Origin of the sequence: Duganella sp. BJB1802 (assembly GCF_013369445.1) — a bacterium.
GTDB classification, from domain to species: Bacteria; Pseudomonadota; Gammaproteobacteria; order Burkholderiales; family Burkholderiaceae_D; genus Rugamonas; species Rugamonas vulcania_A.
Genome location: NZ_JABWEF010000025.1, coordinates 1 through 97,647, shown reverse-complemented (window position 1 = coordinate 97,647; position 97,647 = coordinate 1). Strand labels below are relative to the sequence as shown.

The 97,647-nt window shown below is 64.2% G+C and carries 87 protein-coding genes and 1 pseudogene; 50 read left to right on the top strand and 38 right to left on the bottom strand.

The features are described 5' to 3' along the window. The 9 genes from HUX88_RS28900 to HUX88_RS28860 form a co-directional block, all read right to left on the bottom strand. The coding region (locus HUX88_RS28900) for a hypothetical protein (RefSeq protein WP_217916487.1) at positions 1 to 183 on the bottom strand (183 nt) is incomplete at its 3' end. Further along, entirely contained in the window at positions 183 to 863 is a 681-nt protein-coding gene (locus HUX88_RS28895; RefSeq protein ID WP_117010237.1) for a hypothetical protein, read from the bottom strand. The genes HUX88_RS28900 and HUX88_RS28895, both read right to left, overlap by 1 nt. Next, complete coding sequence (locus tag HUX88_RS28890) at positions 860 to 2,431, bottom strand: hypothetical protein (RefSeq protein WP_176363994.1); 1,572 nt, start codon at positions 2,429 to 2,431, stop codon at positions 860 to 862. The genes HUX88_RS28895 and HUX88_RS28890 overlap by 4 nt, the downstream gene beginning before the upstream one ends. Before the next feature lie 7 nt (positions 2,432 to 2,438). Continuing rightward, positions 2,439 to 3,644 carry a type II secretion system F family protein gene (locus HUX88_RS28885; RefSeq protein ID WP_176363993.1) on the bottom strand — a complete coding sequence of 402 codons (1,206 nt, stop codon included), beginning with the start codon at positions 3,642 to 3,644 and terminating at the stop codon, positions 2,439 to 2,441. After that, the gene (locus HUX88_RS28880; RefSeq protein ID WP_176363992.1) at positions 3,644 to 5,347 is read right to left on the bottom strand and encodes a GspE/PulE family protein; all 1,704 of its coding nucleotides are present in this window, start codon (positions 5,345 to 5,347) and stop codon (positions 3,644 to 3,646) included. The genes HUX88_RS28885 and HUX88_RS28880 overlap by 1 nt, the downstream gene beginning before the upstream one ends. 7 nt (positions 5,348 to 5,354) lie before the next feature. Next, on the bottom strand, positions 5,355 to 6,899 hold the full coding sequence (locus HUX88_RS28875) for a tetratricopeptide repeat protein (RefSeq protein WP_229219607.1): 1,545 nt from the start codon (positions 6,897 to 6,899) through the stop codon (positions 5,355 to 5,357). After that, positions 6,896 to 8,731 (bottom strand): pilus (MSHA type) biogenesis protein MshL, encoded by a 1,836-nt coding sequence (gene mshL, locus HUX88_RS28870; RefSeq protein ID WP_176363991.1) that lies wholly within the window; start codon positions 8,729 to 8,731, stop codon positions 6,896 to 6,898. The genes HUX88_RS28875 and mshL (HUX88_RS28870) overlap by 4 nt, the downstream gene beginning before the upstream one ends. Positions 8,732 to 8,794: 63 nt before the next feature. Beyond that, on the bottom strand, positions 8,795 to 9,718 hold the full coding sequence (locus HUX88_RS28865; protein ID WP_229213197.1) for an ExeA family protein: 924 nt from the start codon (positions 9,716 to 9,718) through the stop codon (positions 8,795 to 8,797). Further along, positions 9,715 to 10,431: an ABC transporter ATP-binding protein gene (locus HUX88_RS28860; protein WP_176363990.1), complete on the bottom strand. Its 717-nt coding sequence runs from the start codon at positions 10,429 to 10,431 to the stop codon at positions 9,715 to 9,717. The genes HUX88_RS28865 and HUX88_RS28860 overlap by 4 nt, the downstream gene beginning before the upstream one ends. Before the next feature lie 164 nt (positions 10,432 to 10,595). Here HUX88_RS28860 and HUX88_RS28855 point away from each other — a divergent pair, with 164 nt between their 5' ends. The 17 genes from HUX88_RS28855 to HUX88_RS28775 all read left to right on the top strand — a co-directional run bounded on the left by HUX88_RS28855 (position 10,596) and on the right by HUX88_RS28775 (position 26,990). Next, positions 10,596 to 12,302, top strand: a complete 1,707-nt coding sequence (locus HUX88_RS28855; protein ID WP_176363989.1) for a GspE/PulE family protein — start codon at positions 10,596 to 10,598, stop codon at positions 12,300 to 12,302. A gap of 1 nt (position 12,303) precedes the next feature. Then, positions 12,304 to 13,539: a type II secretion system F family protein gene (locus HUX88_RS28850; RefSeq protein ID WP_176363988.1), complete on the top strand. Its 1,236-nt coding sequence runs from the start codon at positions 12,304 to 12,306 to the stop codon at positions 13,537 to 13,539. Beyond that, a complete protein-coding gene (locus HUX88_RS28845; protein ID WP_217916486.1) occupies positions 13,539 to 14,075 on the top strand; it encodes a type II secretion system protein in 537 nt (178 codons plus the stop codon). The genes HUX88_RS28850 and HUX88_RS28845 overlap by 1 nt, the downstream gene beginning before the upstream one ends. A 68-nt stretch (positions 14,076 to 14,143) precedes the next feature. Beyond that, positions 14,144 to 14,617, top strand: coding sequence for a prepilin-type N-terminal cleavage/methylation domain-containing protein (locus tag HUX88_RS28840; RefSeq protein ID WP_176363987.1), 474 nt, complete (start codon positions 14,144 to 14,146; stop codon positions 14,615 to 14,617). 50 nt (positions 14,618 to 14,667) lie between these two features. Beyond that, positions 14,668 to 15,195, top strand: coding sequence for a Tfp pilus assembly protein FimT/FimU (locus HUX88_RS28835; RefSeq protein WP_229219605.1), 528 nt, complete (start codon positions 14,668 to 14,670; stop codon positions 15,193 to 15,195). Beyond that, positions 15,185 to 15,751: a hypothetical protein gene (locus HUX88_RS28830; RefSeq protein WP_176363986.1), complete on the top strand. Its 567-nt coding sequence runs from the start codon at positions 15,185 to 15,187 to the stop codon at positions 15,749 to 15,751. Before HUX88_RS28835 ends, HUX88_RS28830 begins: the two co-directional genes overlap by 11 nt. Continuing rightward, positions 15,748 to 16,581 (top strand): type II secretion system protein J, encoded by an 834-nt coding sequence (locus HUX88_RS28825; RefSeq protein WP_176363985.1) that lies wholly within the window; start codon positions 15,748 to 15,750, stop codon positions 16,579 to 16,581. Before HUX88_RS28830 ends, HUX88_RS28825 begins: the two co-directional genes overlap by 4 nt. Beyond that, on the top strand, positions 16,578 to 17,006 hold the full coding sequence (locus HUX88_RS28820) for an agglutinin biogenesis protein MshP (protein WP_176363984.1): 429 nt from the start codon (positions 16,578 to 16,580) through the stop codon (positions 17,004 to 17,006). The genes HUX88_RS28825 and HUX88_RS28820 overlap by 4 nt, the downstream gene beginning before the upstream one ends. A 10-nt stretch (positions 17,007 to 17,016) precedes the next feature. Further along, positions 17,017 to 20,190 carry a DUF6701 domain-containing protein gene (locus HUX88_RS28815; protein WP_176363983.1) on the top strand — a complete coding sequence of 1,058 codons (3,174 nt, stop codon included), beginning with the start codon at positions 17,017 to 17,019 and terminating at the stop codon, positions 20,188 to 20,190. 149 nt (positions 20,191 to 20,339) lie between these two features. After that, complete coding sequence (locus HUX88_RS28810; protein ID WP_176363982.1) at positions 20,340 to 21,278, top strand: agglutinin biogenesis protein MshI; 939 nt, start codon at positions 20,340 to 20,342, stop codon at positions 21,276 to 21,278. Further along, positions 21,275 to 21,937 carry an MSHA biogenesis protein MshI gene (locus HUX88_RS28805; RefSeq protein WP_176363981.1) on the top strand — a complete coding sequence of 221 codons (663 nt, stop codon included), beginning with the start codon at positions 21,275 to 21,277 and terminating at the stop codon, positions 21,935 to 21,937. Before HUX88_RS28810 ends, HUX88_RS28805 begins: the two co-directional genes overlap by 4 nt. After that, positions 21,934 to 22,743, top strand: coding sequence for a type II secretion system protein GspM (gene gspM, locus HUX88_RS28800; RefSeq protein WP_176363980.1), 810 nt, complete (start codon positions 21,934 to 21,936; stop codon positions 22,741 to 22,743). The genes HUX88_RS28805 and gspM overlap by 4 nt, the downstream gene beginning before the upstream one ends. After that, complete coding sequence (locus HUX88_RS28795; protein ID WP_373886857.1) at positions 22,740 to 23,111, top strand: MSHA biogenesis protein MshK; 372 nt, start codon at positions 22,740 to 22,742, stop codon at positions 23,109 to 23,111. The genes gspM and HUX88_RS28795 overlap by 4 nt, the downstream gene beginning before the upstream one ends. Continuing rightward, entirely contained in the window at positions 23,108 to 24,907 is a 1,800-nt protein-coding gene (mshL, locus tag HUX88_RS28790; RefSeq protein WP_229219604.1) for a pilus (MSHA type) biogenesis protein MshL, read from the top strand. Before HUX88_RS28795 ends, mshL (HUX88_RS28790) begins: the two co-directional genes overlap by 4 nt. Beyond that, entirely contained in the window at positions 24,908 to 25,801 is an 894-nt protein-coding gene (locus tag HUX88_RS28785) for an ExeA family protein (RefSeq protein WP_117010257.1), read from the top strand. Beyond that, complete coding sequence (locus HUX88_RS28780) at positions 25,798 to 25,974, top strand: hypothetical protein (RefSeq protein WP_176363978.1); 177 nt, start codon at positions 25,798 to 25,800, stop codon at positions 25,972 to 25,974. Before HUX88_RS28785 ends, HUX88_RS28780 begins: the two co-directional genes overlap by 4 nt. Before the next feature lie 293 nt (positions 25,975 to 26,267). After that, entirely contained in the window at positions 26,268 to 26,990 is a 723-nt protein-coding gene (locus HUX88_RS28775; RefSeq protein ID WP_176363977.1) for a tetratricopeptide repeat protein, read from the top strand. 6 nt (positions 26,991 to 26,996) lie between these two features. Here the strand turns inward: HUX88_RS28775 and HUX88_RS28770 are convergent, their stop codons facing one another. The 3 genes from HUX88_RS28770 to HUX88_RS28760 form a co-directional block, all read right to left on the bottom strand. Further along, positions 26,997 to 27,986 (bottom strand): HD-GYP domain-containing protein, encoded by a 990-nt coding sequence (locus HUX88_RS28770; RefSeq protein ID WP_176363976.1) that lies wholly within the window; start codon positions 27,984 to 27,986, stop codon positions 26,997 to 26,999. Between the two features lie 16 nt (positions 27,987 to 28,002). Continuing rightward, positions 28,003 to 29,193, bottom strand: coding sequence for a pyridoxal phosphate-dependent aminotransferase (locus HUX88_RS28765; RefSeq protein WP_176363975.1), 1,191 nt, complete (start codon positions 29,191 to 29,193; stop codon positions 28,003 to 28,005). Between the two features lie 69 nt (positions 29,194 to 29,262). Beyond that, entirely contained in the window at positions 29,263 to 29,712 is a 450-nt protein-coding gene (locus HUX88_RS28760) for a putative toxin-antitoxin system toxin component, PIN family (protein WP_176363974.1), read from the bottom strand. A 35-nt stretch (positions 29,713 to 29,747) separates the two neighbouring features. Here HUX88_RS28760 and yaaA point away from each other — a divergent pair, with 35 nt between their 5' ends. Beyond that, the gene (gene yaaA / locus HUX88_RS28755; protein WP_176363973.1) at positions 29,748 to 30,515 is read left to right on the top strand and encodes a peroxide stress protein YaaA; all 768 of its coding nucleotides are present in this window, start codon (positions 29,748 to 29,750) and stop codon (positions 30,513 to 30,515) included. 137 nt (positions 30,516 to 30,652) lie between these two features. On the opposite strand, the gene HUX88_RS28750 is transcribed toward yaaA, so the two are convergent. Continuing rightward, on the bottom strand, positions 30,653 to 31,453 hold the full coding sequence (locus HUX88_RS28750; RefSeq protein ID WP_008447853.1) for an outer membrane protein assembly factor BamD: 801 nt from the start codon (positions 31,451 to 31,453) through the stop codon (positions 30,653 to 30,655). A gap of 89 nt (positions 31,454 to 31,542) precedes the next feature. On the opposite strand from HUX88_RS28750, the gene HUX88_RS28745 reads away from it, so the two are divergent. Together HUX88_RS28745 and pgeF are read left to right on the top strand one after the other, a co-directional pair. After that, entirely contained in the window at positions 31,543 to 32,565 is a 1,023-nt protein-coding gene (locus tag HUX88_RS28745) for an RluA family pseudouridine synthase (RefSeq protein ID WP_175001237.1), read from the top strand. After that, positions 32,565 to 33,353 carry a peptidoglycan editing factor PgeF gene (pgeF, locus tag HUX88_RS28740; RefSeq protein ID WP_176363972.1) on the top strand — a complete coding sequence of 263 codons (789 nt, stop codon included), beginning with the start codon at positions 32,565 to 32,567 and terminating at the stop codon, positions 33,351 to 33,353. The genes HUX88_RS28745 and pgeF overlap by 1 nt, the downstream gene beginning before the upstream one ends. Positions 33,354 to 33,370: 17 nt before the next feature. Here the strand turns inward: pgeF and HUX88_RS28735 are convergent, their stop codons facing one another. Further along, on the bottom strand, positions 33,371 to 33,583 hold the full coding sequence (locus tag HUX88_RS28735; RefSeq protein ID WP_117010264.1) for a hypothetical protein: 213 nt from the start codon (positions 33,581 to 33,583) through the stop codon (positions 33,371 to 33,373). A gap of 45 nt (positions 33,584 to 33,628) precedes the next feature. Here HUX88_RS28735 and phaC point away from each other — a divergent pair, with 45 nt between their 5' ends. The 7 genes from phaC to HUX88_RS28700 all read left to right on the top strand — a co-directional run bounded on the left by phaC (position 33,629) and on the right by HUX88_RS28700 (position 41,931). Beyond that, complete coding sequence (gene phaC / locus HUX88_RS28730) at positions 33,629 to 35,365, top strand: class I poly(R)-hydroxyalkanoic acid synthase (protein ID WP_117010265.1); 1,737 nt, start codon at positions 33,629 to 33,631, stop codon at positions 35,363 to 35,365. 201 nt (positions 35,366 to 35,566) lie between these two features. Beyond that, the gene (gene phaR, locus HUX88_RS28725) at positions 35,567 to 36,130 is read left to right on the top strand and encodes a polyhydroxyalkanoate synthesis repressor PhaR (protein WP_117010266.1); all 564 of its coding nucleotides are present in this window, start codon (positions 35,567 to 35,569) and stop codon (positions 36,128 to 36,130) included. A gap of 172 nt (positions 36,131 to 36,302) precedes the next feature. Further along, the gene (locus HUX88_RS28720) at positions 36,303 to 37,679 is read left to right on the top strand and encodes a GH1 family beta-glucosidase (protein WP_176363971.1); all 1,377 of its coding nucleotides are present in this window, start codon (positions 36,303 to 36,305) and stop codon (positions 37,677 to 37,679) included. A 57-nt stretch (positions 37,680 to 37,736) separates the two neighbouring features. Further along, entirely contained in the window at positions 37,737 to 38,984 is a 1,248-nt protein-coding gene (locus HUX88_RS28715; RefSeq protein WP_176363970.1) for an ABC transporter substrate-binding protein, read from the top strand. Positions 38,985 to 38,987: 3 nt separating this feature from the next. After that, a complete protein-coding gene (locus HUX88_RS28710; protein ID WP_117010269.1) occupies positions 38,988 to 39,872 on the top strand; it encodes a carbohydrate ABC transporter permease in 885 nt (294 codons plus the stop codon). A gap of 50 nt (positions 39,873 to 39,922) precedes the next feature. Next, positions 39,923 to 40,843, top strand: coding sequence for a carbohydrate ABC transporter permease (locus HUX88_RS28705; RefSeq protein WP_117010270.1), 921 nt, complete (start codon positions 39,923 to 39,925; stop codon positions 40,841 to 40,843). Between the two features lie 2 nt (positions 40,844 to 40,845). Next, complete coding sequence (locus HUX88_RS28700) at positions 40,846 to 41,931, top strand: ABC transporter ATP-binding protein (protein ID WP_176363969.1); 1,086 nt, start codon at positions 40,846 to 40,848, stop codon at positions 41,929 to 41,931. A gap of 18 nt (positions 41,932 to 41,949) precedes the next feature. On the opposite strand, the gene HUX88_RS28695 is transcribed toward HUX88_RS28700, so the two are convergent. Both HUX88_RS28695 and HUX88_RS28690 read right to left on the bottom strand, forming a co-directional pair. Continuing rightward, positions 41,950 to 42,975, bottom strand: coding sequence for a hypothetical protein (locus HUX88_RS28695; protein WP_147330396.1), 1,026 nt, complete (start codon positions 42,973 to 42,975; stop codon positions 41,950 to 41,952). An 81-nt stretch (positions 42,976 to 43,056) separates the two neighbouring features. Beyond that, positions 43,057 to 44,076, bottom strand: a complete 1,020-nt coding sequence (locus tag HUX88_RS28690; RefSeq protein ID WP_176363968.1) for a LacI family DNA-binding transcriptional regulator — start codon at positions 44,074 to 44,076, stop codon at positions 43,057 to 43,059. Positions 44,077 to 44,216: 140 nt separating this feature from the next. Between HUX88_RS28690 and rimO the strand changes: the two genes are divergently transcribed. Continuing rightward, positions 44,217 to 45,608 carry a 30S ribosomal protein S12 methylthiotransferase RimO gene (rimO, locus tag HUX88_RS28685; RefSeq protein ID WP_176363967.1) on the top strand — a complete coding sequence of 464 codons (1,392 nt, stop codon included), beginning with the start codon at positions 44,217 to 44,219 and terminating at the stop codon, positions 45,606 to 45,608. Positions 45,609 to 45,616: 8 nt separating this feature from the next. Here rimO and HUX88_RS28680 read toward each other — a convergent pair whose 3' ends face one another. From HUX88_RS28680 to HUX88_RS28665, 4 genes are read right to left on the bottom strand one after another with little or no spacing between them, the layout of a single operon-like run. Beyond that, positions 45,617 to 46,876: a radical SAM protein gene (locus HUX88_RS28680; RefSeq protein ID WP_176363966.1), complete on the bottom strand. Its 1,260-nt coding sequence runs from the start codon at positions 46,874 to 46,876 to the stop codon at positions 45,617 to 45,619. A gap of 11 nt (positions 46,877 to 46,887) precedes the next feature. Continuing rightward, entirely contained in the window at positions 46,888 to 47,391 is a 504-nt protein-coding gene (locus tag HUX88_RS28675; protein WP_117010276.1) for a pyruvoyl-dependent arginine decarboxylase, read from the bottom strand. Further along, positions 47,388 to 48,620 (bottom strand): radical SAM/SPASM domain-containing protein, encoded by a 1,233-nt coding sequence (locus tag HUX88_RS28670; RefSeq protein WP_176363965.1) that lies wholly within the window; start codon positions 48,618 to 48,620, stop codon positions 47,388 to 47,390. Before HUX88_RS28670 ends, HUX88_RS28675 begins: the two co-directional genes overlap by 4 nt. Before the next feature lie 17 nt (positions 48,621 to 48,637). After that, positions 48,638 to 48,826: a hypothetical protein gene (locus tag HUX88_RS28665; protein ID WP_158568783.1), complete on the bottom strand. Its 189-nt coding sequence runs from the start codon at positions 48,824 to 48,826 to the stop codon at positions 48,638 to 48,640. Between the two features lie 213 nt (positions 48,827 to 49,039). Here HUX88_RS28665 and HUX88_RS28660 point away from each other — a divergent pair, with 213 nt between their 5' ends. Then, positions 49,040 to 50,209 carry a cystathionine beta-lyase gene (locus tag HUX88_RS28660; RefSeq protein WP_176363964.1) on the top strand — a complete coding sequence of 390 codons (1,170 nt, stop codon included), beginning with the start codon at positions 49,040 to 49,042 and terminating at the stop codon, positions 50,207 to 50,209. Continuing rightward, complete coding sequence (gene hisC / locus HUX88_RS28655) at positions 50,206 to 51,261, top strand: histidinol-phosphate transaminase (RefSeq protein ID WP_176363963.1); 1,056 nt, start codon at positions 50,206 to 50,208, stop codon at positions 51,259 to 51,261. Before HUX88_RS28660 ends, hisC begins: the two co-directional genes overlap by 4 nt. 3 nt (positions 51,262 to 51,264) lie before the next feature. On the opposite strand, the gene HUX88_RS28650 is transcribed toward hisC, so the two are convergent. The 3 genes from HUX88_RS28650 to HUX88_RS28640 form a co-directional block, all read right to left on the bottom strand. Beyond that, the gene (locus HUX88_RS28650) at positions 51,265 to 51,627 is read right to left on the bottom strand and encodes a hypothetical protein (RefSeq protein ID WP_176363962.1); all 363 of its coding nucleotides are present in this window, start codon (positions 51,625 to 51,627) and stop codon (positions 51,265 to 51,267) included. 125 nt (positions 51,628 to 51,752) lie between these two features. After that, the gene (locus HUX88_RS28645) at positions 51,753 to 52,643 is read right to left on the bottom strand and encodes an alpha/beta fold hydrolase (protein WP_176363961.1); all 891 of its coding nucleotides are present in this window, start codon (positions 52,641 to 52,643) and stop codon (positions 51,753 to 51,755) included. 10 nt (positions 52,644 to 52,653) lie between these two features. Next, a complete protein-coding gene (locus tag HUX88_RS28640) occupies positions 52,654 to 53,622 on the bottom strand; it encodes a GyrI-like domain-containing protein (protein ID WP_176363960.1) in 969 nt (322 codons plus the stop codon). A 76-nt stretch (positions 53,623 to 53,698) separates the two neighbouring features. Between HUX88_RS28640 and HUX88_RS28635 the strand changes: the two genes are divergently transcribed. The 3 genes from HUX88_RS28635 (at position 53,699) to HUX88_RS28625 (ending at position 56,132) form a co-directional block, all read left to right on the top strand. Then, positions 53,699 to 54,175: a low molecular weight protein-tyrosine-phosphatase gene (locus tag HUX88_RS28635; protein ID WP_301547065.1), complete on the top strand. Its 477-nt coding sequence runs from the start codon at positions 53,699 to 53,701 to the stop codon at positions 54,173 to 54,175. Between the two features lie 82 nt (positions 54,176 to 54,257). Beyond that, entirely contained in the window at positions 54,258 to 55,661 is a 1,404-nt protein-coding gene (locus tag HUX88_RS28630; RefSeq protein WP_176363959.1) for a serine hydrolase, read from the top strand. An 18-nt stretch (positions 55,662 to 55,679) separates the two neighbouring features. Beyond that, positions 55,680 to 56,132, top strand: coding sequence for a nuclear transport factor 2 family protein (locus HUX88_RS28625; RefSeq protein WP_176363958.1), 453 nt, complete (start codon positions 55,680 to 55,682; stop codon positions 56,130 to 56,132). Positions 56,133 to 56,220: 88 nt separating this feature from the next. Here the strand turns inward: HUX88_RS28625 and HUX88_RS28620 are convergent, their stop codons facing one another. Then, a complete protein-coding gene (locus tag HUX88_RS28620) occupies positions 56,221 to 57,171 on the bottom strand; it encodes a retroviral-like aspartic protease family protein (protein ID WP_176363957.1) in 951 nt (316 codons plus the stop codon). 211 nt (positions 57,172 to 57,382) lie between these two features. Between HUX88_RS28620 and HUX88_RS28615 the strand changes: the two genes are divergently transcribed. Next, a complete protein-coding gene (locus tag HUX88_RS28615) occupies positions 57,383 to 57,712 on the top strand; it encodes a DUF3471 domain-containing protein (RefSeq protein WP_117010571.1) in 330 nt (109 codons plus the stop codon). A 17-nt stretch (positions 57,713 to 57,729) separates the two neighbouring features. On the opposite strand, the gene serB is transcribed toward HUX88_RS28615, so the two are convergent. The 3 genes from serB to HUX88_RS28600 all read right to left on the bottom strand — a co-directional run bounded on the left by serB (position 57,730) and on the right by HUX88_RS28600 (position 63,117). Continuing rightward, on the bottom strand, positions 57,730 to 58,593 hold the full coding sequence (serB, locus tag HUX88_RS28610) for a phosphoserine phosphatase SerB (RefSeq protein ID WP_373886856.1): 864 nt from the start codon (positions 58,591 to 58,593) through the stop codon (positions 57,730 to 57,732). Between the two features lie 51 nt (positions 58,594 to 58,644). Continuing rightward, positions 58,645 to 62,097, bottom strand: coding sequence for a transcription-repair coupling factor (mfd, locus tag HUX88_RS28605; protein ID WP_217916485.1), 3,453 nt, complete (start codon positions 62,095 to 62,097; stop codon positions 58,645 to 58,647). A gap of 81 nt (positions 62,098 to 62,178) precedes the next feature. Then, entirely contained in the window at positions 62,179 to 63,117 is a 939-nt protein-coding gene (locus tag HUX88_RS28600) for a 5'-nucleotidase (RefSeq protein ID WP_117010289.1), read from the bottom strand. 198 nt (positions 63,118 to 63,315) lie between these two features. Between HUX88_RS28600 and HUX88_RS28595 the strand changes: the two genes are divergently transcribed. Next, a complete protein-coding gene (locus HUX88_RS28595) occupies positions 63,316 to 64,296 on the top strand; it encodes a choice-of-anchor A family protein (RefSeq protein WP_176363955.1) in 981 nt (326 codons plus the stop codon). 121 nt (positions 64,297 to 64,417) lie between these two features. Further along, positions 64,418 to 65,551, top strand: a complete 1,134-nt coding sequence (locus tag HUX88_RS28590; RefSeq protein ID WP_176363954.1) for a GGDEF domain-containing protein — start codon at positions 64,418 to 64,420, stop codon at positions 65,549 to 65,551. Between the two features lie 27 nt (positions 65,552 to 65,578). On the opposite strand, the gene HUX88_RS28585 is transcribed toward HUX88_RS28590, so the two are convergent. Continuing rightward, entirely contained in the window at positions 65,579 to 66,169 is a 591-nt protein-coding gene (locus HUX88_RS28585; RefSeq protein WP_117010292.1) for a DUF4337 domain-containing protein, read from the bottom strand. A 260-nt stretch (positions 66,170 to 66,429) separates the two neighbouring features. Between HUX88_RS28585 and HUX88_RS28580 the strand changes: the two genes are divergently transcribed. Next, on the top strand, positions 66,430 to 67,164 hold the full coding sequence (locus tag HUX88_RS28580) for a hypothetical protein (RefSeq protein WP_176363953.1): 735 nt from the start codon (positions 66,430 to 66,432) through the stop codon (positions 67,162 to 67,164). A gap of 8 nt (positions 67,165 to 67,172) precedes the next feature. On the opposite strand, the gene HUX88_RS28575 is transcribed toward HUX88_RS28580, so the two are convergent. Together HUX88_RS28575 and HUX88_RS28570 are read right to left on the bottom strand one after the other, a co-directional pair. After that, complete coding sequence (locus HUX88_RS28575) at positions 67,173 to 68,096, bottom strand: lipase secretion chaperone (protein ID WP_176363952.1); 924 nt, start codon at positions 68,094 to 68,096, stop codon at positions 67,173 to 67,175. A 10-nt stretch (positions 68,097 to 68,106) separates the two neighbouring features. Beyond that, on the bottom strand, positions 68,107 to 69,021 hold the full coding sequence (locus HUX88_RS28570; protein WP_176363951.1) for a triacylglycerol lipase: 915 nt from the start codon (positions 69,019 to 69,021) through the stop codon (positions 68,107 to 68,109). Between the two features lie 177 nt (positions 69,022 to 69,198). Between HUX88_RS28570 and HUX88_RS28565 the strand changes: the two genes are divergently transcribed. Continuing rightward, positions 69,199 to 69,879, top strand: a complete 681-nt coding sequence (locus tag HUX88_RS28565; protein ID WP_229219603.1) for a TetR/AcrR family transcriptional regulator — start codon at positions 69,199 to 69,201, stop codon at positions 69,877 to 69,879. 1 nt (position 69,880) lies between these two features. Here the strand turns inward: HUX88_RS28565 and HUX88_RS28560 are convergent, their stop codons facing one another. Beyond that, entirely contained in the window at positions 69,881 to 72,217 is a 2,337-nt protein-coding gene (locus HUX88_RS28560; protein WP_117010573.1) for a penicillin-binding protein 1A, read from the bottom strand. Between the two features lie 175 nt (positions 72,218 to 72,392). On the opposite strand from HUX88_RS28560, the gene glpD reads away from it, so the two are divergent. Next, positions 72,393 to 73,937, top strand: coding sequence for a glycerol-3-phosphate dehydrogenase (gene glpD / locus HUX88_RS28555; RefSeq protein ID WP_176363950.1), 1,545 nt, complete (start codon positions 72,393 to 72,395; stop codon positions 73,935 to 73,937). Positions 73,938 to 73,995: 58 nt separating this feature from the next. Here glpD and HUX88_RS28550 read toward each other — a convergent pair whose 3' ends face one another. Continuing rightward, positions 73,996 to 75,495: a peptide MFS transporter gene (locus HUX88_RS28550; protein WP_117010298.1), complete on the bottom strand. Its 1,500-nt coding sequence runs from the start codon at positions 75,493 to 75,495 to the stop codon at positions 73,996 to 73,998. Between the two features lie 257 nt (positions 75,496 to 75,752). On the opposite strand from HUX88_RS28550, the gene ppnN reads away from it, so the two are divergent. The 3 genes from ppnN to HUX88_RS28535 all read left to right on the top strand — a co-directional run bounded on the left by ppnN (position 75,753) and on the right by HUX88_RS28535 (position 80,666). Next, complete coding sequence (gene ppnN, locus HUX88_RS28545; protein ID WP_117010299.1) at positions 75,753 to 77,123, top strand: nucleotide 5'-monophosphate nucleosidase PpnN; 1,371 nt, start codon at positions 75,753 to 75,755, stop codon at positions 77,121 to 77,123. Between the two features lie 49 nt (positions 77,124 to 77,172). After that, positions 77,173 to 78,594: a hypothetical protein gene (locus HUX88_RS28540; RefSeq protein WP_147330397.1), complete on the top strand. Its 1,422-nt coding sequence runs from the start codon at positions 77,173 to 77,175 to the stop codon at positions 78,592 to 78,594. 371 nt (positions 78,595 to 78,965) lie between these two features. Then, the gene (locus HUX88_RS28535) at positions 78,966 to 80,666 is read left to right on the top strand and encodes a methyl-accepting chemotaxis protein (RefSeq protein WP_176363949.1); all 1,701 of its coding nucleotides are present in this window, start codon (positions 78,966 to 78,968) and stop codon (positions 80,664 to 80,666) included. A gap of 5 nt (positions 80,667 to 80,671) precedes the next feature. Here the strand turns inward: HUX88_RS28535 and HUX88_RS28530 are convergent, their stop codons facing one another. Beyond that, positions 80,672 to 81,271, bottom strand: a complete 600-nt coding sequence (locus HUX88_RS28530; protein ID WP_176363948.1) for a TetR/AcrR family transcriptional regulator — start codon at positions 81,269 to 81,271, stop codon at positions 80,672 to 80,674. A 5-nt stretch (positions 81,272 to 81,276) separates the two neighbouring features. Continuing rightward, positions 81,277 to 81,594: a cupin domain-containing protein gene (locus HUX88_RS28525; protein ID WP_176363947.1), complete on the bottom strand. Its 318-nt coding sequence runs from the start codon at positions 81,592 to 81,594 to the stop codon at positions 81,277 to 81,279. A 194-nt stretch (positions 81,595 to 81,788) separates the two neighbouring features. On the opposite strand from HUX88_RS28525, the gene HUX88_RS28520 reads away from it, so the two are divergent. Beyond that, positions 81,789 to 83,186, top strand: coding sequence for a hypothetical protein (locus HUX88_RS28520; RefSeq protein WP_176363946.1), 1,398 nt, complete (start codon positions 81,789 to 81,791; stop codon positions 83,184 to 83,186). A 50-nt stretch (positions 83,187 to 83,236) separates the two neighbouring features. On the opposite strand, the gene lysS is transcribed toward HUX88_RS28520, so the two are convergent. The 4 genes from lysS to ltrA all read right to left on the bottom strand — a co-directional run bounded on the left by lysS (position 83,237) and on the right by ltrA (position 88,397). Continuing rightward, positions 83,237 to 84,766 (bottom strand): lysine--tRNA ligase, encoded by a 1,530-nt coding sequence (gene lysS, locus HUX88_RS28515; protein WP_161091161.1) that lies wholly within the window; start codon positions 84,764 to 84,766, stop codon positions 83,237 to 83,239. 26 nt (positions 84,767 to 84,792) lie between these two features. Further along, the gene (locus HUX88_RS28510) at positions 84,793 to 85,473 is read right to left on the bottom strand and encodes an HAD family phosphatase (protein ID WP_117010306.1); all 681 of its coding nucleotides are present in this window, start codon (positions 85,471 to 85,473) and stop codon (positions 84,793 to 84,795) included. Beyond that, positions 85,473 to 86,577 (bottom strand): peptide chain release factor 2 gene (gene prfB, locus HUX88_RS28505; protein WP_161091163.1). Its coding sequence is split into 2 segments (ribosomal slippage): positions 85,473 to 86,495 and positions 86,497 to 86,577, totalling 1,104 coding nucleotides; the frame shifts between segments, so codons are not numbered across the junction. The genes HUX88_RS28510 and prfB overlap by 1 nt, the downstream gene beginning before the upstream one ends. 119 nt (positions 86,578 to 86,696) lie before the next feature. Next, the gene (gene ltrA / locus HUX88_RS28500) at positions 86,697 to 88,397 is read right to left on the bottom strand and encodes a group II intron reverse transcriptase/maturase (protein WP_176363945.1); all 1,701 of its coding nucleotides are present in this window, start codon (positions 88,395 to 88,397) and stop codon (positions 86,697 to 86,699) included. A gap of 1,339 nt (positions 88,398 to 89,736) precedes the next feature. Between ltrA and HUX88_RS28495 the strand changes: the two genes are divergently transcribed. From HUX88_RS28495 to HUX88_RS28465, 7 genes and pseudogenes are all read left to right on the top strand, one after another. Next, positions 89,737 to 91,752, top strand: coding sequence for a bifunctional 2',3'-cyclic-nucleotide 2'-phosphodiesterase/3'-nucleotidase (locus HUX88_RS28495; protein ID WP_176363944.1), 2,016 nt, complete (start codon positions 89,737 to 89,739; stop codon positions 91,750 to 91,752). 11 nt (positions 91,753 to 91,763) lie between these two features. Continuing rightward, on the top strand, positions 91,764 to 92,288 hold the full coding sequence (locus tag HUX88_RS28490) for a tetratricopeptide repeat protein (RefSeq protein WP_176363943.1): 525 nt from the start codon (positions 91,764 to 91,766) through the stop codon (positions 92,286 to 92,288). A gap of 198 nt (positions 92,289 to 92,486) precedes the next feature. Further along, positions 92,487 to 93,644, top strand: a complete 1,158-nt coding sequence (locus tag HUX88_RS28485; protein ID WP_117010310.1) for an ABC transporter substrate-binding protein — start codon at positions 92,487 to 92,489, stop codon at positions 93,642 to 93,644. A gap of 78 nt (positions 93,645 to 93,722) precedes the next feature. Next, entirely contained in the window at positions 93,723 to 94,613 is an 891-nt protein-coding gene (locus HUX88_RS28480) for a branched-chain amino acid ABC transporter permease (protein ID WP_161083738.1), read from the top strand. A 3-nt stretch (positions 94,614 to 94,616) separates the two neighbouring features. Next, positions 94,617 to 96,566 carry an ATP-binding cassette domain-containing protein gene (locus tag HUX88_RS28475; protein WP_176363942.1) on the top strand — a complete coding sequence of 650 codons (1,950 nt, stop codon included), beginning with the start codon at positions 94,617 to 94,619 and terminating at the stop codon, positions 96,564 to 96,566. 12 nt (positions 96,567 to 96,578) lie between these two features. Next, the gene (locus HUX88_RS28470) at positions 96,579 to 97,307 is read left to right on the top strand and encodes an ABC transporter ATP-binding protein (RefSeq protein ID WP_176363941.1); all 729 of its coding nucleotides are present in this window, start codon (positions 96,579 to 96,581) and stop codon (positions 97,305 to 97,307) included. A gap of 102 nt (positions 97,308 to 97,409) precedes the next feature. Beyond that, positions 97,410 to 97,647 (top strand): annotated as a pseudogene (locus tag HUX88_RS28465) (hypothetical protein); the annotation flags it as partial.

Below are 97,647 nucleotides of genomic sequence, written 5' to 3'. Positions count from 1 at the left end.
GGCCGCCGCGCCGGGCATGGCGGGCACGGCGGCGGGGCCGGCCTCGCGCTGGCGGTCCAGCGCGCCGCGTTCGGCCGGCGTGGCGAACAGCCGGCCCAGCGCCACTTGCTGGGCTGCCGCTGGCGGGGCCGCCGCCAGCGAGGCCAGCAGCAAGGCGCGGATCAATGGAGTCGACTGGGTCATCACGAACCTTTCTTGCGCACGGCGGCGTTGAGCGCGGCGGACGGCGCCAGCGTCAGCCAGTTGAGCTTGCAGTCGGCGCCGATGGTCGGCGCGTTCGGCACGTTCTGCGGGCCGCCGACGCGCTTGAGCGTGCATTGCTGCACCGCGTAATAGCCGCGCTGGCGCAGGTCTTCGAGGAAGTTGAACAGGTCGCCCTCGTGCAGCAGCTCCATGCGCAGGTTCATGCGGCTGCCGCGCAGCGCGTAGTCGCCCAGCGGCAGCGGCGCGTCCAGCTTGACGGCCTGCTGCGGCTCGATCTCGTAGCTCAGCGGCGGCAGCTTGCGGCGCTCCTGGATCTGGCGGATCTGCTCGACCCAGTCGAGGCGGTTCTCCTCGCCGATCAGGCCGTGGCTGCGCAGCAGCGCGAACTGCGGCTGGAAGGCGCGGATCTCGCGCTTTTCCGTTTCCACCTGGGCGAAGCGCTGGCGCGCGGCGTCGCGCGTCTGCAGCGCCTGCAGGCGGTTTTCCTCGGCGTGGTGGACGTACCAGCTGCTGGCGAACACGGTCGCCACGCCGATGGCCAGGGCGCCGGCGGCCACCACCACGGCCAGCCGGATCAGCGCGAACTCGCGCAGCCAGTAAGGCAGCGGCCTGGCGGCGCGGGCAGGCTTCTTGCTGAAGGGGGCGGGGGAGGCGTTCATGGCTGCCAGCTCAGGTTGAGGATGAAGCGGGCCTTGGTCTCGACGCCGCCCACGGGGCCGCCGCCGGCCTTGCCGCTGAGCTTGACGTTGGAGCGGGTGTCGACCGGCTGCTGCACGATCTCCACCGTCATGCGCGGCTGGCGCGCCAGTTCCTGGGTGAAGGCGTTCATGGTGTTGACCACTTCGCGGTAATTATCCGGCGGCACCATGATCTCGGCCTCCAGCCGCAGCGCCTGCGGCACCTTGCCCGGCAGGCCCAGCATGAGCGACGAGATCGGCTCCGTCGCCGTCCCCGGGGCGCTGGTCATAAAGCCGGTGGCGGCCGGATCGGCCGGCGCGGCCGGCGGCGCGATCTTCCAGTCCAGCTGGACCAGATGGATCTGCGGCACCTTGTCGAGCGCCGCGCTCAGGTGCGTCATCAAGGGCAGCGGCTGCGGCCCCTGGCGCACCAGCAGCTGCGCCACCGTGACGGCGGCCTTCATGTTGGCGGTCTTGTCGATGGCCGGCGTCATGGTCGACAGCGCGGCGCGGTAGCGGTTGTCGTACTGCTTGGCCTCGGCGTACATGGCGTCGGTGGCCGAGGTGGCCTCGACATAGCGCCAGACGTCGACGCCCAGCCAGACCAGGGTGCCGGCCGCCAGCACGGCGCCGGCGCTGAACAGGGCCAGCCGCGCGCGCCACAGCTGGAAGTAGCGGCGCGCCTCGCCCAGCGAGTACTGGCTGGCCGGACGTTCGCGGCCGAGCAGCGTGAGCAGCAGGATGTCGGCCAGCTCCGGCGCCTGCGGCAGGCCGGTGCGCCCGGCCGCGGTGTCCATCGATTCGAAATGGTAGGCCGTCTCGGGGCCGTCCTGGCACTGCGGCTCCAGCCGGTCCAGCGTCTCGTCGGGCGCCAGGATCACCGTGTGCAGCACCTCGCCGCGCCCGATCAGGCGGGTGCTGGTGAGGAACTGCTGGGTCTTGGCGGTCTCGCGGGCGACGTCGACCGGGGCGCCGTCGCGGTCCACCGCCAGCGTCAGGCGCGAGAACTTGAGCTGGCCGTCGAGGAAGTAGCTCTGGCGCAGGCCGGCCGATTGCTGCGTGACCAGCAGCAGGCGCCGGTCCGCCAGGCCCAGCTTGCGCACCAGCGAGGAGGTCATCAGCGTGGTCGAGTACAGCCCGGCCAGCGGCGCGCGCAGCAGTTCGAGCGCCTCCACCCAGGGCTGCACCAGCGCCGGATTGGTCAGCGCGCTGAGCAGGGCGATGTCGTCCTGGCGGCCGTCCGGCTCGCGGCCCTGCACGCGCACGTAGCGGTACGGCGTCTCGCGGTATTGCTGCAGCAGCCGGCGCGCCAGCAGGCGGCGGCCCGAGCGGCCGGTCACGTGCGGCAGCGTGATGCGCTGGAAATCCTCCTCGATCAGGTCGACCATCAGGTAGACCGGGCCGTAGGGCCGCGCGTCGAGGTCGTCCATGAAGGCGTCGACGCCGGCGCGGTCGTTGGGGTAGCGCGTGGGCTCGCCGAGCGCGTCCTTGTGCCACGGGTAGGCCCACACGAATTCGCTGCTGAGATAAAGTAAATGGCTGTGCAACACGGCGGCCTCAGGGTCGGATCTTGGAGATGGTGTCGTAAATCGGCCCCAGCACGGACAGCATGATCCAGCCCAGCAGCAGGCCCAGCACCACGGTCATGGCCGGCTCTATCATCGCCTGCACCTTCTCGATCATCTCCTTCACTTCGCGGTTGTAGAAGTAGCTGACGTTGCGCAGCGCGCCGTCCAGCGCGCCGGTGGCCTCGCCCACCTTGAGCATGCGGATCACCAGCGGCGGGAAGATGCCGGTGTTCTGGAACGCCGCCGTCACGCTCTGGCCTTCTGAAATAAGCTGGGCCGCGCGGCGCAGGCCGGCCGCCACCATGCGGTTGCCGACGATGCCCTCGGACAGCCGGATGCATTCGAGGATGGTGATGCCGGCGCCGTACATCAGCGCGAAGAAGGTGGCGAAGCGGGCCAGGATGATCTTGTGCTGCACCGGGCCGATCATCCAGATGCGCAGCTTGAAGGCGTCGAAGTTGTAGCGCGCCTGCTCGCTGCGCGCCAGCCAGGCGCGGCCGCCGAAATACAGCGCCACCGGCAGCGCCAGCAGCACGTACCAGTAGTGGATGAAGATGTCGGAGACGAAGATCAGCGCCTTGGTGTGGAAGGGCAGCTCGTTGCCCATGTTCTTGATGAAGGCGGTCAGCTGCGGCACCAGGTAGATCATCAGGAAGGCCACCACGCCCAGGATCACCACGCCGACGAACAGCGGCTTCATGACGATCTTGCGCGACTGCGAGGCCAGCTCGTCCTGCCACTTCAGGCTGTCCGACAGGTTCAGGAACACCTCGGAGATCTTGCCGGTGCGCTCGCCGGCGGTGATCAGGCTGGTGAAGGTCTTGTCGAACACGTCCGGGTAGGCCTCCAGCGCGCCCGACAGCTGCAGGCCGCCCTCGATGTTCTCGATCAGGTCGGTGATGATCTCGCGGAAGCGCGGATGGTCCATGCTGTCGCGCAGGTCGTTGAGGCCTTCCAGGATGGGCACGCCGGCGCCGGTCAGCTGCTCCATCTGGAAGCAGAAGTTGATCAGGTCCTTGCGCGTGATGTCGCGCCGGCCGATGGCGGCCAGCTTCTGGCGCGACACCTGGCAGTCGATCAGGTCCAGCTCCATGCGGTGCAGGCGCAGCTCCAGGTCGGGCTCGTTGAGCGCGTCCATATTCCCCAGCAGCAGCTGGCCGCTGGCGTCCATGGCGCGGTAGAGGTATTGGGGCATCAGCTCAGCCTGTCCGTCAGGTCGACCACGCGCGACACTTCCTCCAGCGTGGTCACGCCCTCGCGCACGCGGCGCAGGCCGTCGTCCACCAGCGAGCGCACGCCGGCGGCGGCGGTGGCGTTCTTCAGCTCGCGCGAGGAGGCGCGCCGCGCCACCATCTCGTCGAGCTGGGGCGTCATCTTCAGCAGCTCCATGATGGCCAGCCGGCCCTTGTAGCCCTGGTGGCCGCAACGCTCGCAGCCGACCGCGCGGTACAGCGTGAACGGCGCGGCGTCCTGGGACAGGCCGAGCAGGCGGCGTTCCAGGTCCTCGGCCGGATAGGCCTCGCGGCAGTGCGGGCACAGCCGGCGCACCAGGCGCTGGGCGATGATGCCGATGATGTTGCCGGCCATGATGTCGGCCACCACGCCGATGTCGAGCAGGCGCGAGATCGAGCCGATCGCCGAGTTGGTGTGCAGCGTCGAATACACCTGGTGGCCGGTCATGGCGGCCGCGAACGCCATCTCGGCGGTCTCGCGGTCGCGGATCTCGCCGACCAGGATGATGTCCGGATCCTGCCGCATCATCGAGCGGATGCCGTCGGCAAAGCCCATCTTGGCCGACTCGTTGACGGCGGTCTGGCGTATCATGTTCATCGGGTACTCGACCGGGTCCTCCAGCGTCATGATGTTGACGCTCTCGGTGTTGATGTGGTTGAGGATCGAATACAAGGTGGTGGTCTTGCCCGAGCCGGTCGGCCCGGTCACCAGGATCACGCCGTCGGGGCGGGCGATCATCAGCTTCAACAGGTTGAGCTCGTTTTCCTCCAGGCCCAGGCCGTCCAGCGGCACGATACCCTTCTGCCGGTCCAGCACGCGCAGCACGAAGTTCTCGCCGTGCGTGGTGGCCTGCGCCGAGGCGCGGAAGTCGATCTGGCGGCCCGAGAATTTAATGGAGATGCGGCCGTCCTGCGGCGCGCGGGTCTCGGCGATGTTCATGCCGCTCATCACCTTCAGGCGCACCGCCATCGCCGGCCAGTACGATTTGTGCAGGCTGCGGATCTGGCGCAGGATGCCGTCGATGCGGTAGCGGATGCGCAGGAACGATTGCTCCGGCTCGAAGTGCAAATCGGAGGCGCCGTTCTGCACCGCGTCGGCCAGGATGGCGTCGATCAGGCGCACCACCGGCTGGCTGTACTCGTCCGAGGTGCTGCCCAGGCTGGCGTAGTTGACCTCGCCCGTTTCGATCTCGTGCAGGATGCCGTCGATGGACAGCTCGAACCCGTAGTACTGGTCGATGGCGCGCTGGATGTCGGAATCGTTCACCAGCAGCGGGCTGATGGTGATGCCCTTGACCAGCATGGCGCTGATCTGGTCCAGCGCGACGATGTTGCTGGTGTCCGACATGGCCAGGATCAGGTTGTCCGTGGCGCGCTCGTACACGATGGGGAACACCTTGTAGCGCTTGGCCACGTCCTTGGGGATGAGTTTGAGGGCGATGGCGTCCACCACCAGGCTGGTCAGGTCGGCGCTCTGCTGGTTGAGGTTTTCCGACAGCGCCATGCGCACCGTGGCCTCGGTCACGAAGCCGAGCGTGATCAACAGTTTTCCCAGCGGCTCGCTGCTGCGTTTCTGCTCGATCAGCGCGATGCGCAGCTGGTCTTCGCTGATCACGCCTTTCTGGATCAGCAGCTTGCCGAGCGGGAGTTTGACTTGTTCTGCCATGGATCTCTTATTGTGGTTTGGCCGGCGCGCTCAGCTCGTGCATGCGCGTGCGCAGCGCGTTGCGGTCGAACGCGGCGGCGTGGTCCTGCGCCAGCGCCAGCGCGCGCTGGTAGTACTTCAGGGCCAGCTTGCCCTGGTTCAGGCGGTCCAGGCCGATGGCCAGGTTGTAGGCGTAGTCGGGATTGTCCGGCATGGCGGTGTAGGCGCGGAAGTAGGCTTGCTGCGCCTCCGGCCAGCGGCCCTGCTGGGCCTGCAGGTTGCCGAGCGCGAACAGCACCGGGCCGGCGTCCGGGTTGGTGCCGAGGATGGCGCGCAGCCGCGCCTCGCTCTGGGCGGTGTCGCCCTGACGCACGCCGACCAGGCCGGCCACGGCGGTGGCGTCGTTCGGATCGAGTTCGAGCAGGCGCAGGTAGTAGCCCGCCGCCTGTTCGCCCTGGCCCTTGCGGGCGGCCAGCGCGGCCAGGCCGAGCAGGGCGTCGCGGCTGGTCGGGCTGTCGCGCAGCGCGGCCTCGTACTGCTGCTGGGCTTGCGCCAGGTCGCCGCTGTTGAGGGCCTGGTAGCCGTTCTCCAGCGCCGGTGCCACCGCTTGCCGCTTGCTGGCGCGGGCCACGCGGATGTCGGTGTTGTCCGGCGCGGCGATCGGCGGCAGGCGGTCGGGGCGGGGCGCGCTCAGCTGCGCCATCTGGGTCTGGATCAGTTGTTGCGACGCGGCCAGCGCCTGTTCGGCGGCGCTCAGGCGGCGTTCCAGTTCCTCGCTGCCGGCGTGGGCGGCCGACGGCGCTATCGGCGCGGTGTCGGCCAGCGCGGCATCGGCGGCGTCCGGCGCCACGGCGACCTTGACCGGGGTGGCGCCGGTGGCGCCGGTGGCGCCGATCGGCGGCATCGGCACCGGCGGCAGCGAGCCGGCGCCCGGCGCGGCGATCGCCTGCCAGTAATAATAACCCATGCCACCGGCCCGACCGCACCAGCAGCGCGACCCAGCCGACCAGGCGCAGGCGTTCGCGGTCCAGGCCGGCCGATTCGGACAGCGCAGTAGCGGCCGCCGCTGGCGCCGCGCGCAGGCCGCGCCACCTCGGGGGAGCGGCCTGCTCGGCCTTGTCGGCGCGCGGCGCCGGCGCGGTTTGGCGGCGGACGCGGCGGCGCCGGCGGCCGGGCCGGCGGGCGCCGGGGCCGGGGCGGGCGCGGTCTTCGACGCGAACGCGGGCGCGGTGGCCGGCGCGGGTTCGAACGCCATCGCGCTCGCCGGCGGCGGCGCCGACGGATCGGGCGCCAGGTCCAGCGTCAGGCCGGCGGTGCGGTGGTCGCTGGGCGCCGGCAGCGGGTCGGGCGAGGGCTGCAGGTTGGCCTGCGGCGTGGCCGCGATCGGCTCCAGGCTGAGGCCGGACATCGGCTCCAGGTCCAGGCTCGGGCCGGGCCGGGCCGGCGCCGCCGGTTCCGGCGTCAGCGCCAGGACGTCGTCGAACGCCTGCGACGGCTTGTCGGTGGCGTCGTCGTCGGCCGCGCTTTGCTTGGCCCGCTCAGCCTTCTTGAGCGCTTGCATTAGGAGACTCATGATCCGTTCGCCTTGGCTGGGGCGGGGGCCGGCGTGGCCGCGCCATAGGGAGCGCTGTCCGGCTTCTCGCTCGGCAGCAGATAACGATAGTCCTTGTAGTCGCCGTTGACGCTGGCGTCCTTGACCACCACCGGCCGCATGAAGATCACCAGCTCGGTCTTGGTGGTGTTCTCGTTGCGGTGGGAGAACAGGTCGCCGATCAGCGGCACGCTGCTCAGACCGGGGATGCCGTCCTTGGCGTTGTCGATCGAGTCCTGCATCAGTCCGCCCATGACGGCGATCTGGCCGCTGGACACCTTCATCAGCGATTCCAGCTCGCGCGCCTGGATCACCGGCACCTTGCTGATGACATTGGCCTTGGCCAGGTCCGGGTTGGGGTCGTTGACGTAGCCGACGACGCGGGTGATGGTCGGCCGGACGTTGAGCGTGACCTCGTCGGACTCGGAAATCTGCGGCGTCACGCTCATCACGAAGCCCACCGGCACCGTCTCCAGGTGCGATTCATAGGTGGCTTGCGAAATCGGCGTGCCGGTCGAGCCCAGCACCGCCGGCGTGACCTTGATCGAGAAGAAGACGTTGTTGTCGACCACCTTGAGCAGCGCGGTCTGGTTGTTGAGCACGCTGATCTTGGGGCTGGACAGCACCTTGACCTTGCCGAACGATTCGAGCAGCTCGATGGTGGCGGCGATATTGCCCAGCCGGCTGGTTGGATTGGTGTAGTTCATCACGAACACGCCCGGATTGGTGGCGGTGGGCAGCGTGGCCGAGCCGAGCGCGCCCTGGTTCAGCTTGAGGCCGCCCCGCGCCAGCGATTGCCAGTTGATGCCCTGCTGGTACTGGTCGCCCAGCCGGACTTCGATGATGGTGGCCTCGATCAGCACCTGGCGCTTGGCCGCGCCCAGCACGATGTCGAGGAATTCGCGGATCTTCTCGTGCTGGCGGGCGGTGGCGCGCACGGCGATCAGGCCGCCCTCGGCGTTGACGATGACCGAGGTGCCGCGCTGCGCGTTGGCGCCGCCTTTCGCGCCGCCGAAGCCGGAGGCGTCGAACGGCGTCTGCGCCGTCGCGCCCGGCGTGGCGCCGTTCATCGAGGCCAGCGGATCGACCGGGTTGTCGCCCAGGTTGGAGGCGCGCAGCATGTCGCGGATGTTCTTCTCCAGGCTGTACCAGAAGTTGTTGTCGGAACGGTTGTTGACCACGGTGGTCGAGTTGTTGCTGCCGTTGCCGTTGGCGCCGTTGTTGGCCGGCGCCGACTGCTGCTGCTGTTGCGGCTGCTGCGGCTGGCCGGTGGCCGGCGTGCCGACCACGGGATTGGAGGCGCTGCCGCTGCCACCGCCGGTGGTCGAGATCTGGGTGGCGATGTTGACGCTGCTGTTGGTGCTGCGCGCGATGTTGACGTAGTCGACCTTGTAGTTGCGCCACTCCGGCGTGTCCGGCAGGACCGTCAGCGTGCCGCCGTTGATTTCATAACGCATGTCGACCTGGCGCTGGATGCGGTTGAGCAGCTGCGGCAGCGTCTGGTCCAGCGCGTTGAGCGTGACGGTGCCCTCGATGCCCGGATGGACGTCGACGTTCAGGCCGGCGTCGCGCGCCAGCGCGAACAGCAGCGACTGCACCGGCACCTTGTGCACGGTCACGCTGTAGGTCTCGACCTTGGGCGCGGCGGCCGGCGGCGGCAGCGCGGCGCTCTGCTGCACCGGTTCCGGGATCGACCCGGCCGGACGCGGCGCTTCCATGATGTGGGTCGGCGAATTGGGCAGGGGATGGGTCGCGCAGGCGCTCAGCAACACGCTGCACACCATAGGCACGATGGGGGAGGCGAGTTTTTTCATTGATTCTTTCCGGCCCGGAGGGAATGCACGATGTTGTGCATTTGCAATATAGACACCATGATCTTACAAATTCGGTGCCACCGCAAGGATGGCCCCGTAAATAGCCCAAATTAGCAGGACCGCCAGGGCCCCCACAGCAACAGCGCGCAAGGGGAAGGTTTGCCGCCAGCCGCGCCGGCGGAAGGCCGATTCGCGGATCGCCTGGCGCGCGTGGCGGGCGCTGACGGTGGTGGCGTCGGCCGCGAAGGCGGCCAGCAGGGCCTTGTCGGCCAGGATGTTGATGCGGCGGACGATGCCCTCGGAGCGCTGGGCGATCAGGCGGGCGGCGGCCGGGCTGAAGATGGCCGGGCCGTCGTGGCCGGCCGCGCGCAGGCGGAATTCGAGGAACTCGCCGATCAGCGACGGCGCCAGCGCCGGCACCGTGAAGCTGTGCGTGATGCGCTCCTTCAGCTGGCGCATGCCGGCCAGGTCCAGGTGTTGGTCCAGCTCGGGCTGGCCGAACAGCACGATCTGCAGCAGCTTGCTGCGCGCGGTCTCCAGGTTGGTCAGCAGGCGGATCGCCTCCAGCGTGTCGAGCGGCATGGCCTGGGCTTCCTCGACCAGCAGCACCACCTGGCGGCCCTGGCCGTGGCGGGCGATCAGGTCGGCCTGCAGCCGGCGCTGGACCTCATCGATGCGCAGGCCGTGGCCGTCGATGCCCAGCTCGGCGGCGATGGCGTACTGCACTTCCTGCGGATCGAGGTTGGGGTTGACCAGGTAGATCACGTCCACGTGCGGCGGCAGCTGGCTCTCCAGCATGCGGCACAACATGGTCTTGCCGGCGCCCACCTCGCCGGTCACCTTGACGATGCCTTCGCCGTGGCAGACCGCATACAGCAAGGCTTGCAGGATTTCGCCACGGGTGTTGCCGGCGTAGAAAAAGGCGGGATTGGGCGTGATGCCGAACGGCGTCTCGCGCAGGCCGAAGTGCGACTGGTACATGGTCACGCGATGCAAGCCAGGAAGGCTTGCTCCAGGTTGGCGGCGCCGTAGCGCTCGCGGCACTCGGCCGGCGAGCCGGCGAAACGCACGCGGCCTTCGTGCAGGATGGCCATGCGGTCGCACAGCTCGTCGACGTCGGCCAGCATGTGCGAGGTCAAGAACACGGTGGCGCCGGCCTGGTGCAGCTGGCGCAATTGTTGTTTGAGCAGGGCGCGCGCTTTCGGGTCGAGGCCGCTCATCGGCTCGTCCAGGACATACAGCGGCTTGCGCGCCAGCAGGCAGGCGGCCAGCCCGAGTTTCTGCGTCATGCCCTTGGAATAGCCGCGCACCGTGCGCTTGAGCGCGGCCGGGTCCAGGTCCAGCGCCGCCAGCATGGCGCCGACCGCGGCCGGGTCGTAGGCCAGGCCCTGCAAGGTGAGCAGGTAGCGGATGAAGTCGGCGCCGGTCAGGTAGTAGGGCGGGGTGAAGCGTTCAGGCAGGTAACCCAGCGGCTGGCGGCTGGCCGGGCGGTCGTGCGGCTGGCCGCAGATGTCGATGCTGCCGCCGTCGAGGGCGCAGAAATCCAGCAGGCACTTGATCAGGCTGGTCTTGCCGGCGCCGTTGACGCCGACCAGGCCGAAGCATTCGCCCGCCCGCAGCTCCAGGTCCACGCCGCGCAATACCTCGGACTGGCCATAGCGTTTGACAACTTGCTGGAAGCGCAGGGCGGGTGCGGTCATGGAAGGTGGTGGCTCTGTGTGGCTGGAAAACGAACGACACTGTAGCGCATTCGTGCGAAGAAAGCGACACCCGGCCGCGCCCGCCGCATGTCCTGGTGTTGCGACGCCGGATTCTGCACTAGAATGGCCGCAAGTTGACTGACGGCAGAGGCCGGGGAGCGGGTATGGCAAGGCCAGAGAAAGTGCGGCTTGGGGAAATTCTGGTGCAGCAGAAGCTGCTGACGGAGGAGCAACTGGGCCTGGCGCTGGCCGAACAAAAGCGCAGCGGACGCAAGCTGGGCCGGGTGTTCATCGACAACGGCTATGTCACCGAGGAACAGATCGCCGGCGCGCTGGCGCGTCAGCTGAGCATTCCCTACCTGAACCTGAAGTTTTACAACGTCAATCCCGAGATCGTGCGGCTGCTGCCGGAGACCCAGGCCCGCCGCTTCCGCGCGCTGGTGCTGGAGGACCGGCGCGGCTCGCTGTTGGTGGGCATGTCCGATCCGACCGACCTGTTCGCCTACGACGAGATCGCGCGCATCGTCAAGCAGCCGATCGAGCTGGCCGTGGTCAACGAGACCGAGGTGCTGGGCACGATCGACCGCATCTACCGCCGCACCGAGGACATCTCCGACCTGGCGCGCGAGCTGGAGCAGGACCTGGGCGACGTCTCGGTCGACTTCGGCGCGCTGGCCGCCGCCAACGCCAACCTGGAGGAGGCGCCCATCGTCAAGCTGCTGCAGTCGGTGTTCGACGACGCCAGCCAGGTGCGCGCCTCGGACATCCACATCGAGCCGCAGGAGGGCCGGCTGCAGATCCGCTTCCGCATCGACGGCGTGCTGCACCTGCAGACCGAGGCCGACATCAAGATCGCGCCGTCGCTGGCGCTGCGGCTCAAGCTGATGTCCGAGCTCGACATCTCGGAAAAGCGTTTGCCGCAGGACGGCCGCTTCGCCGTGCGCGTGAAGAACCAGCGCATCGACGTGCGGATCTCGACCATGCCGACCCAGTACGGCGAATCGGTGGTGATGCGCCTGCTCAGCCAGAGCAACACCCAGCTGCGGCTGGACGCGATCGGCATGCCGAAGGCGATGCTGGAGAAGTTCCGCGCCATCGTCCAGCGCCCCAACGGCCTGGTGCTGGTGACCGGGCCGACCGGCAGCGGCAAGACCACCACGCTGTACTGCGCGCTGGCCGAGCTCAATTCGGTGGAGAAAAAGCTGATCACGGTGGAGGACCCGGTCGAATACCGGCTGCAAGGCATCAACCAGGTGCAGGTCAACGACAAGATCGAGCTGAGCTTCGCGCGCGTGCTGCGCTCGGCGCTGCGGCAGGACCCGGACATCGTGCTGGTGGGCGAGATGCGCGACCAGGAAACGGCCCAGATCGGTTTGCGCGCCGCCATGACCGGCCACTTGGTACTATCGACCCTGCACACCAACGACGCGGCCAGCACGCCGCTGCGCCTGATGGACATGGGGGTGCCGCGCTACATGGTCGGCAGTTCGCTGCAGGCCGTGCTGGCGCAGCGCCTGGTGCGGGTGATCTGCGAAAGCTGCACCACGCCGTACGAGTTGACGCCGACCGAGCGCGAGTGGCTGAGCATGGAGCTGCGCGACAAGGTGGACATGGGACGCTACTTCCACGGCAAGGGTTGTTCGCATTGCAATGGCATGGGTTATCGCGGCCGTACCGGCGTGTACGAGCTGCTGGAGATGACGCGCGACGTGGTCGAGGCCGCCAACGATCCCGATCCGTCGCACTTCCTGCGCACGGCGGCGACGCAGATGGCCGGCGAAACCTTGCGCCGGCACGCGGTGGCGCTGGTGATCCAGGGCCGCACCACGGTGGCCGAGGCGATGCGCATCAGTAACCAGATCGAGGATTGACGTGCCGTTCTATGCCTACAAGGCGCGCAGCGCGCGCGGGGAACTGATGCAGGGCGTGCTGGAGGCGGCCGACAGCGGCGCCGTGGCCGATCATTTGAGCAGCGCCGGCGCCATCCCGGTCGAGATCGCGCTGACCCGCAAGGCCGCCAGCGGCAGCTCCAGCGGCGAGCCCTGGTGGACCACGCTGCTTGAAAAAAAGGTCACGTCGATGGATGTGCAACTGTTCAGCCGCCAGCTGTACACGCTGCTCAAGGCCGGCGTGCCCATCATGCGCGGGCTGGCCGGCCTGCAGGAATCGGCGATCAGCAAATCGTTCGCCAAGGTGATCAAGGACCTGCGCGAGTCGCTCGACGCCGGCCGCGAGCTGTCGGCCGCGATGCGCCGCCATCCCACCGTGTTCGACGACTTCTACCTGTCCATGGTGCGCGTGGGCGAGATGACCGGGCGGCTGGAGGAGGTGTTCCTGCGCTTGTTCGACCACCTCGAGTTCGACCGCGAGATGCGCGCCCGCGTCAAGAGCGCGGTGCGTTATCCGATCTTCGTCATCGTCGCCATGATCATCGCCATCGTGATCGTCAACGTGTTCGTGATCCCGCAATTCGTCAAGGTGTTCGAGAGCTTTCACGCGCAGCTGCCGCTGATGACGCGCCTGTTGATCGGCGCCTCGCACTTCACCGTCACCTACTGGCCGCAGCTGCTGGTGATGGCCGGCGGCGCGGTGTTCGGCTTCCGCTACTGGGTGGCCACCAGCGCCGGCCGCTACCAGTGGGACCGCTACAAGCTGAAATTCCCCATCGCGGGCAAGATCATCCACAAGGCCACGATGGCGCGCTTCGCCCGCAGCTTCTCGCTGGCCAGCCGCAGCGGCGTGCCCATCGTGCAGGCGCTGACGGTGGTGTCGCAGACGGTGGAGAACTCCTACCTGTGCACCCGCGTCGAGCAGATGCGCGACGGCGTCGAGCGCGGCGACAGCATCCTGCGCACCTCGGTGGCGGCCAAGGTGTTCACGCCGGTGGTGCTGCAGATGATCGCGGTGGGCGAGGAGTCCGGTTCGCTGGACGAGCTCATGGACGAGATCGCCCAGATGTATGAGCGCGAGGTGGATTACGAACTGAAGACGCTGGCCGCGCAGATCGAACCGATCCTGATCACCTTCCTCGGCGTGCTGGTGCTGGTGCTGGCGCTGGGTATTTTCGTGCCGATCTGGGATCTGGGCAAAGTGGCGTTGCCGCACTGATGGGCCGCCTGCGCTTATCGGGTGTTGTGCGGCCACAACGGCGGCGGGGGCGGGGATTCACGCTGTTCGAGTTCGCCGTGGTGGCTTGCATTTTTGGCGTGTTGATAACAGTGGCGCTGGAGCGCGTGGCGTACTACCGCCGCGCCGGCGACGAGGCTGGGGTGCAGGCTTTGCTGATCAATATGCGCAGCGCCTTGTCCGGCAAGGTGATAGCCTTGCAGGCGCAGGGCAGGGAGCGGGAAATCGACGCGCTGGCCGGCGCCAATCCGGTGGCCTGGCTGGACCGGGCGCCGGGCAACTATGTCGGCGAGCTAACAGACGGCGCGGCAAAAAATGTTAAAGCTGGCAATTGGTATTTTGATCCAGCTCAACAAAAGTTGATATTCGTGAGGGGAGAGCAAGGAAATTTGTTAAATGGTGCCTCAAGGAACATTTGTTTCAAGGTAGAATTACTGCGCTTGCCCTCAAAAAACGCCAACGCAGAGCGCCAGCCGGGAAACAATACCGGTGTCGCGCTAATCGAAGTCCCCGAATAATTGCCGCTGCCGCGATCCGCCGCAGGAAGGCGTTGATGAACTTTTCTTAGCCAGGTCTGGAGATTCAAATGCAAACCAAACAAGCAAGCCTTTTCAAATATCGGCCACAGCAGGGCGGTTTTACGCTGATCGAGCTGATCGTCGTCATCGTCATTTTGGGGGTATTGGCAGCGACTGCACTGCCACGGTTCGCCAACCTGGGCGGTGATGCGCGCTTGGCCAAAATGGAAGGGGCTCGCGCGGCTTTGTTGAGCGGAGCTAATATGTATCACGGACGCTGGTTGGCGGCAGGCTCGCCAACCACCGCCGCCACCGTAACCTATGACAATCCTGCTGTAACCGTCGATACGGCTACCGGTTATCCGACGCTGGCTGGCGCGCTGGTCGCTGCGGGTGGCTTGGCTGATTATGATACGTCGACCTTTGCCAATGACGGCGTCTTGCGTCCCGACCTCAATCACGCCGCATGTACGATCACCTACAGCGCCAGCGCAGCTGGCGGCGCCGTTGTGGTAGTGGCGGCCACCGCCGCCAACTGTTAATCGCCGCTGGCAATGGCTGGCCGGGGGGCGGCGTGATGGGGCTGGCGCCGATGCGCCGTACCCGGTCCGCGAGGCTGGGTGGTTTCACGCTGGTCGAGTTGATCACGGTATTGGTGGTGGTTGGCATCCTGGGCGGCATTGCCGCGCCGCGCTTCTTCCAGCGCCAGGGCTTTGACGCGGTCGCCTACACCGACCAGACGAGGGCCTTGCTGCGCTACGGCCAGAAGATCGCCATCGCCCAGGGCCGCAACGTCTTCGTACGGCTGAACGGCAGCAGCGCGGCGTTGTGTTACGACGCCAACTGCACGGCGCACCTGCCGCCGGCGGGCGGATCCAACAGCGGCACCAAAGCCACCCTTGCCAGCTGCGGCACCACCGCCTGGGCTTGCGAAGGCGTGCCCAACGGCCTGGCGGCCTCCGCCGCCACCTTCTTTTTCGATCCCACCGGCCAACCCTTCGCGGCGAACGATCCGCCGGGCGGACTGAACTCGACCTTCGCCCCGCTGACGCTGGCCGTCACCGGCGACGGCAGCACCCACAACATCATCGTGACTCCGGTGACCGGCTATGTCTATTAAGCCGGCCTCGCGCGCGCAGTCGGGCCTGAGCCTGGTTGAGCTGATCATGTTCATCGTCATCGTCGGCATCGCCGTGGTCGGCGTGCTGCAGGTGCTGGGCTTCGGCGCGCGCTCCAGTCCCGATCCGATGCGGCGCAAGCAGGCGCTGGCCCTGGCCGAGGGCATGATGGAGGAAGTTCGGCTGGCGCGCTTCACGTTCTGCGATGCCAACGATCCTGCGGCCGAGCAGCCAGACACGGTGAATCCGGCCAAATGCACGATTCCGGAAGTGCTCGGCCTGGAGGTCAACAACATCGGCCGCCCCTTCGACAACGTCAGCGATTATGCCGGCACCTACACCACCGACGCCGCTGGCAATGCCTTCCCGGCGGGCTATCAGGCGGTTGTGGCGATCGCTCCCGACGCCACGCTCGGCCCGGCGGGCGCCCAGATCCCTTCGGATGCGACGTCGGCAAACATGAACGTGCTGCACATCACCGTTACCGTCACCTACACCGGCGGCGACCCCGTGGTGCTGGACGGCTACCGCACCCGCTACGCGCCGAGGTCGCTATGAACAGGCATCGCGCGCGCGGCTTCACGCTGGTGGAGGTGATCATCGTCATGGTGGTCACCGGCATCCTGGCCGGCATGGTGGCGGTGTTCCTCAAGACTCCGGTGCAGAACTATGTCGACACGGCCGCCCGCGTCGACATGACCGACGTCGCCGACCTGGCCCTGCGCCGCATGACGCGCGAGCTGCGGCTGGCCCTGCCCAACAGCGTGCTGATCTCGGCCGACCGCCACACACTGCAGTTCCTGCTGACCAGCACCGGCGGCCGCTATATCGACATCGCCGATTCGCCGCCGGCCGCCCTGCTGCCGCTCGATTTCAGCCCGGCCGCCAGCCTGCAGTTCGACATCGCCGGCGCCGCGCCCACCGGACGCATGGCGATCGTGCCGGGCAACTGGATCACCGTGTTCAACATCGGCACCGCGCCGGCGGACGCCCGCACCTTCGGCAACGCCGCCCGCGTGACGGCGGTCAACGGCACCCGCGTCACGCTGACCACCAATCCGTTCGCGGCCCAGTCGCCATCGATGCAATCGCCGACCAGCCGCTTCCAGGTGGTGACCGGCACCGTGACCTATGTCTGCGCGCCATCCGCCACCGGCGGCACGCTGACGCGCAACTTCACCAGCCAGATCATCGGCCTGAACGGGCTGGGCGCGCCGCCGTACGGCGCGGCGGCGCTGCTGGCCAACTTCGTCGCGGGCTGCGACTTCGACAGCACCGTGCTGGCCAACACCAACGCGGCGCTGGTGTCCGTGTCGCTGACGCTGGCGCGCACCAATGGCGAGACCATCAGCCTGGTGCGCCAGGTTCACCTGGACAACACGCCATGAGACCGATCCGCCAACGCCTCGCCGCCGGCTTCTCCATCGTCACCGCGCTGTTCCTGGTGGTGGTGCTGTCGGCGCTGGGCGTAGCCATGATGAGCCTGACCACCTCGCAGCAGACCAGCTCGGCATTGGATCTGCTGGGCGCGCGCGCCTACGAGGCGGCCCGCGCCGGCGTCGAATACGGCCTGTACCAGCAGCGGATCAACAGCAGCTGCGTGGCCGTCACCAGCTTCCCGCTGGGCGGCACCTTGTCGACCTTTACCGTGACCGTGCAGTGCACCGTCAACCCCACGCCCGGCATGGGCCCGGAGATGAACCGGATCACCGTCACCGCCACCGCCTGCAACCAGCCGGCCGGCGGCGCGTGTCCGAACGCCGCCACCACCAGCGCCGACTATGTGCAGCGCACGGTCATGGTCCAGTTCTGAGGAGGCGACGATGCGAACCATGACACGAATTCCGCACTGGCTGGCCTGCGTGCTGGCGCTGCTGTGCGCGCTGGCCGCCGGCGCGGCGCGCGCCGATACGCCGATCACGCTGTTCAAGAGCTTCGCCGGCAACGTCAGCTTCACCGGCGCCCAGGTCACCATGCGCGCCAAGGACAACGATACCGATCCCTGCGCCCTCAAGAACGGCACCCTGCAACTCAAGCTGAAGGATGTGCCGCACAGCGCCACCATCCTCAGCGCCCAGCTGTACTGGGCCGGCTCCGGCTCGACCCCGGATTTCGATGTGACGTTCGACGGCGACCCGGTGAGCGCGCCCAGCAACCGGCGCTACACGTCGGCCACGGTGGGCTACGACTTCTTCGCGGGCTCGGTGGACGTGACCGCGCAGGTGATCGCCAAGGGCAACGGCAACTACAAGGTCGACGACCTGACCATCAACAGCGGCAGTCCCTATTGCGCGGTGGAGGGCGTGCTGGGCGGCTTCCAGCTGCTGGTGGTGTACTCGGACCCCAGCGAGCCGTTCCGGGTGCTCAACGTCTACGAAGGCTTGCAGTACATCCGCTATTCCTCCGTGACGCTGACGCTGGCCAACTTCAAGACCCCCACGCCGATCGGCAACCTGACCGGCAGGATCGGCCATATCACCTGGGAGGGCGACCCCACGCTGTCTGGCGGCGGCGAGATCTTGCGCTACAACGGGGTCGAGCTGGTCGATGCGATGAACCCGTCCGGCAACCAGTTCAACTCGGCCTCCAACATCGACGGCGACGACAAGTCCTACGGCATCGACTTCGACGCCTACACCGTGTCGTCGCCGACCATCAAGGCCGGCCAGACCCAGGCGCGCAGCGACTACCAGTCCGGCCAGGACCTGGTGCTGCTGAACGCCGAGGTGATCGCCGCGCCCAACGTGCCGGCCGCCGACCGCGCCATTTCGATGACGCTGCAAACCCCGTTGCAGCCTGCGCAGGCCAGCAACTACCTCATCAAGGTCAGCAACAACGGCCCGCTGGCCGAGGGCGGCCCGACCACCGTGGTGGACGTGCTGCCGTCGTCGCTGATCTTCGTCAGCGCCGGCGGCACGGGCTGGGTGTGCGGCATGGCGGGGCAGAAGCTCACCTGCACCTACAGCGCGACGATGGCCGCCGGCGCCACGCTGCCGGTGATCACGCTGCGGGTGACCACGGCCGCAGCCGCCAGCGGCCTGGTGGTCAACAGCGCCACCGTCAGCGGCCAGTTGTTCGATTACTACGACGGCAACGATACCTCCACCGTCAGCTCGCTGGTGGGGGCGGCGGGTTTTACGCCGACCTATGTGTACACCGTCTCCAAGGACGACAACCGGCCCGACCAGGGCCAGTGCGTGAACGGCCTGGCGTTCGACGACCCGGGCCAGACCTGCCAGCCGATCGACTTCACCGGCAAGCAGTATGTGGCCAACATGGATATCCCGATGTACCTGACCTTCGTGGCCGCCGGCGTGCCGACCGCGTTGTCGAACTCGGTCACGACGATCCAGGTCAAGTACGCGCTGTCCTGCCACGATCCGGCGCAGGACGCCGGCGTGCGCGCCACCTTCAGCATGGTCGGCGGCGGCACCAGCACGCTGCCGCTGTGCGCCCGCTCGGGCGCGATGCCGGCGCAGAACTCGTCCACCTGGACCGGCTTGAACAACGTCGACATGGCCGCCGGCATGGCCAGCTCGGTCTATATGTACAAGTTCCACTACGCGGACGTGGGACGCATCGAGTTCCTTGTCAGCGACAACAGCGCCCGCTACGGCACCAGCGGCCCCTTCGTCGAACGTCCGGACAAGCTGGCCTTGTTCACGCCATCCGGCAACCATGCCGGCAACCCGGCGGCATCGGTCACCGACCCCGTGTTCATCAGCGCCGGCACCGCGTTCCCGTTGACCGTCAGCGCGCTGATGTATGGCGGCGCGCCGGCGCCCAACTTTGGCAAGGAAAGCACACCGGTCGCCATCAAACTGACCGTGAAGGCGGCCAAGGACGCGAACGGCGACCGGTTGGTCGACATGTTGGCCGACCCGACGAAGCCCGAGGACGAGCTGGTGCTGAACGGCGGCCTGGGCGCCTTCAGCGGCGGCAGCGCCACCGGCAACGCGTTTTCGTACGCCGATGTCGGCGTGCTGGAAATCACGCCGGTGATCGCTCCGCCCGATGCCTCCACGCCTAGTGGCAGCTATCTCGGCACCGGCGGCGTGGTGTCGGTGCCGGTCAACGTCGGCCGCTTCGTGCCGGACCATTTCGACACGGTGGTGACGGCGCCCATGGCCTGCGACCCGGCCGGCATGAGCTGCCCGGCCTCGGTGGCCGGCATGGCGTACTCGCGCCAGTCGTTCAAGGTGAAGGTGACGGCGGCCAACCTGCAGGGCGCCACCACCGTCAACTATCGCGGCGCCCTGGCGCGCGCGGTGCAGCTGTCGGCTTGGTCGGCGCCCGGCTCGACCACCACCGCCAATCCGCCGGCCTCGCCGGCCGGGGCGGCGATGAGCGCCAACAACCTGGCCGCCACCGATTTCGGCGTCGTTACCGACCCCGCCAACCCGCTCCCGCCGCCCGGCGGCACGGCCAACGCCAATCCGGTCTATACCTTGCCGAACCCCTACGTGTCGACCGCGCCGTTCGCCAACAACTGGGTGCCGCCGACCATGGTCTACGTGCGCGCCGACGAGACCGGCGCGCCCAACGACGGCGTCACGTCGCTGCGCACCGGCGCGGTGGAGGGCGGCGTGGCGGTGGTGTCCGGCCGCCTGTTCGTGCCGAATGCTTACGGCGCGTCCAACCTGCCGGTGACGCTGCAGCTGGCCGTCCAGTACTACGGCCAGGCCACCGTCGGCGGCGCCACCGTGCGCGCCTGGCGCAACAACCTCAGCGACAGCGCCACCCAGGTCACGCCGGCGACGGACTTGCAATACACCAGCTGCCTGCTGGCCTGCCCGTCGCCGGCCAGCGGCGCCCAGCCGACCTACACGATGAGCGCCGGCGTGGCGGGCGTGAGCCTGAAGGCCGGCAGCAGCGCCGGCAAGAGCGGCGCCAACGTCTCCGTCATCAACCAACCGGTGTGGCTGCCGACCGGCCAGGGGCGCGTGACTTTCGGCTTGTACCGCAGTCCGGTCATTTTCTTGAGGGAAGTGTATTGAATCCGCCTCATTTTATTTTGTATCTGAGCATTAAGAAGGCAAACTGGAGACACGGCCCGAAATAGGGGAAGTGGCTCAATGAAACTTGAATATAATCAACGACGTGCGGCGATTATTGAATCCCGTGCTTAATCATTTGAGACAGTCGGATGCGTTTATTCGGAAAAGCTGAAAAAAAGAACGGCTGGCTGGCCATCGGCCTGACGGCGGACGGCGTGCAGGCGGCGGCGATCGAGCGCCGCACCGACGGCTTGCCGAAGGTGGTGCTGGCCGCGTCCTATCCCGGCAAGGCCGACGAGGCCGGCGCCACGCTGGCGCGGCTGGGCAAGGACTTGCATGCCAACCGCTATCAATGCACCACGCTGCTGGGCGCGGGCGGCTATCAGCTGCTGATGGTGGAGGCGCCCAATGTGCCCGAGGCGGAGATGAAGACCGCGCTGGGCTGGCGCGTCAAGGACATGATCGACTTCCCGCTGGAGCAGGCCACGATCGACATGGCGCTGCTGCCGCCGGCCGGCGGCTCGACCCAGGCGCGCCAGGCGTTCGCGGTGGCCGCCCGCAACAGCGTGCTGATGCCGCACCAGCAGCTGTTCGCCGACAGCAAAATCGCGCTGACCGCCATCGACATCGGCGAGATGGCGCAGCGGAATATCTCGGCGTTGCTGGAGCCGGAGGGACGCGGCCTGGCGCTGCTGGCCTTCGACGCCGACGGCGGTTTGCTGACGGTCAGCTATCAATCCGAGCTCTACCTGGCGCGCCGCATCGACATCACGCTGAACCAGTTGCTGGATCCGGACCCGGACCGCCTGCATCAGCTGTACGACCGCATCACGCTGGAGCTGCAACGCTCGCTCGATCACTTCGAGCGGCAGTTCTCGTTTGTCACCGTGGCCAAGCTGGTGCTGTCGCCGGTGGGCGAGGGCGGCCTGTGCACTTACCTGACCAGCAATCTGTACCTGCCGGTCGAGCAGCTGGACCTGGCCAAGGTGCTGGACCTGAGCGCGGCGCCCGAGCTGCGGGAACCCGCGCAGCAGGCCGGCTTCCTGCGCACGCTGGGCGCGGCCCTGCGTGAAAGGGCGAGCACATGAGCCAGCAGATCAATCTGTTCAACGCTGGATTCCAGCGCAAGAAAAACTACGCCACCGCGCCGGTGCTGGCGGCCGGCATCGGCGCGTTGGTGCTGCTGCTGGTCGGGGTATCGGCCTGGACCAAGGTCCAGCTGGCGGCGTTGGAGGACGAGGCCGCCATCGTCAAGTCCAACCTGGACAGTTACGAGAAGCGCAAGAGCGCCGCCACCGCCGCCTTCGTCGCGCCGCGCAAGAGCGAGACGCTGCGGCAGGAGCTGGACCAGGCCGGCGTGGAGTTCCACAACCTGCAGCGGGTCGCCGGCATACTCGAACAGGGCGAGCCGGGTGCGACGCGCGGCTATTCGGCATACTTCCGCGCCTTCGCGCGGCGCGGCGTCGATGGCTTGTGGCTGACCGGCGTCACCATCCAGGGCAGCGGCGATGCGATCGGCCTGCAGGGACGGGCGCTCAAGGCCAGCCTGCTGCCGGGCTATCTGAACGGCCTGGCCAGCGAGGCCGTCTTGCGCGGCAAGACCTTCGGCCAGCTGGAAATGCGCGAGCCCAAGGCTGAAGCGAAGGCCGATGCGGCCGCTGCCGCGCCGGCGGTGGCGCCGCGTTATGTGGAATTCAGCCTGCAGTCGGCATCGGCCGGCGAGCACGGCAAGGCGGAGCGGCCATGAAAGCATACTGGATCAAATTCGACACCTGGCTGATGGCCCTGAACCAGCGCGAACGGTTGATGGTGGTGGGCGCGACGGCGGCGATGCTGGTGTACCTGACGTACATGCTGGTGCTCGATCCAGCCTACACGCGCGAGCGCACGCTGCGCGCCGCCATGGTGGAACAGCGCATGCTGATCTCGGGCATCGACTCCGAACTGATACAGCTCGACGTGGCGTCGCGCCGCGATCCCGACCGCGAAGTGCGCGAGCGCCTGCGCGTGTTGCAGCAGGATAGCGCGGACCTGCGCGCCAAACTGCGCAGCGCGCAAAAAGGACTGGTGGCGCCGGAGCACATGGGCGCCTTGCTGCAGCAGATGGTTAAGGGACACGGCAAGCTGCGCCTGGTGTCGCTGAGGACCTTGCCGCCGCAAGGCACGGTTGACGGCAGCTTCGCCGCGCTGGACCTGGCCGAGCCGCCGCCCGCGCGTCCGGCCGCGCCGCCGCAGCCGACGCCGGCCTCCATCCTGCAGCCCAACGCGAACGGCACTCCCAGCGCGAACGGTCCCGGCAACGCCAGCGCCGCCGCAGCCAAGCCGCCCGCCGGTCCGGCGGCCGGGCCGGCGCCACTGTTGTTCCGCCACGGCGTGCAGCTGGTGCTGCAAGGCAGTTACCTGGAGATGATCGATTACCTCGAGGCGCTTGAATCCATGCCGACCCAGCTGTTTTGGGGTGCCGCCGCGCTCGACGCCGACCAATATCCGCAAGCACGGCTGACGCTGACCTTGTACACCCTGAGCCTAGATCAGAAATGGATCGCACTGTGAACCGCCGCTCGAACCTGCTGCCGCTGCTGCTGATGCTGGCGCTGCCCGCGCTGGCGCTGGCGCAGAAGATGGCCGACCCGACCCGTCCGCCCGCCACGCTGGCCGCACCCGACAGCGAGGCCGCCGCATCGGACAGCGCGCCGACGGGGCCGCGCCTGCAATCGATCCTGATCGGCCGCGCGCCCGGCGGCCGCAGGCTGGCGGTGATCGACGGCGCCACCGTGCGCGCCGGCGCCAAGGTGGGCGACGCAATACTCGACCGCATCAACGACAATTCGGTGGTACTCCGCCGGGGCAAGAATCTGGAAACCCTGACCCTGTTTCCCAAACCGGCCGAGGCCGCAGACCCGACAGGGAAAACTAAATGACGAAACTTACACCACACCCAATGCTGCGCTGGGCTGGCGTGCTGGGCGCGGCCGCCGCGCTGTCGGCCTGCCAGACCCAGGCGCCGCGCGACACCTACAACACCATCGACCAGCAGGTGCGCGACGCCGCCGCCCAGGCCCACGCGCAGCCCGCCAGTCCGGCCGCGGTGGAGGCCGCGCTGCTGCCGCCGCCGGCCGCGGCCATGGCGGCCGGGCTGCCCAAGGCGCGCGCGGTGATGGAGGAGCGCTTCAACGTGTCGTTCAACCAGGTGCCGGTGCAGCAGTTCTACAATTCCATCGTGGCCGGCACGCGCTACAACATGCTGATCCATCCGGACGTCAGCGGCACCGTCACCGCTAACCTGAAGGACGTGACGCTGTTCGAGGCATTGGACGCGGTGCGCGAGATGTACGGCTACGACTACAAGGTGGAGGGCACGCGCATCTACATCCGTCCGCTGACGATGCAGACCCGCATCTTCCAGGTCAACTACCTGAACTCCACGCGCAAGGGCACGTCCAATGTGCGGGTGTCGTCGACATCGGTGAACACGGTGGGTACGGTGGTGTCCGGCCAGAGCGGCAACTCCGGCAGCGGCAGCAACGGCCAGAGCAACCAGCCGCAGCAACCGGGGCAGGGCAACCAGCAGTATTCGATGGAAGACTCCAGCAACGTCAAGACCTCGTCGGCCACCGATTTCTGGACCGAGCTGAAGGAAGCCCTGGTGGCCCTGGTCGGCGGCACCGGCGACGGCCGCAGCGTGGTGATCAGTCCGCAATCGGGCGTGATCGTGGTGCGCGCCTTGCCTGAGCAGCTGCGCAATGTGGACCAGTATCTGAAGGCGACCCGCCTGGCCGTCGAACGCCAGGTGATCCTGGAGGCCAAGATCCTCGAAGTCCAGTTGAACAGCGGCTTCCAGAGCGGCATCAACTGGGCCAGCTTCGCCTCGTTCGGCGGCGGCGGCAGCAACCGCCTGTCCGGCGGCTTCCTCGCGCCCGGCACCGGACTGGCGCCGTTGCCTGCCAACGGCGGCCAGCCGGCGGTCATCACCAGCGGCGGCACGGCGGGCATTTCGGCCAGCACCGGCTTCTCGCTGGCCAACGCGGCCAACAACGCCGGCTCGCTGTTCGGCCTGGCCTTCCAGACCAGCAATTTCGCCGCGATGATTTCCTTCCTGGAGTCGCAGGGTTCGGTGCACGTGCTGTCGAGCCCGCGCATCGCCACCATGAACAACCAGAAGGCCGTGCTCAAGATCGGCACCGACGAATTCTATGTGACCGGTGTCAGCACCACGACCAACTCCAACGTCAGCGGCAACACCACCAGCCCCAACGTGACCCTGCAGCCGTTCTTCTCCGGCGTGGTGCTGGACGTGACGCCGCAGATCGACGACGAGGGCAACATCATGCTGCACGTGCATCCGTCGGTGAGCCAGGTGTCGACCGTGAACAAGATCGTCAACCTGGGCAGCGCCGGTTCGCTGCAGCTGCCGCTGGCGGCGTCGAGCACGTCTGAGATGGACAGCATGGTGCGCGGGCAGGATGGCCGCATCGTCGCCATCGGCGGCCTGATGCGCCAGTCCAGCACCGACGACAACAGCCAGGCGCCCGGCATCGGCAGCCTGCCGGTGGTCGGCGCCTTGTTCCGCAACACCGAACGCAGCACGCAGAAGCGCGAGCTGGTGGTGTTGATCAAGCCCACCATCGTCGATGGCGCGTCCAGCTATGCGCAGGACCTGGACGATGCCAGCCGCCGGGTCCAGCAACTGGCGCCGCCTGCCGGAGGACGCAAATAAATGTACCAGGCCCACTTCGGCTTGGGCGAGATGCCCTTCGGGATCACGCCCGACACCAGCTTCTTCTTCACCAGCCCGCATTCGCAGCAGGCGCTCAACACGCTGCTGGTGGCGGCGCGCAGCGGCGAGGGCTTCATCAAGATCACCGGCGAGGTCGGCACCGGCAAGACGCTGTTGTGCCGCAAGTTCATGGCGACGCTGGGCGAGGGCTTCGTCACGGCCTACATTCCCAATCCCTACCTGGAGCCGCGCACGCTGATGCTGGCGTTGGCGGACGAGCTGGAACTGCCGTTGCAGCGCGACGTGGACCAGCATCAGTTGCTGAAGTCGCTCACGCAGCGCCTGATGGACCTGGCGCGCGAGGGCAAGCAGGTGGTGATGTGCCTCGACGAGGCGCAGGCGATTCCGCTGGAGAGCCTGGAGGCCTTGCGCCTGCTGACCAACCTGGAGACCGAGAAGCGCAAGCTGCTGCAGATCGTGCTGTTCGGGCAGCCGGAGCTGAACCAGCATCTGCAGACCAATTCGATCCGCCAGCTGGCGCAGCGCATCACCTTCCACTACCACCTGGGGCCGCTCAGCCGCGACGACATGGAATATTACCTGGCCCACCGGCTGCGCGTGGCGGGCTATGGCGGCAGCCGCCTGTTCAGCCGGGGCGCCATCGGACGCCTGTTCAAGGCCAGCGGCGGCATTCCTCGGCTGGTGAACATTATGGCAAACAAGTCGTTGATGCTATGCTTCGGCGAAGGCAAGCAACAAGTGACGCGCCGTCATGTGGACATGGCGGCGCTCGATACCGTGCAGTCGAAGGCGGGCTTGCGTTGGCAATGGCTGATGGCCGGCGTCAGTTTGCTGATCGCCGCGTGCGGCCTGACTTGGGCGTTGACGAAATGAGTCTGATCAATAAAATGTTGCAGGACCTCGATGCGCGCGGCGGCGCCGGCGATGACGCCTTGCGCCAGCAGCAGTTGCATGGCGTGGGCGGACAGCCGCGCGACAGGCGGCCGCTGGCGATCGGCGGCGCGCTGGTGTTGACGGCGGTGGGCGCGACGGCCTCGCTGGTATAGTCAAAGCTATCGCGCGGCGCAGCCGCAAGCGCCTGCGTTAGCGGCGGCGCCGGTCAAGGCCCTGCAGTCGCGGCCGTACCGACGTCTGTGCCGGCAGCGCGGCTGCAGCGCCGACGAGCGCACCGGAGACGGCAGCACCAGCACCAGCACCAGCATCAGCACCAGCGCCGACGCCGGTTCCGGCCGATGCGGTGCCGGCGGCGCGCGAGTCCGCGCCGAACCGGTCGCGGGCGCAAGCCCCGGCTGCCGCGCTGGCGAAGTCCGGCATCGGGCCCGGATCATCCGCTGGTCGCGTGGCGACATCCGACGCCTCGGCGACGCCGGAAACCGATTCTGTCGAAGCGGCACCCCGCAAGCCCGCCGTGGCCGCGCGCGCCGAACGCAAGCCGTCCCGCCAGGCCGGTGCCGGCAACGCGGCCGGCGAGGGCACGATCACGCACGACATCAGTCCGCAGCAGATGGCCGAGAACAGCTACCGCCGCGCGCTGGTGGCCCTGCAGGAAGGCCGCGTCAGCGCCGCATTGGCCGACCTGGACCGCGCCCTGGAAATCGATCCACGCAACGAAGCCGCGCGTCAAACCAACATCAGCCTGCTGCTGGAGAACAAGCGCAACGACGACGCCATTCGCCAGCTGCGGCTGGCGCTGGGCATCGATCCGCGCCAGCCTGGCCTGGCGATGGTGCTGGCGCGCCTGCAATTGGAGAGGGGCGGCCCGGCGCTGGAAACGCTGATGACGACCTTGCCATACGCCGGCAACAGCGCCGAGTACCAGGCCTTCCTGGCCGGCGTGCTGCAACGCCAGCAGCGCCACACCGAAGCGGCGCAATATTACCGCGCGGCGTTGACGCTGGCGCCGCAAAACGGCGTGTGGTGGATGGGTCTGGGCATCTCGCTGCAAGCCGACATGCACCTGCCGGAAGCGCGCGAAGCCTACCGGCGCGCGCGCGCATCGAACGGCCTGTCGCCCGAGCTGCAAGCCTTCATCGACCGCAAGATCGAATCGCTGCCGCACTAGGCCGTCCTACAGGCTGGCCTGCTGGCCCCAGATCTGTTTCATGCTGAAGCGGGTCGACGCCTCATCCTCGCTCAAGGCGGCGGCGATCGCGCCGTCCTGGTCGGCGCTGCTGCGCAGCGGCGGCGGCGACAGCAGCGCGCCAGCCGGATCGCGCAGGCAGTGGATCTGCAAGCCGCCGGCGCCGCCCGGACGGCGGCACACCACGCCGATTTCCCCACTCCGCAAACGCACCAGCGTCCCCGGCGGGAAATCGCCCAGCTCGCGCTGGAAGTACTGCACCAGCGTGGAATCGACCGGCGCCGCCTTGTCCTCGATGAGGTTGCGCAAGGCCTGGTCGGGCAGGAGGGAACGGCGGTAATTGCGGGCCGACACCTGCGCGCAATAGCGGTCCGCCAGGCTGAGCAGCTTGGCGTTCTGCGTCACCTCGGGACTGGCGACACCGGCCGGATAGCCGCTGCCCTCGTCGTTCTCGTGGTGCAGCAGCACGCAGGAAATCCACTCGTCATCATGGATGCCGGCGTCCTTGAGCATGTCCACGCTTTGCTCCGGGTGGCGGCGCACGATGGCCATTTCCTCGCTGGTCAACGGCGTGTGCTTGTCCTGGAAAGCGTTATTGTGGCGCAGCATGCCGACGTTCATCGTCAGGGCGGCGGCCGTCACGGTCAGCGTATCGGCCGGGGTCTTGCCGAGGCTGTGCGCGATCACCACCACCACCACGGCCGTCTCGATGCAATGGCGCACCGCGTAGCTGCCGGCGATCTGGCACAGGAAGATGCAGGCCAGCGCGATGTCGGGATTGAGGTCCACCGCGTGGATCACGTCGCGCGCGATGTCGCGCAGCTCGCTCTCGGCGTTGTGCTCGTTGCGCAGGTTTTGCAGCAGGCGCTCCAGCCTGCGGTTCGACTCGTTGAGCAGATGCAGCACCGATGGCGGCGGCTCCTGCTCCGCGAACTCGCCCGCCACGAGCGGCGTGTCCGCCTGGTTGGTATCGGCCATGATTCTCGTCCCCGAATTAAACTTTGCCCAGTCGCTCCAACGCGAGCGCCAGGGTCTCATCCTTCTTGGCAAAGCAGAACCGCACGATGCCCGATTCCTTGCCCTGCTGGTAAAACGCCGATACCGGTATCGCCGCCACCTTGATCTCGGTGGTCAGCCACTCCGCAAACTGCGCTTCCGTTTGCGTTGAAATTTTGTCGTAGCGCACGCACTGGAAATAGGTGCCGTCGGCCGGCAGCAGTTCGAAGCGCGAGTGTTGCAGGCCCGCGCGGAACAGGTCGCGCTTGCGCTGGTAGAACGCGGGCAGTTCCAGGTAGGGCTTGGGATCGGCCATGTAGCTGGCGATGCCGTGCTGCATGGGCGTGTTGACGCTGAAGACGTTGTACTGGTGGACCTTGCGGAACTCCGCCGACAGCGCGGCCGGCGCGGCGACATAGCCGATCTTCCAGCCGGTCACGTGGTAGGTCTTGCCGAAGCTGGAGACAACGAAGGCGCGCGCCGCCAGCTCGGGATGACGGCAGACGGACTCGTGGCGCTGGCCGTCGTAGACCATGTGTTCGTAGACCTCGTCCGATAGGATCAGCACGTCCGTGCCGCGCACGATGTCGGCCAGCGCCTGCAGGTCAGCCGCGCGCAGCACGCTGCCGGTCGGGTTGTGCGGGGTGTTGATGACGATCAGGCGCGTGTTGCCGTTGACGGCCGCCGCCACGTCGGACCACGGCACCGTGTAGCCTTGCGCGCCGGCCTTCATTTGCACCAGCACCGGCACGCCGCCGGCCAGCGTGATCGCCGGCACGTAGCTGTCGTAGCTCGGTTCGATGACGATCACCTCGTCGCCCGGATGCACGCAGCACAGGATGGCGGTGGTGAGCGCCTGGGTGGCGCCGGCGGTCACGGTGATGTCGGTGTCGACGTCGTACTGGTGGCCGTAGATGGCGGCGATCTTGGCGACGATAGCCTGGCGCAGCACGGGCGCGCCGGTCATCATCGGATACTGGTTGAAATCGGCCTGCATGGCGTCGTTGACGGCTTGCAGCAGGCTGCGCTCGCAGGCGAAATCGGGGAAGCCCTGGCCCAGGTTGACCGCGTTGGCGTGCGCGGCCAGCGTGGACATGCGGGTGAACACGGTGGTGCCGACGGCCGGCAGGCGGCTGGTCAGGACCGGTGTGGAAGGCGTGCTGCTCGGCAGGTTGTTACGGCTATTCATGGCGGCTGTGTAGTGGACAGATAGCCTATTCTAGCTCAGCGCGCCGGGTTTGGTGTGGCGAAAAAATCCTCAGCTTTCGGGGCTCCACGCCTCGGGCACCATCACCTTGAACATGCCGGCCTTGGCCAGGCGGCGGGCCAGTTTCAGCAGCGCCTTGTCCTTGGTGATGAGGATGGCCGCGTTGGCGTCGCGCGCCACTTCGAGGAACTTCTGGTCGTCCTTGTCGGTGCAGACCGGCAGGCGCACGCCGGACTCGGGCGGGGCCACCACAGTGATCAGCTGGTCGAAGCGGGCGGCGGCCAGCGGGCGCGAGTCGTCGTCCAGCGGCAGGTGCTTGTAGTGCAGCACGATGTTGTACTCGTCGCGGCAGTCCGAGCGGGTGATCGCCTCGACCGTGCCGTTTTCCAGCGCGGCCAGCAGGGCGGCCCAGCGCGGGTCCTTGAACACGAACAGGTCGAGGCAGACGTTGGTGTCGATAACGACACGGGTCGGTGTGAGTTTCTCTGGAACAGGTATCATGTGCTTAGTTCGTAAAAATGTTTATCTGGAATCTTATGCTGATAGTGCTTTCGCCTGCAAAAAGTCTCGATCTCGAGACCCCTCCGACCACCAAGTTGCACTCCCAACCTGATTTTCTCGACCACTCGGCCCAACTGATCGACCGCCTGCGCGAATTTTCGCCGGTGCAGATCGGCGAGCTGATGGATCTGTCCGACAACCTCTCGGCGCTCAACGTCGCCCGCTACGCCAGCTGGAGCAGCGACACCGCCGACGGCCGCCAGGCCGTGATGGCCTTCAACGGCGACGTCTACGGCGGCTTGGATGCGCGCACGCTCAAGCCGGGGCAGCTGGACTATGTGCAATCGCGGGTGCGGATTTTGTCCGGCCTGTACGGCATGCTGCGGCCGTTGGACCTGATCCACCCGCACCGGCTGGAGATGGGCACCCGCCTGAGCAACCCGCGCGGCAAGGACCTGTACGCCTTCTGGGGCGAGACCATCACCCGGGCGCTGAACAAGACGGCAGCCGAGCAGGGCGCCGAAACGCTGGTCAACCTGGCGTCCGAGGAATACTTCAAGTCGGTCAAGCCCAAGCTGCTGGACGTGCCGGTGATCACGCCGCAGTTCGAAGACTGGAAGAACGGCAAATACAAGATCATCTCGTTCTACGCCAAGCGCGCGCGCGGCCTGATGGCGCGCTACGCCGCCGTCAAAGGCATCAGCGACCCGCAGAAGCTCAAGAAATTCAACGTCGACGGCTACGCCTACGACAAGCAAGACTCGACCGACAAAACCTGGATTTTCCGCCGCCGCACCGAATAAAATTGGCCGCCTGACATTTGAGACGGCCTCTGCCGTAAGGGCCCGCTACGGCAGAGGCCGTGTCCGAATGTCAGACTTGACCCCAAAATTGCCGTAAAAAAACCGGGACCTGGGTCCCGGTTTTCGCTGGGGCTGGCTTAGTTCCAGAGTTTCCACCAGTGACGTTCGGCTTTCTTGCCTTCGTCGAGGAACTTGCTCGATGGGTAGTTCAGCTTGAACACGCGCATGGTGTCATCGCGCAGTTCGGTCATGCCCAGCTTGTCGTAGCTGCGGATCATGATGAACAGCGCTTCCTCGATCGCCGGCGAGTCGCGGTAGTCGTTCATGATGCCCATCGCGCGATTGGCCGCTGCCAGGTAGGCGCCACGGCGGTAGTAGTAGCGCGCCACGTGCACTTCATACGACGCCATCGCGTTGATCAGGTAACGCATGCGGTCCAGCGAATCCGGCGTATACTTGCTGTTCGGGAACTTGTCGACCAGCTGCTTGAAGGCCGCGTAGGCTTCGCGCGTGGCTTTCGGGTCGCGCTCGGTGGCGTCCTGCTCGTAGATGAAGTTCAGGAAACCGATCTGGTCGTTGAAGTTGATCAGGCCGCGCAGGTAGTACATGTAGTCGACGTTGGCGTGGTTCGGGTGCAGCTTGATGAAGCGCTCCACGGCCGCCAGCGCCTGGGCCTGGTCCTGCGATTTGTAGTAGGCGTAGGCGATCTGCATCTGCGCCTGCTGGGCGTAGGTGCCGAACGGATAGCTCGATTCCAGCTTCTCGTACAACTGAATTGCGCGTTCGTAGTGCTGTCCTTCCAGCTCTTCGCTCGCCTCCGAGTATAATTTCGTAGCGCTCCAACCTTTAGTCTCGTCGATTTTCTCCGAGAACAAACCGCAAGCGGACAAACTAAGCAGAACCAACGTTGCTGCGACTACTTTCAATTTTTTTTGCATATGTTTTGCAAGAAGCTGTTTAACCAAAGTTTTACAATAGGCTGATTATAGCCGATGGGAATGCTGTGATATTAACTCCAAAGCCGAATTTGGCCGATTCTTCCTCCGATCACGATGCCGACGCCGACCTGCTGGTCGAGCAGGACGGTGATTTTGGCGAGGACGACGGCCTGGCTCCGATCCATCTGGAACTGACCCCCGAAGTCTGCGGCCAACGCCTGGACAAGGTGATCTCCCACCTGGTCCCGCAATTTTCACGCGGCCGCCTGCAAATGTGGATCACCGACGGCTTCGTCACCGTCGACGGCAAGCCGGCCAAGTCCACCAAGGACACCGTCTACGGCGACGAGAAGATCGTCATTCTGCCCCAACCGGCGCCGGAAGACGAGGCTTTTAAACCGGAACCGATGGAACTTAACATCGTTTACGAAGACGAGCACTTGATGGTCATCAACAAACCGGCCGGCCTGGTGGTCCATCCGGGCGCCGGCAACTGGTCCGGCACGCTGTTGAACGGCCTGCTGCACCACTGCCCGCAGCTGTCGGGCGTGCCGCGCGCCGGCATCGTCCACCGCCTGGACAAGGACACCAGCGGCCTGATGGTGGTCGGCAAGACGCTGCCGGCCCAGACCGACCTGGTGCGCCAGCTGGCCGCGCGCACCGTCAAGCGCGAGTATTTCGCCGTGGTGTGGGGCATGCCGCGCATCAGCGGCACCATCGATTCCTCGATGGGCCGCCATCCCAAGGACCGCATCAAGATGGCGGTCTCGACCGGCATGGGCTCCAAGCCGGCCATCACCCACTACCAGGTGCTGGGCGGCGGCAAGCTGGGCGAGGGCCGTCCGGTCACGCTGGTTCAGTGCCGCCTGGAAACCGGCCGCACCCACCAGATCCGCGTGCACATGATGTCGATCGGCTTCCCGCTGGTCGGCGACACCACCTACGGCAAGCAGCACCTGGCGGATTACTTCCCGCGCCAGGCGCTGCAAGCGCGCCGCCTGGGCCTGGTCCATCCGGCCACCGGCGAGCAATGCGAGTGGACCGTGCCGCTGGCCGACGACTTCGCCGAGCTGCTGGCCCGGGCCGGCATCGAAGTGCCGGAAGGCATCTGATGTCCGGCCTGCCGCAATGGTTGATCCCCCACTGGCCCGGCCTGCCGGCGAACGTGGGCGCGCTGTCGACCACGCGGCGTGGCGGCGTCAGTCCCGCGCCGTATGACGACGGCATGGGGCAGGGCGGCCTGAACCTGGGCACCCACGTCGGCGACCAGCCGCACAATGTCGCGCAAAACCGCGAGATCGTGCGCGCCATGCTGCCGGGCGCCCCCGCCTGGTTGTCGCAGGTGCACGGCACGACGGTGGTGGATGTGGCCAGGATCGGCCCGCAAGAGGTGCCGGAGGCGGACGCGAGCCTCTCCGCCATGCCGGGCAAGGTGTGCGTGGTGATGACGGCCGACTGCCTGCCGGTGCTGTTCTGCGATGTCGAGGGCAAGGTCGTCGCGGCGGCGCACGCGGGCTGGCGTGGACTGGCCGGCGGCGTGCTGGAAAACACGATCGACGCGATGCGTGCGGCCGGCGCCGGTGAGCTGATGGCCTGGATGGGACCGGCGATCGGCCCCTATCAGTTCGAGGTCGGCCCGGAGGTGCGCCAGACCTTCCTGAGCGACGCGCTGGACGATTCCGGTGTGCGCCATGTGGAGGCGGCGTTCACGCCCGTGGAAGGCAAGCCGGGCAAGCATCTGGCCGATATCTACGGGCTGGCGCGCTACCGCCTGCACCGGGCAGGCGTGAAGCAGGTGCATGGCGGCGAGTTCTGCACCGTGTCCAATTCCGGCCGTTTTTACTCCTTCCGGCGCGACGGCGTCACCGGCCGGCAGGCGGCGCTGATTTGGATCAAATGAATCGAGGCGGCGCGGGCTTACTCTTCGCGTCCGGCCTGGCGGGCTTCGTGCGCCGCCAGCTCGGCGGCGCGGCGGCGGGCTTTCCGCTTGCCGCTGCCGGCGATGTAAATCAATGTGCTCAGCGGCAGCACGCAATAGAACAAAAACGTTACAATTCCCGCAACGACGGTGGGCTCGGTCAGGGCCATCAGTCCGACCACGTAAATCCAAGCAATAGCAACAATCAGCATCAGCAGCCCAAGTAAAGATATTTAACTATTTTTAGGGAATCAAACATGAATTTGCCAGATCCTCAAGCCATTGCCAACGCCTGGATGTCGCAGATGAGCGACCCCGGTCAGTGGCAATCCTGGTTCAACGTGGCGCCCACGACGGACGCCAATCCGTTGGCCGCCATGATGCAGGATGTGGGCGCCTCGGTGAAGCCGGAGGCCATGGAGCAGCTGAAAAACCAGTATCTGCAAGATTTTGGCGTGTTGTGGCAGGAATTTTTGGCCGGTAAAACGCCGGAAGTGGCCGACCGCCGCTTCACCTCGTCCGCCTGGCAGGGCAATCCCATGTCGTCGTTCAATGCGGCATCATACCTGCTCAACGCCAAATTCCTGAATGCCATGGTCGATACCGTGGACGCTTCGACCCAGCAGAAGCAGAAAATCCGCTTTGCGGTGCAACAGATTATCGATGCCATGTCGCCGGCCAACTTCCTGGCCACCAATCCCGAGGCGCAGCAAAAGCTGATCGAGACCAAGGGCGAGAGCCTGACCAAAGGCCTGGCCAACATGCTGGCCGACATGAACAAGGGCCATATCTCGCTGTCGGACGAGTCGGCGTTCGAGGTCGGCCGCAACCTGGCCACGACCGAGGGCACGGTGGTGTACGAGAACCCGCTGTTCCAGCTGATCCAGTACAAGCCGGTCACGCCGACGGTGCACCAGCGCCCGCTGCTGATGGTCCCGCCTTGCATCAACAAGTTCTACATCCTTGACCTGCAACCGGAAAACTCGCTGGTGCGCTACGCGGTGGAGCAGGGCAACAGCGTGTTCCTGATCTCGTGGAGCAATCCCGACCAGTCGCTGGCCGGCACCACCTGGGACGACTACGTCGACCAGGGCGTGATCGAAGCGATCCACGTGGTGCAGGACATCAGCGGCCAGGACCAGATGAACATGCTGGGCTTCTGCGTCGGCGGCACGCTGGTGTCGACCGCGCTGGCGGTGCTGGCGGCGCGCGGCGAGAAGCCGGCCTCCAGCCTGACCTTGCTGACCACCTTCCTCGACTTCAGCGATACCGGCGTGCTCGACGTGTTCGTCGACGAAGCCCAGGTGTCCATGCGTGAGCAGCAACTGAAGGCCGGCGGCCTGATGCCGGGCCGCGACCTGGCCAGCACCTTCTCCAGCCTGCGTCCGAACGACCTGGTGTGGAACTACGTGCAGTCCAACTATTTGAAGGGCAACGAGCCGCCGCCGTTCGACCTGCTGTACTGGAACTCGGACAGCACCAACCTGCCGGGCCCGATGTTCTGCTGGTACCTGCGCAACACCTACCTGGAAAACAAGCTCAAGACCGGCAAGCTGACGGTGGCGGGGCAGAAGGTCGACCTGGGCAGCATCGATGCGCCGGCCTTCATCTACGGTTCGCGCGAGGATCATATCGTGCCGTGGATGTCGGCCTTCGGTTCGATGAACATCCTCAACCCGGGCAAGGTCAAGGCCAACCGCTTCGTGCTGGGCGCGTCCGGCCACATCGCCGGCGTGATCAACTCGCCGGTGAAGAACAAGCGCAGCTACTGGACCAACGACAAGCCGCTGGGCCGCGCCGCCGCCAAGCCGCAGGACGGCGAGGCTTGGATGGCCGGCGCCACCGAGAACCCCGGCAGCTGGTGGCCGGAATGGGCCAAGTTCCTGGCCGAGCACGGCGGCAAGGATGTCAAGCCGAAAGCCAAGCCGGGCAATGCCCGCTACAAAGCCATCGAACCGGCGCCCGGCCGCTACGTGAAGGTGCGCGCCGATTGATGTCGGCGGGGGAAAAGCACGGTATTGTCGATCTGTAAAATTGGTTGCGTTGCAATAAAACCTAAAAGTTATATCAGATTGTGCAAGATCTGCTTTTTCCCCTCTATAATAGGAATAGTAGGCTAGTGGGAAAGCGGACCGAAGTTCGCTTTTTTTTCGAATTGTTAGAGTACGCGCTGCGGCGCAATAAGTGGACTTGTGATGAGTAGTGCGAAAAAAAATGCTGACCGTCTGATCAAAAAATACCCGAACCGCCGTCTGTACGATACGCAGACCAGTTCCTACATCACGCTGACGGACGTCAAGCAGCTGGTGCTGGACAACGAAGAATTCACCGTGGTCGACGCCAAGACCAACGAAGACCTGAGCCGCAGCATCCTGCTGCAGATCATCCTGGAAGAAGAGGCCAGCGGCGCGCCGATGTTCTCCAGCGACGTGCTGGCGCAGATCATCCGCTTCTACGGCCACGCCATGCAGGGCATGATGGGCTCGTACCTGGAAAAGAACGTGCAGGCCTTCACCGACATCCAGCGCAAGTTCACCGGCAGCGCGGTCGGCGGCCTGGAAGGCAAGCCCTTCAGCCCTGAAATGTGGACCCAGTTCATGAACGTCCAGGGCCCGATGATGCAGGGCATGATGAACAACTACATCGACCAGAGCAAGAGCCTGTTCGTGCAGATGCAGGAACAGATGCAAAACCAGAGCAAGAACATCTTCGGCACCTTCCCGTTCGTGCCCGGCGTACCGCCGACCGACAAGAAGTAATCCTTCACCGTTCGCGGTCATCAAAACGGCACAGCCACCTCGGTCGCTGTGCCGTTTTTGTAGCCAAGTTACAAAAACTCCAGAATTTCTTTGACACTTGAATTTCTTCGGTAGTACTATCGACAACTGATGTGGAAACGCTTCCACTTGACGATCAGATGAAGGAGTTGTTGTGGCAGGCTATGCATCCGTTGCACTGGAAGAGACGTTTTCCCCGCCGGCCGGTTCGGTCCTCTGGAACAAGGAGTTTCTGATGGGCGCCGCCACGGCGGCCTATCAAATCGAAGGCGCCGTCGCCGAAGACGGCCGCATCCCCTCGATCTGGGACACCTTCTCGGCCACGCCGGGCAAGACGCTGGCAGGCGACACCGGCGCCGTCGCCTGCGACCACTATCACCGCTGGGAAGAGGATGTCGAACTGCTGGCCAGCCTGAACGTCGGCGCCTACCGCCTGTCGATCGCCTGGCCGCGCGTGATGACGGAGGACGGCGCGCCCAACCACGCGGGCATCGCCTTCTACCGCAAGCTGCTGACGGCCCTGCGCGCCAAGGGCTTGAAGACCTTCGTCACGCTGTACCACTGGGATTTGCCGCAGCATCTGGAGGACCAGGGCGGCTGGACCAACCGCGACACCGCCTACCGCTTCGCCGAATACGCCGACATGATCAGCAAGGAGCTGGCTGGCCTGGTCGATGCGTGGGCCACGCTGAACGAGCCGTGGTGCTCGGCCATGCACGGCTACGGCACCGGCCATCACGCGCCGGGCAAGTGCGACGTGGCGCTGGCCACGCGCGCCATGCATCACCTGCTGCTGGGCCACGGCCTGGCGGCGGCACGCCTGCGCGCCAACGATCCGGCCGCGCAGGTGGGCATCGTCACCAACGTCGGCCGCGGCACCAGCAACGGCGCGACCGACGCAGACCAGCACGCGGCCTGGCTGTTCGAACTCCAGCACAACAACTGGATACTCGATCCACTGCTGAAGAAGTCCTATCCGTCCGCGCTGTGGGAGTTGTGGCCCGGCGCCGAACCGCCGGTGCACGCGGGCGACATGGAGGTCATCGGCGGCAAGCTCGATTTCCTCGGCATCAATTACTACTTCCGCACCAACGTCGTCAGCGACGGCAAGCATGGATATGTCGAAGTCGAGCTGGAAGGCGTGGAGCGCACGCAGATGGGATGGGAAGTCTATCCCGAGGGCCTGCGCCATTTGCTGGTCGGCTTCCATCGCGACTATCCGAACCTGCCGCCGATTTACATCACCGAAAACGGCACCGCGTCCGACGACCAGGTGGTCGACGGCGAGGTCGATGACAGAAGCCGGATCTCGTTCCTGAACCGGCACCTGGCTGCGGTGGATCAAGCGGTGAAGGAGGGCGTCGATGTGCGCGGCTATTTCATCTGGTCGCTGATGGACAATTTCGAATGGGCTTTCGGCTACGAGCGCCGCTTCGGTATCATCCACGTGGACTACGCGACCCAGAAGCGCACGCTGAAACGCAGCGCCAAACTGGTGACGCAATTCCTGGCTGAGCGGAACAGCAAATAATTGAACTTCCGGCAGCCATCCGAATAAAATGGGCGCTCGACGCCCACTGGAGACAGAATGATTAAGGCTACAAAACTGGCGAGCGCCGTCGCGCTCACGCTGGCGGCATGCGGCGCGGCCAGCGCGCAGGCGCCCGCACCGCTGAAGGCGACCGTGATCCACTGGTGGACCTCGGGCGGCGAATCCCAGGCCGTCAAGCAGTTCGCGGACGCCTACAACAAGGCCGGTGGACTCTGGATCGACAACGCCATCGCCGGCGCCGACCAGTCGCGCGCCACCACCATCAACCGCATCGTCGGCGGCAATGCGCCGACGGCGGCGCAGTTCAACACCTCCAAGCAGTTCCGCGATTTCGTCGAGCAGGGTTTGCTCAACAACGTGGACGACGTGGCCGCCGCCGGAAAATGGGACCAGATCATGCCGCCGTCGATACTGGCCGCGATCAAGATCAACGGCCACTTCTACGCCGCGCCGGTGGACATCCACATGCCGGCCTGGTTCTTCTACTCCAAGGCCGCGTATAAAAAAGCCGGCATCACCAACGAGCCGCAGACCTGGGACGAGTTCCTGGCGCAGCTGGCCAAGCTGAAGGCTGCGGGCCTGGTGCCGCTGGCTTTCGGCGGCCAGGTATGGCAGGAGAAGATCACCTTCGACGCCATCTTCGCGATGGTGGGCGGCGCCGACCTGTATCTGAAGGTGTACCGCGACCGCGACCAGAAAGCCGTGATGTCGCCGGCCTTCAAGCAGGTGCTGGTCGATTTCAAGAAGCTGAAGGCCTTTGTGGATGCCGGCTCGCCGGGCCGCAATTGGAACGACGCGACGGCCATGGTCGTCAGCGGCAAGGCCGGCGTGCAGATCATGGGCGACTGGGCCAAGGGCGAGTTCTCGTCGGCCAAGCAGGTGGCGGGCAAGGACTTCGGCTGCTTCCCCGGCTTCGGCCCCAAGGCGCCGTACATCGTCGCCGGCGACGCCTTCGTGTTCCCGAAAACCACCGACGCCAACGCCGTCAAGGCGCAGAAGCTGTTGGCGACGGTGGTCACTTCGCCGGCCGCGCAGGTGGCCTTCAACTCGCGCAAGGGCGCGATCCCGATCCGGGGCGATGTCGATGAATCCACGCTGGACATCTGCGCGAAGCAGGGCCTGGCTATCATCAAGGACAAGAGCCGCCAGCTGCCAAACTCCGAAATGCTGGCGACGCCCGACACCACCGGCGCGCTGCAGGACGTGCTGACCAGCTACTGGAACAAGAACCAATCGCCGGAAGACGCGCAGAAGGCCTTCGCCCGCGCGCTGAAGGATCAATAAGCCATGGCCAAGAAGCGTCAAAGCGTATCCTTCGCCGCCTACGTCGCCATGATCCCGATGGCGTTGACGGTGCTGCTGGCCTATCTGGGCACGATGCTGTGGACGGCCCGCGTGTCGGTCAGCAGCTCGCGCACCTTCCCGGCCAGCGATTTTGTCGGCGCATCGCAGTACATCCGCCTGTTCAACAACGAGCGCTGGCTGCTGTCGCTGCAAAACGTGGCCGTGTATGGCGTGCTGTTCATCGCCGCGTGTTTGATCATCGGCTTCCTACTGGCCGTCTTCATCGACCAGAAGGTGATGGCCGAAGGCGCGCTGCGCACCATCTTCCTGTATCCGTATGCGATGTCGTTCGTGGCGACGGGCTTGATCTGGCAGTGGATACTCAATCCCGAGCTGGGCATCCAGGAAGTGCTGCACAAGCTGGGCTTCGCCGGCGCCACCTTCGACTGGATCGTCGACCAGGACATGGCGATCTACACCATCGTCATCGCCACCGTGTGGCAGGCCTCGGGGCTGGTGATGGCGCTGATGCTGTCCGGCCTGCGCGGCGTGGACGAGGAATTGTGGAAGGCCGCCCGCATCGACGGCATCCCGCGCTGGCGCGTCTACGTCAGCATCGTGCTGCCGATGCTCGGCCCTTCGGTGTCGACCGCCTTCGTGCTGCTGTTCGTGATGGTGGTGAAGGTGTTCGACGCCGTCGTCGCGATGACGCAGGGCGGCCCCGGCACGGCCAGCGAGGTGCCGGCCAAGTTCATCATGGACTACCTGTTCGGCCGCGCCAATATCGGCCTCGCGTCCGCCGCCTCGATCGTGCTGCTGGCCACCGTGCTGGCCATCGTCGCGCCGCTGTACTATGTGCGCAACCGCCGCGCAGCCAGGGGGGCGTGATGGGACAGGCCGTTAAAATCGAAAAGGTAGTAATGGACAAGGCAACAGGCATGGCGCCGGGCGGCGCCGCCAACGACAGCACCATCGCCGCGCAGCCGGCCATCAGGCCGCGCCGCAAGCTGGCATGGACGCCGGCGCGCATCGGCGTGTATGGCTTCCTGATCGTGGCGGCGCTGTTCTTCCTGCTGCCGCTGTACGTGATGCTGGTGACGTCGGTCAAGCCGATGGAAGAGATCCGCCTCGGCACGCTGTTCGCGTTGCCGGTGCACGCGACGCTGGAGCCATGGCTGCAAGCGTGGCAATCCGCCTGCACCGGCCTGGAATGCGACGGCATACGCGGCGGCTTCTGGAACTCGGTGGCCATCGTGGTGCCGAGCACCGTGCTGTCGATCGCCATCGGCGCCGTGAACGGCTATGCGCTGTCGTTCTGGCGCCCACGCGGCGCGGGGCTGCTGTTCGCCATCCTGATGATGGGCGCCTTCATTCCGGTGCAGGTGATGGTGTATCCGCTGGTGCGCGTGCTGGCCGCAGTGAACCTCTTCAGTTCCTTGCCCGGCATTGTGCTGATCCACACCATCTTCGGCATGCCGGTGATGACGCTCCTGTTCCGCAACTACTACGCGGCGCTGCCGATGGAGCTGTTCAAGGCCGCCCGCATCGACGGCGGCGGATTCTGGCGCATCTTCCTGCAGCTGATGCTGCCGATGTCGACGCCGGTGATCGTGGTCGCGGTCATCATGCAGGTCACCGGCATCTGGAACGACTTCCTGCTTGGCCTGGTGTTCGCCGGCTCCGAGCATCTGCCGATGACGGTCCAGCTGAACAACATCATCAACACCACCACCGGCGAGCGCCTGTACAACGTCAACATGGCCGCGACCATCCTGACGTCGCTGGTGCCGCTGGCTCTCTATTTCATTTCCGGCCGCTGGTTCGTGCGCGGCATCGCCTCCGGCGCTGTGAAGGGTTAAACATGTCTAACGTAGCTATTCGTAATTTGCAGATTCAGCTGGGCGGCAACAAGGTGATCGAGTCGCTGAACCTGGACGTGAAAGCCGGCGAGTTCGTGGTGCTGCTCGGCCCATCGGGCTGCGGCAAGTCCACGCTGCTGCACTCCATCGCGGGCCTGATCGACACCACCTCCGGCCAGATCGAAATCGGCGGCAAGGACATGACCTGGGCCGACCCCAAGGACCGCGGCATCGCGCTGGTGTTCCAGTCGTACGCGCTGTATCCGACCATGAACGTGGAGGCCAACATGTCCTTCGGCCTGCGCATCAACGGCACGCCGAAGGCGGAAATCGCCCGCCGCGTCACCCGCGCGTCGGACATGCTGCAACTGGGGCCGCTGTTGAAGCGCAAACCGGCCAACCTGTCCGGCGGCCAGCGCCAGCGCGTGGCGATCGGCCGCGCCATCGTGCGCGAGGCGGATGTGATGCTGTTCGACGAGCCGCTCTCCAACCTGGATGCCAAGCTGCGCACCGAGCTGCGGCGCGAACTGAAACAGCTGCACAAGCAGCTCGGCGCCACTATGATCTACGTGACCCACGACCAGGTGGAGGCGATGACGCTGGCGCAGCGCATGGCCGTGATGAAGGGCGGCGTGGTGCAGCAGTTCGACACGCCGGCCAACATCTACAACGAGCCGGCCAACCTGTTCGTCGCCACCTTCCTCGGTTCGCCGGGCATGAACCTGTTCAAGGGCCGGCTGGAGCAAGAGGGCGCGCGCACGATGTTCCGCAACGAGCACCTGTCGCTCGATGTGACGGACTACCCGTTCAAGCAGCCGCCGGCCGGCAAGCATGAATGCGTGCTGGGCGTGCGGCCCGAGGACATCGACATCGGCAATTGCGATGGCGCCGACAGCGCGGTATGCGCGTCGGTGTCGCTGGTCGAGGCCATGGGCGCGCATCGCGTGTTGTGGCTGGACTTCCACGGCACCCAGGTCGCGGGCATCGTGCAGGACCAGCAGCAGATCGAGACCGAGCAGGAACTCAGCTTCTCGATCCGCACCCAGCGCGTGTCGCTGTTCGACGGGGCCAGCGAACAGCGGCTTTGACGGCGGCGCAGGACGAACTCACTCGGTGTCATCCTTTTCGAACTCTTTTGGCCAGGCCATATTCGTCACTCCCATTCCGAGCTGAATGAAACCGCTCAATATGAAGATCGCCGCCGCAAGATGCAGGATTGCCCGCGATCCGCGGATGACGTAGCCGTAGTCGTTCGTGCCGATTTTGAGCGGATAGCGTCGGGGAAGGGTGATTACGTGGAAGAGGTTATTCGCGGAAGGAACATCCTCCGATAGGTAGATCCCGTTTTGGGTGGGGCCAAGAAATACCTGGTCAACGACGAAGACGTTTTTGCCGGTGGCATGTCGCGGGTGTCGCGCAAAGTGTGCGTTCCAGACGGCCTCCACTACCGTGGTCTCGAAGGTCAATCGCGGCACGTTCAGGTTTTCCTTGTTAATCGCCGCGATCAGGCGCGCCAGCATGTCGTACTGACCGCGATGTACCCTCGGCGCCAGGGCGTGTCCCAGCTGCCTGTCGGTGGCTGAATGGCCCACGCGCATGTTGGCTACGGACCTTTCCAACACCGCGATCAGCCGCTCGGCCAGTATTTCCTGATCGGCCATCGGCAAGTTAAGGAACTGCGCCATTCCCAACCGGAATGTCTTGCCAATCGCATTGGACCATTGCCCCCAAATCCAGAAGATGCGCGGGGTAACCCAGACGTCCTGCCAACTTGTCAGATACAGTGTTCCGATCTGGTCAAGCAGGGTCTCTATCGAGGTGACTTTGGTGAGGTAGTCGTTTACAGCCTTGCCGATGTCGGAACGAGAAACATGGTGGGCCCGATGGGTGCCTGCGATCTGATGATTGCCGTGGCGCGCATATGCTTGTTCGGCTGTCGATGTGGTGTCTCTGACTCCCCAAAACCGCGTCGACCAGTAAGTCGACGCATCCAGTACCTGGTGAGCGTACCAGCGCCACAACCTGTCTTTCTTTTTCTGGGCGATCTGTGCCTGGGGCGTGACCCTGACCATGGCACGCATGGATGGCGTGACCGCAGTGCTGATTTTTCCAAGTATCCATCTGCTGGCCATCACGTCGTCCTTTTAGAAAATACTCCAATAGGTTGAGACGTTTATTTTATTGCATGTTTCTTTTGCAAATGTAGCGAATTGTCACGCGGCGATGCGGCTGGGGGCGCCCACGGAGCCGCGCATCGTCACGGTGACCGGAAAGTCGCGGACGATTTCGTGCCGGGTGCCGTAGCACAGGTTGAGCAGCCAGCGCACGGCGTTCTGCGTCAGCTGTTCCATCGGGATGTGGACCGAGGTCAGTCCCGGCGATGTGTATTCGGCCGAGTAGTCGTCGTCATAGCCGATGACGGAGACCTGGCCCGGCACGTCGACGCCGGCGCGGTGGAAGCAGGACAGGGCGCCGACCGCCATCTCGTCGTTGGCGCAGAACAGGCCCGTGAACTTGGTGCCTTCGGTGATCAACTGCTGCGTGGCGCCGAAGCCTCCCTCGCGCGAGAAGTCCGATTCGATCAGGCGCACCGTTGAACGCTCGATGCCGTTGCGCCGCAGCTCGGCGAAGAAGCCGTCCAGCCGCTCGGTGTTGTCCGACGTGGCTGCCGGGCCGGAGATCACCGCCAGTTCGCGGTGGCCCGCTTGCAGCAAGGTGCGCGCCGCCAGTTCGCCGCCGTGAAAATGATCGGGGCAGAACGAGGCCTCCGGCACCTGCGTGCTGCGGCGGTTGAGGAAAGCTATTTTCGGATTCATCTTCTGCAGCGCGATCAGGTCCTCGTCGTGCAGGTCGTGGCCCAGCACCACAATGCCGTCGCAATCGCGGCCGATCAGGAACTTGACCGCTTCCAGTGCCTCGTCGCGCGGCGTGCCGTCGCCGCAGCCGGTGGCCACGACCACGTGGCGGCGCATGGCGCGCAGTTCGAAGTCGGTCTGTTTGAGGATGGTGCCGTAGTAGGCGCCGAAGAACGACGGCGTGAAGATCCCGATCATGCCCAGCGACTTGGCCGACAGCGAGCGGCCGATGGAGGAGGGGCGGAAGTTGAGCTGTTCAATCGCGGCCTGGACTTTTTTCATCGCCTCGGCCGATACCGGCCCGGCGCCTGAAATGGCGCGCGATGCCGTCGACATGCCTACACCGGCGAGCACTGCGACGTCTTTCAGCGTTGCCACGAATTCTCCTGAACTGGGTGATGGATGCAGCGCCGATGCGGGCCACTGGGTTAGCCTCTATCCTAGCATGATCTCCCTATGGCGAATGGGGTATAATGCTCGATTGCTCGTAATTTTCATGGCGTATAAAGCAACCTATCATGCAATCGCAACCACTCTCCCGTCTCCCCAAGCCCGCAGCCGGCGCCCCCGCGCCTAAAGTCGGCTTCGTATCGCTCGGCTGCCCCAAGGCGTTGGTCGACTCCGAACAGATCCTGACCCAACTGCGTGCCGAAGGCTACGAGACGGCCAAGTCCTATGACGGCGCCGATCTGGTCATCGTCAACACCTGCGGCTTCATCGACGCCGCCGTGCAGGAATCGCTGGACGCCATCGGCGAAGCGCTGGCCGAAAACGGCAAGGTGATCGTGACCGGTTGCCTGGGCGCGAAAAAAGACGCCGCCGGCGACGACATCATCATGAAGGTGCACCCGAAGGTGCTGGCCGTGACCGGCCCGCACGCGCTGGCCGAGGTGATGGACTCGGTCCACCTGCACCTGCCCAAGCCGCACGAGCCTTTCCTCGACCTGATCCCGGCGCAGGGCATCAAGCTCACGCCGAAGCACTACGCCTACCTGAAGATCTCCGAAGGCTGCAACCACCGCTGCTCGTTCTGCATCATCCCGTCGATGCGCGGCGATCTGGTGTCGCGCCCGATCGGCGAGCTGCTGTTGGAAGCGGAGAACCTGTTCAAGTCCGGCGTCAAGGAACTGCTGGTGATTTCGCAGGACACCTCGGCCTATGGCGTGGACGTCAAGTTCCGCACCGGCTTCTGGAACGGCCGTCCGGTCAAGACCCACATGACGCAGCTGATGGAAGCGCTGGGCGAGCTGGCCAAGTCGTACGGCGCGTGGGTGCGTATGCACTACGTCTATCCGTATCCGCACGTCGACCAGGTCATTCCGATGATGGGCGAGCACGTGCTGCCTTACCTGGACATCCCGATGCAGCACGCGCATCCCGATGTACTGAAGCGCATGAAGCGTCCGGCCAGCGGCGAGAAAAACCTGGACCGCATCCAGGCCTGGCGCGCGATGAATCCGGACCTGACCATCCGTTCGACCTTCATCGCCGGCTTCCCTGGCGAGACCGAGGCCGAATTCGAATACCTGCTGGACTTCCTGAAGGAAGCGCAGATCGACCGCCTGGGTTGCTTCGTCTACTCCCCGGTGGAAGGCGCGACCGCCAACGAACTGGCCAATCCGGTGCCGGAAGAAGTGCGCGAAGAGCGCCGCGGCCGCGTGATGCTGCTGCAGGAAGAGATTTCGAAAGCGCGCCTGAAGGCCAAGGTCGGCAAGACCGTGCGCGTGCTGATCGATGAAGTCAACCGCAGCGGCGGCGTGGGCCGCTCCAGCGCCGACGCGCCGGAAATCGACGGCGTGGTGTACGTCAAGCCGCCGTACGAGCCGCACAAGAAGCTGGCCGTCGGCCAGTTCGTCGACGTGAAGATCACCACGTCCGACGCCCACGACCTGTGGGGCGAGGCGCAGTAAGCGCCTGGCTAGCGCGCGGAGGTGATGAATACAGCTTTGCTGGATAACATCTCCGGCGCGAAGCAGCCGTCGCGGTAGCTGCCGTCCAGGCGCTTGCGTTGCAGCTTCTCGATCACGTCGTGGAAGAATTCAAGCGTGTAGCCCGGCCTGCCGCCGGCGGCGGGCGTATGCCGTATCAATTTGCCGACGATGGGGTGGAAGGCATCGACGCAGGCGGCTATCGATCCGATGTGTTCGGTGCGGCCGGAGTCTCCGGACGCGACGGTTGTCGGCGGATCCGGGACGATGGCGAACAGCTGCTGGCCGGCGCGGCACCACCCCACATGCGGCGGGAAACCCATGGCGTCAACGCCGCTGCTGCCGAAATCCTCGTCGACGCCGAGCTGAAAATCCAGCGGGACGTTTTCATGCACCCATTTCAGGTCTCTATACCATTGCGCGCGTTCGGCTGCTGTCAACGGCAGCTGCGGCAGCCGCCCGCCGTGATCGTGGAAGGCGTTAAACCGCAGCACTGAAATGCCCAGCCGGGCAAAGTAGGCTGTGTAACGCAGCAGATGCTCCCGGCTGTGGTTGTGCTTGCCGACCGTGACTCCGATATTGATATCAAGCGGTGCCAGCAGATGCGCCGGGATGCGCTCCGCGCGGCAGGCGGCGCCGTCCTGTAGCGCGTCGTTGAACGCATGGATGCGTGCGATGACGCGCTCGCAGTCGCGGCCGGCGAACACACCCTTGATCGGATAGTCTTCCGGCGGCAGCAACTCCAGATCGTGGTCCAGGACGCCGTGAAACGTGATGGTGACGTTGCCGAAGCCGTTCTCGATGCCGGTCCACAAATACTCCTGCCACTGGTCATCGAGCAGCGGCGCGCCGCTGGTCCACATGTCGCCGCGTTGCATGGTCTTGGTGGCCCTGCGACTGGCTTCCTGGTGGAAGTCCCGGTTGTGCGAGTCGCCGAACAGGCGCAGGAATGTGCCGTCCCTGCCAAAGCTGTCGGAGATCATGGGAAAGACGCGGTAGCCCTGCGCCGCCAGGCCGTCCATGATGTCGCGGCCTTCGGCCAGGTCGATGGAGCGGTTGGCGGCCGCCGGCTGATTGATATAAAAACAGTGCGCGCACGCCTGGCGGCAGGTCTTGCGGCCCACCGTGGTGTCGAGTTGCAGATAGAGGCTGATGTCCTGCGGCCGCAGCTTGCGGAAAGGAACATCGAGCGGGATGTTGCCATGGTCGTCGTAGGCGATCGGCTGATTGCGGCAGGGCGCGTTGGGCATGGCTCTTCCTTTCACCAGTCTTCTTGCTGGAAAACGGCGACGGCCAGCACGCAGCAAGGCCGGCTGGCCGTGGCCGCGATGGTCGCCTTGCCCTGCCTGGCCGGCGCGGCGCCCCGGCGCTCGCACAAGTCGGCGATCGACAGTTCGATGTCGTGCTCGACCGCCCGCAACGCGCTGGCGGCATCGGCTGCTTCCCCGTGGTGCTCGACGAATACGCCGCCGCCATGGTCGAAGATGGCCCAGCCGATGCCCGCCGCCAGGCCGGTTTCCCGATGCCCGCCGGAGGACGCGGCCGCCTGCACCACGTAGAGGCGGTTGCCCCACACCTGGCGCACGTCCGGCTCTTGCTGTAGCGCCGGCTCCCATCCCGGCGGGATCACGCTGGAGAGCGCTATCACGTTGAAATTGCCGATGCCCGTTCTCCAGAGCGCGTCGTCGTACGCGGACAGTTCGGTCTGCCCGTGGCCGATGCCGGTGATGACGGGGATGATCCGCCGCGCGCCGCTGCCGTTCATGCGCCACCCGGTATGCCGGGAAACTCGCTTTGCAGCAATTCGGTGCGTCGCTTGAGGCTGGCCTTGACGAAGGAGGTGGAGCCGCAACCCAGCGGATCACCGGTATAGCGTTCGGCCATCACGGCACAGCGCGACGTGCAGTAGTAGGGATCGCGCGACAGCTCGCAGTTCGGACATTCCTTGAATTTGTCGTAGGTGAACTGGCGGATGTCCTTGAACGAATCGCGCCACAGCGTCTGGAACGATTGCTCGCGCAGGCTGCCGGCGCGGAACTTCTCGTTCGACGCGCAGATCGAGCAGGGGTAGAGCCCGCCGTCGCTCATCAGGTAGGCCATCGCCACGCCGCAGAATTCGCGGCCGGTCGCCTTCGCGATGTTGTGGCACTCGTCAAGGAACTTGGCCACGCACAGCCCGACGGTGTCGTTCATCGTCTGGTCGTGGTGCTTGTCGGCGATGTACAGGCGGGCGGATTCTTCAACGATGTTCGATTGCGGCTGGTACTGCGGGAAGAACTTGCCGCGCCCGATGGGGCTCATGGGTGTCGAGCCGAAGAAGCACTGGTGCTCGCGCGCAAAGTCCAGCAGCGCCTCCAGCTCGTGCACATTGCCCGCCGTCTGGGTCGACATGATGGCGGTCGGGATGCCATTCCTGCGCAGCAGCAGTATGCGTTCGCGCACCTCGTCCCAGGTGGAGCGCACCCGCAATTCCTTGTGGTTCGCCGTGCCGTCGACGCTGACGCTCACCACGCATTCCTTGCGCGGCAGGCGGTCGATGAGCTCCTGTGTGATGTAGCCGCCGTTGGTTGCGATCGAAATGACGAAACCCAGCTGGTGGGCGTGATTGACGATGGCCAGGAAATCCGGATGCATCATCGGTTCGCCCCCGACCAGCACCAGGGCGAACACGCCCGCCGCCTTCATCTGTTCGAGGGCGTCGAAGATCTCCGGTGTCGACAACTCGTGGTCCCTGGGCTTGCCGGCCTCGATATAGCAGTGCCGGCAGCTCAGGTTGCAGGCGCGGGTAATCTCGAACCAGACGATGAGGGGCGCGCTCAGGTGGAACTCGTCCCTGACCGGTATGGACGGCAGGCGATATGGCTCCAGCGCCTCCCGCGTCGCGCCCTGCAGCAGGGCTTCCGCGACCGCATGGCGGTACAGTCCGATTTCGCCCGTGCCGAAAGCCAGGATGAATCCGAAGTCTTCTTGACGGATGCGGACGTCCGGGACCATGCGCGCCTCGCTGCCGGTCAGATGGCGTTGCCGACCAACACGGCAACAGGGGCGACGGCCTTGGCCGAGACATCGCCTTCGAATAGCAGGTCGATATCCATCTTGATGCGGCCGTGGCTGGCGATGAAGTGGGTGAGCTCCTTGCGCTGTTCCTCGGTGAGGCTCAGCTTTAACTCGTGATCTTGATACGGGGTGGGTTTCGACATGATGGTCTCCTTGAAAAGGTGGTGTGGACACGAATTCGATTGCGGGCATGAGCACTAACTTAACGGTGCGCGCGGGCTGGCGTTTGAGGCGTATCAAAAGTGCCTGGCCTGTCCCTAATGAACTATAGTCGCTGGCTGCTGTCACAAATACGTGCTTTGTAACGCCTGAATCCGGGTCCCGGGCCGGTCGCGCAAAGCGTTTATAATCGGGCCATGACTATCAAAAAATCCCCCCAGACCACGCTCGTACACACCGACTACCAGGCCCCGGAAGGCTTCGCCGCTTTCCCCGGCGCCATCCACCATGCCTCGACGGTGCTGTTCAAGAACGTGGCGGCCATGCGGTCGGGCGACTGGAAAGAGAAGAACGCCTATACCTACGGCCTGCATGGCACGCCGACCACTTTCACGTTGGAAGCCCGCCTGGCCGAGATCGAGGACGGCAAATACTGCCTACTGGCGCCGAGCGGACTGGCGGCCATCGCCATGGTCGACTTCGCGCTGCTCAAGTCCGGCGACGATGTGCTGTTGCCCGAGAATGTCTACAACCCCAACCAGGAGCTGGGGCGCTGGTTGTCGGCCGATTTCGGCATCACCGCGCGCTACTACGATCCGCTGATCGGCGAAGGCATCGCCGCGCTGATCCAGCCGAACACAAAGCTGATCTGGGCCGAGGCGCCGGGGTCGGTGTCGATGGAGGTGCCGGACCTGCCGGCCATCTGCAAGGCGGCGCATGAACGGGGCGTGGTGGTCGCGCTGGATAACACGTGGTCGGCCGGCCTGGCGTTGCGCGGCTTCGAGCTGGGCGTCGATATCATCATGCAGGCGCTGACCAAGTACCAGTCCGGCGGCTCGGATGTGCTGATGGGCGCCGTCATCACGCGCGACCCGGCGCTGCACGAGCGGCTCAGCCTCGCGCACATGCGGCTGGGCATGGGCGTCGGCGCCGACGACGCCTACCTGGTCGCGCGCGGCCTGCCGACCATGCGCCTGCGCTTCGACGCGCACGACGCGGCGGCGCGCAAGCTGGCGGCCTGGCTGCAGGCGCGCCCGGAGATCACGCGGGTGCTGCATCCGGCCTTCACCGACTGCCCCGGCCACGAAACGTGGAAGCGCGACTTCACCGGTGCCGGCGGCTTGTTCTCCGTGCTGTTCGATGAGCGCTACACCGAGGAGCAGACCGACCGCTTTGTCGATGCCCTCAAGCTGTTCAAGATAGGCTACAGCTGGGGTGGCGCCAACAGCCTGGTGATGCCTTACCGTATCCGGAACATGCGCAAGAACTGGCAGGACAAGGGTGTGCTGGTGCGCTTCAACGTCGGCCTGGAGGACGTCAACGATTTGATCGCGGACATCGAGCGCGCACTGGGAGCGCTGCAATGAGCCGCTTCTGGAGTGACGTGGTCCACGGCCTGACGCCGTACACGCCGGGCGAGCAGGTGCAGATGCCCGGCCTCGTCAAACTGAACACCAACGAGAACCCGTACGGCCCGTCGCCCAAGGCGGTGGCGGCCATGCAGGCGGCGGTCGGCGACCAGTTGCGCAAGTATTCCGATCCGGCCAACGCGGTGGTGAAGGATGCCGTGGCGCGCCGTTTCGGCTTGACGCGCGAGCAGGTCTTCGTCGGCAACAGCTCGGACGAGGTGCTGGCGCACACCTTCCACGCCTTGCTCAAGCACGAGCTGCCGCTGCTTTGCCCCGACATCAGCTACAGCTTCTACCCGACCTATTGCAGCTTGTACGGCATCAAGGCGGTGCAGGTGCCGCTGAACGAGCGTTACGAGATCGATGTCGAGGACTACAGGCAGCCGTGCGGCGCCATCATCATCGCCAATCCCAACGCGCCGACCGGCATCGCCTTGCCGCTGGAGCGGATCGAGGCGCTGCTGGCCGCGCATCCGGATCAGGTGGTGGCGATCGACGAGGCCTACGTCGACTTCGGCGGCCAAAGCGCCATCGCGCTGCTGGGCCGCTACGACAATCTGCTGGTGATCCAGACGCTGTCCAAATCGCGTTCGCTGGCCGGGCTGCGGGTGGGTTTTGCGGTCGGCCATCCCGACCTGATCGCGGGCCTGGAGCGTGTGAAGAACAGCTTTAACTGCTATCCGCTGGGGCAGGTCGCGCAGGCCGGCGCGGTGGCCGCGCTGGACGACGTAGCCTACATGGAGCAGACCTCGCACGCCATCATCGCCACGCGCGCATGGTTGACCGTGCAGATGCAGGCGTTGGGCTTCGAGGTGCTGCCATCGGCGGCCAATTTCATCTTCGCGCGCCATCCGCAACGCGACGGAGCGCAGTTGGCGGCAGGGCTGCGTGAACGCGCGATCCTTGTGCGCCACTTCAAGCAGGCGCGCATCGACCAGTTCCTGCGCATCTCCATCGGCACGGACGAGGAGTGCACCAAGCTGGTCGAAGCGCTGAAGGCTATTGTGTAAGAATCAGTCGGCGGCGGGCTCGTTGCGGTTGAGCCGCTGCACGCCGCTGATCAGGCGATAGGCCTTCCACAGCCACGCGCCCAGCCAGACCAGATAGGCCAGCGGGATGCCGATGATGGTGGCGAACAGCAGCGCGCCCACGACCACGAAGACCACGTACCACCAGAACGAACGGATCATCCAGCTGTGGTGGCTGTAGACGAAGGTGCCGGCGGTGTCGGGCCGCTGTATGTAGTTGATCGCCAGCGGAATGACGGAAAACAGGCCGAGCGAAAACAGGAAGCTGACCGCATGGACGACATACAGCCACCAGGCGGTGGTTTTTGCCGAGTCTAGACGGCCGTCGAGAACCAGTTCTTGCGACATGATCACTCCTTCGGTTGAGTAACGGTTTACAGTATAGCCGCACTAAGGATCACGCGGTTTGCGTTGCGGGCGCGGGACCAGGCCAGCCGGCGACTGGCCTGCCAGGTCATCGTCGACGGCTTGCGTCAGGCGCTGCGCTTGCTGGGCAAGGTCCGCTGAAGGAACGCGGTCACGTCGGCAAACAGCTCCGGCTGGATGTCCGCGCGGTCGAAGCCCGGCGGATCCTGCGAGGGCTTGAAGTTCGGCCGCGTCATCTCGGGCGGGAATTTGCTCATGAAGGAGAAATGGCCGGCGCCGGCGATCTCGCGGTGCTCGACCAGTGCCGCATCGCGTACGCCGTGGATGACCCGTTCCGCGTGTTCGGCCGGCGCGAGGTCGTCCTTTTCGCCGGTAAGCATCAGTATCGGCACATGCACCGCCTGCAGCGAGCCGGGGATGAACCAGGGCGTGGCGGGATTGAGCAGCACCAGCGCACGCACGCGCGGGTCTGCCCGCACGGGAACCGGTTGCGGCTGGCCGCCCTTGCTCTCGCGGGGGCCGGACCAAGGCTGTCCGCCGGCCACCGCCAGCGCCGTGTAGCCGCCGATCGAATGACCGATGACAGCCACGCCGTCGCTGGCTAAGTGGTCGCGCAAAACCGGATCGGCCAGCGCCGCGTCGATGGCGAGCGCGATGTGGCGCGGGCGGTTGGCAAGGTTGGCGGCGGTGCCGACCAAGCTGTTGTCGTGCCGCGTATTGCCCGTGTGCGCGGGCAGCGCCACCACGAAGCCGGCAAGCACCAGATGCTTGGCCAGCTCTCGGTAGGCCCACGGCGTGCCGGAGTTACCATGCGAGATGACCACCAGCGGATGCGCGCCGGCGGCCGGCTGCGCATCCCTGGCGACATCCAGCGTGTATGGGCCGAAGTGTTCGGCCGTTTCGACGCCATCGGCGGGATACAGCAACGCCAGCGGTACCACCGCACCTTGTACCGCGTCGTCGATGTCGACCAGGCGACAGCCGCATACATGCATCATGTCTTGTTCCTTACAGTGGACGAACGGGAATGCAGATGTCGCAGGTCATGGCGCCGGTCTGCGGATTGAACGCCAGGTCTGGCCTGAACATTTCGAAGCAGGGGCGGTCGTCGCACTGCAAGCCGCTCGACGGCAGCCAGTTCCGCGTCATCCAGGTCCAGGCGTCGGCGATGTCGGCGGTCTGGCCTTCGTAGCGGCCGACGGCATAGCGGCCGCCGGGCAGGGTGGTGATGTCGGCCGAGCCGGTGGCGTTGAAATTATCCGGCACGGTCACGCAAGCGTCGTAGCGGCATTTGTCGGCGGGCGTGACGGTCGGGTCGTCGTAGCCGACGCCATAGCACAGCGCCTGGCCCAGGCCATGCGACTGCACCCACGGTCCCGCCACGCGGCCCCAGAAGGCGCCGATGGCCGGGCCGTAAGGACCGATGTGGCGGTGGTAGGCAACGCGCGCGGCGGGCAAGTCGATCACTTTAACGTCCATGTTGAAATCTCCTGATTGGTTGTTGGAGATGTCATCGTCGCCGATGCCGGTTTGCGGCGTCTGATCGTACTTGCTTAACACCTGATCCAGATTGCTGTCCGCGCCTCGAGCGCCGCCCAGCGCCTGCGACGCCAGCCGCGCGCGCGTGTCGCGGCGCCACTCGGTCGGCGTGCAGCCGAACTTGAGTTTGAAGGCGCGCGCGAACGCTTCGCCGGAACCGAAGCCGGTGGCCAGCGCCGTTTCCAGCACCGACTCGGGCGGCGTGCAGCTCAGGCGAAAGGCCGCCTTTTCCAGCCGGCGCCTGCGCGCGTAGTCGCCCAGCGTTTCGCCCATCCAGGATTGGAAGATGCGGTGGAAGTGGAAACGCGAGAAGTTGGCGACGTCGGCCAGCTGCGCCAGTTCGAGAGGCTGGTCCAGATGGGTGTCGATGTAGTTCAGCACGCGGTTCATGCGGCGCGCGTATTCCGCGCGGGGTGACGGGTCGTTGGGGAGGCTCATTTATTTTGCCGGCGCGCCGGCGGCTGCGAAGTAAAGTCGATAAAATACAATCATGTTGATTATATAAGGAGCCGGCGTGGCTGCGAAAACTTCGGTGCTGTTTGTCTGCATGGGCAATATCTGCCGCTCGCCCACGGCGGAGGGCGTGTTCCGCCATCGCGCCGCGGCGGCCGGCCTGGCGGACCGCCTCGTCATCGATTCGGCCGGCACGCATGGTTACCACGTCGGCGAGCCGCCGGACGCGCGCTCGATGGAGCATGCGGCCAACCGCGGCTATGACTTGTCCGCGCAACGTTCGCGCAAGGTGGCGGCCTCCGACTTTGAAAACTTCGACCACGTGCTGGCGATGGACCACGACAATCTGCGCCTGCTGGAAGCGGCGTGTCCGCCGCGCCACCGGCACAAGCTGGGATTGTTCATGGCGCACGCCAGCCGCAGCGATTCCGACGTGGTGCCCGATCCGTACTATGGCGGCGGGCGCGGTTTCGACCTGGTGCTGGACTATATCGAAGACGCCTCCGATGGCCTGATCGCCGCCCTGAAGATGAAATAAAGCGATTGCGAAAAAAATAAGTTGATGGCAGCATACGGCGGTTGATCGCCATTTGAGAGCGATCCGCAACGGGAGAGAAAATATGTCGCAACATCGCAAGTGGATGCTGTCCGCAGGCGTTGCCACGGCCCTGCTGTTCGGCGGGGCAGTGCAGGCGCAGGACCTGAAGCGCCTGGAGGCGCTGGTCGATACGGCGGTCGCCAACGATCATTTTTCCGGCACGGTGCTGGTGGCCAAAGGCGACCGGGTCTTGCTGGACAAGGGCTACGGCTCCGCCAACCTTGAATGGAACATCCCCAACGCGCCCAGCACCAAGTTCCGGCTCGGCTCCGTGACCAAGCAGTTCACCGCCGCCAGCGTGTTGCTGCTGCAGGAGCGCGGCAAGCTGAGTGTCACCGATCCGGTCGGCAAATATCTCAGCGACCTGCCTGCCGCGTGGAGCAAGATCACCATCTTCCAGCTGCTTAACCACACGTCCGGCATTCCCAATTTCACGGCGGCGAAGGAATACGAATCGATCGAGCCGTTCTCCAAGAAGCCGATGGAGGTGGTGGCGCTGGTGAAGGACCAGCCACTGGAATTCGAATCCGGCTCCCGCTTCAACTACAGCAACACCGGCTATGTGCTGCTGGGCGCCTTGATCGAGAAGGTCAGCGGCGAGAGCTACGACGCCTTCCTGCGCAAGAATATCTTCGACCCGCTCGGCATGAAGGACAGCGGCTACGACTGGAACGCCACCGTGCTGCCGAACCGCGCCGCCGGTTATGCGCGCGGCAAGAGCGGCGTGACCAACGCCAGCTACATCAACATGAGCGTGCCGCAGGGCGCCGGCGCCTTGTACTCGACCACCGGCGACCTGCTGCGCTGGCAGCGCGCGCTGTATGAGGGCAAGCTGCTGTCGCCGGCCTCGCTGGAGGCGATGACGACGCCTTATCATTCCGGCTATGGTTTCGGCCTGGGCATCCAGCAGAAGGATGGCGGCAAGGAGGTTGGCCACGGCGGCGGCATTCCGGGCTTCGCCACCGAGGTGCATTACCGCATGGACGACAAGATCAGCGTGATCGTGCTCAGTAACTTCCAGGGCAGCCAGCTGGAAGGGTTGACCGCCGGCCTGACCGCGACCGCGCGTGGCGCCACGTACGTGCTGCCGTCCGAACGCAAGGACATCGCCTTGTCGGCGGAGCAGATGGCCGCCATCGCCGGCACCTACACCATGCCGGATGGCCGCCGCCTGTGGCTGCGCGCCAGTAACGGCGGCATGACGACGCAGCTGCAAGGGCAGGATGCGCTGCCGATCTACGCCGAGTCGGCGGACCGGCTATTCCTGCGCAAGATCGATGCGCAACTGGAGCTCAATCGCGACGCGGCCGGCAAGGTGGAGGCGGTGACGCTGATGCAGGGCGGCCGCAACATGCGCCTGCCGCGCGTTGCCGAAGCCGCGCCGGCGCTCACCAATGCGGACGCCTCGGCATCCGCACCACACTAAGCACACTAAGGAGTCGATATGAAATTCAAATCCGTCTTAATGGCGACCATCGCCCTGGCCTCGTTGCAGCTGCATGCGCAGGAAGCCGCGCCGCAGCAGCAGTTGCTGAAACTGGTGCAGGCCTACACCGAGGCGCAGCGCGATTTCGAGCCGTCGAAGATCGACGCCATCGTCACCCGCGATTTCTACGAGGTCTCTCCGATCGGCGAGGTGGACCCGCGCGAGAAGGTGCTGGGCTTCTACCTGCCTGCCAACAAGCGCGAGGCGCCGACGATGGAGGTGACCGAGCCGTCGATCCAGGTGTTCGGCAACACCGGCACCATCCTCGTCAAGCTGAGTGGCAGCGCGACGGTCAATGCGGAGAAGCGGAACTTCGCCTTCCGCGCCGGCTATGTCGCGGTGAACGAAGGCGGCAAGTGGAAGCTGGCGTCGGCGCAGTACACCGGCATCCGTCCACCGAAGCCTCAGTGAGCCGATCATGACCTTCGATTGGCGCGGCGCCCCCATCTGGTAGCCGTCCCAATCGCCGCCGCCCGGCTCGTCGTTCTGCACTGGTCGTTCATGGCTTTTCCTTTGCCTGCGAGGCCGCGAATACCGGCCCGCCCAGATACGAGAAGTAGAAACGCTGCTGCCGTGGCGACAGCAGCACATGGTGGGCGCGCAGGAAGTCGCGGCCCAGGATCATCTGGTGTCCCCGGCTGGAGAGGTCGCCCCCTACCTGTTCCAGGACGATGATGCGCGGACTGGCGATCTTTTCCTCGCCGATGGCGAAACTGTCGAACGACGCAATCCAGGATTGCCTGCTGTTGCCGTTGACGCCTCGCAGCTTGCCGCCCTTGACGGCGCTGGCGGAAGCGGGGTCGAAGCCCAGCCGCTCGGCGGTGTTCTGGTTGATCACCGATACGGCCGCGCCGGTGTCGATCAGCGCCGTCAACCTGGTGCCGTTGACCGATACCGGAACCATGGCGCGGCTGTCGCCGGATGGGATATCCAGCGGCACGTCCAGCGCGTTGGCGTCCCAGTAGGCCAGGGCCTTGTCGTCGCAGCCCGCACCCCGGAAGAACTTGATCTTCCTGTCGGCCAGCGCAATTTCCAAGTCCGCCTGCAGCAGATAGTCGGCGCCGATGATGCCGCCGTAGCCGGGGATGTCGAAGCCCTCGACCACCGGGAACAAGGTCTGGCTCACGCGCGAAGGGCCGATGACCACTTCATTCGGACGGGCGGAAAACATCGAGGCCTGTCCGCCCACGCCGTGCACGATCTCGCGCGTGCGGGTGAGTGTGACCTGCTGGCGGTCGAGTTCAGCGCGCGTCAGCAGGGTTTTGAAGGCTCCGGTGTCGATCAGCATATGCACCGACTTGCCGTTGATTTGCGCGTCCAGGTAGGGCGTGTCGGAAAAGCGCCGGTCCACGCCGATGTCCAGCGCGGCCAGCTCGGTGTAGCGGCACTCGGCCGCGTGGATGGAAACGGCGGACGTCAGCAGGGTCGCGCAAAGCAGGAAGCGGGTCATGGAGCGAGGAAGCGGTAGGTAAATGCCGATGTTAGCATTTTAGTCAGCTTTTGTGTTTGGCATTCCCTTCATCGCCGCAAAACGACGGTTCGTCCGGCGGCGCGCGCGGTTCGTCGGATGTCCCGTGCAAAAGATGGCTCTCTTGTCTAGAGTGATCGTATTGCCATCCACCTTATGAGCGATGGCGATATCGACCGGGATGGGACATATCATGCGTACTTTTGTGTGGGCTTTGATGCTGGGCTGCTGCATGGCCGGCGCCGCCGGCGCTGCCGAGAAACCGCAACGCGAGACCGACTTGCAAGAGTTCAGGGGCCAGTACGACCTGGCCGACGGCCGCACCTTGACCGTCACGCAGCATCGCAGGAAGCTGTACGCCCAAATGAACGGCGGCCCCGAGGTGGAGCTGGAGCCGGCGGGCAAGGGCGTGTTCATGACGCGCTGGGGCGGGCTGCGGGTGGAGTTCGACCAGCGCGACAACGGCAACGTCGCCGGCGTGCGCCTGTCGGGCCCCGAGCAGGTGGCGCGCCGCAAGGACTGAGCCGGCGGCCGGCGGGATCAGGTCAGCAGCGGAAGGATGCCGTCCAGGCCGACGAAGTTGAGCGCGACGTTGGCCTGCTCGCGCACCACCGGCTTGGCGCGGAACGCCACCGACATGCCGGAGATGCTCATCATCTTCAGGTCGTTGGCGCCGTCGCCCATGACGATGGCTTGCGACGGCGAGATGCCCAGCTCCGCGCACACGCGTTCCACGGTGCGCTTCTTTTCTTCCGCATCGACGATGCCGCCGACCACGCGGCCGGTCAGCCGGCCGTCGACGATTTCCAGTTCGTTGGCGTGGGTGTAGTCCAGGCCCAGGCGCTCTTTCAGGCGCGAGGTGAAGAATGTGAAGCCGCCCGACACCAGCAGCGTCTTCAGGCCGGCCTGCCGCACCGCCTTGAGCATCGCCTCGGCGCCCAGCGACAGCTGCAGGCGCTCGTCGTACACGCGCTCCAGCGCCGACGCCTCCAGGCCCTCCAGCAGCGCCACGCGCCGCTTCAGGCTTTCGGAGAAATCGAGCTCGCCGCGCATCGCCGCCTCGGTGATCTCGGACACTTGCGGCTTGAGGCCCTGCATGTCGGCGATTTCGTCGATGCACTCGATGGTGATCAGCGTGGAGTCCATGTCCATGGCGACCAGCTTGAACTCGCTCATCTTGTGCACGCCGATGGAATAGGTGGCGTCCAGCTGGGCCGCCTGGGCCGCCACTTCGATGGTCTGGCGCAGCGCCGGCGAGAAGGTGATGCCTTCGCAGCGCAGCGCGCGGTCGTTCAACCAGGTGATGTTTGTCGGTGCCGTCAGCGCCGCGATGCGCTCCAGCCTGGCCTTGCAGTCGTCCAACCCTTGCAGCACAAGATTCATGGTGTTTTTTGCAGTCTTCATAAAATGCGGATAGCGTTTTTTGGGCTAAGTGCCCAAGTTACGTGTTAAGGCTCATGCGGTCAACTGTTTGATGGCGCCTTTGATCTGGGCGACACGCGCCGCCAGGTCGGGCATGGCGGCGGTGATCTTCAGTTTGTCCTGGCCATTGAGCTTGATCTGGCGGTTCTTCTGGATCAGCTCAATGATCCGCATCGGGTCGATCGGCGGCTTGGCCATGAACTGCAAGGTGGCCGCTTCGCCATGGGCGTCGATCTTGACGATGCCCACGGTTTTGGCGGCGATGCGCAGGCGGTGGGTCTCGATCAGGGCCTTGACGGGATCGGGCAATTTGCCGAAACGGTCGATCATCTCTTCCTGCATGTCGTCGATCTTGTCCTGGACGTTGCAGTTGGCCATGCGCTTGTAAATAGATAGCCGTTCGTGCACATCGCCGCAGAAATCGGCCGGCAGCAGCGCCGGCACGTGCAGGTTGATCTCGGTGGTGGTGGCCAGCGGCGCCGCCAGGTCGGGCTCCTTGCCGGCCTTGAGCGAACGCACCGCCTCGTTGAGCATGTCCGAGTACAGCTGGAAGCCGATCTCGGTCATCTCGCCGGACTGGTTGTCGCCCAGGACTTCGCCGGCGCCGCGGATCTCCAGGTCGTGCATGGCGAGATAGAAGCCGCTGCCCAGTTCCTCCATCTGCTGGATGGCGTCCAGGCGGCGCTGCGCCTGTTTGGTCAGCGATTGCACGTCGGTCACCAGCAGGTAGGCGTACGCCTGGTGGTGCGAACGGCCGACGCGCCCGCGCAGTTGGTGCAGCTGCGCCAGGCCGAACTTGTCGGCGCGGTGCATGATGATGGTGTTCGCGGTCGGCACGTCGATGCCGGTCTCGATGATTGTGGTGCACAGCAGGATGTTGTAGCGCTGCGCCACGAAGTCGCGCATCACTTTTTCCAGGTCGCGCTCGTGCATCTGGCCGTGGGCCACGGCGATGCGCGCCTCCGGCAGCAGCTCGGTCAGCATCGCCATGCGGTTCTGGATGGTCTCGACCTCGTTGTGCAGGAAGTACACCTGCCCGCCGCGTTTCAGTTCGCGCAGGCAGGCTTCGCGGATGATCGACTCGCCCTCGCTGCGCACGAAGGTCTTGATCGCCAGGCGCTTTTGCGGCGCGGTGGCGATCACGGAGAAGTCGCGCAGGCCTTCCAACGCCATGCCCAGCGTGCGCGGGATCGGCGTGGCGGTCAGCGTCAGCACATCCACTTCGGCGCGCAGCGATTTCAGGGCTTCCTTCTGGCGCACGCCGAAACGGTGCTCCTCGTCGATGATGACCAGGCCGAGGCGGGTGAACTTGACGTCGTCCGACAGCAGCTTGTGGGTGCCGATGACGATGTCCAGCGTGCCGTCGGCCATGCCCTTGATCGCCTGCGTGATCTCCTTGCCGGTGCGGAAGCGCGACATTTCGGCGATGCGCACCGGCCAGTCGGCGAAGCGGTCGGCGAAGGTCTGCGCGTGCTGCTCGGCCAGCAGCGTGGTCGGCGCCAGGATCGCCACCTGCTTGCCGCCCATGACGGCGATGAAGGCCGCCCGCAGCGCCACTTCGGTCTTGCCGAAGCCGACGTCGCCGCACACCAGCCGGTCCATCGGTTTGCCGGAGGTCATGTCCTTGATGACGTTGTTGATCGCTTCCTGCTGGTCCGGCGTTTCGTCGAAGCCGAAGCTGTCGGCGAAGCGCTCGTAGTCGTGCGCCGAGTATTCGAACGAGTGGCCCTGGCGCAGCGCGCGGCGGGCGTACAGGTTGAGCAGCTCGGCGGCGGTGTCGCGCACCTGTTCGGCGGCGCGGCGCTTGGCTTTTTCCCAGGCGCCGGAGCCCAGCGCGTGCAGCGGCGCGTCGTCCGGCGAGGCGCCGGAGTAGCGCGAGATCACGTGCAGCTGCGATACCGGCACATACAGCTTGGTGTCCTTGGCGTATTCCAGGTGCAGGAATTCGGTTTCGCCTTCGCCCAGGTCCATGCTGGTCAGGCCCATGTAGCGCCCGATGCCGTGGTTGATGTGGACCACCGGATCGCCGATCTTCAGCTCCGACAGGTCGCGCACCATCGATTCGACCTGGGTGACGGCTTCCTGCTTCTTGGTGCCGACGCGGCGGCCGGAACCCGCATACAGCTCGGTCTCGGTGATGAAGATCAGATTCTCGTCGGGCGTCGACAGCTCGAAGCCGGCGTGCAGCGGCGCCACGCCCAGCATCAGCTTCGCGCTGGAGGTGGCGAAGCCTTCGTAGCCTTCGACCGGTGTCAGCGCCAGGTCGTATTCGGTGAAGTACTGCTGCAGCGTTTCGCGACGGCCGTTGGTCTCGGCGCAGATCATCACGCGGCGGCCCGCCTGCAGCAGGTAGGCGCGCAGGTTGGTCAGCGGATCGTCGTTGTGGCGGTTGACGGCGATGTTGGGCACCGGCGCGGACAGCTCCGAGGCGCCTTCGCCGGCATCCCTGGAAATCACCAGCCGGCCGTAGGGCTTGGCCAGCGTGAAGAACTGCTCGTCCGACAGGAACAGCGCTTCCGGCGCCAGGATGGGGCGGTCGCGGTCGGACTTGAGGAAGCGGTAGCGCGAGCCGGTGTCGGTCCAGAAGCGCTTGATGGCGGCGTCGATGTCGCCCACCAGGGCCAGCGCCGCGCCTTGCGGCAGGTAGTCGAACAACGTGGCCGTCTCTTCGAAGAACAGCGGCAGGTAGTACTCGATACCGGCCGAGGCGATGCCGCTCTTGATGTCCTTGTACACCACCGAGCGCGAAGGGTCGCCTTCGAACTGCTCGCGCCAGCGGTTGCGGAAGGTGGTGCGCGCCGCTTCGTCCATGGGGAACTCGCGGCCCGGCAGCAGGCGCACCTCGTTGACCGGGTACAGCGAACGCTGGGTGTCGGCGTCGAAGGTGCGGATGGTTTCGATGGTGTCGCCGAACAGGTCGAGCCGGTAGGGCAGGGCGGAACCCATCGGGAACAGGTCGATCAGGCCACCGCGCACCGAGTATTCGCCGGGCGACATCACCTGCGCCACGTGGGTGTAGCCCGCCAAGGTCAGTTGCGACTTCAGGCGCGCCTCGTCGAGCGACTCGCCTTTCTTGAAGAAGAAGGTGTAGGCCGCCAGGAAGGACGGCGGCGCCATACGCACCAGCGCGGTGGTGGCCGGCACCAGCATCACGTCGCACTGCCCGCTGGAGATTTCGTGCAGCGTGGCCAGGCGCTCGGACACCAGGTCCTGGTGCGGCGAGAAGGCGTCGTAGGGCAGGGTCTCCCAGTCCGGCAGCAGGTGGCAGCGCAGCTGGTCGCCGCCGAACCATGGGATCTCGTCGAGCAGGCGCTGGCCGTCGCTGGCGTTGGCGACGATCACGGCCAGCATCTGGCCCCTGGATTTGAGTTCAAGCGCGGTGAGCGCCAATGCGTAGGCGTCCGACGAGCCATGCAGCGCAGGCAGGGCGAAGCGGGTGCCGGGTTTTGGTAGGGAGTTTTTTAAGACCAGGGACACAACACACATTCAACGGTTAGGCGCACCGCCGGAGGGGCAATGCCGCTGCCGACATTATAGACGAAGCCCCGCGCGCCCGCCGCCTCGCGCTCACGCCGGCTTGGGCGGCCGGTTGGCTATGCCGAAGGGTACATGGACCATCGGTATATTGCCGCCGGCCGACTTCAGGTGACTGAGCTGGTCGTCGAAGAAGATGTGCGGCTTGAAGATGCCCAGCACCCGCGCCTTTTCCATGCCGCCGAGGAAAAACGTCTCATTGGCGGACACGCCCCAGCTCTTCAATGTGGTGACCACCCGCTCGTGCGACGGCGCGCTGCGGGCCGTGATGATGGCGATGCGCAGGATGCGCTTGTACGACGGGTCGCGGCGCTGGGCGCGCTCCTCCAGCCGCTGCATCAGCGACAGCTTCTGGAACAGGTCGGCCAGCGGGCCGGGTTGGTGCGGGATGGCGACACGCTCGCGCTCGTGCGCGTGGAACTCGTCGACGTCGTTGTTGCGCTTGAAGACGGTCTCGGATTCGTCGTCGGCGATCACGCCGTCGAAGTCGAAGGCGACCCGCAATTCCTCGTCGTCGTCGTCCTCGGTGCGCGAGGGCAGCACCAGGCCGGCCGGATAGTTGGCCTCCAGCGCCTTGCGGACGTCCTCCTCGTTGGCGCTCAGGAACAGGGAGGTATTGAAGGCGGGCAGGTAGCTGTACGGCGACTTGCCGGTGACGAAGCAGGCGCGCGAGATGTCCAGCCCGTAGTGGGCGATGGAATTCATCACCCGCAGCCCGGTCTCCGGCGAATTGCGCGACATCAGCACCACCTCCACCGGCGCCGACTGCGCGTAGTGCTTGTTGATGTTGAGGAAGCGCCGGATGAAGGGGAAGGCCACGCCCTTGCCGAGGATGACGTCGATATGCTGCTCCTGGTACTTGCGGTACTCCTCGGCGCCGCCTTCCAGGTAGATCTTGTGCGATTCGGTGAGGTCAAACAGCGCGCTGGAGGCGATGCCGATCACCAGTTTGTGCTCGATAGGGTAGGCCATGGTCTTGTCTGTGGATTGCAATTGGCATCACTTTAACCGATTCGCATTCTTCACGCGCGGCATATTATTGGTATTGTTTTGGTCATATATCTCAATATTTTTTATTATCAATAAGATTATTTCTGTTGTTATTGAGATATAATTTAGCCCTTGCATGCGGGTTTCCTCCGTTTTTAACGAACATACCAATTACATACCATGACTATTTCCACTCTGATGCACCGTGTTTTGCCGCTGGTGCTGGGCGTGAGCGCCATGTGCGCCGCCCAGGCGGCGGTCCCGAGTTTCGACCTGGGCCTGGCCAACGGCTATAGCGCCTATTTTTATGGCAACGCCAGTAACTTCACCGATATCGAAGGCCGCCTGGCCGTCGGCGGCAACGTCGTCACCTCGGGCGCGTCGATCGGCTACCGCACCCCCTACGGCGTGACCGCGCCCAGCCTGGTGGTGGGCGGCAACGTCAAACTGAGCGGCGGCGACATCTACGCCGCGCCGCTGACCAATGTGAACACCAATGCCTCCATCGGCCCGATCACCGAGTACACCAAGAACTACAACGGCTATGGCGTGTACGGCGGTGTCAACACGTCGTCGAGCTACCTGACGCTGAATAAAGCCAATGTCTCGACCTACACCGACTTCGGCGCGGCCAAGACCCAGCTGACCGGCTTGTCGGGTACGCTGAACAGCCAGGCCGCCAACGGCAAGGTCAACTTCGCCAACGGCGGCATCGAGCTGGTGGGCAACAACAGCGCCGGCCTGCAAGTGTTCAACGTCAACACCCGCAACCTGACCAACTTGTCGCTGAGCAATGTAAAAGAGGGCGCCACCGTGGTCATCAACGTGAGCGGCAGCGGCGACGTGGTCTTCGGCGGCGGCCAGGGCGGCCTGCTGGAGCAGCTGCGCGCCAACGTGCTGTTCAACCTGAACGACGCCAACGTGGTCAAGGTCAACACCTTCGTCTGGGGCTCGGTGCTGGCCAACAACGCCGTGCTGTCGGGCGCCGGCCACCTGGAGGGCAGCGTGGTGGCCAAATCCCTGGTCAGCGCCGTCGAGATCGGCTATGAGCCGTTCAAGGGCTACGTCGCCACGCCGGTGCCGGAACCGGAAACCTATGCCATGCTGCTGGGCGGGCTGGCGCTGGTGGGCGTGGTTGCGCGCCGTCGCAGCAAGGCCTGATTCATCCGGGCGTCGCCAAAAAAGCTGCTTCGGCAGCTTTTTTTGTTTCTTTCTTGCATGCGAGATTGCCACTGGCACGACGCTGGGATACATTGAAGCATCCTCAGGACAGGAAACCGGCGTGCTCAATCTCGACACACTTTTACTGGTTCAGGTCTGTGTAACGCTGTTGACGACGGCGTTGCTGGTGGCTTCCGCTTGCTACGCGGGCAGCCCGCCCGAGCTGCGCTGGTGGGCGGCGGGCAACCTGGTGGTGTCGGCCGGCCTGGCGATGGCCAACCTGGACGGCTTGCCGTCCATCTTCAGCGCCATCCTCGGCTACGGCGTGATCGCCTTCGGCCTGGGCCTGGTGCTGCGCGGGCTGCGCGTGCACGGCTCCGCCACTTTGTCATGGCGCGTGGTGGCCGTCTTCACCGTGCTGGCGCTGCTCATTCCCGCTTATTTCACGCTGGTGGTGCCGAGCCTTCGCGGGCGGCTGTGCTTCAGCGGTTTCTATTTCGCGCTGCTCAACTGGCTGTGCGCGGCCACGCTGGCGCGCCAGGGCGGCTGGCGCGGCATCGCCATCTGCGTGAGCGGCTTCGTGGTGCTGGGACTGGCGCTGTTCATGCGCGGCGCCCACATGCTGCGGCATGCCGACCCGGCCGACGTGCCGGCCTCGCTGGTGATGGGCGCGAGCATGCTGGCCATTCCGCTGGCCCAGGTCTGCATCGTCTTCGGCATGATCCTGATGGTGATGTGGCGCTACGCCGAGCGGTTGCGCCATCTGTCGACGCTGGACCCGCTGACCGGCGCCCTGAACCGCGGCGGCCTGGAAAACGAGGGCAAGCGGGTGGCGCTGCGCGCGCAGCGCGGGCGCCGCAGCCTGGCCGTGATCATGATCGACGTCGATTTTTTCAAGCGGATCAACGATACCTACGGGCATCCGGTGGGCGACGAAGTGCTGCGCCACCTGGCGCGGATGCTGAAGCTGGAACTGCGGCCCTATGATCTGCTGGCGCGCTTCGGCGGCGAGGAGTTCGTGCTGGCGCTGGATGGCTTGGATCGCCAGGCCGCCATCAAGGTGGCCGAGCGCCTGCGCGCGCGCATCGAGCTGGAGCTGGTGGAGATCGATGCGCTGTCGGTGCGCTACACGGCCAGCGTGGGCGTGGTGACGTCGGACGAACATGGCTATGACCTGATCCGCCTGATCTCGGCCGGCGACGCCGCCATGTACGAGGCCCAGCGCGCCGGCCGCCACCGCGTGATCGCCGGTTGAAAGGCAGGCGCCGGCCCGCCGCTACCGTCAGGACAGCAGTGCGATCAATGAGTCCGGGTGCAGGCCCCAGCCGGCCAGGCCCGATAAGCCCATCAGCACGCCGAACGCGGTCGGCACCAGCGCGGTGAAGTACAGCGCCCACAACTGGGTCAGCGCGGTGATGGCCAGCAGCGAGATGGCGATCGCCAGCAGCGCGTCCGACAGGTCGAACTGGTCGTCCTTGAAGTTGGCGGCGTCGTAGGTTTTCTGGTCCTGTTCGGCCTGGGCCTTGGCGTCGGCCTTTTTGGTGGCCTGGTCCTGCGCCACTTTCTCGTACTCCTGGATCGCCTGCTGATAGGCCGCCTGTTCGGCCGCCGGCTTGCCCGCCGACGCCAGGCGCAGCTGCACCACGGTCGACCTGGCGACTTCCTCGCGCACGTTGCGGGCCTGGTAGAAGGCCCAATGGTCGACCCGGTTGGCCTGCGCCTGCTGCATGCTTTGGTTGATGTTGTCGTCCTTGACCTTGCAGATGCCCATGAAGGTGGCCAGCAGCGCGACCGTGATGGCGACGGTGGCGTTGAGTTTCTTGCCGGCGGCCTGGGCTTCGGTCTGGGTGTCGAGAATTTCCAATGGTTCCATGTCGGTAGGGGAGGTGTAAAAACCGCAAGCTTAACCGATAACTGTGCGGATCGCGCCACACATCCGAAGAATCTGGTTGACGCTGCAGCGGCTGGGCAGCATATTGCGGCAAGAGAGTTCTAACAATAAAGTAAGCCACTATCTGGCGTAGCAGCAAAGTGAAGCAGCCTTCGGGCTGCTTTTTTTTCGCTGATCTGACGCAAACGGAGCGGCCCGCAGGTGCGCTAGTGTGGAGAGTGTCCCGCTGTCGAGGAGCTGCCATGCCTGCGAACATTGAAGGAAGTAAATTTGAAAATGTCCCGAGCCGCACCTATGATGAACGTGTCGAGGCGCGCCTCGGGGTGTTGGAGAAGGACGTGGCTGTCATGCAAAACAACTTCGCCACCAAAGATGATTTGCAAGCTTTGCGAGCGGAGATGCACGAGGGCTTCGAACGGATTGCCGCCGCGTTTTACAGTCATCGGCAGGAGGTCAAGGCCGAAATCGACAAGTTGCGCGAAGAGGTCTTGGCGGCGCTGTCCAACCAGCGCATCGACTTCAACGCCGCGCTGTCCAATCAGCGCATCGACTTCAACGCCGCGCTGGCAAAGCAGCGCGAAGAGTTTCAGGTGGCGCTGGCAAAGCTGCATGAGGAGTTTAGTGTTGCGTTGGCGAATCAGCGTGACGACTTTCACGTTGCGATGGCTAATCAGCGCGACGAGTTTCGGACTGCGTTGGCTCAACTGCGGGACGAGTTTCAGACTGCGTTGGCTCAGCAGCGAGAAGAGTTTCACGCCGCACTAGCTCATCAGCACGAAGAGTTTCACGCTGCATTGGCTCATCAGCACGAAGAGCTTCACGCCGCGTTGGCCCTCCAGCGTGAAGACTTCCATGCCGCATTGGCCAGTCATTCAATCGAGCTGTATAAAGGCTTCGCAAACCAGGCATGGAAATTTTATGGCCTGGCGTCGCTGCTGGTGGCGGGCGTGTACTACATCGCCCGCTACGTGCATTAGAAGTACGCTTACTGTTCGTATGCACCCAGGCGCTTTTGCTCGTCGGCGGAGAAGATGGCGTCGCGCAGTTTCTGCAATGACGCGGGATCGCCGGCCCCGGCCAGCTGCTGGCGCTGCGCCTGGTAGCTGGCGATGCGCCGGTGCCAGTCGGCTTCCTCTCGGTCCACGTCGGCCAAACGCGCCGCCGCTTCGGGCGATAGCGCCGCCGCGCGCATGCGGTAGGTCTCGTTGTCGCCCAGGCCTTGTTCGCGTGCCTTCGACACCGCTTCCTCCAGTTTCAACACCCTGGCCGGCGCGGCGCGGTCCTCGCGCTCCTGCGGCGACAGCTTCGCATCAAGCGCGGCGATGCGCTCCTTGCGCTGCGCATCGCTCAAGCCCTTGTCCGCATTGATCTCCAGCCGCGCCAGCGCATCCAGGTCGTAGGCATCGCTGGCGCTGAACAGCCCCTCGGCTTCCGCGTCGCTGAAATAGGAGCGCCGCAGGCGCTGCATGGCCTCCAGCCGCTGGTGCGCTCCCTTAGCCAGATCAGGTGTGGCCGGCAGCGCGCGCTCCACATCGACCAGCGCGCGCTTGTAGGCCAGGTAGGCGTCGAGCAGGCGCTTGGCCTCGGCCGCCGGCGCCGCGCCCAGGCGGCGATCCAGTTCGCGGCCTATCTCCACGCGGATCGCCTCCAACGGCTTCTCGCCCAGCCCCGCCAGATAGTAGTCGAACAGGTAGGCCAGTTCCGCATTGATCGCCAGCTTGCCGCCAGCGACCTGGCGCACGTCGCCGTCGGGCCGGGTGCCGATCATCGACGGCACGAACGCAAAGTAGTTCGGATCCGCGGCAGGCCTGGCCGGCGGAGGCTCGCTGCGCGGCAGCGCCAGATAGAGGCCGATGCCGGCAACAGCGGCCAATGCGCCGAAGCGCAGCAGTTTTGCGTTCGTGTTCATCGTGCGCTCCTTACAATCCCAGTCCCTGCAGGCGGTTGGCTTGCTGGCGGAAGATGGTCACGGGGCTGGTCTCGAACAGATTGGTGATGCCCACCATCTGGTTGACTTCATCCAGGTGGTTCATCGCATAATCGTCGCGGATCACCCGGCCAAGATGGCTGGAGCAGCTGCTGACCAGGCCATCATTCTTGGCGCCGTTGAAGGCGATCGCAGTCAGTGCCAGCACCGGATCGCTGATGTCCAGCACATTGGTGTAAGGCTGCGCGCCGCTCCACGAGAAGTAGTACACGCCATGGACCTGATACGCGCCTTCGCCGCAGGCCGACGTCGGCACGCCTTCGGGGTGGTTGCTGTTGAAGGCCAGCGTGCCGGCGGTGCTCAGCGAGGTCGCCGCCGCGCGCGCGTTCTGCGGCAAGGTCGGGCTGCCGGACAGGAAGCTGATGAAGCCCGACACCGCGTTGGCCAGCGTGTAGGTCACGTCGGGCACGGCGCCGATCAGCACATCGGCCACCCTCGAACCCTTGTTGACGCCACCGACGCTGCTGACCGAAGCCACCAGGTCCGGGCGCACCGACGCCACATAGCGCGCGGTGGGGCCGCCGTGGCTATGGCCGATCAGGTTGACCTTGGAGGCGCCGGTCGCCGCCAGGATCTGCTTGACCTGCAAAAGCAGTTGTTCGCCGCGCACCTCGGTGCTGTTGGCTGCCGACACCGACGTCACATACACATTGGCGCCGCCGCTGCGCAGCCCCGAGGCGATGCCGTAGAAGTAGTCGACCGGGCCGATGTTGTCGAAGCCGAACAGGCCGTGCACCAGCACGATGGGATATTTGGTTTGCGTGTAGCCGGTGGCCCAGGATGGCGCGGGCAGGGCGGCGAGTGCGAGCAGGCAGGCTGCGAGGTAGGTCCAATAGCGTTTAATCATTGAAGTCTCCGGTGGTATTTTTGAAGTCCGGGTGCTTCCCCGGTCAACAAAATGTAGCACCGAGCCGATGGCGTTGCAGTCCGCACGCTAGGCCTGGGGAGCCAATCTGATGGGCTGCCGATGCCAGTTGTTTTCGTGCGCTATAATCGATGACAAAAATCCTACAAAGAGACTACCTTGCCGTCGCGATTCGACTTCCAACAATTTCAGGCGATGACGCCGCTGGACGGCGCCAATGTCTGGGCATATCTGCTCGACCACAACGCTGAACGCATCACCGTCAAGCGCCGCAAGCCGGCGCTGGAAAACCTGGAGCGGATCTTCCGCGCCACGTTCAAGCTGGCCAACGACGTCGGCTTCCGCGCCATGAACCTGCGCGACCTGTGCCAGGAAACAGGCTTGTCGATGGGCGGCTTGTACGGCTACATCAGCAACAAGGACCAACTGGCGGAGATGATCGAGGACGTGGTGCGCCACGCCACCCACGAGATGCCGCGCCTGTCCGACGACGTCGCCGATCCGCTGGACAAGCTGGAGGCCTTGATACGCGCCTCGATCTACGTCTCCGAGATCCTGCAGCCGTGGTTCTATTTTGTGTTCATGGATTCGCGCGTGCTGCAGGCGGCCCAGCGCACCACGGCCAAGGAATCGGAGTTGTTCGTGCAGGGCTTGTTCGCCGGCGTGATCGCGCAGATCCCCGAACGTCCCGAAGGCAGCCCGGAAATGCAGGCCGCGCACATCATGGCGATGTTCCAGGATTGGTATGTGAAACGCTGGAAGTACCGGGCTGCGGATATCAGCCCGGACCAGTTTGCGGACAGTGCCGTGCGCCTGATGCGCGCCTACCTGGCGCCCTGATTTAGTTGGTCGGTGGCGGCGGCGTCGTGCCGGCCGGCTGCGGCGCCACGTTCTCCGCGCCCGGCGGCACGTCGTCCATGTCCAGCGTATGGCGCGCGGCGTCGCCGGTGAACTCGTCGTACAGCCACTCGCCGTCCACCTGCGTCAGCCCGGCCGGCACCTGGCGCTCCTGCGGCGGACGGCTTTGTAGCGCCACCTTCATGTAGTCGATCCAGATCGGCAGCGCCACGCTGGAGCCGAACTCCTTGCCGCCCAACGATTTCGAATCGTCGTAACCCATCCACGACACCGCCACAATGCCGCCGCCGTAGCCGGCGAACCAGCCGTCGATGGCGTCGCTGGACGTGCCGGTCTTGCCGGCCAGGTCGGGGCGGCCCAGGCGTGCCACGGCGGCGCCGGTGCCGGTGCGTGTGACCTGGCGCAGCATGCTGTCGGTGACGAAGGCGTTGCGCGGATCGATGACGCGGGCGTCGTCCGGCAGCGCGGTGCGCGGCTTGGCCTCGGAGATGATCTTGCCGCTGCCGTCGACGATCTTCGCGATCAGGTAAGGCTCGACGGTGTAGCCGCCGTTGGCGAACACCGAGTACGCGCCCACCAGCTGCGCCGGTGTGACCGAGCCGGTGCCCAGCGCCATGGTCAGGTTCTTCGGATGCTTGGCCAGGTCGAAGCCGAACTTGCCCAGGTAGTTGTGCGCGTACGGCACCGTGATCGAGCGCAGGATGCGTACCGAGGCCACGTTCTTCGATTCGGCCAGCGCGGTACGCATGGTGATCGGGCCGTCGAACTTGCCGTCGTCGTTCTTCGGGCTCCAGGCTTCGTTGCCGGTTTCCGCGCCGGTCAGGTCCAGCGGCACGTCGTTGATCAGGGTCGCCGGCGAGAAGCCTTTTTCCAGCGCCGCCGAATACACGAACGGCTTGATCGAGGAACCCGGCTGGCGCCATGCCTGCGTGACGTGGTTGAACTTCTGCAGGTTGTAATCGAATCCGCCGACCATGGCGTGATAGCCGCCGGTGACCGAATCGATGGACACGAACGCCGCCGCCACCTGCGGCACCTGCGTGATGCTCCAGTTGTTCTTCTCCTGGATGATGCGGATCACCGCGCCGGGGCGCAGGCGGACCGTGTCCTTGGCCTTGTCGCTCAGCGCATTGGCGGCAAGGCGCAGGCCGTCGCCGCTGATGGTGATCTCCTCGCCGAACGGATTCTGCACCTTGACCGACTTGGCGCCCACCTCCAGCACCACGGCCGGGATCAGGCGGTCGCTGCCCGGACGGCGCTGCAGCGCTTCCTCGATGGCGTCGTCGCGCTCGTCCTCGGTGGCCGGCAGCGTGATGAAGGCTTCCGGGCCGCGGTAGCCGTGGCGCTGGTCGTAGTTCAGCACATTGCGGCGCACCGATTCGTAGGCCGCGTTCTGGTCGGCCTTCAGGATGGTGGTGTAGACGCTGATGCCCTTGGTGTACGAGTCCTCTTTGAATTGGGCGTACACCACCTGGCGCGCCAGCTCGGCCACGTACTCGGCGTGGGTGTCGAACTCCTGGCCGCGATGGCTGACGTGCAGCGTTTCGTGCAGCGCCTTCTGGTACTGGTCTTCGGTGATGTAGTCCAGGTCGCGCATGGACTTGAGCACCACATGCTGCCGTTGCTTGGCGCGCTTGGGATTGACGGCCGGGTTGTGGCGGGCCGGATTCTGCGGCAGGCCGGCCAGCATCGCCATCTCGGCGATGTCGAGGTCCTTGAGCGGCTTGCCGAAGTAGACCTGCGAGGCGGCGCCGAAACCGAAGGAGCGCTGGCCGAGGTAGATCTGGTTCATATACAGTTCGAGGATCTGCTCCTTGCTGAGCGCAGCCTCGATCTTAAACGCCAGCATGACCTCATTGAGTTTGCGGCCGTAGAATTTTTCGCGGGTGAGGAAGAAGTTACGCGCCACCTGCATGGTGATGGTGGAACCGCCCTGGCGCATCGCGCCGCCCAGGTTGGCGCGCGCGGCGCCCAGCGCGCGGCGCCAGTCGATGCCGTTATGGTCGTAGAAGCGCTTGTCCTCGATCGCCAGCACGGACTTCTTCATCATCTCCGGGATGTCCTTGATCGGCACGAAATCGCGGTGTTCCTCGCCGAATTCGCCGATCAGGGCATTGTCGGCGGTGTAGATGCGCAGCGGGATCTTCGGGCGGTAGTCGGTGATGACCTCCAGCGACGGCAGGTTGGGCGCCACATACAGCAGCAGGTAGGCCAGCAGCAGGCCGCCTGCGATCAGCGCGGCGACGCCGGCCACGATAAAGCCGCGAATGGCGTTGCGGCGGGTCAGCCATTTGGACAGATTGATGGGGGAAGCAGTCAAGGCGTTAGTCTCACGATAGCGGCGGTAGGCGCGATTATAGACCAACAAAAATTTGGCTACCCTTAAATGAAAAGTGGCTTTTTATGCAAATATGGTCACTCACCCCTATGACTATTGGTGATTTTGTCGTAACGTAATAGATATTGGGTAAAAACGCTCTACAACCGGGGAAGACATGGCGGAACCGCTGCACACTCTTGATTGCGACATCCTGATCGTCGGAGGCGGCATCAATGGCGCCGGCATCGCGCGCGACGCGGCGGGGCGGGGCTTGTCGGTGGTGCTGTGCGAAAAAGACGACCTGGCGTCGCATACCTCGTCGGCCTCCACCAAGCTGATACACGGCGGCCTGCGTTATCTGGAGTACTACGAATTCAACCTGGTGCGCAAGGCGCTGATCGAGCGCGAGGTGCTGCTGCGCGCCGCGCCGCACATCATGTGGCCGCTGCGCTTCGTGATGCCGCATGCGCCCGGCCAGCGCCCGGCGCTGATGATACGGGCCGGCCTGATGCTGTACGACCTGCTGGCCAAGCGCGAGCTGCTACCCGCGTCGGCCGGCATCAACCTGCGCGCGCACGCGGCGGGCAAGCCGCTCAAGCCCGAATTCCAGCGCGGCTTTATCTACTCGGACGGCTGGGTGGACGACGCCCGGCTGGTGGTGCTGAACGCCATCGACGCCTGCGAAAAGGGCGCCACCATCCTGACCCGGACCCTGTGCGGCGGCTTGACGCGCAAGGCGGACGGCTGGGAAGCGGCGCTGCACAAGACCGGCTGCGGCGACATCCGCGTCAACGCGCGCTACGTGGTGAACGCCGCCGGGCCGTGGACCGCGAGCCTGCTGCATTCGACGCTGCCGAAGGAGGGCGGCGGCAATCTCCGGCTGATCAAGGGCAGCCATATCATCGTCAAGCGCATCTTCGAGCACGACAACGCCTACATCTTCCAGCACCCGGACGGCCGCATCGTGTTCGCGATTCCGTATGAGCGCGACTTCACGCTGATCGGCACCACCGACCTCGATTACCACGGCGACGCCAACCAGGTCGCCATCAGCGAGGACGAAATCGCCTACCTGTGCGAGCTGGCCAGCCAGTACTTCGTCAAGCCCATCGTGCCGGCCGACGTGGTGTGGACTTATTCGGGCGTGCGCCCACTGGTGGAGGACGGCGCCGACGCCAAGGCCGTCACCCGCGACTACCGGCTGGAAGTCGACAGCGACGGCCCGCCGATGCTGAGCGTCTTCGGCGGCAAGATCACCACCTTCCGCAAGCTGGCGGAGGAGGCGGTCGACCTGATCGCCAAGTCGCTGGGCAACCGCCACGGCGCCTGGACCCACAACGCCTGCCTGCCGGGCGGCGATTTGTTCGGCGCCGAGCCGCAGAACCGCTCGGTGCTGGAGTTCGACAACTGGCTGCGCAATGTGCAGGGCCGCTACAGCTGGCTGCCGCCGTTGCTGGTGGCGCGCTACGCCCGCGCCTACGGCACGCGCGTGCACACGCTGCTCGGGAAGAAAGAGGATATCGCCGAAATGGGCGAGGAGATCGCGCCCGGCCTGTACGCGGCGGAAGTGGAATACCTGCGCCGCTACGAGTGGGCGCGCACCGCGCAGGACATCCTGTGGCGGCGCTCCAAACTGGGCCTGCACCTGCCGAAGGATGCCGGCGACAAGCTGCAGGCCTGGCTTGTGGCGAACCCGTTCCAGTACAAGCAGGCCGCATAAAAAAACCACCTGCCGGAGCGTGCTCCGTGCAGGTGGTTTTTTATTTGGTGCGGAAGACTTACTTCACGCCGTGCATCAGCTTCTGGATCAGCGGTGCGATCAGGAACAGCAGCACGCCGCCAGCCATCAGCGACCAGAAGCCGAAGGTGTAGCCGGACAGCGCCGACGTCACCGACATGCCGCTCTCGCCGCTGACCGCCGAAGCGAAGATGCCCGACAGGTTGTTGCCGATGCCGGTCGACAGGAACCAGCCGCCCATGCCCAGGCCAACCAGGCGGGTAGGCGCCAGCTTGGTCACCATCGACAGGCCGATAGGCGACAGGCACAGTTCACCGATCGACTGCAGCACGTAGACCATGACCAGGGTCCAGAACGGGATATGGTTGTCGGCGCTGACCAGCGACGACAGCGCGAACATCAGCAGGCCGAAGGCGGAACCGTTGAACAGCAGGCCCAGGCCGAATTTGCGCGGGATCGAAGGATTCTTGTTGCGCATGGCGACCCAGACGAAGGCGACGATCGGCGCGCAGCTGATGATGGCCAGCGAGTTCACGATCTGGAACCAGGCCACAGGGAAGGTCCAGTTGAACATCTGGCGGTTGACGATTTTATCGGCCAGGAAGGTGAACGAGCTGCCTGCCTGTTCGAAGAACATCCAGAACATGATGTTGAAGAAGAAGATCAGCAGCATGGCGATGACCTTGTCGCGGGCGACCTTGCCGTTCTTGATGCCTTCGATCAGCAGCATCACCGACAGCAGGATGAACAGCGCGGACAGCACGATCTGCAGGTTGTTGGCGCCGGCGGCCAGCAGGAAGTAAACCACGGGGATCACGCACAGCGAGCCCAGAACCACATACACCACGCGCTTTGGATCGGAGTTCGATGCGTCCGGAGCGCCGATGCCTTTCAGGTTGCGGCGGCCGATGAGGAACCACACCAGGGAGATCAGCATGCCGACGCCGGCCGACATGAACACCACTTTGTACGCGGGCATGCCGTTGACGCCGAAGACGGTCGTTGCGAGCCACTCGGTCAGCAGCGGTGCGACCATCGCGCCGGAGTTAATCCCCATGTAGAAAATGGTGAAGCCGGAATCGCGGCGTGGATCGGTGGCGCCATACAGCTTGCCGACCATGGTCGAGATGTTCGGCTTGAACATGCCGTTGCCGACGATGACGGTCGCCAGGCCAAGCTGGAATACGGTCTGGTTGGGGAAGGCGATCATGAACAGGCCGGCCGCCATGAAGCTCGCGCCGACCAGGATGGAGCGCTGGTAGCCGAGGACACGGTCGGCCACGTAGCCGCCGAACAGCGCTGCGGCGTAGACCAGCGCCAGGTAGGAGCCGTAAATCAGGTTGGCCGGAGCCTCGCCGGTGGGCGCGCCAGCGTAGAACTGCGCCACGACGTAGAGCACCAGGGCCCAGCGTATGCCGTAGAACGCGAAACGCTCCCAGAACTCGGTCATGAACAACATCCACAGCGGAGCAGGGTGACCCATGATCTGCTTGAATTCGGGAATAACGACTTCCGTATTGGTGGTGGTAGCACCGCTCATGCGGCTTCTCCTAATTTTGTGATCTATGAAAAGTGTCTCGGGTTCCCTTATGGGGATCCAAATTGGGCGCCATTTTAATCTACAAATCGCCCCGCCCGTACATTTTGATGGCGTGCCTGCAAAGTTATGTCTTTTGTGCTAAGAACTATGTAAATTCCTGCTGCGGCATTCTCCGCCCCAAAATGCGCCGGTTTGTCGTATATTGGCAGGGCAGGCTTACCTGTTATGCATCGAATTTGAATAAGGATTTACGCATCATGGAACATGACGTTGTCGATACCCTGATTTCGCCCGAAGGCCAGCTGGAAGTGCTTTCGAAGGCGGAAGTGAACAAGCTGCTCGACACAAGCCAGGGCGGCCTCTATAACATCTTCCGCAATTGCGCGCTGGCCGTGCTCAATTGCGGCAGCACGATCGACGATGGAAAGGAACTGCTGGAACGATACAAGTCGTTCGAAATCAGCATTGTGCAGCGCGAGCGAGGCATCAAGCTCGATATCAAGGGAGCGCCGGCGATCGCCTTCGTCGACGGCAAAATGATCAAGGGTATCCACGAGCACCTGTTCGCGGTGCTGCGCGATATCGTCTTCGTCAGCAATGAGGTGAGCGACAATCCGAAGTTCGACATGGGCAGCACCGAAGGCATCACCGATTCGGTGTTCCACATCCTCCGCAACGCCGGCGTGCTCAAGCCCATGCTCAATCCGAACCTGGTGGTGTGCTGGGGCGGACACTCGATCAACCGCGCCGAGTATAACTACTCGAAGGAAGTCGGCTATCAAATGGGCTTGCGCGACCTGGACATCTGCACCGGCTGCGGTCCCGGCGCGATGAAGGGCCCGATGAAGGGCGCCACCATCGGCCACGCCAAGCAGCGCCTGCACAAGGGACGCTACCTGGGCATCTCGGAACCGGGCATCATCGCGGCCGAATCGCCGAACCCTATCGTCAATGAGCTGGTGATCATGCCGGACATCGAGAAGCGCCTGGAAGCGTTCGTGCGCTCCGGCCACGGCATCGTCGTGTTCCCCGGCGGCGCGGGGACGGCCGAGGAGATCCTTTATATACTGGGCATCCTGCTGCACCCCGATAACGCCGAGATCCCGTTCCCGCTGGTGTTCACCGGGCCGGAGACCTCGCGCGAGTACTTCGTGCAGATCAACCAGTTCATCCACGATACGCTGGGCCCCGAGGCGCAGCAGCGCTACAAGATCATCATCGACGATCCGGAACTGGTGGCGCGCGAGATGCAGGCGGGGATCAAGCAGGTGCGCGAGTTCCGCAAATCCCGCAGCGACGCCTACTACTTCAACTGGGGCCTGAAGATCGACCACGAGTTCCAGCATCCGTTCGCGCCCACGCACGAGAACATGCGCAACCTGAGCCTGCACAAGAACCAGGAAGTGCACCTGCTGGCGGCGAACCTGCGCCGGGCGTTTTCGGGCGTGGTGGCGGGTAACGTCAAGGACGAGGGCATACGCGCCATCGAGAAGTTCGGCCACTTTGAAATCCACGGCGACAAGGAGATCATGGGGCCGATGGACGCGCTGCTGGCATCCTTCGTGGCGCAGCATCGCATGAAACTGGCGGGCAAGCAGTACACGCCTTGCTATCGCGTGATCCAGTAACACCAGCCGGCGTCCGCGTGCGGTGTGCGCGGACGCCAGATCGAGCACTATGGCCAAAGCCGTCCCTGTAATTTGTTTGATCGCCCTTGGCCTGCTGGCCGGCTGCGAAACCAGTAATATGCAAAAGCCTTTTGGGCCGTATGTCAGCACCCTCAAGGACGGCGAATACGTCACGAAGGACGCGCCCAATGGACGATTTACTGTGCTCTCCATTCGGCAGTCGGGCGGCAAGGGCTTTTTCGGCGCATGGCACTCGGACTACAAACGCCTGATCCACAATGGCCGGATCGTCATCGAGAAGTCCGACCTGATCGAACCTTGGCCAGGCCTCGATCGCCCCGCCTTTTTCGTGCACTCCAACTCGCCATTGGAGAAAGAGGAATACCTGGTGCACGAAACCGCCGGCAAGGTGGTGGTGGACCGCATAGACCATGGCGACTTGGAGCACAGCGATAGCCAGCGCGTGATGACCAGGGAATTCCCGTTCGGTTATCCACTGCGCGCTGGCGCAAGATACTTCCCCGGTGTATCGACGCCGGGATTTTTGCTTAGCGTTTTTCCCATGAAGGTGCAAGTGCTGCCGGCTCCCTTCAACGAACGCCGCGATAAGCTTTGGATACAGTCCCTTGCATCGATTTCGCCGGATCAGAAGTCGTTTGCCTACGTGGACAGCCTGGATGAGCCATCGAGCCTGCTGGTTGCGGATGACAATGGCGAGTCGCGCGATGCGCTGCCCATTCCGATCGTCAGCCTGCCGCGCGAACCGGATCCTAAGGTAAATCCATATGAACGCGTCCGTGCCTGGTTCGACCAGTCCTACACCTGGCAGCGTAACGCGGAAGGGAAATGGGATATCGTACCTATCGCACCTGTGGCACCGGAGCATCGCAACACCGCCAACCCTCTCGAAGAGATATTCCTGACTGAGGCTGGCGGATATCGCAATTGCTTCATCACCGCCCATAAAGGCTGCGCGAGCGGCTGGCGCCAGGCGACGGCCGGCGAGATGAATCGTGAATTTGGCGAGGACTATACTCCGCCGTTTGTGTACGCTCCGGTTACGCCCATGCAGGCGTTCGGCGCCAATGCGAAACTGGTGCTGCTTCGCCGCGTCCATTTTAGCGGCAGCGGCTATACGCTGTTCGCGGAATCCACGCCGGAGAAGGTGGTCGCCGAGATCTCCAGGCGCCTCCAGCAGCGCAAGATCACCTTCGTGCGGGTCGATCAATGTCCACGCGGCGAGGATAATAAGCGCAGCGACTGTGACGCTTTGATCAAGTCCAACCTGGGCAAGCAGGGGCGCAATGGCTATGGACTGGATGAGGTGATCCACGCCGGAGAGACTGGCGGCACGGTGTTCGTCATGCGGAATCTCGCCGTCGTCGTCCTGTCATCGAAGAATGGCGGCACCATGATCGCGACCATCTTCCGCCAGGACTTTTCGCGCGGAGATCCACCGAGCGCTGAATGAAGCTGACTCGGGCGCAGCAGTCCGCGATACTGCCTTGTTGCGGCAAGGCATCTTAATGTAAATCAAGAATTATCAAATTCAATAAATCTCAATAAGCAAATACAGGTATAATTGAATTAGTCAATTATATCAATTTTGCGCCAACCGAAGCTCCTCGCACCTAACCCCGTGCAATATCTCATCGAATAGTTCTCACACCGGAATGAGCGCGTTCGCGCGCCGCGCCGGGGTAGACGATCTATCCCGTGATGGCTAACTGGCGCACAACGAGAAAACATCGGATTGATCGAAAAGCACGCTGCTCGGCACGGGTGTCCGCTCCGATGTAACGGAATCGCATATCGCAGTTATCCAGAGTCAGGAGAGTCTAAATGAGTTTCGCGAATATACGGATCGCCGGCCGGCTCGGCGCAGGTTTCGGGCTGGTGTTGACGCTGATGGCGTCGCTGATCGTGGTCTGCCTCATGCACTTGGCGGACATCGGCGAAACCAGCGGCAAAATGATCGAGAAGGACTGGGTCAAGGCGGAGGCGGCAAACGTCATCGACGCCACCACGCGGGCCAACGCGCGCCGCTCGATGGAGTTGCTGATCGCGCCAGACAAGGCCTATGCGGACAAGGTGCGCGAACAGATCGAGGTCAACAAGAAGACCATCAGCGAAGCGCTGGCGATGCTCGATCGCCTGGTCTATTTGCCGGAAGGCCGGGCCCTGCTGGCGAAAATCAAGGAGCAACGTGCGCGGTATGTGGTCTCCTTCAGCAAGGTCGGCAAGTTGGTGGCTGAGGATCAGCGCGAGCAGGCCACAAGCTTGATGATCGCGGAAACGCTCCCAATGCTCGATGTGCTGCAGGGCAGCGTCAAGGAATTGACCAACCAGCAGAAAAAGATCGTCGAAGCCAGCGGAGGCGACATCAAGCAGAACATTGCGTCTTCCCGGCGTTTGATGGTCGGCCTGGGCCTGGCGGCGCTGCTGATCGGCGTGGCTTTTGCGTATGGCATCACCCGTTCGATCACCCGTCCGATCAGCGAGGCGGTAAAAGTGGCGGAGACCGTGGCGGCGGGCGATTTGACCAGCCACATCGACATTAGGTCGACTGACGAAATCGGCCAATTATTACAGGCACTGAAGGTGATGAACGACAACCTGAGAAACATTGTGGGTCAGGTTCGCATCGGCACCGACACGATCGCCACCGCGTCGGCGCAGATCGCGGCCGGCAATTTCGATCTGTCGGCGCGCACCGAAGGGCAAGCCAGTTCGCTGGAACAAACAGCGTCGTCGATGGAGGAGCTGACGTCGATCGTCAAGCAGAACGCCGACAATGCCCGGCAAGCCAATCAACTGGCGGCGTCCGCTTCCGAAGTGGCCGTCAAAGGCGGCGGCGTGGTGGCGCAGGTGGTGGACACCATGAGTTCAATCAATGCGTCTTCCCGGAAGATCGTCGATATCATCAGCGTGGTCGATGGCATTGCGTTCCAGACCAATATCCTGGCCTTGAACGCTGCGGTTGAAGCGGCCCGCGCTGGAGAACAGGGCCGGGGCTTTGCTGTGGTGGCCTCCGAGGTGCGCAACCTGGCGCAACGCTCGGCCGCAGCCGCTAAAGAGATCAAGACGCTGATTGACGACTCGGTCGACAAGGTCGATGTCGGCGCCAAACTGGTGGGCCAGGCCGGGGCGACAATGGGCGAGATCGTGGACAGCGTCAAGCGCGTGACCGAAATCATGTCGGAGATTACGACCGCTGGACAAGAGCAAACCCTGGGCATCGAGCAAATCAACCAGGCGATTGTGCAGATGGATGAGGTCACGCAACAGAACGCCGCGCTGGTCGAAGAAGCCGCCGCAGCGGCGGGGGCGCTGCAGGATCAAGCCAACAATCTGTCGCAAGTGGTGGGGGTGTTCAAGTTGGATGGCGCGCACACGGCGGTTGTTATGAAGCTGGAGGCGGCCGGCCATCGTACCCCGATGTCCCGGCAGGCTAAGGCGCCGGTCGCCACCGACGATGTCAGGCCGCTGAAGCGGGTGGCGCATTCACGCGCTTCAGCTGAAAGCGACTGGGAAGAATTCTGAGATGATCATCGCGTGGAGTTGACCACGATCTTCAGGAGATTGGCGGCTTTTTTCCGAAACGCCGCGGTTGGCGTTTTATCGGCAAGGGAAACCGTCATGAAGCCCTCGAAAGACGCAAAGATGATTTCCGCCAGCTCGCGTTCTCGTACGTCCGCCGGTAAGCGCGAGGCGCCTTTTCTGGCGTGCAGAATTTTCTCAAGCCAGTCGATGTTTTGTTTGGCGAACAGCTGCAGTTCGTCGACGCAGGCTTGCTCCTGAAAAGACGGCTCGCGCAGCATCGTCACGTACATGCACAGACGATTCCCGTCGTGCAGCATCTCGGCAAACAGGCCTGCATACATCCGAAGCTGCTCGGCCAGGTCTGCGCCGTCCTCGATGGCGAGCAGCCGCGTGGCTTGTTCCTCCCGATACTGCCGCAGCGCGTGCCTGGTCAAATCTTCTTTTGAAGCGAAATGGTGATAGAGGCTGGGTGCCTTTATTTGCAGGTGCTCTGCGATCTGACGCATACCAAGGCCGTTGAATCCACGCTGCTGGAACAGGCGGGTTGCCGCGCCGAGTATGGTTTCCCGCGTCAGTGGCGGATTGTTTTTTTTCGTAGGCACCATGGGGCTCACTCCAGAATGGCGATGCCGCCGCGGTGAGCGACGAACAGCAGCGTTTCCTCCAATGCGCAGGCTTCATGCTCATCGCATCCCTGAACCTGCAGCACATCGCCTGCGCGCATCTCGACATCGTTAAAGCGGATGGCGCCCGATATGACGAGGATCTGCTCCCATCCGTCGTGAGCGTGTTTTGGAAACCGCGCGCCAGCCTGGAATTTGGCCAGGTAGCCGCCATCGCCGTCGTTGCCGGTCCATGTCGAACAGGTTTGCACGCCGGCGATCCCGGAGTCGCACCAGTTGCGTTGAGCTTGTTGAGCCAGAATCATGCGCCAACTCCTATTGGTAAGTAGAGGTTGTCACTCTAACTAACGTTCGTTAGGTAGTCAAGCATGATTCTTGATTGCCCTGCGCGGGCGCTGGGTGTTCCGGCGTGACAATCCGCGCATTTCTATCGGCTTCGATCCGCTAGACTACCTGACCTCAATATCTATGCGTTCGGTTTCTTGTCGGGCGCGATCAAATGAACTACTTGAATCAACTAGTTAAATTGCTTGGCCCAGCAATGGCCGCGTCCCTGCTTACCGGTTGTTTTAGCACGATGCACTACAAGCCCGAGGGGATATACGCAAAAACCCTTTTCGACGACGAGGATGTCACCAAGGCCGTCCCGCATGGGGAGTTCACCAAGCTAACCGTCAGGTATTTGGGTGGCGGAAGTTATATGACTTCCGGAGAGGTGATATCTGAGCGCCTGATTTATCGCGACAAAATTGTCATCAAGGAGGCGCGCCAGCTCGAGCCCTGGTCGGAGTTGGATACGCCAGCCTTTTTCGCCGAGGTCTATGAGGACTACTACTGGCGGGACTTTCTGATTCATGAGGTGGATGGCAAACCTGTGGTCGAACGCATAGAGCAGGGCACGCCGGGGCGGGATGATACCCAACGTGTGGCCACCCGGGGCTTCAATTTTGGCTATCCTTTGCGTCAGGGCGTCAGGTATTTTCCCCGCGCGATGACGCCGGGATTCCTGCTCAGCGTCTTTCCCATGAAGGTCAGTGTTCTGCCGCAGCCGGTCGACCTGCTCAAGCGCCTGGCCGCCAACCAGCTCGCAGCGGTATCGCCCGACGAGAAGTCGTTCGCCTATGTTGACGACATGGATGCGCCGTCGTTCGTGATGGTCGTCGATGAGAATGGCGAACGGCGCGATCCCATTCCGATTCCGCGCGTTGAACTCGCGCCCCGGCCCGAGTCCGATGTCAACCCATACGATCGTGTCCGAACCTGGTTCAACGCCACTTATAAATGGCAGCGGGACAGCAACGGCAAATGGGCTGCCGAACCGTTGGCGCCGGTGGCACCCCCGGCCGCCAATCCGGCAGAAGAGATTTTTCTCAGCGAGCGGACCGGCTACCGCAGTTGTTTCACGGCGGCCGACGCCCACTGCCTGGCCAACTGGCACCAGGCCAGCAGGGACGAAGTGGTGAAGGCGATTCCCTATGATCCTGCGCAGCCGATGGTCTATGCGCCTTCGGTTCCCACGCAGGCCTTTGGCGCAAACGTCAAGCTGCTCGCGTATGAAACCTCGTTTGGAATCTACAGCGGCTATACCTTGTATTCCGACTCGCCCCCGGCACAGGTGATGGCCGAATATGCAAAGCGGCTGGAGAGCCGCAGGATACCGTACGTGCGATCGGACCAGTGTCCCCATGAACAATGGTGGCCGGATTGCGATGAGCTGATCAAGTCAAAGCTGAACATCGGACCCTCGAAGAACTACCGGCTGAGAGATCTCGTCATCGGCGCGGCCCGTGGGCCCGCCACCGTGTTCATCCTGCCGGACATGCTGGTCTCGCTGCTCACGACGAACGAGGGCGGCACGGTCATGCGGACGGCCTATCGCGGCAAGCTCCCGCACTAGGGACAATGGCGGAAAAAAAGGTCGCTCGGTTGAGCGGCCTTTTTGCTTGCTTACTCTTCGCGGCGCAGGTGCGGGAACAGCAGCACGTCGCGGATGTTCGGCGAGTCGGTGATGATCATCATCAGACGGTCGATGCCGATGCCGCAACCGCCGGCTGGCGGCATGCCGTATTCCAGCGCGCGGATGTAGTCGGCGTCGTAGAACATCGCCTCTTCATCGCCCGCATCCTTGGCCGCCACCTGCGACAGGAAACGTGCCGATTGGTCTTCCGCATCGTTCAACTCGGAGAAGCCGTTGGCGATCTCGCGGCCGACCATGAACAGTTCGAAGCGCTCGGTGATGCCTTCACGCGTGTCCGAAGCACGGGCCAGCGGCGACACTTCGACCGGATAGTCGATGATGTAGGTCGGTTCCCACAGCTGCGCTTCGGCGGTTTCCTCGAACAGCGCCAGTTGCAACGCGCCCAGGCCGGCGGTGGCGAACGGCTTGACGCCGAACTTCAGCAGTTCCTTCTTGATGAACTCCACGTCGGTCAACTGCTCCGGCGTGTAGCCAGGCGCGTACTTGTTGATCGCTTCGACGATGGTCAGGCGGTGGAACGGCTTGGCCAGATCCAGCTCGCGGCCGCCGTAGGTCAGCGTCGCGGTGCCGTGCGCGTCGATCGCGGCCTGGCGGATGATCGCTTCGGTGAAGTCCATCAGCCAGTGGTAATCGGTGTAGGCCGCGTAGAATTCCATCATCGTGAATTCAGGGTTGTGACGGACCGACACGCCCTCGTTGCGGAAGTTGCGGTTGATCTCGAACACGCGGTCGAAACCGCCGACCACCAGGCGTTTCAGGTACAGCTCGGGCGCGATACGCAGGAACATCTGCATGTCCAGCGCGTTGTGGTGGGTGATGAAAGGCTTGGCCGCGGCGCCGCCAGGGATGGCGTGCAGCATCGGCGTTTCCACTTCCATGAACTCGTTCTTCTCCATGAAGCGGCGCATCGACGAGATCGCGGCGGTACGCGCCTTGAAGGTGCGGCGCGTTTCCTCGTTCATGATCAGGTCCACGTAGCGCTGGCGGTACTTGGTTTCCTGATCGGCCAGGCCGTGGAACTTGTCCGGCAGCGGGCGCAGCGACTTGGTGATCAGGCGCAGTTCCGACACCTTGATGGTCAGCTCATCGGTCTTGGTCTTGAACAGCGTGCCGGTCACGCCCAGGATGTCGCCCAGGTCGTAGTGGTGCAGCGCGGCCATCGCGGCTTCGCCGGTCAGGTCCAGCGTGGCGTAGATCTGGATGCGGCCGTCGGCTTTCGGGCCGGACGAATCCTGCAGCGTGGCGAAGGCGGCCTTCTTGCCGGCTTCGCGCTTGAGCATCATTCGGCCGGCCAGCACCACGGTGACTGGTTCGGCTTCCAGCTCTTCGCGCGACTTCGCGCCATACTGCGCGTGCAGGTCGGCGGCTTTATGTTGTGGCTTGAAGTCGTTAGGGAAGGCGACGCCTTGTTCGCGGATGGCGGCCAGCTTGGCGCGGCGCTCGGCGATGATCTTGTTTTCGTCCGGCGCTGCTGCTTGTTCTTGAAGATCCGTAGTCATGGTCTGTTCTTTTGTTGAGGTGATGATTAGTTAATGGCGGCGGCGAAGAGCGTTTCGACATCCAGCTCGCTGAAGTCGCGCACGACGGCGATGACGTTGTCGAATTCGGCGAAGGCCTCGGCCGGCAGGGTGGTGGTCAGCACCACCGCGCGCATGCCGGCGCGGCGCGCCGCTTCCACGCCCAGCGGCGCGTCTTCGAACACGATGCTGTGGACGGGCAGGGCGCCGCTGCGCTCCGCCGCCAGCAGGAACACGTCCGGCTCCGGCTTGCCGCGCGCGACGTCGGCGGCGCCGGCGATGGCGTCGAACTGCTTGCGCAGGTCCAGGCCATCGAGCGTGAAGTCGATGTTCTCGTTCGGCGCGGCGGTGGCCACGGCCAGCTTCACGCCGGCGCTTTTGGCGCGGGCGATGAAGGCTTCGAAGCCGTCGACCGCCGCCAGGTGCGGCGCGTACAGCTCGCGGTACAGCGATTCCTTCTCGAAGTCGAGCGCTGCGCTTTCTTCCTTGGACATCGGCTTGCCCAGGTAGGTGCTCATGATTTCATGGCCCTGGCGGCCGGCCGTGGCGCGGAAGAACTCATCGGCGTCGAGGTCGTGGCCGCGACGGGCGAAGAAGGCCAGCCACGATTTGGTGTGGAAGGCCATGTTGTCGACGATGGTGCCGTCCATGTCGAAGATGAACGCGCGCTGCGAATTCGAGGAGCTCATCAGACGCCTTGCTTCAGCGATGCCGAGATGAAGTCGTCCAGGTCGCCGTCCAGCACGCCCTTGGTGTTGCCGGTCTCGAAGTTGGTGCGCAAGTCCTTGATGCGGGACTGGTCCAGCACATAGGAGCGGATCTGGTGGCCCCAGCCGACGTCGGTCTTGGAGTCTTCCAGTTTCTGCTGCTCGCTCATGCGCTTGCGCAGTTCCAGCTCGTACAGCTTCGCCTTCAGCATTTCCATCGCCTCGGCCTTGTTGCGGTGCTGCGAGCGGTCGTTCTGGCACTGGACCACGATGCCGGACGGGCCGTGCGTCAGACGCACCGCGGAGTCGGTTTTGTTAATGTGCTGGCCACCGGCGCCGGACGCGCGGTAGGTATCGATGCGCAGGTCGGCGGGATTGATCTCGATGTCGATCGAGTCATCCACCTCCGGGTACACGAACAGCGACGTGAACGAGGTGTGGCGGCCGTTGGCCGAGTCGAACGGCGACTTGCGCACCAGGCGGTGCACGCCGGTCTCGGTGCGCAGGTAGCCGTAGGCGTAGTCGCCTTCGACCTTGATGGTGGCGGTCTTGATGCCGGCCACCTCGCCGTCGGATTGTTCCATCACCTCGACCTTGAAGCCTTTGCGTTCGGCGTAGCGCAGGTACTGGCGCAGCAGCATGGACGCCCAGTCCTGGGCCTCGGTGCCGCCGGCGCCGGCCTGGATGTCGATGAAGCAGTTGTTCGGGTCCATCGGATTGTTGAACATCCGGCGGAACTCCATGCCTTCGATGACCTTGCGCACTTCCTCGGCATCGACGATCAGCGCTTCAAGCGTGTCGTCGTCGCCTTCTTCCTTGGCCATGGCGAACAGGTCGCCCATGTCTTTGAGGTCGGTGTCGGCCTTGGTCAGCGCGAAGACGATGGCTTCGAGCGATTTCTTTTCCTTGCCGAGATCCTGGGCCTTTTTCGGGTCGTTCCAGACCGTCGGGTCTTCCAGTTCTTCGTTTACTTGTTCGAGCTTCTCTGACTTTTTATCGAAGTCAAAGATACCTCCGTAGTTCGGCTTCGCGCGAGGTCAGATCGGCGAGCAGGGCGGAGAGGGAGTTGATGCGTTCGGCTTCCATGTTTTCTTCTTTTCTAAGGCTGAAATGTAGGGTAGGAGAGACCCGTTACCGGACTCTCTCCCCCCTAAGAACCGTGCATGCGACTTTCACCGCACACGGCTCAAGCATAATAAAAGCCTCTATTCAGAGGCCGGTTTCACAACTTTCAACTTCAGGCTGTGAACCTGGGTATGGCAGTTTGGATGCAATAGAACGCGATTTCCAAGAACATCGGAGCCGCCGTCCACACGGTGTACTATGTGGTGGTCATGCCATCCTGTGTCCATATCCATCGCGCAACCGCATAGCGCGCACATACCTCGTTGGGAAACGTATAGTTTAACCCATTCAGTGCGGTACCGCATCTTATTGAGCATGCGTTCCTGCTGAAGAAGCTCGCCGTACATCTCCCAATTTGGGTCATAAGGGTGATAAGCGCCCTTAATTTTCTTGTGGCGTTCAATGGGCGTACTTGATAAAGAGTACAGTTCCATCCAACCGCGACTACCATCTTTTCTGCTTACTCCTGCGGCAAACACCCAAGCCCGGTCACCGATTGATCGCCAATATTTCCAGCGAATCCACTCCGTGCTCTTGTTTGGATGCCTGCGTTTGGCCCAGCGCACCAATCGCCAATACAACAGCGTGTCGATGCGCGAAAACGTCTCTTTGGCGACGACCGGGCTGTGATATTGCGCCCAGCCCCTCAGCATCGGATTGAGCAGGGTGATCAAATCCTCCTGCGTTTCACTGATGCTGCTGCCGATGACCGTCCTCAGCTTTTCATAGAACGTCTTCACGTTCTTCTTACTCGGCTTGATGAGCAGGGTTCCGGAGTATTTTCGGAAATTCCACCCGAGGAAGTCAAAGCCCTCGTCAATGTGCACGACTTTGGTTTTGGCCAGGGCGAGTCGCAATCCCCGCTCCGCAAGGAATGCCTCTACCCATGGCCTTACCTCGTTTTCAAGGAGCTCTTTTGAAGCACCCGTAATAACAAAGTCGTCCGCGTACCTGATAACACCGACTTTGAGCTTCTGAACCTTGGCCGGGCCCCATTTCGCACCGAGGTGTTTGATGAGTCCAGTTTCCAGTCCATTCAGCGTCCAGTTCGCCGCCGCAGGGGAAATGATGCCTCCCTGTGGCGTTCCTGCCGTCGTTGCAAGCATATGCGCGCGGTCCACAACCCCGCACTTTAACCACTTCCGAAGGACCGACCTGTCCATCCGGACATGGCCGAGCATCCAGTCGTGATTGATGTTGTCGAAGAAGCCTTCGATATCGGCATCCAATACCCATTGAGCCGAAGCTTTCTGGGACAGTCTGACAAATATCTGCGACATCGCATCGGCCGTTGAGCGGTTTTTCCTGAATCCGTATGAATTTGGATCGCTCACCGATTCCAAGACCGGATCGAGTCCCAGCAAATGCAGCGCCTGCTGGGCACGGTCGATCATGCAGGGGATGCCCAGCGGGCGCATCTTCCCGTTCGATTTTGGAATATAGACCCTGCGTAATGCACGGGGCCGATAACCGCGCGTCTTCAACCGCGCAACCGCAGCAAACTTCTGCTGCGGTGTTTCCCAAAGTTCGCGGTCGACTCCCGCCGTCCGCTTGCCTTGATTTTCGGTCACTCGTTTAACTGCCAGCGCCTTCGCGCAAAACGAGCGGGTCAGCCACCTTTGTAAGGCTTTCACCTTGCGCCAGTTGCCTTCCTGCGTTGCCTTCGTTAATCGAATCTGCATGGCTCTCACGTTCTCTTGGACCAGTCGCCAGTTGATGGCCGACCATTCCAATGGGGCGTGCGAGGACGCAGAACCGATCTGATGATCAGTTACTCTCATGCTGAGCCTCGGGTAGTATTGCCCGCCGAGGACGCGATTCTCCCCGAAGGGAAAACAGCGACCCTTCGGGGCGGTTGAAAGTGACTACTAAAGTTTATGCAGTCGTTGAACGACTATTACACCAGATGGAAGTGGGCGTCCTTTCGGACTGGGACAAATCTTGAATCCCTATCCGGGCCATTACAGTCCGGCGTTCGCTTTCTCCATCATCCTCTATCCGCTCCTCCGACAGCTCCCCTCGCGGGTCGCCTGCCATCTTCCGGATTCCGGAGGCGATGGCGGAAAATCGGACTTACCACGTTCCCTGCAATGCCGACGCGACCAGCGATTGCATCGCGACTAACCGGTTAGGGCCTGTCTATTCCCCGATGGTTTTATGACGACGTATCCCCAAGTTTGAAAGGGATAACCAACCACACACCATTTTGGTTAAGGCCAACAGCAGCTTGGGCCTTTCAATCGTTACGAGGATTCAAGCGACAGTTCACTTACGTTGCCCATGCGGCATTCACCTAGCCCCTCGACCGCCTTGCTGCTGGCAGTGTCCACCGACTTGCTCGCGCAAATCCAGTGCCAAGTAAAACTGGGGGTACATTTTTCTCAAGGCTTCACACCCCGTCATTGCTGGCGACGCATGCTTGAGTAGGTGACGAATGGTCGTACACTCGGTTGTGGCGGCATCCAATCGTAACGTCGGGATTGAATGGAGCACAACAAGGCATCACAGAGCTTTGCGCTCTGAGTCTAAGATTGCGACAAGTAGACGTCGCAACCTATCCTTGAAAGGAGGCTGGCTATAAAGAAATTGTAAGCAGATGTGAAAATGCCTACTTTTGCATGCCTCTGAACACGATTTAAGTCTCGTAAGACAGGAATCGGCAAAATCCGTTCCTAACTGCAAAGACACTTGCAATTGGAGAATTTCTGCATGGATTCCTAAAGAATCGTGTTCAACAAAGAGCTTCCGTTTTTGACAGAAGTTCCCGTCTCTAAAATCCCTGATAAATCAGGGACATATCACGCATTTGCGCGACGTTTCAAGGGCTGGGAATGTTTCTAGAGTCCTAGCATGCTCTGAACGCGACACGATGTCGCACCAAACCTTCGATTATACCCTAGCCGGGCCGTTCCCTTGCAGCTAAATGGGCAGCGCGACGCCGGTGCCTGCGCGGTCGGCCCATCGCCCGCGCCGGTGGAGGCGAAAAGCTGACATTTTTGCCACACAAAGCATAAAAATATGGCCTCTCCCCCTTAAGTTGCTTGATGCAAGGAAATCGCGTGCGTATGATGTTGCGCATCGGTCCGTTGCCAAAAAGTTGCAACTTTAGATAGTTCCCTCATGCGCCCAGCAGTTTGCCGCCTCACACTCGCGTTGCCCACCTTGTTGCTTGGCTGTGCCGGCCTGCCGCACGGCGAGACCACGCCCGTGGGCGCGCAGGCCACGCTGGCGCTGCTGGAAACCACCGACCTGCACGCGACCGTGCTCAGTTACGACTACTACAAGCTGAAGGCCGATCCGTCGATAGGCCTGGAGCGCACCGCGACGCTGATCAAGCAGGCGCGCGCCGAATTCCCCAACAATCTGCTGCTCGACAACGGCGACGCCATCCAGGGCACGGCCTTGGCCGACTACCAGGCGCTGGTTGCGCCGGTGCCGTGCGGGCAGCCGCTGGCCATCTACAAGGCCATGAACGCGCTGGGCGTGGATGGCGGCGGCATCGGCAATCACGAATTCAATTACGGACTGGCCTACCTGAACCAGGTCACCGCCAGCCATTTCGACGTGGACGGCGTGCCGGCCAACGCGCCGCGCTGCGCCGGGCCAAACTTCCCCATCGTGCTGGCGAATATCTACAGTTCGAAGACCAGGCAGCCGCTGTTCGAGCCATACCGCATCCTCACGCGCCGGATCAGCGCCACCGGCCCCGATGGCAAGCCGGTGGCGGCGACGATCAAGGTCGGCATCATCGGCTTTGCGCCGACGGTGGTCATGTTGTGGGATAAGCACTGGCTGGAAGGTAAAGTCTACGCCGAAGGCGTGCGCGAAACTGCGCTCAAGTACATCCCGCAAATGCGCGCGCAGGGCGCGGACCTGGTGGTGGCCATCTCGCACGGCGGCCTCGATGGCGCGCCGTATTCGCCGGAGATGGAGAACGCCAACTACTACCTGGCGCAGGTGCCGGGCGTGGACGCGATGATGATCGGCCACTCGCACCAGCCATTCCCGGACGCCGCCAGCAAGGTGCCGGAGTTCGGCCTGCCGAACGTGGACAAGGCCAAGGGCACGGTCCACGGCGTGCCCGCCGTGATGGCCAACCTGTGGGGCAAGCACCTGGGCGTGATCGGCCTGCGCCTGAAGTACGACGGCAAGGCCTGGGTGGTGGACAAGAGCCGCACCACGGTCGAAGTGCGCTCGACGCGCAACGCCGACGGCAGCTACGTCGCCGCCGATCCCGCCATCGCGCCGATGGTCGCGGCCGAGCACGAGGCCACCATCGGCTACGTGAAAACGCCGGTCGGCAGCAGCGACTTCCGCATGACGACCTATTTCGCCGACGTCGGCGACAGCAGCGCCATCGAGGTGGTGAACCAGGCGCAGACCGCCTACGTGCAAAACTACGTCAAGGCCAACCTGCCGCAGTACACGGCGCTGCCGGTGCTGTCGATGGCGTCGCCGTTCAAGGCCGGCGCCGCCGGCGCGGGCGACTACACCGACGTCAAGCCGGGCGGCCTGGCGCTGAACAACGTGGCGGACCTGTACCTGTACCCGAACGCGCTGCACGTGGTGAAGGTGGATGGCGCCGGCTTGAAGGCCTGGCTGGAAAAGGCGGCGGAACGCTTCAACCGCATCGACCCGGCCAGCGGCGCGCAGCAGGAACTGGTCAACACGGCAGTCCCCGGCTTCAATTTCGACATGCTGAGCGACGCCGACATCAGCTACCAGATCGACGTGACCAAGCCGGCCGGCCAGCGCATCGCGGCCTTGCGGTACAAGGGCGCGGCGCTGTCGCCGGCGCAGGAATTCCTGGTCGCGACGAATAACTACCGCGCCAGCGGCGGCGGCGCCTTCCCCGGACTGGATGGCGGCAAGACCGTCCTGGCATCGCCGGACGCCAGCCGCGATGTGCTGATCGCCTACATCCAGCAGCAGAAGAACGTGACCCGCGCCCGCAACGGCTCCGCGCGCAGCTGGCGTTTCGCGCCGGTGGCGGTCAAGGGCACGGTGGTGTTTCACTCCGCCCCCAACATGGTGGAACTGGCGAGGGAGGCGGGCCTGAAGGCCGTCACCCAGATCAAAACGGACGATGGCGGCGGCAAGGGCCTGGCCCTGTACGCCATCGATTTGGCCATATGAACGGAGGACGCATGAAGCAGGGGTGTAGAGTGCTGGCGGGCTTGTTGCTGGCGGCGGCCGGTATCGCAAATTGCGCGGCGGCCGGGCCGGTCGACGAGGCGCGCCTGTACCTGCGCGGCGGCTCGGGCGTGGCCGCCAACCTGCCGAAAGCGTTTTCGATCTTCAGCACCGCCGCCAAGGCCGGCGATCCGCTGGCCGCCTACTACCTGGGCATGATGTACCGGAACGGCATGGCGGTCGCGCGCGACGCCAAGGCTGCGGCCCGCTGGTTGAAGTTCGCGGCCGACCGCCAGATGCCGGCCGCGATGTTCGCGCTGGCGAACCTGTACCTGAGCGGCGACGGCGTCAAGCGCGACGAGCAGGCCGCGCGCCACCTGATAGAAAAAGCCGCCGATCTGGAGTATCCTGAAGCGGTGATGGCGATGGCCATCGGCCTGCGCGACGGCTCCATGGGCTTCGACCGCAACGAGGCGCTGTCCGAAACGCAGATGCGCTTCGCCAATCGCGCCCTGGCGCAGCGCACCTCCGGCATGTAATTCCGGCCCGCCGAGGCACGCCTTCCTTACTGCTTGCTTACACGCGGCGGCCCCTCTGCGGCTTGCTGCGATGCCGCACATCTATCTGTTGCCGCTGCCGATCTACTACCCTACAATGGCCCATCGATGGGGAGCCCATCCGGCCGAATTTCCCACGTAAGCGACTACTATAAGAACGTTGTAAACAGGAGATCACAGATGAATTTCAAGTTGAAATTGCTCGTTGCAGGCATGGCACTCGGTTTCTCGGCTTCCTCGATGGCGGCTGATCCCATCAAGATCGGCGTGGCCGGTCCTTTCACCGGCGGTTCGGCGCCGATGGGCGTGTCCATGCGCGACGGCGTCAAGCTGGCCGTGGCGGAGATCAACGCCAAGGGCGGCCTGCTGGGCCGCCAGATCCAGCTGGTGGAGCGCGACGACGAAGCCAAGAACGAGCGCGGCGTGCAGATCGCCCAGGAGTTGATCAACAAGGAAAAGGTCACCGCCACCGTCGGCTACATCAACACCGGCGTGGCCCTGGCTTCGCAGCGCTTCTACCAGGAAGCCAAGATCCCGGTCATGAACAACGTCGCCACCGGCTCCATCGTCACCCGCCAGTTCGCCGACCAACCTGAAAACTACATCTTCCGCAACTCCGCCAACGACACCATCCAGTCGCACATGATCGTGCAGGAAGCGGTCGATCATCGCAAGTTCAAGAAGGTCGCCATCCTGGCCGACTCCACCAACTACGGCCAGCTTGGCCGCGAGGACCTGGAGAAGGCGCTGGCCCTGAAGAAGATGAGCGCCGTCGCCATCGAAAAATACAACCTGAAGGACGTCGACATGACGGCCCAGCTGCTCAAGGCCAAGCAGGCCGGCGCCGAAGTGGTGCTGACCTACGGTATCGGCCCGGAGCTGGCGCAGATCGCCAACGGCATGGAGAAGCTGGGCTGGAAAGTGCCGCTGATCGGCAGCTGGACGCTGTCGATGGCTAACTTCATCGACAACGCCGGCAAGAACGGTAACGGCACCCGCATGCCGCAGACCTTCATCCAGGACCCGAACACGCCGAAGCGCAAGGCCTTCATCGACGCCTACGTCAAGGCCTACCATCCGCCTGGCGACCGTATGCCGTCGCCGGTGTCGGCGGCGCAGGGTTACGACTCGATCTACCTGCTGGCGGCGGCCATCAAGCAGGCCGGTTCCACCGACGGTCCTAAAGTCAAGGCCGCGCTGGAGAACCTGAACGAGAAGATCGACGGCGTCGTCACCACCTACAACAAGCCGTTCAGCAAAGACAATCACGAAGCGATCACCGCCGACATCACCGTCTTCGGCGAAGTCAAAGATGGCAAAGTAGTGCTGGCCAAGTAAGCTCGCAGGTCTTCGTACTGGCCAGTCTTGAGGATTCAAGCCTGGCCTTTTTCTTGTCGTCCTAAAGTGGTGGTTATCATGGAAATCTTCCTGCAACTGGCATTCAGCGGCATCGCGCTCGGCATGATCTACGCCGTCATCGCGTTCGGCTATCAGCTCACCTTCGCCACGTCCGGCACGCTCAACTTCGGGCAGGGGGAGTCGCTGATGCTGGGCGCCCTGGTCGGGCTTAGCCTGGTCGGCACCATCCACGGCGGGCCTTACATGGGCTACCTGCTGATGATCCCATTGGTGATCGTGTTCGGCGCGCTGCAAGGCATGTTCGTCGAATGGATAGGCGTGCGGCCGGCGATCAAGATCAAGTCGGAGTTCGGCTGGATCATGTCGACCATCGCGCTGGCCATCATCTTCAAGAACGTGGCCGAGAATATCTGGGGCAAGGACGACCTGACCTTCCCGTCGCCATTGAGCTCCGCGCCGTTCCAGGTGCTGGGCGCGAACGTGCAGCCGATGCAGGTGGCGGTGATCGTCGGCGCGCTGGCGATCATGGCGGCGGTGGAGATCTTCAACCGCAAATCGATCTACGGCAAGGCCGTGGTGGCCACCGCCAACGACCGCGACGCGGCGGGCCTGATGGGCATTAACACCCGCATGGTGATCACCTTCTCGTACGCGCTGTCGTCGGCGACGGCGGCGTTTGCCGGCGTGCTGGTGGCGCCGCTCACGCTCACCGGCGCCACCATGGGCGCCTCGCTCGGCCTGAAGGCGTTCGCGGTGGCGATCATCGGCGGCCTGACCTCCGGCGTCGGCGCCATCGTCGGCGGCCTGATACTGGGCATCGCCGAGACCACCACCGGCTATTACGTCTCGACCGGCTACAAGGAAGTACCGGGATTGCTGCTGCTCCTGCTGGTACTGGCGATCAAGCCGTCCGGCCTGTTCGGCAAAGCCGCCATCAAAAAGGTCTGACCCATGAACAAGAAACTCCTCGCGGCGAGCATCGTGGGCCTGGCGGTGCTGGTGCTGTATCCGGTGCTGATCCCCAATCCGTACTACATCCATCTGTTCGAGACGATCCTGATCTACGCCATCCTGCTGTTCGGGTTGGACATCGTGGTCGGCTACACCGGGCAGGTGTCGCTGGGCCACGCCGGCTTGTTCGGCATCGGCTCGTACGCCACCGGCGTGATGGTTTTCAAGCTCGGCGCGCCGTTCTGGATCGCCATTCCGGCCAGCGTGGCTGGCGCCGCGGTGTTCGGCGCCATTCTCGCGCTGCCGGCCCTGCGCGTCACAGGTCCGTACCTGGCGATGGTCACGCTGGCCTTCGGCACCATCATCCAGATCCTGATCAACGAGATGACCTTCCTCACCGAAGGCCCGATGGGCATCAAGATCGCCAAGCCCACCATCATCGGCCAGAAGCTCGGCGAGGTAGGCTACTACTACATGGTGGCGGCGCTGATGGTGGTGTCGCTGATCGTGGTGCACCGCATATTGAAATCGAACCTGGGCCGCGCCTTCGAGGCGCTGCGCGACAGCCCGATCGCCTCCGACTGCATGGGCGTATCGGTGTACCGCTACAAGGTGTACGCCTTCATCATCAGCGCCGGCTTCGCGGGCCTGGCCGGCAGCCTGTATGCGTATTCGGAGGAGTACATCTCGCCGAACACCTACAACTTCGAGCTGACCATTCTGTTCCTACTGGCGGTGATCATGGGCGGCCGCAAGACCCGTTCCGGTTCGCTCATCGGCGCGATGATCGTGGTGATGCTTCCCAGCCTGCTGGCCGACATTGAACTGTTCCGCAAGATCGCGGTGGCCGCCGCCGTGCTGGGCGTGATCGGCTCCGCGCTGATGCTGTACAAGCGGCGCGCCACGGTGCGCGGCGTGATGGTGCCGCTGGTCGCCACCATCGGCATGGCCGCGTACTCCTACAAGCTGGAAAACATCGTCGACTGGCGCCTGACCATCTTCGGTTTGATGACGCTGTTCGTGGTCTACTATCTGCAGGACGGCATCGTCGGCTTCCTGCAAAGCCTGATGGGGCGGGGCGCCGTGCATGCCCAGGCGGTGCAGGCCGGCGGCGCCGAGCCGTTCGCCCGCGCCAAGGGCGGCGCGGCCGGCGAGACGCTGCTCAGCGTCGACCGCATCCTGATGCAGTTCGGCGGCCTGAAGGCTCTCAACCAGGTGGACCTGAACGTGGTGCAGGGATCGGTGCATGGCCTGATCGGCCCCAATGGCTCCGGCAAGAGCACGATGATGAATGTGCTGACCGGGATCTACAAGCCCACCGCCGGCAAGGTGTCGTTCGCCGGCGCGCTGATCTCCGGCCGCACGCCGTCCCAGATCGCGCTGGGCGGCGTGGCGCGCACCTTCCAGAACGTGCAACTGTTCGGCGAGATGACCGCGACCGAGAACGTGCTGGTCGGCCTGCACAACACCTTCCAATCGAATGTGCTCGACGTGATGCTGCAGACGCCACGCTACAAGCGCGAGGAACGCGCCGCGCGCGAACGGGCCGCCAGCATCCTGGAGTTCGTCGGCCTGACGGCGATGGCCAACGAGGAGGCGCGCAATCTCCCGTACGGCAAACAGCGCCTGCTGGAGATAGGCCGCGCGCTGGGCCTCAGCCCGCGCCTGCTGCTGCTTGACGAACCGGCGGCCGGCCTGACCGCGCCCGACATCAAGGAGCTGATGGCGATCATCCGCAAGATCCGCGACCACGGCATCACCATCATCCTGATCGAGCACCACATGGACGTGGTGATGGCCTTGTCCGACACGGTGACGGTGCTGGACTTCGGCCAGAAGATCGCCGAAGGCAAACCGGCCGCTGTGCAGAGCGATCCCAAGGTGATCGAGGCCTACCTGGGCGGCAGCGGCGAAGAACACGGCGGCACCAAAGCGCCAGCGGCGCATTAAAGAGGACAGCACATGCTATCGATCACCAATCTGCACGCGTCGTACGGCAAAGTCGAGGTCCTGCACGGCATCTCGCTGGAGGTCCCGAAGGGCAAGCTGGTCACGCTGATCGGCTCCAACGGCGCCGGCAAGACCACCACCATGCGCGCCATCTCCGGCATGCTCAAGCCGAAGGAGGGCAAGGTCACGCTGGACGGCAAGGACATCACCGGCGCCGATTCGCACAAGATCGCGCGCGCCGGCCTGGCGCATTCGCCGGAAGGGCGGCGCGTGTTCGCGTCGATGACGGTCACGGACAACCTGCTGCTGGGCGCCTTCCCGCGCTTCACGCGCGCCCGGACCAAGGGCGACATCAAGCGCGACCTGGAAAAATCGCTGGAACTGTTCCCGCGCCTGAAGGAGCGGCAGCACCAGCTGGCCGGCACGCTGTCCGGCGGCGAGCAGCAGATGCTGGCGATGGCGCGCGCCGTCATGCTCAACCCGGAAGTGATCCTGCTCGACGAACCGTCGATGGGCCTGGCGCCCATCCTGGTCGAGGAAGTGTTCCGCATCATCCAGCGCCTGAAGTCCGAAGGCGTGACGATGCTGCTGGTGGAGCAGTTCGCCGCCGCCGCGCTGAACGTGGCGGACTACGGCTACGTGCTGGAAAACGGCACGATCTCGGTCCACGGCCCGGCGGAGAGCCTCAAGACCGACCCGAAAGTGATTGCCGCCTACCTCGGCGGCGGACAGGGGCATTAACTTACTAGCAAAATAAAAGTTATATATTTTAGAATAAATCAATTGCCGCACGGAAATTCGATAGATATAATTTGCAACTATTGAGTTTCTGTAAGGCAATAAATGCAACAGGTAAGCAGTCGGCTGTGCGGCGTGATGCTGCTGTACAGCCTGGTTCATCAGGCGGCGCACGCTCAGTCCCAGGCTGAGATCGCGGCGCAGCAGATCCAGCGTCAGCAGCAAAAGGAGCGCGCGCAGAACGAGCAGGCCGAGGAGCAGCGGCCCGCCGTGCGGCTGCCGCGCGAGCCGGTTCCGGCCGCTGCCGCCTATCCGGCGAACGAATCCCCGTGTTTCCCGATCC

Bases quoted from the DNA above. Each gene is read 5' to 3' on its own strand.
- hisC (WP_176363963.1), top strand. From the start codon at position 50,206: ATGAGCCGCTTCTGGAGTGACGTGGTCCACGGCCTGACGCCGTACACG.
- HUX88_RS28490 (WP_176363943.1), top strand. From the start codon at position 91,764: ATGAAGCAGGGGTGTAGAGTGCTGGCGGGCTTGTTGCTGGCGGCGGCC.
- HUX88_RS28675 (WP_117010276.1), bottom strand. From the start codon at position 47,391: ATGAACGGCAGCGGCGCGCGGCGGATCATCCCCGTCATCACCGGCATC.
- HUX88_RS28660 (WP_176363964.1), top strand. From the start codon at position 49,040: ATGACTATCAAAAAATCCCCCCAGACCACGCTCGTACACACCGACTAC.
- HUX88_RS28805 (WP_176363981.1), top strand. From the start codon at position 21,275: ATGAGCCAGCAGATCAATCTGTTCAACGCTGGATTCCAGCGCAAGAAA.
- HUX88_RS28760 (WP_176363974.1), bottom strand. From the start codon at position 29,712: ATGATACCTGTTCCAGAGAAACTCACACCGACCCGTGTCGTTATCGAC.
- HUX88_RS28580 (WP_176363953.1), top strand. From the start codon at position 66,430: ATGCCTGCGAACATTGAAGGAAGTAAATTTGAAAATGTCCCGAGCCGC.
- HUX88_RS28620 (WP_176363957.1), bottom strand. From the start codon at position 57,171: ATGACCCGCTTCCTGCTTTGCGCGACCCTGCTGACGTCCGCCGTTTCC.
- HUX88_RS28470 (WP_176363941.1), top strand. From the start codon at position 96,579: ATGCTATCGATCACCAATCTGCACGCGTCGTACGGCAAAGTCGAGGTC.
- HUX88_RS28860 (WP_176363990.1), bottom strand. From the start codon at position 10,431: ATGACCGCACCCGCCCTGCGCTTCCAGCAAGTTGTCAAACGCTATGGC.
- glpD (WP_176363950.1), top strand. From the start codon at position 72,393: ATGGCGGAACCGCTGCACACTCTTGATTGCGACATCCTGATCGTCGGA.
- HUX88_RS28480 (WP_161083738.1), top strand. From the start codon at position 93,723: ATGGAAATCTTCCTGCAACTGGCATTCAGCGGCATCGCGCTCGGCATG.
- HUX88_RS28770 (WP_176363976.1), bottom strand. From the start codon at position 27,986: ATGGCCGATACCAACCAGGCGGACACGCCGCTCGTGGCGGGCGAGTTC.
- rimO (WP_176363967.1), top strand. From the start codon at position 44,217: ATGCAATCGCAACCACTCTCCCGTCTCCCCAAGCCCGCAGCCGGCGCC.
- HUX88_RS28885 (WP_176363993.1), bottom strand. From the start codon at position 3,644: ATGCCCCAATACCTCTACCGCGCCATGGACGCCAGCGGCCAGCTGCTG.
- HUX88_RS28705 (WP_117010270.1), top strand. From the start codon at position 39,923: ATGGCGCCGGGCGGCGCCGCCAACGACAGCACCATCGCCGCGCAGCCG.
- yaaA (WP_176363973.1), top strand. From the start codon at position 29,748: ATGCTGATAGTGCTTTCGCCTGCAAAAAGTCTCGATCTCGAGACCCCT.
- HUX88_RS28765 (WP_176363975.1), bottom strand. From the start codon at position 29,193: ATGAATAGCCGTAACAACCTGCCGAGCAGCACGCCTTCCACACCGGTC.
- gspM (WP_176363980.1), top strand. From the start codon at position 21,934: ATGAAAGCATACTGGATCAAATTCGACACCTGGCTGATGGCCCTGAAC.
- serB (WP_373886856.1), bottom strand. From the start codon at position 58,593: ATGAAGACTGCAAAAAACACCATGAATCTTGTGCTGCAAGGGTTGGAC.
- HUX88_RS28780 (WP_176363978.1), top strand. From the start codon at position 25,798: ATGAGTCTGATCAATAAAATGTTGCAGGACCTCGATGCGCGCGGCGGC.
- phaR (WP_117010266.1), top strand. From the start codon at position 35,567: ATGAGTAGTGCGAAAAAAAATGCTGACCGTCTGATCAAAAAATACCCG.
- phaC (WP_117010265.1), top strand. From the start codon at position 33,629: ATGAATTTGCCAGATCCTCAAGCCATTGCCAACGCCTGGATGTCGCAG.
- HUX88_RS28475 (WP_176363942.1), top strand. From the start codon at position 94,617: ATGAACAAGAAACTCCTCGCGGCGAGCATCGTGGGCCTGGCGGTGCTG.
- HUX88_RS28810 (WP_176363982.1), top strand. From the start codon at position 20,340: ATGCGTTTATTCGGAAAAGCTGAAAAAAAGAACGGCTGGCTGGCCATC.
- HUX88_RS28595 (WP_176363955.1), top strand. From the start codon at position 63,316: ATGACTATTTCCACTCTGATGCACCGTGTTTTGCCGCTGGTGCTGGGC.
- HUX88_RS28735 (WP_117010264.1), bottom strand. From the start codon at position 33,583: ATGCTGATTGTTGCTATTGCTTGGATTTACGTGGTCGGACTGATGGCC.
- HUX88_RS28710 (WP_117010269.1), top strand. From the start codon at position 38,988: ATGGCCAAGAAGCGTCAAAGCGTATCCTTCGCCGCCTACGTCGCCATG.
- HUX88_RS28600 (WP_117010289.1), bottom strand. From the start codon at position 63,117: ATGGCCTACCCTATCGAGCACAAACTGGTGATCGGCATCGCCTCCAGC.
- HUX88_RS28615 (WP_117010571.1), top strand. From the start codon at position 57,383: ATGCGTACTTTTGTGTGGGCTTTGATGCTGGGCTGCTGCATGGCCGGC.
- HUX88_RS28700 (WP_176363969.1), top strand. From the start codon at position 40,846: ATGTCTAACGTAGCTATTCGTAATTTGCAGATTCAGCTGGGCGGCAAC.
- HUX88_RS28650 (WP_176363962.1), bottom strand. From the start codon at position 51,627: ATGTCGCAAGAACTGGTTCTCGACGGCCGTCTAGACTCGGCAAAAACC.
- HUX88_RS28510 (WP_117010306.1), bottom strand. From the start codon at position 85,473: ATGAGCTCCTCGAATTCGCAGCGCGCGTTCATCTTCGACATGGACGGC.
- HUX88_RS28570 (WP_176363951.1), bottom strand. From the start codon at position 69,021: ATGATTAAACGCTATTGGACCTACCTCGCAGCCTGCCTGCTCGCACTC.
- HUX88_RS28625 (WP_176363958.1), top strand. From the start codon at position 55,680: ATGAAATTCAAATCCGTCTTAATGGCGACCATCGCCCTGGCCTCGTTG.
- HUX88_RS28550 (WP_117010298.1), bottom strand. From the start codon at position 75,495: ATGAGCGGTGCTACCACCACCAATACGGAAGTCGTTATTCCCGAATTC.
- mshL (WP_176363991.1), bottom strand. From the start codon at position 8,731: ATGAAAAAACTCGCCTCCCCCATCGTGCCTATGGTGTGCAGCGTGTTG.
- HUX88_RS28585 (WP_117010292.1), bottom strand. From the start codon at position 66,169: ATGGAACCATTGGAAATTCTCGACACCCAGACCGAAGCCCAGGCCGCC.
- HUX88_RS28750 (WP_008447853.1), bottom strand. From the start codon at position 31,453: ATGCAAAAAAAATTGAAAGTAGTCGCAGCAACGTTGGTTCTGCTTAGT.
- HUX88_RS28645 (WP_176363961.1), bottom strand. From the start codon at position 52,643: ATGATGCATGTATGCGGCTGTCGCCTGGTCGACATCGACGACGCGGTA.
- HUX88_RS28630 (WP_176363959.1), top strand. From the start codon at position 54,258: ATGTCGCAACATCGCAAGTGGATGCTGTCCGCAGGCGTTGCCACGGCC.
- HUX88_RS28875 (WP_229219607.1), bottom strand. From the start codon at position 6,899: ATGAGTCTCCTAATGCAAGCGCTCAAGAAGGCTGAGCGGGCCAAGCAA.
- HUX88_RS28895 (WP_117010237.1), bottom strand. From the start codon at position 863: ATGAACGCCTCCCCCGCCCCCTTCAGCAAGAAGCCTGCCCGCGCCGCC.
- ppnN (WP_117010299.1), top strand. From the start codon at position 75,753: ATGGAACATGACGTTGTCGATACCCTGATTTCGCCCGAAGGCCAGCTG.
- mshL (WP_229219604.1), top strand. From the start codon at position 23,108: ATGACGAAACTTACACCACACCCAATGCTGCGCTGGGCTGGCGTGCTG.
- HUX88_RS28840 (WP_176363987.1), top strand. From the start codon at position 14,144: ATGCAAACCAAACAAGCAAGCCTTTTCAAATATCGGCCACAGCAGGGC.
- HUX88_RS28845 (WP_217916486.1), top strand. From the start codon at position 13,539: ATGGGCCGCCTGCGCTTATCGGGTGTTGTGCGGCCACAACGGCGGCGG.
- HUX88_RS28825 (WP_176363985.1), top strand. From the start codon at position 15,748: ATGAACAGGCATCGCGCGCGCGGCTTCACGCTGGTGGAGGTGATCATC.
- HUX88_RS28815 (WP_176363983.1), top strand. From the start codon at position 17,017: ATGCGAACCATGACACGAATTCCGCACTGGCTGGCCTGCGTGCTGGCG.
- pgeF (WP_176363972.1), top strand. From the start codon at position 32,565: ATGTCCGGCCTGCCGCAATGGTTGATCCCCCACTGGCCCGGCCTGCCG.
- HUX88_RS28540 (WP_147330397.1), top strand. From the start codon at position 77,173: ATGGCCAAAGCCGTCCCTGTAATTTGTTTGATCGCCCTTGGCCTGCTG.
- HUX88_RS28640 (WP_176363960.1), bottom strand. From the start codon at position 53,622: ATGAGCCTCCCCAACGACCCGTCACCCCGCGCGGAATACGCGCGCCGC.
- HUX88_RS28835 (WP_229219605.1), top strand. From the start codon at position 14,668: ATGCGCCGTACCCGGTCCGCGAGGCTGGGTGGTTTCACGCTGGTCGAG.
- lysS (WP_161091161.1), bottom strand. From the start codon at position 84,766: ATGACTACGGATCTTCAAGAACAAGCAGCAGCGCCGGACGAAAACAAG.
- HUX88_RS28695 (WP_147330396.1), bottom strand. From the start codon at position 42,975: ATGGCCAGCAGATGGATACTTGGAAAAATCAGCACTGCGGTCACGCCA.
- HUX88_RS28820 (WP_176363984.1), top strand. From the start codon at position 16,578: ATGAGACCGATCCGCCAACGCCTCGCCGCCGGCTTCTCCATCGTCACC.
- HUX88_RS28575 (WP_176363952.1), bottom strand. From the start codon at position 68,096: ATGAACACGAACGCAAAACTGCTGCGCTTCGGCGCATTGGCCGCTGTT.
- mfd (WP_217916485.1), bottom strand. From the start codon at position 62,097: ATGTGTGTTGTGTCCCTGGTCTTAAAAAACTCCCTACCAAAACCCGGC.
- HUX88_RS28530 (WP_176363948.1), bottom strand. From the start codon at position 81,271: ATGGTGCCTACGAAAAAAAACAATCCGCCACTGACGCGGGAAACCATA.
- ltrA (WP_176363945.1), bottom strand. From the start codon at position 88,397: ATGAGAGTAACTGATCATCAGATCGGTTCTGCGTCCTCGCACGCCCCA.
- HUX88_RS28670 (WP_176363965.1), bottom strand. From the start codon at position 48,620: ATGGTCCCGGACGTCCGCATCCGTCAAGAAGACTTCGGATTCATCCTG.
- HUX88_RS28520 (WP_176363946.1), top strand. From the start codon at position 81,789: ATGAACTACTTGAATCAACTAGTTAAATTGCTTGGCCCAGCAATGGCC.
- HUX88_RS28665 (WP_158568783.1), bottom strand. From the start codon at position 48,826: ATGTCGAAACCCACCCCGTATCAAGATCACGAGTTAAAGCTGAGCCTC.
- HUX88_RS28485 (WP_117010310.1), top strand. From the start codon at position 92,487: ATGAATTTCAAGTTGAAATTGCTCGTTGCAGGCATGGCACTCGGTTTC.
- HUX88_RS28715 (WP_176363970.1), top strand. From the start codon at position 37,737: ATGATTAAGGCTACAAAACTGGCGAGCGCCGTCGCGCTCACGCTGGCG.
- HUX88_RS28855 (WP_176363989.1), top strand. From the start codon at position 10,596: ATGGCAAGGCCAGAGAAAGTGCGGCTTGGGGAAATTCTGGTGCAGCAG.
- HUX88_RS28525 (WP_176363947.1), bottom strand. From the start codon at position 81,594: ATGATTCTGGCTCAACAAGCTCAACGCAACTGGTGCGACTCCGGGATC.
- HUX88_RS28680 (WP_176363966.1), bottom strand. From the start codon at position 46,876: ATGCCCAACGCGCCCTGCCGCAATCAGCCGATCGCCTACGACGACCAT.
- HUX88_RS28830 (WP_176363986.1), top strand. From the start codon at position 15,185: ATGTCTATTAAGCCGGCCTCGCGCGCGCAGTCGGGCCTGAGCCTGGTT.
- HUX88_RS28785 (WP_117010257.1), top strand. From the start codon at position 24,908: ATGTACCAGGCCCACTTCGGCTTGGGCGAGATGCCCTTCGGGATCACG.
- HUX88_RS28880 (WP_176363992.1), bottom strand. From the start codon at position 5,347: ATGGCAGAACAAGTCAAACTCCCGCTCGGCAAGCTGCTGATCCAGAAA.
- HUX88_RS28495 (WP_176363944.1), top strand. From the start codon at position 89,737: ATGCGCCCAGCAGTTTGCCGCCTCACACTCGCGTTGCCCACCTTGTTG.
- HUX88_RS28535 (WP_176363949.1), top strand. From the start codon at position 78,966: ATGAGTTTCGCGAATATACGGATCGCCGGCCGGCTCGGCGCAGGTTTC.